The organism is Paenibacillus diazotrophicus, assembly GCF_042610465.1.
This window is the reverse complement of the sequence record NZ_JBGJZN010000002.1, coordinates 346,029-461,371: the sequence shown is the minus strand read 5'-3', so window position 1 is coordinate 461,371 and position 115,343 is coordinate 346,029. Positions and strand designations below refer to the sequence as shown.

At 51.0% G+C, this 115,343-nt stretch carries 113 protein-coding genes and 1 pseudogene (2 of these 114 cut by a window edge); 34 read left to right on the top strand and 80 right to left on the bottom strand.

Annotation, left to right across the window (positions count from 1 at the left end):
• The 3 genes from feoB to ACAN54_RS13455 all read left to right on the top strand — a co-directional run.
• On the top strand, positions 1-1,281 hold the 3' portion of the coding sequence (gene feoB / locus ACAN54_RS13465; RefSeq protein WP_379155418.1) for a ferrous iron transport protein B. The gene continues 732 nt to the left of window position 1, outside the view; the window shows 1,281 of its 2,013 coding nt (coding positions 733-2,013); the start codon falls outside the window, past its left edge; it ends in the stop codon at positions 1,279-1,281.
• Between the two features lie 45 nt (positions 1,282-1,326).
• On the top strand, positions 1,327-1,521 hold the full coding sequence (locus ACAN54_RS13460; protein WP_379155415.1) for a FeoB-associated Cys-rich membrane protein: 195 nt from the start codon (positions 1,327-1,329) through the stop codon (positions 1,519-1,521).
• Between the two features lie 95 nt (positions 1,522-1,616).
• Entirely contained in the window at positions 1,617-1,754 is a 138-nt protein-coding gene (locus tag ACAN54_RS13455; protein ID WP_379155412.1) for a hypothetical protein, read from the top strand.
• Positions 1,755-1,900: 146 nt separating this feature from the next.
• Here ACAN54_RS13455 and ACAN54_RS13450 read toward each other — a convergent pair whose 3' ends face one another.
• From ACAN54_RS13450 to leuB, 5 genes are all read right to left on the bottom strand, one after another.
• A complete protein-coding gene (locus ACAN54_RS13450) occupies positions 1,901-3,331 on the bottom strand; it encodes a leucyl aminopeptidase (protein ID WP_379155884.1) in 1,431 nt (476 codons plus the stop codon).
• A gap of 203 nt (positions 3,332-3,534) precedes the next feature.
• Positions 3,535-4,638 carry an ATP-binding protein gene (locus ACAN54_RS13445; RefSeq protein WP_379155409.1) on the bottom strand — a complete coding sequence of 368 codons (1,104 nt, stop codon included), beginning with the start codon at positions 4,636-4,638 and terminating at the stop codon, positions 3,535-3,537.
• A 342-nt stretch (positions 4,639-4,980) separates the two neighbouring features.
• Positions 4,981-5,388 (bottom strand): hypothetical protein, encoded by a 408-nt coding sequence (locus ACAN54_RS13440; protein WP_074085833.1) that lies wholly within the window; start codon positions 5,386-5,388, stop codon positions 4,981-4,983.
• 224 nt (positions 5,389-5,612) lie between these two features.
• Positions 5,613-6,152, bottom strand: a complete 540-nt coding sequence (locus tag ACAN54_RS13435; RefSeq protein WP_379155404.1) for a peroxiredoxin — start codon at positions 6,150-6,152, stop codon at positions 5,613-5,615.
• Between the two features lie 241 nt (positions 6,153-6,393).
• Positions 6,394-7,476 carry a 3-isopropylmalate dehydrogenase gene (gene leuB / locus ACAN54_RS13430; protein ID WP_379155400.1) on the bottom strand — a complete coding sequence of 361 codons (1,083 nt, stop codon included), beginning with the start codon at positions 7,474-7,476 and terminating at the stop codon, positions 6,394-6,396.
• Between the two features lie 263 nt (positions 7,477-7,739).
• On the opposite strand from leuB, the gene ACAN54_RS13425 reads away from it, so the two are divergent.
• Entirely contained in the window at positions 7,740-8,720 is a 981-nt protein-coding gene (locus ACAN54_RS13425; RefSeq protein ID WP_379155397.1) for an aldo/keto reductase, read from the top strand.
• A 176-nt stretch (positions 8,721-8,896) separates the two neighbouring features.
• On the opposite strand, the gene ACAN54_RS13420 is transcribed toward ACAN54_RS13425, so the two are convergent.
• The 8 genes from ACAN54_RS13420 to ilvB all read right to left on the bottom strand — a co-directional run bounded on the left by ACAN54_RS13420 (position 8,897) and on the right by ilvB (position 16,896).
• Positions 8,897-9,988, bottom strand: coding sequence for a DUF4097 family beta strand repeat-containing protein (locus ACAN54_RS13420; protein WP_379155394.1), 1,092 nt, complete (start codon positions 9,986-9,988; stop codon positions 8,897-8,899).
• 19 nt (positions 9,989-10,007) lie between these two features.
• Positions 10,008-10,505: a hypothetical protein gene (locus ACAN54_RS13415; protein WP_379155391.1), complete on the bottom strand. Its 498-nt coding sequence runs from the start codon at positions 10,503-10,505 to the stop codon at positions 10,008-10,010.
• A 29-nt stretch (positions 10,506-10,534) separates the two neighbouring features.
• Positions 10,535-10,990 (bottom strand): zf-HC2 domain-containing protein, encoded by a 456-nt coding sequence (locus ACAN54_RS13410; protein ID WP_379155388.1) that lies wholly within the window; start codon positions 10,988-10,990, stop codon positions 10,535-10,537.
• Positions 10,987-11,529, bottom strand: a complete 543-nt coding sequence (locus tag ACAN54_RS13405) for an RNA polymerase sigma factor (protein ID WP_379155385.1) — start codon at positions 11,527-11,529, stop codon at positions 10,987-10,989. Before ACAN54_RS13405 ends, ACAN54_RS13410 begins: the two co-directional genes overlap by 4 nt.
• Positions 11,530-11,833: 304 nt before the next feature.
• Positions 11,834-13,375, bottom strand: a complete 1,542-nt coding sequence (locus tag ACAN54_RS13400; protein ID WP_379155382.1) for a 2-isopropylmalate synthase — start codon at positions 13,373-13,375, stop codon at positions 11,834-11,836.
• Between the two features lie 115 nt (positions 13,376-13,490).
• A complete protein-coding gene (gene ilvC, locus ACAN54_RS13395) occupies positions 13,491-14,483 on the bottom strand; it encodes a ketol-acid reductoisomerase (protein WP_074085844.1) in 993 nt (330 codons plus the stop codon).
• Between the two features lie 179 nt (positions 14,484-14,662).
• Positions 14,663-15,151, bottom strand: coding sequence for an acetolactate synthase small subunit (ilvN, locus tag ACAN54_RS13390; RefSeq protein ID WP_379155377.1), 489 nt, complete (start codon positions 15,149-15,151; stop codon positions 14,663-14,665).
• The gene (ilvB, locus tag ACAN54_RS13385; protein ID WP_379155374.1) at positions 15,148-16,896 is read right to left on the bottom strand and encodes a biosynthetic-type acetolactate synthase large subunit; all 1,749 of its coding nucleotides are present in this window, start codon (positions 16,894-16,896) and stop codon (positions 15,148-15,150) included. Before ilvB ends, ilvN begins: the two co-directional genes overlap by 4 nt.
• 587 nt (positions 16,897-17,483) lie before the next feature.
• On the opposite strand from ilvB, the gene ACAN54_RS13380 reads away from it, so the two are divergent.
• Positions 17,484-17,945 (top strand): GNAT family N-acetyltransferase, encoded by a 462-nt coding sequence (locus ACAN54_RS13380; RefSeq protein WP_379155371.1) that lies wholly within the window; start codon positions 17,484-17,486, stop codon positions 17,943-17,945.
• Here the strand turns inward: ACAN54_RS13380 and ACAN54_RS13375 are convergent.
• The 5 genes from ACAN54_RS13375 to ACAN54_RS13355 form a co-directional block, all read right to left on the bottom strand.
• A complete protein-coding gene (locus ACAN54_RS13375) occupies positions 17,942-18,274 on the bottom strand; it encodes a hypothetical protein (RefSeq protein WP_379155368.1) in 333 nt (110 codons plus the stop codon). The two genes, ACAN54_RS13380 and ACAN54_RS13375, sit on opposite strands and share 4 nt — an antisense overlap.
• Before the next feature lie 232 nt (positions 18,275-18,506).
• Complete coding sequence (locus tag ACAN54_RS13370; protein ID WP_379155365.1) at positions 18,507-19,457, bottom strand: ABC transporter permease; 951 nt, start codon at positions 19,455-19,457, stop codon at positions 18,507-18,509.
• Positions 19,458-20,534 carry an ABC transporter permease gene (locus ACAN54_RS13365; RefSeq protein ID WP_379155362.1) on the bottom strand — a complete coding sequence of 359 codons (1,077 nt, stop codon included), beginning with the start codon at positions 20,532-20,534 and terminating at the stop codon, positions 19,458-19,460. It abuts the gene before it with no gap.
• Positions 20,527-22,065, bottom strand: coding sequence for an ABC transporter ATP-binding protein (locus tag ACAN54_RS13360; protein ID WP_379155359.1), 1,539 nt, complete (start codon positions 22,063-22,065; stop codon positions 20,527-20,529). The genes ACAN54_RS13365 and ACAN54_RS13360 overlap by 8 nt, the downstream gene beginning before the upstream one ends.
• A gap of 180 nt (positions 22,066-22,245) precedes the next feature.
• Positions 22,246-23,325: a BMP family lipoprotein gene (locus ACAN54_RS13355; RefSeq protein ID WP_379155355.1), complete on the bottom strand. Its 1,080-nt coding sequence runs from the start codon at positions 23,323-23,325 to the stop codon at positions 22,246-22,248.
• A gap of 305 nt (positions 23,326-23,630) precedes the next feature.
• Here ACAN54_RS13355 and ACAN54_RS13350 point away from each other — a divergent pair, with 305 nt between their 5' ends.
• Positions 23,631-24,173: an acyl-CoA thioesterase gene (locus tag ACAN54_RS13350; protein WP_379155352.1), complete on the top strand. Its 543-nt coding sequence runs from the start codon at positions 23,631-23,633 to the stop codon at positions 24,171-24,173.
• A 148-nt stretch (positions 24,174-24,321) separates the two neighbouring features.
• On the opposite strand, the gene rplT is transcribed toward ACAN54_RS13350, so the two are convergent.
• The 4 genes from rplT to ACAN54_RS13330 form a co-directional block, all read right to left on the bottom strand.
• Entirely contained in the window at positions 24,322-24,681 is a 360-nt protein-coding gene (rplT, locus tag ACAN54_RS13345; RefSeq protein ID WP_379155349.1) for a 50S ribosomal protein L20, read from the bottom strand.
• 32 nt (positions 24,682-24,713) lie between these two features.
• Complete coding sequence (gene rpmI, locus ACAN54_RS13340; RefSeq protein ID WP_036696104.1) at positions 24,714-24,914, bottom strand: 50S ribosomal protein L35; 201 nt, start codon at positions 24,912-24,914, stop codon at positions 24,714-24,716.
• Positions 24,915-24,971: 57 nt separating this feature from the next.
• Complete coding sequence (gene infC, locus ACAN54_RS13335) at positions 24,972-25,469, bottom strand: translation initiation factor IF-3 (RefSeq protein ID WP_039301536.1); 498 nt, start codon at positions 25,467-25,469, stop codon at positions 24,972-24,974.
• Between the two features lie 285 nt (positions 25,470-25,754).
• The gene (locus ACAN54_RS13330) at positions 25,755-26,996 is read right to left on the bottom strand and encodes a glycosyltransferase family 2 protein (protein WP_379155345.1); all 1,242 of its coding nucleotides are present in this window, start codon (positions 26,994-26,996) and stop codon (positions 25,755-25,757) included.
• Positions 26,997-27,403: 407 nt separating this feature from the next.
• On the opposite strand from ACAN54_RS13330, the gene ACAN54_RS13325 reads away from it, so the two are divergent.
• Both ACAN54_RS13325 and ACAN54_RS13320 read left to right on the top strand, forming a co-directional pair.
• Positions 27,404-27,931 carry a phosphatase PAP2 family protein gene (locus ACAN54_RS13325; protein WP_379155342.1) on the top strand — a complete coding sequence of 176 codons (528 nt, stop codon included), beginning with the start codon at positions 27,404-27,406 and terminating at the stop codon, positions 27,929-27,931.
• Between the two features lie 56 nt (positions 27,932-27,987).
• Positions 27,988-29,103 carry an MGDG synthase family glycosyltransferase gene (locus tag ACAN54_RS13320; RefSeq protein WP_379155339.1) on the top strand — a complete coding sequence of 372 codons (1,116 nt, stop codon included), beginning with the start codon at positions 27,988-27,990 and terminating at the stop codon, positions 29,101-29,103.
• Between the two features lie 133 nt (positions 29,104-29,236).
• On the opposite strand, the gene trmB is transcribed toward ACAN54_RS13320, so the two are convergent.
• Together trmB and ACAN54_RS13310 are read right to left on the bottom strand one after the other, a co-directional pair.
• Complete coding sequence (trmB, locus tag ACAN54_RS13315; protein ID WP_379155335.1) at positions 29,237-29,953, bottom strand: tRNA (guanosine(46)-N7)-methyltransferase TrmB; 717 nt, start codon at positions 29,951-29,953, stop codon at positions 29,237-29,239.
• A gap of 249 nt (positions 29,954-30,202) precedes the next feature.
• Positions 30,203-30,385, bottom strand: coding sequence for a hypothetical protein (locus ACAN54_RS13310; RefSeq protein WP_379155331.1), 183 nt, complete (start codon positions 30,383-30,385; stop codon positions 30,203-30,205).
• Positions 30,386-30,695: 310 nt separating this feature from the next.
• On the opposite strand from ACAN54_RS13310, the gene mnmL reads away from it, so the two are divergent.
• The 5 genes from mnmL to ACAN54_RS13285 all read left to right on the top strand — a co-directional run bounded on the left by mnmL (position 30,696) and on the right by ACAN54_RS13285 (position 34,706).
• Positions 30,696-31,652, top strand: coding sequence for a tRNA modification radical SAM protein MnmL/YtqA (gene mnmL / locus ACAN54_RS13305; RefSeq protein WP_379155328.1), 957 nt, complete (start codon positions 30,696-30,698; stop codon positions 31,650-31,652).
• The gene (gene mnmM, locus ACAN54_RS13300; RefSeq protein ID WP_379155325.1) at positions 31,652-32,257 is read left to right on the top strand and encodes a tRNA 5-(aminomethyl)-2-thiouridylate-methyltransferase MnmM; all 606 of its coding nucleotides are present in this window, start codon (positions 31,652-31,654) and stop codon (positions 32,255-32,257) included. The genes mnmL and mnmM overlap by 1 nt, the downstream gene beginning before the upstream one ends.
• Positions 32,258-32,650: a VOC family protein gene (locus tag ACAN54_RS13295; protein WP_379155322.1), complete on the top strand. Its 393-nt coding sequence runs from the start codon at positions 32,258-32,260 to the stop codon at positions 32,648-32,650.
• A gap of 45 nt (positions 32,651-32,695) precedes the next feature.
• Positions 32,696-33,664 carry a type I phosphomannose isomerase catalytic subunit gene (locus ACAN54_RS13290; protein ID WP_379155319.1) on the top strand — a complete coding sequence of 323 codons (969 nt, stop codon included), beginning with the start codon at positions 32,696-32,698 and terminating at the stop codon, positions 33,662-33,664.
• Positions 33,665-33,746: 82 nt separating this feature from the next.
• Positions 33,747-34,706 carry an alpha/beta fold hydrolase gene (locus ACAN54_RS13285; RefSeq protein WP_379155316.1) on the top strand — a complete coding sequence of 320 codons (960 nt, stop codon included), beginning with the start codon at positions 33,747-33,749 and terminating at the stop codon, positions 34,704-34,706.
• A 131-nt stretch (positions 34,707-34,837) separates the two neighbouring features.
• Here the strand turns inward: ACAN54_RS13285 and ACAN54_RS13280 are convergent, their stop codons facing one another.
• Positions 34,838-36,793 (bottom strand): B12-binding domain-containing radical SAM protein, encoded by a 1,956-nt coding sequence (locus ACAN54_RS13280; protein ID WP_379155313.1) that lies wholly within the window; start codon positions 36,791-36,793, stop codon positions 34,838-34,840.
• Positions 36,794-36,808: 15 nt separating this feature from the next.
• The gene (gene recQ, locus ACAN54_RS13275) at positions 36,809-38,644 is read right to left on the bottom strand and encodes a DNA helicase RecQ (RefSeq protein ID WP_379155310.1); all 1,836 of its coding nucleotides are present in this window, start codon (positions 38,642-38,644) and stop codon (positions 36,809-36,811) included.
• A gap of 110 nt (positions 38,645-38,754) precedes the next feature.
• Here recQ and ACAN54_RS13270 point away from each other — a divergent pair, with 110 nt between their 5' ends.
• From ACAN54_RS13270 to ACAN54_RS13230, 9 genes are all read left to right on the top strand, one after another.
• The gene (locus ACAN54_RS13270) at positions 38,755-40,410 is read left to right on the top strand and encodes a spore germination protein (protein ID WP_379155306.1); all 1,656 of its coding nucleotides are present in this window, start codon (positions 38,755-38,757) and stop codon (positions 40,408-40,410) included.
• Positions 40,358-41,458, top strand: coding sequence for a GerAB/ArcD/ProY family transporter (locus tag ACAN54_RS13265; protein WP_379155303.1), 1,101 nt, complete (start codon positions 40,358-40,360; stop codon positions 41,456-41,458). Before ACAN54_RS13270 ends, ACAN54_RS13265 begins: the two co-directional genes overlap by 53 nt.
• Positions 41,451-42,668 (top strand): Ger(x)C family spore germination protein, encoded by a 1,218-nt coding sequence (locus ACAN54_RS13260; protein ID WP_379155300.1) that lies wholly within the window; start codon positions 41,451-41,453, stop codon positions 42,666-42,668. Before ACAN54_RS13265 ends, ACAN54_RS13260 begins: the two co-directional genes overlap by 8 nt.
• A gap of 18 nt (positions 42,669-42,686) precedes the next feature.
• Entirely contained in the window at positions 42,687-42,872 is a 186-nt protein-coding gene (locus ACAN54_RS13255) for a CLC_0170 family protein (protein WP_379155297.1), read from the top strand.
• A 72-nt stretch (positions 42,873-42,944) separates the two neighbouring features.
• Positions 42,945-43,967, top strand: a complete 1,023-nt coding sequence (locus ACAN54_RS13250) for an RluA family pseudouridine synthase (RefSeq protein WP_379155294.1) — start codon at positions 42,945-42,947, stop codon at positions 43,965-43,967.
• A 190-nt stretch (positions 43,968-44,157) separates the two neighbouring features.
• A complete protein-coding gene (locus ACAN54_RS13245; RefSeq protein WP_379155290.1) occupies positions 44,158-44,673 on the top strand; it encodes a hypothetical protein in 516 nt (171 codons plus the stop codon).
• Positions 44,674-44,701: 28 nt separating this feature from the next.
• On the top strand, positions 44,702-45,097 hold the full coding sequence (locus ACAN54_RS13240) for a hypothetical protein (RefSeq protein ID WP_379155287.1): 396 nt from the start codon (positions 44,702-44,704) through the stop codon (positions 45,095-45,097).
• A 32-nt stretch (positions 45,098-45,129) separates the two neighbouring features.
• Entirely contained in the window at positions 45,130-45,711 is a 582-nt protein-coding gene (locus tag ACAN54_RS13235) for a TetR-like C-terminal domain-containing protein (protein ID WP_379155284.1), read from the top strand.
• A 148-nt stretch (positions 45,712-45,859) separates the two neighbouring features.
• Positions 45,860-47,440, top strand: a complete 1,581-nt coding sequence (locus tag ACAN54_RS13230; RefSeq protein ID WP_379155281.1) for an oleate hydratase — start codon at positions 45,860-45,862, stop codon at positions 47,438-47,440.
• A gap of 186 nt (positions 47,441-47,626) precedes the next feature.
• Here the strand turns inward: ACAN54_RS13230 and ACAN54_RS13225 are convergent, their stop codons facing one another.
• Together ACAN54_RS13225 and ACAN54_RS13220 are read right to left on the bottom strand one after the other, a co-directional pair.
• Entirely contained in the window at positions 47,627-48,349 is a 723-nt protein-coding gene (locus ACAN54_RS13225) for a DsbA family oxidoreductase (RefSeq protein ID WP_379155277.1), read from the bottom strand.
• A gap of 325 nt (positions 48,350-48,674) precedes the next feature.
• Complete coding sequence (locus ACAN54_RS13220; protein ID WP_379155273.1) at positions 48,675-49,961, bottom strand: glycosyltransferase family 4 protein; 1,287 nt, start codon at positions 49,959-49,961, stop codon at positions 48,675-48,677.
• 286 nt (positions 49,962-50,247) lie between these two features.
• Between ACAN54_RS13220 and ACAN54_RS13215 the strand changes: the two genes are divergently transcribed.
• Positions 50,248-51,180 carry a glycosyltransferase family 2 protein gene (locus ACAN54_RS13215; protein WP_379155270.1) on the top strand — a complete coding sequence of 311 codons (933 nt, stop codon included), beginning with the start codon at positions 50,248-50,250 and terminating at the stop codon, positions 51,178-51,180.
• A gap of 47 nt (positions 51,181-51,227) precedes the next feature.
• On the opposite strand, the gene ACAN54_RS13210 is transcribed toward ACAN54_RS13215, so the two are convergent.
• The 3 genes from ACAN54_RS13210 to ACAN54_RS13200 form a co-directional block, all read right to left on the bottom strand.
• A complete protein-coding gene (locus tag ACAN54_RS13210) occupies positions 51,228-51,419 on the bottom strand; it encodes a hypothetical protein (RefSeq protein ID WP_379155267.1) in 192 nt (63 codons plus the stop codon).
• 329 nt (positions 51,420-51,748) lie between these two features.
• Positions 51,749-53,842 (bottom strand): YhgE/Pip family protein, encoded by a 2,094-nt coding sequence (locus tag ACAN54_RS13205; protein ID WP_379155264.1) that lies wholly within the window; start codon positions 53,840-53,842, stop codon positions 51,749-51,751.
• Positions 53,843-53,945: 103 nt separating this feature from the next.
• Positions 53,946-54,518: a TetR/AcrR family transcriptional regulator gene (locus tag ACAN54_RS13200; RefSeq protein ID WP_379155261.1), complete on the bottom strand. Its 573-nt coding sequence runs from the start codon at positions 54,516-54,518 to the stop codon at positions 53,946-53,948.
• 250 nt (positions 54,519-54,768) lie between these two features.
• Here ACAN54_RS13200 and ACAN54_RS13195 point away from each other — a divergent pair, with 250 nt between their 5' ends.
• On the top strand, positions 54,769-55,878 hold the full coding sequence (locus ACAN54_RS13195) for an FAD:protein FMN transferase (RefSeq protein ID WP_379155257.1): 1,110 nt from the start codon (positions 54,769-54,771) through the stop codon (positions 55,876-55,878).
• A 95-nt stretch (positions 55,879-55,973) separates the two neighbouring features.
• On the opposite strand, the gene ACAN54_RS13190 is transcribed toward ACAN54_RS13195, so the two are convergent.
• The 5 genes from ACAN54_RS13190 to ACAN54_RS13170 form a co-directional block, all read right to left on the bottom strand.
• Entirely contained in the window at positions 55,974-56,687 is a 714-nt protein-coding gene (locus ACAN54_RS13190) for an HAD family hydrolase (protein WP_379155255.1), read from the bottom strand.
• A gap of 1 nt (position 56,688) precedes the next feature.
• Positions 56,689-57,168, bottom strand: coding sequence for a GNAT family N-acetyltransferase (locus tag ACAN54_RS13185; protein ID WP_379155252.1), 480 nt, complete (start codon positions 57,166-57,168; stop codon positions 56,689-56,691).
• Positions 57,169-57,207: 39 nt separating this feature from the next.
• A complete protein-coding gene (locus tag ACAN54_RS13180) occupies positions 57,208-57,714 on the bottom strand; it encodes a metallophosphoesterase family protein (RefSeq protein ID WP_379155249.1) in 507 nt (168 codons plus the stop codon).
• Positions 57,715-57,838: 124 nt separating this feature from the next.
• On the bottom strand, positions 57,839-59,029 hold the full coding sequence (locus tag ACAN54_RS13175) for an anti-sigma factor (protein WP_379155246.1): 1,191 nt from the start codon (positions 59,027-59,029) through the stop codon (positions 57,839-57,841).
• The gene (locus tag ACAN54_RS13170) at positions 59,022-59,525 is read right to left on the bottom strand and encodes a sigma-70 family RNA polymerase sigma factor (RefSeq protein WP_379155242.1); all 504 of its coding nucleotides are present in this window, start codon (positions 59,523-59,525) and stop codon (positions 59,022-59,024) included. The genes ACAN54_RS13175 and ACAN54_RS13170 overlap by 8 nt, the downstream gene beginning before the upstream one ends.
• Positions 59,526-59,988: 463 nt before the next feature.
• Here ACAN54_RS13170 and ACAN54_RS13165 point away from each other — a divergent pair, with 463 nt between their 5' ends.
• Positions 59,989-60,333, top strand: coding sequence for a PH domain-containing protein (locus ACAN54_RS13165; RefSeq protein WP_379155238.1), 345 nt, complete (start codon positions 59,989-59,991; stop codon positions 60,331-60,333).
• A gap of 238 nt (positions 60,334-60,571) precedes the next feature.
• Here the strand turns inward: ACAN54_RS13165 and ACAN54_RS13160 are convergent, their stop codons facing one another.
• From ACAN54_RS13160 to ACAN54_RS13135, 6 genes and pseudogenes are all read right to left on the bottom strand, one after another.
• Complete coding sequence (locus ACAN54_RS13160; protein WP_379155235.1) at positions 60,572-61,510, bottom strand: phosphotransferase; 939 nt, start codon at positions 61,508-61,510, stop codon at positions 60,572-60,574.
• 121 nt (positions 61,511-61,631) lie between these two features.
• A pseudogene (locus ACAN54_RS13155) lies at positions 61,632-61,748 on the bottom strand (DUF2441 domain-containing protein); the annotation flags it as partial.
• 90 nt (positions 61,749-61,838) lie between these two features.
• On the bottom strand, positions 61,839-63,125 hold the full coding sequence (locus ACAN54_RS13150) for an ATP-binding protein (protein ID WP_379155231.1): 1,287 nt from the start codon (positions 63,123-63,125) through the stop codon (positions 61,839-61,841).
• A gap of 2 nt (positions 63,126-63,127) precedes the next feature.
• On the bottom strand, positions 63,128-64,573 hold the full coding sequence (locus tag ACAN54_RS13145; RefSeq protein ID WP_379155228.1) for an RtcB family protein: 1,446 nt from the start codon (positions 64,571-64,573) through the stop codon (positions 63,128-63,130).
• 25 nt (positions 64,574-64,598) lie between these two features.
• A complete protein-coding gene (locus tag ACAN54_RS13140) occupies positions 64,599-64,847 on the bottom strand; it encodes a hypothetical protein (RefSeq protein ID WP_379155225.1) in 249 nt (82 codons plus the stop codon).
• Positions 64,848-64,934: 87 nt separating this feature from the next.
• On the bottom strand, positions 64,935-65,195 hold the full coding sequence (locus ACAN54_RS13135; protein WP_379155222.1) for a YqkE family protein: 261 nt from the start codon (positions 65,193-65,195) through the stop codon (positions 64,935-64,937).
• Between the two features lie 212 nt (positions 65,196-65,407).
• On the opposite strand from ACAN54_RS13135, the gene ACAN54_RS13130 reads away from it, so the two are divergent.
• Entirely contained in the window at positions 65,408-65,752 is a 345-nt protein-coding gene (locus ACAN54_RS13130) for a winged helix-turn-helix transcriptional regulator (protein WP_379155219.1), read from the top strand.
• A 45-nt stretch (positions 65,753-65,797) separates the two neighbouring features.
• On the opposite strand, the gene ACAN54_RS13125 is transcribed toward ACAN54_RS13130, so the two are convergent.
• Both ACAN54_RS13125 and ACAN54_RS13120 read right to left on the bottom strand, forming a co-directional pair.
• On the bottom strand, positions 65,798-66,301 hold the full coding sequence (locus tag ACAN54_RS13125; RefSeq protein WP_379155207.1) for a GNAT family N-acetyltransferase: 504 nt from the start codon (positions 66,299-66,301) through the stop codon (positions 65,798-65,800).
• 36 nt (positions 66,302-66,337) lie between these two features.
• Positions 66,338-67,183, bottom strand: coding sequence for an SDR family oxidoreductase (locus tag ACAN54_RS13120; RefSeq protein WP_379155204.1), 846 nt, complete (start codon positions 67,181-67,183; stop codon positions 66,338-66,340).
• Positions 67,184-67,312: 129 nt separating this feature from the next.
• On the opposite strand from ACAN54_RS13120, the gene ACAN54_RS13115 reads away from it, so the two are divergent.
• Positions 67,313-68,083, top strand: a complete 771-nt coding sequence (locus tag ACAN54_RS13115) for an MBL fold metallo-hydrolase (RefSeq protein ID WP_379155201.1) — start codon at positions 67,313-67,315, stop codon at positions 68,081-68,083.
• An 86-nt stretch (positions 68,084-68,169) separates the two neighbouring features.
• Positions 68,170-69,264, top strand: coding sequence for a M24 family metallopeptidase (locus ACAN54_RS13110; protein ID WP_379155198.1), 1,095 nt, complete (start codon positions 68,170-68,172; stop codon positions 69,262-69,264).
• 164 nt (positions 69,265-69,428) lie between these two features.
• Here the strand turns inward: ACAN54_RS13110 and ACAN54_RS13105 are convergent, their stop codons facing one another.
• Positions 69,429-70,154: a queuosine precursor transporter gene (locus tag ACAN54_RS13105; protein ID WP_379155195.1), complete on the bottom strand. Its 726-nt coding sequence runs from the start codon at positions 70,152-70,154 to the stop codon at positions 69,429-69,431.
• Between the two features lie 385 nt (positions 70,155-70,539).
• Here ACAN54_RS13105 and ACAN54_RS13100 point away from each other — a divergent pair, with 385 nt between their 5' ends.
• Positions 70,540-72,228 (top strand): methyl-accepting chemotaxis protein, encoded by a 1,689-nt coding sequence (locus tag ACAN54_RS13100; protein WP_379155192.1) that lies wholly within the window; start codon positions 70,540-70,542, stop codon positions 72,226-72,228.
• A gap of 144 nt (positions 72,229-72,372) precedes the next feature.
• Here ACAN54_RS13100 and ACAN54_RS13095 read toward each other — a convergent pair whose 3' ends face one another.
• The 13 genes from ACAN54_RS13095 to cobD all read right to left on the bottom strand — a co-directional run bounded on the left by ACAN54_RS13095 (position 72,373) and on the right by cobD (position 85,218).
• Entirely contained in the window at positions 72,373-72,699 is a 327-nt protein-coding gene (locus tag ACAN54_RS13095) for a YnfA family protein (RefSeq protein ID WP_379155189.1), read from the bottom strand.
• A 2-nt stretch (positions 72,700-72,701) separates the two neighbouring features.
• Positions 72,702-74,309 carry a cobyric acid synthase gene (locus ACAN54_RS13090; protein ID WP_379155186.1) on the bottom strand — a complete coding sequence of 536 codons (1,608 nt, stop codon included), beginning with the start codon at positions 74,307-74,309 and terminating at the stop codon, positions 72,702-72,704.
• Positions 74,310-74,426: 117 nt separating this feature from the next.
• Positions 74,427-75,233 (bottom strand): adenosylcobinamide-GDP ribazoletransferase, encoded by an 807-nt coding sequence (gene cobS, locus ACAN54_RS13085; protein WP_379155183.1) that lies wholly within the window; start codon positions 75,231-75,233, stop codon positions 74,427-74,429.
• A complete protein-coding gene (gene cobU, locus ACAN54_RS13080; RefSeq protein WP_379155180.1) occupies positions 75,230-75,778 on the bottom strand; it encodes a bifunctional adenosylcobinamide kinase/adenosylcobinamide-phosphate guanylyltransferase in 549 nt (182 codons plus the stop codon). The genes cobS and cobU overlap by 4 nt, the downstream gene beginning before the upstream one ends.
• A complete protein-coding gene (cobT, locus tag ACAN54_RS13075; protein ID WP_379155177.1) occupies positions 75,775-76,836 on the bottom strand; it encodes a nicotinate-nucleotide--dimethylbenzimidazole phosphoribosyltransferase in 1,062 nt (353 codons plus the stop codon). The genes cobU and cobT overlap by 4 nt, the downstream gene beginning before the upstream one ends.
• Positions 76,837-76,987: 151 nt before the next feature.
• A complete protein-coding gene (locus ACAN54_RS13070) occupies positions 76,988-78,193 on the bottom strand; it encodes an aminotransferase class I/II-fold pyridoxal phosphate-dependent enzyme (RefSeq protein WP_379155174.1) in 1,206 nt (401 codons plus the stop codon).
• A 2-nt stretch (positions 78,194-78,195) separates the two neighbouring features.
• Complete coding sequence (locus ACAN54_RS13065) at positions 78,196-79,149, bottom strand: D-alanine--D-alanine ligase (RefSeq protein WP_379155171.1); 954 nt, start codon at positions 79,147-79,149, stop codon at positions 78,196-78,198.
• A gap of 15 nt (positions 79,150-79,164) precedes the next feature.
• Entirely contained in the window at positions 79,165-80,625 is a 1,461-nt protein-coding gene (gene pdxR, locus ACAN54_RS13060) for a MocR-like pyridoxine biosynthesis transcription factor PdxR (RefSeq protein WP_379155168.1), read from the bottom strand.
• A 341-nt stretch (positions 80,626-80,966) separates the two neighbouring features.
• Positions 80,967-81,629, bottom strand: a complete 663-nt coding sequence (locus ACAN54_RS13055; protein WP_379155165.1) for a histidine phosphatase family protein — start codon at positions 81,627-81,629, stop codon at positions 80,967-80,969.
• A gap of 7 nt (positions 81,630-81,636) precedes the next feature.
• Entirely contained in the window at positions 81,637-82,602 is a 966-nt protein-coding gene (gene cbiB / locus ACAN54_RS13050) for an adenosylcobinamide-phosphate synthase CbiB (protein WP_379155162.1), read from the bottom strand.
• Positions 82,603-82,639: 37 nt separating this feature from the next.
• Complete coding sequence (locus tag ACAN54_RS13045) at positions 82,640-83,392, bottom strand: adenosylcobinamide amidohydrolase (RefSeq protein WP_379155159.1); 753 nt, start codon at positions 83,390-83,392, stop codon at positions 82,640-82,642.
• Between the two features lie 567 nt (positions 83,393-83,959).
• Positions 83,960-84,088: a hypothetical protein gene (locus ACAN54_RS13040; protein ID WP_379155156.1), complete on the bottom strand. Its 129-nt coding sequence runs from the start codon at positions 84,086-84,088 to the stop codon at positions 83,960-83,962.
• A gap of 38 nt (positions 84,089-84,126) precedes the next feature.
• Complete coding sequence (cobD, locus tag ACAN54_RS13035) at positions 84,127-85,218, bottom strand: threonine-phosphate decarboxylase CobD (RefSeq protein ID WP_379155153.1); 1,092 nt, start codon at positions 85,216-85,218, stop codon at positions 84,127-84,129.
• A gap of 239 nt (positions 85,219-85,457) precedes the next feature.
• Between cobD and lplA the strand changes: the two genes are divergently transcribed.
• Positions 85,458-86,459 (top strand): lipoate--protein ligase, encoded by a 1,002-nt coding sequence (gene lplA / locus ACAN54_RS13030; RefSeq protein WP_379155150.1) that lies wholly within the window; start codon positions 85,458-85,460, stop codon positions 86,457-86,459.
• Positions 86,460-86,578: 119 nt separating this feature from the next.
• On the opposite strand, the gene ACAN54_RS13025 is transcribed toward lplA, so the two are convergent.
• The gene (locus tag ACAN54_RS13025) at positions 86,579-87,298 is read right to left on the bottom strand and encodes a metal-dependent hydrolase (protein WP_379155146.1); all 720 of its coding nucleotides are present in this window, start codon (positions 87,296-87,298) and stop codon (positions 86,579-86,581) included.
• A gap of 234 nt (positions 87,299-87,532) precedes the next feature.
• Between ACAN54_RS13025 and ACAN54_RS13020 the strand changes: the two genes are divergently transcribed.
• Together ACAN54_RS13020 and ACAN54_RS13015 are read left to right on the top strand one after the other, a co-directional pair.
• The gene (locus tag ACAN54_RS13020) at positions 87,533-88,477 is read left to right on the top strand and encodes a DMT family transporter (protein ID WP_379155143.1); all 945 of its coding nucleotides are present in this window, start codon (positions 87,533-87,535) and stop codon (positions 88,475-88,477) included.
• A 164-nt stretch (positions 88,478-88,641) separates the two neighbouring features.
• On the top strand, positions 88,642-89,445 hold the full coding sequence (locus ACAN54_RS13015) for a Cof-type HAD-IIB family hydrolase (protein ID WP_379155140.1): 804 nt from the start codon (positions 88,642-88,644) through the stop codon (positions 89,443-89,445).
• Between the two features lie 122 nt (positions 89,446-89,567).
• Here ACAN54_RS13015 and bshB2 read toward each other — a convergent pair whose 3' ends face one another.
• Entirely contained in the window at positions 89,568-90,251 is a 684-nt protein-coding gene (gene bshB2, locus ACAN54_RS13010; RefSeq protein WP_379155137.1) for a bacillithiol biosynthesis deacetylase BshB2, read from the bottom strand.
• 23 nt (positions 90,252-90,274) lie between these two features.
• A complete protein-coding gene (locus ACAN54_RS13005) occupies positions 90,275-90,619 on the bottom strand; it encodes a YojF family protein (RefSeq protein WP_379155134.1) in 345 nt (114 codons plus the stop codon).
• A 152-nt stretch (positions 90,620-90,771) separates the two neighbouring features.
• On the opposite strand from ACAN54_RS13005, the gene ACAN54_RS13000 reads away from it, so the two are divergent.
• Positions 90,772-91,248, top strand: a complete 477-nt coding sequence (locus tag ACAN54_RS13000) for a GNAT family N-acetyltransferase (protein ID WP_379155131.1) — start codon at positions 90,772-90,774, stop codon at positions 91,246-91,248.
• 144 nt (positions 91,249-91,392) lie between these two features.
• On the opposite strand, the gene ACAN54_RS12995 is transcribed toward ACAN54_RS13000, so the two are convergent.
• The 17 genes from ACAN54_RS12995 to cysT all read right to left on the bottom strand — a co-directional run bounded on the left by ACAN54_RS12995 (position 91,393) and on the right by cysT (position 113,471).
• A complete protein-coding gene (locus tag ACAN54_RS12995) occupies positions 91,393-93,201 on the bottom strand; it encodes an ABC transporter ATP-binding protein (protein WP_379155128.1) in 1,809 nt (602 codons plus the stop codon).
• A 14-nt stretch (positions 93,202-93,215) separates the two neighbouring features.
• Positions 93,216-93,800, bottom strand: coding sequence for a GNAT family N-acetyltransferase (locus ACAN54_RS12990; RefSeq protein ID WP_379155124.1), 585 nt, complete (start codon positions 93,798-93,800; stop codon positions 93,216-93,218).
• A 202-nt stretch (positions 93,801-94,002) separates the two neighbouring features.
• A complete protein-coding gene (gene hydF / locus ACAN54_RS12985) occupies positions 94,003-95,271 on the bottom strand; it encodes a [FeFe] hydrogenase H-cluster maturation GTPase HydF (RefSeq protein WP_379155121.1) in 1,269 nt (422 codons plus the stop codon).
• Between the two features lie 41 nt (positions 95,272-95,312).
• The gene (locus tag ACAN54_RS12980) at positions 95,313-96,725 is read right to left on the bottom strand and encodes an aspartate ammonia-lyase (RefSeq protein ID WP_379155118.1); all 1,413 of its coding nucleotides are present in this window, start codon (positions 96,723-96,725) and stop codon (positions 95,313-95,315) included.
• Between the two features lie 24 nt (positions 96,726-96,749).
• On the bottom strand, positions 96,750-97,940 hold the full coding sequence (gene hydF, locus ACAN54_RS12975; RefSeq protein ID WP_379155115.1) for a [FeFe] hydrogenase H-cluster maturation GTPase HydF: 1,191 nt from the start codon (positions 97,938-97,940) through the stop codon (positions 96,750-96,752).
• A gap of 27 nt (positions 97,941-97,967) precedes the next feature.
• Positions 97,968-99,392 carry a [FeFe] hydrogenase H-cluster radical SAM maturase HydG gene (hydG, locus tag ACAN54_RS12970; protein ID WP_379155112.1) on the bottom strand — a complete coding sequence of 475 codons (1,425 nt, stop codon included), beginning with the start codon at positions 99,390-99,392 and terminating at the stop codon, positions 97,968-97,970.
• 43 nt (positions 99,393-99,435) lie between these two features.
• Positions 99,436-101,181, bottom strand: a complete 1,746-nt coding sequence (locus ACAN54_RS12965; protein WP_379155109.1) for an NADH-dependent [FeFe] hydrogenase, group A6 — start codon at positions 101,179-101,181, stop codon at positions 99,436-99,438.
• A gap of 8 nt (positions 101,182-101,189) precedes the next feature.
• Positions 101,190-103,067 (bottom strand): NADH-quinone oxidoreductase subunit NuoF, encoded by a 1,878-nt coding sequence (nuoF, locus tag ACAN54_RS12960; RefSeq protein ID WP_379155106.1) that lies wholly within the window; start codon positions 103,065-103,067, stop codon positions 101,190-101,192.
• 42 nt (positions 103,068-103,109) lie between these two features.
• Positions 103,110-103,610 carry an NADH-quinone oxidoreductase subunit NuoE family protein gene (locus tag ACAN54_RS12955; protein WP_379155103.1) on the bottom strand — a complete coding sequence of 167 codons (501 nt, stop codon included), beginning with the start codon at positions 103,608-103,610 and terminating at the stop codon, positions 103,110-103,112.
• Between the two features lie 87 nt (positions 103,611-103,697).
• Positions 103,698-105,989 (bottom strand): thiamine pyrophosphate-dependent enzyme, encoded by a 2,292-nt coding sequence (locus ACAN54_RS12950; protein ID WP_379155101.1) that lies wholly within the window; start codon positions 105,987-105,989, stop codon positions 103,698-103,700.
• A 27-nt stretch (positions 105,990-106,016) separates the two neighbouring features.
• A complete protein-coding gene (locus ACAN54_RS12945; protein ID WP_379155098.1) occupies positions 106,017-107,006 on the bottom strand; it encodes a 2-oxoacid:acceptor oxidoreductase family protein in 990 nt (329 codons plus the stop codon).
• A 61-nt stretch (positions 107,007-107,067) separates the two neighbouring features.
• Positions 107,068-108,126, bottom strand: a complete 1,059-nt coding sequence (gene hydE, locus ACAN54_RS12940; protein WP_379155096.1) for a [FeFe] hydrogenase H-cluster radical SAM maturase HydE — start codon at positions 108,124-108,126, stop codon at positions 107,068-107,070.
• Between the two features lie 504 nt (positions 108,127-108,630).
• The gene (locus tag ACAN54_RS12935; RefSeq protein WP_379155093.1) at positions 108,631-109,422 is read right to left on the bottom strand and encodes an MBL fold metallo-hydrolase; all 792 of its coding nucleotides are present in this window, start codon (positions 109,420-109,422) and stop codon (positions 108,631-108,633) included.
• 231 nt (positions 109,423-109,653) lie between these two features.
• Entirely contained in the window at positions 109,654-110,721 is a 1,068-nt protein-coding gene (locus tag ACAN54_RS12930) for a sulfate ABC transporter substrate-binding protein (protein ID WP_379155090.1), read from the bottom strand.
• 74 nt (positions 110,722-110,795) lie between these two features.
• Positions 110,796-111,860 (bottom strand): sulfate/molybdate ABC transporter ATP-binding protein, encoded by a 1,065-nt coding sequence (locus tag ACAN54_RS12925; RefSeq protein WP_379155087.1) that lies wholly within the window; start codon positions 111,858-111,860, stop codon positions 110,796-110,798.
• A gap of 1 nt (position 111,861) precedes the next feature.
• On the bottom strand, positions 111,862-112,659 hold the full coding sequence (locus ACAN54_RS12920) for a sulfate ABC transporter permease (protein ID WP_379155084.1): 798 nt from the start codon (positions 112,657-112,659) through the stop codon (positions 111,862-111,864).
• Positions 112,656-113,471, bottom strand: a complete 816-nt coding sequence (cysT, locus tag ACAN54_RS12915; RefSeq protein ID WP_379155081.1) for a sulfate ABC transporter permease subunit CysT — start codon at positions 113,469-113,471, stop codon at positions 112,656-112,658. The genes ACAN54_RS12920 and cysT overlap by 4 nt, the downstream gene beginning before the upstream one ends.
• Positions 113,472-113,658: 187 nt before the next feature.
• Between cysT and ACAN54_RS12910 the strand changes: the two genes are divergently transcribed.
• Positions 113,659-114,060, top strand: a complete 402-nt coding sequence (locus tag ACAN54_RS12910; protein ID WP_379155078.1) for a secondary thiamine-phosphate synthase enzyme YjbQ — start codon at positions 113,659-113,661, stop codon at positions 114,058-114,060.
• Between the two features lie 186 nt (positions 114,061-114,246).
• On the opposite strand, the gene ACAN54_RS12905 is transcribed toward ACAN54_RS12910, so the two are convergent.
• A complete protein-coding gene (locus ACAN54_RS12905) occupies positions 114,247-114,828 on the bottom strand; it encodes a TetR/AcrR family transcriptional regulator (protein WP_379155076.1) in 582 nt (193 codons plus the stop codon).
• Positions 114,829-114,831: 3 nt separating this feature from the next.
• On the bottom strand, positions 114,832-115,343 hold the 3' portion of the coding sequence (locus ACAN54_RS12900; RefSeq protein WP_379155881.1) for a YigZ family protein. The gene runs 121 nt beyond the window's last position; only the last 512 of its 633 coding nucleotides appear in the window; the start codon falls outside the window, past its right edge; its stop codon occupies positions 114,832-114,834.

Below are 115,343 nucleotides of genomic sequence, written 5' to 3'. Positions count from 1 at the left end.
ATTCGTTCGGTCCGTATGGACTTCATCCGCTCCCTATGTGCAGCTGCAATGGATACAACACTTCTCAAGCCGCATAATCTGACTGAACGGCTGGATGCGATCCTGACTCATCGTTTCCTCGGTCTCCCGCTGTTCATCGTCTTCATGTACGCCATGTTCAAAACAACCTTTGACTGGATTGGCGGACCATTGTCCGAAATGCTGGATGGCTTGATCTCCGGCCCCATCAGCGATGGAGCGAATTCGCTACTTCAGACGATTGGGGCTTCCGGGTTTACACATGCACTCATTGTTGACGGAATCATTGGCGGAGTTGGCGGCGTATTGGTATTCGTTCCGCAGATTTTCATTCTGTTCCTGATGATTTCCTTTCTTGAGGATTCCGGCTATATGGCGCGTGTCTGCCTGCTGATGGACAGTACGATGGAACGCATGGGCCTGAACGGCAAGGCCTTTATTCCTTTTATTATCGGCTTCGGCTGTAACGTTCCTGCGATTATGGCCGCGCGCAGTATTGAACAGCCTAAGGAACGTATGCTGACTACACTCCTATTGCCACTAATGTCCTGCTCCGCCCGTTTACCGGTATATCTGCTGTTTGCGGCAGTATTCTTCCCGGCCCAGCAGGCGACTGTCGTACTTTCGATGTATGTGCTCGGCGTTGTGTTTGCCCTTATTTTGTGCAAATTGTTCTCCAAATATCTGTTCAAGAATGAATCTTCCGTCTTCATTATTGAACTGCCTCCTTACCGCATGCCGCAGATGAAGACACTAGGACGCAGCACCTGGGAAAAAGGCAAAGGGTTTCTGCGCAAAGCAGGAACGATTATTCTCGCCGGTTCGGTTATCATCTGGCTGATGTCCTACGTTGGTCCTTCCGGATTAAATGTGGATATGGATAACAGTTTCCTGGCTAAATTTGGCGGTATGATTGCTCCGCTGCTGCATCCGCTTGGATTCGGCACGTGGCAGGCCGGTTCTACACTGGTTCCTGGGTTCCTGGCCAAAGAGGTAGTGGTATCCACCATGAATATTATCTATCATGCCCCGGATGCAGCCGGACTGGAAGGCCAGATTTCACAGGTCTTTACTCCGCTCAGCTCGGTCAGCTTCATGGCTTTTATCCTGCTCTACACACCCTGTCTGGCTACTGTTGGGGTCATCAAGAAAGAGACGGCTTCATGGAAATGGACCTTTTTCTCCATAGGATATTCCGTTGCACTGGCATATATTGTTGCACTGGTCATTTTTCAAGGCGGCAGCTTATTGGGATTGTCTTAAAATCTGGTATACCCAGAGTTACTTGAGCGAAAGCGGGGAACGGTAATGTTTATAAATATCTTAATTATAGCGCTTGTATTTGGTTATTCCGGCTGGATGATCTATCGTCACGTGCAGAAGGGCAAACAAGGGGCTTGTGCCGGCTGTGATAAAAGCAAGACCTGCGCAGGCGCTTCGTCAGACTCTCCATTCTCCTGCAGCGTAGGACCTGCAGACACCAAACATTCGGCCAAAGCTTGAATAGCTAATACAAACAGATTCGTTTAGGATCCCTGGGATGCGGGTATGTTACTAATAAGCAACTACAGCCAGACCAACCCAAGGAGGGAATACACATGAATACCAAAAAGACATTATGGACTACAGCAGCACTTGGAGCAGCTTACCTGCTTCGTAACAAGGATGCGCGTAATAAGGTCATGAATGGCATTTCGTCAATTACTTCCCAGATGAGAAGCAAGAAGAACATCTAACCGGAATGTTGGAACAGATTGGACAATGCTTATAGTTATTATAACAAGCCTGAAGGATTCTTATATCTTGGCAAAAAAGCCGCCAGACCTTGGAATATAGGTCTTGGCGGCTTTTTTCTGTAATCGTCTTGGAATTGACTTAACGTTCATGAATGAAGCAAGTAGTGCAAAAGTGTACGCACCATGACCCCGGTTGCCCCCTTAGGATTCACTCCGCGTTCTTTGGACAGAAATGCCGTTCCGGCAATGTCCAGATGAATCCACGGCAGCCCCTCTGCAAACTCGCCGATGAACAACCCTGCCGTTGTGGCTCCCCCGTATCTCCCGGCGGCATTGCGGATGTCTGCCACCTCACTTCGCAGCATTTCCCGAAACTCGGGATACACCGGCAGTCTCCAGATTCTCTCTCCAGCTCTCAACGCGGCTATCTCTAATTCCTCCATCATCGCCTCGTTATTCGTCACAGCACCTGTAGCAATATCACCCAGAACCGATACTACGGCGCCTGTCAGGGTCGCTACATCGATGATCCGTTCCGCCCCCCATTCCAGGGAATAAGTGAGTGCGTCAGCGAGCACAACCCGGCCCTCAGCGTCGGTATTTAGTATTTCAATGGTTCGTCCGCTAAGCGTTGTCACTATATCTCCTGGCTTGAAGGCATTAGCTGCCGGCATATTCTCCGCGGATGGAATTACCATGACCACGTTAATCCGCGGACGCAGCGTTCCAAGCGCATCCATTACCCCTAGTACAGTTGCTGCCCCACCCATATCGCTAATCATGTTTTCCATGCCCGGCGCTCTTTTCAGCGAAATGCCACCCGTGTCAAAAGTAATCCCTTTGCCGACAATTGCCGTAACGTTCTCCCACTGGCTTGCTCCCTGGTAACGGATGACGATCATCCGTGGTGGATGCACACTTCCCTTACCGACGGCAAGCAGGCCCCCCATACCTTTTTGCTCAATTTCCTGTTCATCCAGAACTTCAGCAGGGAATCCGTGCCGCTCAGCAATTTCTATCGCTGCCATAGATAGCGCTGAAGGTGTCAGCAGATTTCCGGGAAGATTAGTAAGCTGGCGTGCCAGATTGGTGGCATCCCCAAATGCTTTTCCCAGCTTAATCCCTTCCACCCATTCCATAGACTCTGCCGTCTCCGCTTGCCGTTCCATATGCAACACAGCAGACTCCAGACCTTTGTATACCGGCTGTTCCCGCTTGTAGTGCTTCCGGCAGTAACTCCCCAGAACAAGACCCTCCGAGATTGCTTGACTGGCCTCTTCAGCCCCAATAGCAGTCAACTGGCTCCATGTGTCTGGAATCTGAACAATGAGTTTGTGTACTTTCAATCTGAGTGCAGCACGAGCCGTCTGGGCAGCCAAAAGACGGAGTTCCTCCTCTCCTAGCAATCCACTACCGCTGCCTGCCAGAATGACAACCGGAAGTTCTGGCAGGCTTTCTATAGGAAGGACGTAGGTTTGGTTCAGCTTACCGCTGAATAATCCGGCTTTTGACAGCATACTTATTTGTCTTGACCATTGAGCAGACGTATGTCCCCCTTCACATTCTGCCTCAGACATAATGATGCATAAGGCATCACCTTGTAGTGATTGTGACAAGCTGCCACTACTCCAATGAATATTAATCATAATCCCTCCTGGTTCATCCAATGATGCTTATCCTACAATAACGCAACGAGGCTGATCTCCCACACAGACGTTGCTGCGCGGGAATCAGCCTCACATGAAATTTATTTTTCTAATACATGAGTATATTACCTGAATTATTGAATCAGCGGTAGCGAAATGACAAAGCAAGTGCCCTCGTTAACCCGGCTGCTGACCGATATGCATCCGCCATGGTTCTTGATAATCCGATCGCTGACGGACAAACCGAGTCCAGTCCCATTTTCCTTCGTGGTGAAAAAAGGATTGAACAACCTGTCCAAGGTGCAAATATCCATCCCTTTACCATTATCAGAGATTGAAATACGAACCTCTGCACCTTCTCTGCGTGCCCGAAGCTCGATCTTTCCTATGGCATCATCAACCTTATCCGTAATCGCTTCCATCGCATTTCTTATCATATTAAGAACGACCTGCTTCATCTGCTTGATGTCGCCGGAGATGATCATATCCTCCTGAAACGGATGAAGCTGGATCTCGCAGCCTTTCATTAATGCTTCACTTTCGGTAAGAAGAACAACTTCCTTTAGAAGTCCCGACACAGAGATCATGGCAACTTGAGGTACTGAAGGTTTGGAGGACATGAGAAATTCATGAATAATATCATTGGCCCGGTCAATCTCCGCTAATATGATCTTGGCATATTCCTCCTTGCCGAGTTGATGAAGATGGGGATGCAGCAATTGAATAAACCCGCGAATCGCTGTTAGCGGATTACGGATCTCATGAGCAATCGAGGCAGATAATTTGCCCAGCATTACCAGACTGTCGTTCTGATATGCTGTTTGTTCAATCATCTTGTAATCGGAGATTTCCTTGAACGTGAACAGATAACAGCCCTTCATTTGCTCGCCGCTGCTTAGTGTCACTTTCCAATACCTGCCGTATTCATCTACAAACTCATAGCTTGGCTTACCCCTCTTCATTATTTCACGGTATCCGCGCAGTACCTGTTTCTTCTTGAATCGGTTCATCTGGATATTCGATAATAAATGAATCATAGTGCAGCCCAACAGCGAATGTCTGCTAAGTCCCAGAATGCTGTACATTTGCTTATTCACAAACGTTAGCACACCTTCTTCATCAAAAAGCATGATTCCGCTGTCCATTTGCTCGAGTACATCCTCATATGTAGTGTTCATCGGTCCAGTATGAAACGTTCTTGCCGGCAAAAGCAAGCTTTCCTGATATTGGCTTATCACGATACGAAGTTCCCCCTTTTACTGCATTTGACGAAGACGCTTAAGCGACATCAAATTACTATGTATTTGAGTATATGACGAAGCCGCCAGAACATTCGGAAATCGTATTATATTATCCAACCGTTTCAACTATATTCCAATCATATCCAAGTGAAGCAGACAACGCAATCAGAGAAACTGTCGAATTACAGATTTATTCTTAAAATGATTCTAAAGACACACATAATCCCAATATAAAACCAGTTTCCCCTTTCGGGTTGCTTCCCAAACCGTAAAAAAGCCTTCGCTTCAGCGAAGGCTCTGTGATCTGCATATTGGTTTACTGGAATAACAGCCCGTTTGTTAGGCTTTTTGCTGTAAGCGGTGACGCCGTTGACTCATCACAGCGAGACGTTTCTTAAGCTCCCGCTCCCATTTGGTATCTTCAATCTGCTTGGCCACAGCCAGCAGGTCAAGGGCCATATCTATCTGGCTGCGCACGATGTGCAGCGGATCTTCACTCTCTACATTGATGACGTTCTCGAAAATGGCTTCCTCGTCTTCCATAACATAATCCTGGAAATCAACATCTGTTACGCCGTCACCATGGGCATATTCAGCAAGAATTTCATATTCATTTTCCACTTTATAATGTACCTCAACCCGATGGCAGACCGGGCAAAAAAGCAGGGGAACATTATGGACTTGCGTGCGATAATGCTTTAGGGTTCCCTTCGTTCCAACCATACTCGCTCCACAGCAAAAGCTCATTTTTGTTCACCCTCCTTGGTATTTTACATTGATTTAATATTATATTACAAAATAGCAGTAGAGATTCCTCGCCTTGAAGCTATTATATTAACCTTTGTGCCCATTTTCAAACGAAAGTCAGTTACCTATGGGCTATTTGGTGCAAAAAACCCCCTCGCCGGCAATTACTCCCGCAAGGAGGTTCTTTAAATATCTCAAAGATCGGTGCTTATGCCAACCCTTGCTTACAGATTCTTATCGCCAGGTTTCCAGTTCATGGCGCATAGTCCGCCTGATTGCAGGGCTTGCAGAACACGGAGAGTTTCTTCAACACTACGTCCTACATCATTGTGGTTAACTACCTGGTATTTCAGTTCGCCATCAGGATCGATGATGAACAAACCGCGCAGTGCAATTCCTTCTTCTTCAATCAGGATACCATAATCGCTGGCAACCTTCTTCGTAATATCAGATGCGAGCGGGAAGTTGATCGGGCCAAGACCGTTTGCATCCTTAGGTGTGGTAATCCATGCCTTGTGGCTGTGGATCGAATCGATGCTCACACCAAGAATTTCAGTGTCAAGAGCTGCGAAATCAGCTGCTGCATCGCTAAGTGCTGTGATTTCCGTAGGACATACAAATGTGAAATCAAGCGGATAAAAGAAGAATACAAGCCATTTGCCGCGATAGTCGGACAAGCTTACCTTACCGAAATCCTTACCGTCGCCCGTTACGGTCTCCATTGTGAAATCTGGGGCTGGTTTACCTACCAAACGTTCTGCCATTGCTTAAATCCTCCTTTGAGTATGTAAGAAAAACAATTGTTGAAATCCACTTCCAGTGCAATATGCTTTTCTTGATTGGATGAGTTGGTCAATACGTGTTGCTGTATACCAAATGTTATCATCGCACAAAATTAAAGTCAATATTGCAGTCATTATTTTTTTATAATTATTATAAATAAGCAACTTTCTGTGAAGTTTATTGTTTTTCTGCGTCATAAGGAGAATAAGCTGCTCTAGTATCCTAGGCTTTACGGATAGCGGCCACAATAAGATCGCCCATCTCCGTAGTGCTGATGGCCTTACTCTTGTCGACAGCGATGTCACTAGTGCGGTGTCCGGCATCGAGCACTTCTGCCACCGCTGCTTCAATGGCCGCTGCTGCTTCCTCATAACCAAAGGTCAGGCGGAACATAAGCGCGAGTGACAGAATCGTAGCGATCGGATTCGCCAGGCCTTGTCCGGCAATATCAGGTGCAGAGCCATGTACCGGTTCATACAGGCCATAGCTGCCCTCACCCAGCGATGCTGAAGCAAGCATGCCAATGGATCCGGTCAGCATCGCTGCTTCATCACTCAGGATATCTCCAAACATATTCTCGGTTACAATAACATCAAAGCTAGAAGGACGACGCAGCAGCTGCATAGCGCAGTTGTCCACGAGTACATGCTCCAGCTCTACCTGCGGATATTCGGGAGCAATTCTGTTCACGACCTCACGCCAGAGGCGCGAAGTTTCGAGGACATTCGCCTTATCGACACTTGCCAGCTTGTTGCGGCGTTTGCCAGCAATTTCAAAGGCTTGGCGCACGATGCGTTCCACTTCGGTAACATTATATACGCAAGTATCCACTGCTTCTTCTCCGAATTCACCTTGACGGCGCAGCTTCTCTCCAAAATAGATACCGCCTGTCAGCTCGCGGACTACCATAAGGTCTGTGCCTTCCAGCACCTCAGGTTTCAACGTTGACGCATCCTTCAGGCAATCGAATACGACAGCAGGACGCAGATTGGAGAACAGCCCCAGCGCCTTACGAATACCCAGCAGTCCTGTCTCTGGACGGAGCTCTTTCGGGTTGTTATCCCATTTCGGTCCGCCGACTGCACCCAGCAGCACCGCATCCGCTTTGCGGCAGATCGCCAGCGTGTCTTCCGGAAGTGGTGTTCCCCGTTCATCAATGGCGATTCCGCCAAAGAGTGCCTCCTCGGTTTCAAACGCATAACCGAACAATTCTTCCGTTTTTCTGAGTACTTTCAACGTCTCTGCCACAACTTCAGGTCCGATACCGTCCCCGGATATCACTGCGATTTTTTTAACCTCACTCATTCCCGTCACTCCTCTGATTTCTGCTGTTCGCAGACATAGTTCTTCTGTATATTGTTGTATCATACCTACGGCCAAAGGACAAAGATATAGATTCTATGAAAGTGATAGGCTCAGCCTATAACGCCATCATTGACCTCGTACAATCCATTCCCTTGCCGGTCGGCCCTGTCTGATCATTTGCTCTTGTTTATTAGGTTGTTTACAATAAGTATGTACTTATGAATGTATGGTTTGACCATTACATGTAGAGGAGTTGTGGTGAGATGCAGTATGCAAAGCTTGGCAAATCCGGTATGAAGGTAAGCCGTCTCTGTCTAGGGACGATGAACTTTGGTCCAATTACGGATGAAAAAGAAGCTTTCCGCATTATGGACGCCGCACTGGATGCGGGGATCAACTTTTTTGATACCGCCAACGTGTATGGCTGGGGCGAGAATTCCGGACTGACCGAGACGATTATCGGCCGCTGGTTCAAGCAGGGCGGAGGCCGGCGTGAAAAGGTTGTACTGGCCACCAAAGTCTATGGAGCTATGAGCGACAAACTTGACGGCCCTAATGATGAAAGCGGTCTCTCCTCCTATATTATCCGCCGTCACCTGGAGGGCTCACTCCAACGCCTTCAGACTGACCACATCGAGTTGTATCAGATGCATCATGTAGATCGGAGTGTCTCCTGGGACGAGCTGTGGAGCGCGTTCGAGCTTGCAGTCAGCCAGGGGAAAATCGGCTATGTCGGCTCCAGCAACTTTGCCGGCTGGGATATTGCAGTAGCCCAGCAGGAAGCTAAAGCCCGGGGGTTCTTGGGGCTTGTATCTGAGCAGCATAAATACAGCCTCACCTGCCGCCTGCCGGAGCTGGAGGTTCTTCCTGCATCCCAGAACCTCGGTCTCGGAGTCATCCCTTGGAGTCCGCTCGACGGAGGACTGCTTGGACGTAATGCGCTCAAGAAAATCGAGGGCAGCCGCAGCGGTGGTAATGCAGAACGGGTAGAACAGTACAAGAACCAGCTTGAGGCTTTTGCCGAACTCAGCCAAGAGCTTGGCGAACCCCAAGACAACATTGCGCTGGCTTGGCTGCTGGCGAATCCGGCAGTCACAGCACCAATCATCGGACCGCGTACCATGGAGCAGTTCGAAAGTGCGCTGCGCAGCCTGGAAGTCGTTCTGGACGAGTCCGTACTCAAGCGTCTGGATGAGATCTTCCCTGGCCCTGGTGGTGCAGCGCCAAAGGCATATGCCTGGTAGGCACGAATTCCATGCGAGGACGAGTCGTGCTTGCGGCTGATGGAGAAGATATCCTTCCTTAACTCCGCAAAAAAAAGAAGCTGTTGTACATGGCCTTTACTCTGCCAAGTACAACAGCTCTTTTTATCCGCATCCTATTTTGCCTGCAACACGAATGTTCAACTATATGTCCATCCTTATTCTGCTGTATCCACGGTTACAGATCCGTTACTGGTGGACAAGGAAACTTTGTGCGTCCCGCTCCCGAGCACGGCGGTTCCGTGACTGTTGTCATCACCCTTCCAGCTGACATCTCCTTTGAGCGAGCCATTGCTGGTATCTGCAGTAATCGTTGCATCGTTAGAAGCCGGCAGACCCACTACAATCTTGCCATTGCTGGAAGAGCACTCCCATTCACCGGTAATCGGCGAGTTAATCGTGATCTTGCCGTTGCTGCTCTTCGCGTACAGCGAACCGTCGATATTGCCGAGATTCAGGGCGCCATTGGAGCTGACCAGCTTCACTTCACCCTGCACATTCTGCACAGTCAGCGTTCCATTGCTCGTGTGTGCATCCACGCCACCGGCCACATCATGAATATCCAATGTTCCGTTGCTGGTATCCAATTCTACACCTGACTGCAAATTGCCAGCTTCAATTGATCCGTCACTGGTTTCAACCTCTACTGCAAGATTGCTGGGAAGATTAACGTTCAAATAGGGATCTTTGAGATTAAATCCAATATGGATGTTGGAGAGCCAGCCCGATTCCCCTTCCAGCTTCATGGTCAAGGTGTCTCCTTCGGCTATGACTGTCCATTTCTGTTCGAGTGAGCTTGAAGCTTCACTTTCCGATTTCCCCGGCACTTCCAGCTTACCCTCATAGTCAAGAGTGCTGCCATCCACACCGCTTAGCTTTACCTTACCGTGCGGCAATTCAATCTTCACCTTCTTGATCCCTGCCTGCACATCCACTGTTCCATTTACTGGCACAATCTCTGTGTTACCGAAAATCCCGCTGAGCGAGCCATCGGCCAGCACCCTCTGGGCCCCGCTTGCGGCAACCAACACCACAATCAGGACAATAGCCCAGCCGCTGACACGCGTTTTGACATCGGACTTCACAAATATGCGGAGCAGGGTCTCCAGCCCGAACAATATAAGCAGCGCAGGCCAGAGATAATTCAGCGCCTGGTAGGTAACCACATCAAATTGGGCTAATACGATGATAACCCCCAGCATGATGCATCCCAAGGCTGCGGTAAAGCTGCCGATCTTCCATCTCCCCATTGTTCATATCCCCATTTCTTTATACTTTTGGATTTTTCTTCAGCATTCTTAGTCCATAGCCGATCAGGCCCAGCGACAACAGAATGGATCCGATATTCATATCGGTGAGCAAATCCCAGAGCCCCGGGAAAGTAGTAACAATCAGCAGCAGAATACCCGCAGTTACACAGCCAAAACCGACCCAGACCGGATTCACATCTTCGTTCGGATACGCCACGCTTCCAGGCATGCCCATACTCCATGGAGCCCCATAGCTGTCAGGATGGAACATCATACGTTCATGTTCTTCGGCAGATATTTTCATCCACGCTGCTTTTTGAAGAGCATCAAATAATTGATAGAACCACAGCGCAGCCAGAGCAAACGGGAAAATGGTTGGCATGGAGGGGATAAAGATAATACACAGGGATGCCCCGACCATATATTCCAGCCCCAATTTTTTGAAGCCTAAATACAAATGCCCTAGTCCCGGAATCATAGCCAGAAGAAAAGTGAGCCAACGTCTTTTTTTGATCATATAATATCCTCCCATTTGAAGTTGTTTAATTATTCATTTGATCCATCAGGGTTAAGCCAGGCGCTGACCGATGTGGACATATGTCCATTAATTTCTGTAATGCCATAGGCCATATCCTTAAATACCCCAAGCTGCAGCAGCAGGAAGGTCAAGCCGACCGCAACCCCATAGTGTACCCAAGAGGTTTTGGGGGCTGTGCGGCGTCTAACCATAGTTGCTCTGACCGCCCGTTCCCGGCGCCCCGATTCCAGCTGTTCAATTTGCGCCATTACATCGGCAGTAATATCCGGAAAGGCAAATGTATCCAAGGACTCTCGTCCATTCTCCATTTCGTTCCATAACACAGACATTTCTCTTGCTTCTTCCAGCCACTGTGCGCATTCGGGACAAGACTCGATGTGCAGACGGATTCTCAGCTCCGCTTCCGGAGACAGCAAGTTTTCGATATAATGCGGCATCCATTCTTTTACTGTTGCACAATTCATCGCCATTCCTCCCCGTTTTTACGCATCATCTGTCTGGCCCTGTACAGCTGTGACTCTACTGTTTTTACTGAAACGCCTTTCTGTTCGGCAATCTCCTGATAGGAATGTCGCTGAAAATAATACATCTGCACGACCGACCGGTACGGTTCTGTGAGATGATTCAGATTCGCGCCCAGCGCTTCCGACGCTTCCTTGCGGATCAGCACATGCTCAGGCGTCTGCGATGTTACCCAATCATTCTCCGTATAATCGGCTGTACTGCGGTGCCGCCATTCCCTGTCATTGGCCCGTTTCCAGTCCAGACATGTCCGGTAAGCAATCCGGTACAACCAGGTGGAGAATGAAGATTGCCCTCTGAAGGAAGGGAGCGCCTTGTAGGCTTTGATGAAGACTTCCTGGGCCATATCCTTGGCTGACTCAGCTTCTCCTGTAATTTTGATACATACCCGATACACCATGCCTTGATAACGTGACACCAATTGCTCAAAAGCCTGATGCTGCCCATTTAGCACGGCTGATATCCACTCTGCCTCTTCCAAGTCGTTCTCCCCTCCTTCAGCTTCATAATATTAGACGACAGACTCCGGGCTTCCCCTGCAAAGGTTTCTGTTTATTTTTTTGAAGGATCAATAATCCAGTTTATCCGCCCATTCTCCGGTAAATATGGTGAACAACATACTTACTCATTGTACGGGGTATTCCGCCTTCCTCCAAGCGCTATGATGTTCTTAGAAAAACAAATAAAGCCATCCAAACCGCAGAGTCAATCTACGGTCTGAACAGCTCAAATCAATAGTTAGTCAAAAGATATAACGCACGAGTCAGGTATGAGACCAACCTGATTTACAGGTTAACATGATCGCGCTTTGTATACGTTTTGCGTTTCTCCAGCAGTTTGTTCAGGGCATTCAGATAAGCTCTGGCACTCGCCTCCAGAATATCTGTGCTGAGTCCTCGGCCCTGAGCGGCAACCTCGCCCTGTGACAATACTACATGGACTTCACCCTGCGCGTCTTTGCCGCGGCTGACAGCCTTGATGGAATAGTCACCAAGTGTAACTTCCTCACCTGTAGCCTGGTCAATGGCATTATAGATCGCATCTACTGACCCATTGCCTTCGGCAACTGCAATAATCGGTTCCGTGTCCGGCCCTTTAATCGTTATCTTGGCTGTAGGAGTGGCTTCATTGCCGTAAGTCACATAGATCGTCTGCAGGCTGAAAACTTCCGGCGTATCGATCAGTTTCTCTTCCAGCAGCGCCAGAATGTCCTCATCGGATACTTCCTTCTTCTTATCTGCCAGATCCTTGAATTTGGCAAATGCATGATTCAGTTCTTCCTCCAAGAGCTCATAGCCCAGATCACTGAGCTTGTCGCGGAATGCATGTCGGCCTGAATGTTTGCCCAGTACCAGCTTGCTCTCTTTGAGCCCGATGGTTTCAGGAGTCATGATCTCGTAAGTGGTTTTCTCCTTCAGCATACCATCCTGGTGAATCCCGGATTCATGGGCAAAGGCATTGGCGCCGACAATTGCCTTGTTGCCTGGAACAACCATGCCTGTAAGCTTGCTGACCAGCCGGCTTGTACGGGAAATCTCAGACAATACGAGCGAAGTCTTGGCATTAAAAAACTCACTGCGTGTCTCCAGCGCCAGCGCCACCTCTTCAATGGCTGTATTCCCGGCACGTTCGCCGATGCCGTTGATGGTACCTTCAATCTGGTCCGCACCATTCTGAATCGCAGCCAGCGTGTTCGCCGTAGCCATACCCAAGTCATTATGACAATGGGCGCTAAGCTGCACTTTCTCAATATCCGGCACGGTGTCCTTAAGAAACTTGAAGATCGCACCATATTCCGAGGGGTTCAGATAACCGACAGTATCCGGTATATTAACCACATTCGCACCTTCACGAATGGCCATCGCCACCATTTCAGCCATGAAGTCGCGTTCAGTCCGGCCGGCATCCTCCAGTGAAAATTCCAGCTTGGAAAAATATTTTTTGGCATAACGGATGGCGGCCTGTGCGGTCTCCAGCACCTGTGCCTTTTCCATACGAAGCTTATGCTGCCGATGAATCGGTGAAGTTGCCAGGAACAGATGAATGCAGGGGTCCTGCGCTCCTTGAAGCGCTTCTCTAACTGCATCGATGTCGCTCTCTCTGGAACGGGAGAGTCCTATCAAGGTTACATTCTTCACAGCTCTCGCTACTGCGTTTACCGCAGCCAGATCTCCGGGTGACGCAGCAGGAAAACCTGCTTCCATCCGGTCAATCCCCAGCTTCTCCAGCTGGTAAGCAATCTCTACCTTTTCACGTGTATTGAGGTTCACACCCGGCGACTGCTCTCCGTCTCGCAGCGTCGTATCGAACACATATATTTTCCGCAAAGCTGAGCACCTCCTGAAAAAGATTGCGCTTAAACCCTCAAATGCGGCCCGCAAAAAAAACCGGCCGCATCTGAGAATCACACTATATTACGTTCAACGTTTTAAGTATATGAGACTATTTCTTAATCCAGTGCATCATTTCACGCAGCTGGCTGCCGACTACTTCTACCGGATGAGCAGCTTCGTTGCGGCGAGTGGCTGTCAGGAAGGCACGGCCGGATTGATTCTCAAGAATAAAGTCGCGGGCGAATTTACCTTGTTGGATATCGCTAAGCACTTCTTTCATTGCTTTTTTGGTTTCATCTGTAATGATGCGTGGACCTGTTACATAATCGCCGTACTCGGCAGTGTTACTGATGGAATCGCGCATAGTTGCAAGTCCGCCTTCATACACCAGGTCAACGATCAGCTTCATTTCATGCAGACATTCGAAATACGCCATTTCAGGAGCATATCCTGCTTCGGTAAGCGTCTCGAAACCAGCTTTGATCAGTGCGGATACACCACCACACAGAACAGCCTGCTCGCCGAACAGATCGGTTTCGGTTTCTTCACGGAAGGAAGTTTCAATAACCCCTGCACGTGTACAGCCGATACCTTTGGCATAAGCCAGACCAATCGCCTGAGCATTGCCGGTTGCATCCTGTTCAATTGCGATCAGTCCAGGAACGCCGAAACCTTCAACATAGGTGCGGCGAACCATGTGACCCGGGGATTTTGGAGCTACCAGCAGTACATCAGCATCCTTAGGGGCAACGATTTGGCCAAAATGTACGTTGAAGCCATGAGAGAACATCAGAGCCGCGCCGTTTTTGAGGTTTGGTTCAATTTCATTTTTATATACGGATGCCTGTGTTTCGTCCGGCATAAGAATTTGCACTACATCTGCACGGGATACTGCTTCAGCTACCGGCAATACTTCAAAGCCGTCATTTTTGGCGGTTTCAAACGATTTGCCTTCACGCAGGCCGATGACAACCTGAAGACCACTGTCACGCAGGTTCTGTGCCTGGGCATGCCCTTGGCTGCCGTACCCGATTACTGCAATTGTCTTCCCTTTTAGTACACTAAGTTCTGCATCCTGTTCATAGTACGTTGTCACTGCCATTGTCAATATCCTCCTTTAATTTGGGACCCATCGTAAAGAGCGGGTGCTTCAAGAGCCTTCAGTCCTTAAGATAGGATAGGCTGCTCTTCAAGCCCCCGCTCTTTCGCGGGAATTTCCTTACCCTTATCTTATCAAATTAATGCAAACAAGCAGCAATTCGTTAAAGCCGTAAAATATAGTCAGGCATTTCCCCGAATCATGGCTGTAACACCGGTACGGGACAGCTCTTTGATGCCGTATGGCTTGAGCAGTTCAATCATTGCATCAATTTTCTGAGTATCTCCAACCACCTGTACGAGCAGGCTGGTTGAACCAATATCGACCACTGAAGCGCGGAAAGTCTCAACAACACCCATGATCTCCGGACGTTCAGCCGGATCCGCTTTGACTTTGATCAATGCCAGTTCCCGGGCAACCATTGGCTTGGAGCCTAGATCCACAACCTTGATTACATCAATCAGCTTGTAAAGCTGCTTCTCGATCTGCTCAAGGGTGTGCTGATCACCCAGGGTAACAATTACCATCCGGGACAAACCCACTTCTTCGGACTGTCCGACGGTGATGCTCTCAATATTGAAGCCCCGGCGGCCGAACAGGCCTGACACCCGCTGCAGTACACCTGGCTGGTCATTTACAAGCACAGCAATCGTATGTTTCATCACTGTCATTCATCCCCCATCAGCATTTGATCGATGGTTGACCCTTGGGTTACCATCGGGTAGACATTCTCGTCCTTAGGAACAACGAATTCTACCAGAACGGGTCCCGGCGTTTCCAGTGCTTCTTTCCACGCAGCGCCTGCTTCTTCCTTGTTTGTTGCCCGTAGTCCCTTTACCCCGTATGCCTCAGCCAGTTTAACAAAGTCTGGGCTGCCCGCAAGGTCAGTATAGCTGTAACGCTTCTCATAGATGAGGTTCTGCCACTGCCGGACCATCCCCAGAACCTGGTTGTTAATCACCACAATTTTGACTGGAATCTTATGAATTGCACAGATTGCCAGCTCTTGCGAACACATTTGCATGCCGCCGTCACCATTGATGGAGACTACCAGCCGTTCCGGATGTGCCATTTGCGCTCCGATGGCTGACGGGAATCCGAATCCCATCGTTCCAAGTCCTCCGGAAGTGATCCATGAACGAGGATGATTGAACTTGTAATACTGAGCAGCCCACATCTGATGTTGTCCAACATCCGTAGTGACAATGGCTTCACCCTTAGTGGTGTCATTGATCATTTCAATTACCCACTGTGGTTTGAGCTCTGTATCGGAATCGTTGTAGCGAAGCGGGTAATCCAGCTTCCACTGGGCAATCTGCGTTCTCCAGGCATCCGCATTAGCCGCACGGCTTACTTCAGGATTCAGCATTTCCAGTACGGTCTTCACATCACCGACAATTGGAATGTCTGGCGAGACATTTTTTCCAATTTCAGCCGGATCAATATCGATATGAACAATTTTCGCTTTGGGCGCGAAACCGTCCAGCTTGCCGGTTACACGGTCATCGAACCGGGCACCGATGTTAATCAACAGATCGCATTGCTGGATGGCATTATTAGCGGTGTAGGTACCGTGCATACCGGGCATTCCCATCCACAGTTCTTCCGCACTCGGGTAACAACCCAGTCCAAGCAATGTTGTTGTGATTGGAATCTCTGTCCGCTTCACGAATTCGTACATAGCCTCATGAGCCCCGGAGTAAATGACACCGCCGCCGGCAATGATGATCGGGCGTTCAGCGGATGATATTGCGCGGACCAGCTTATCCAATTGAAGCTTGTTCGGAACCGTACGCGGATTGTAGCCGCGAAGGTTAATGCCCTGCTGTTTGGCCGGGGCAAACAAAGTTTTGGCAGCCGATACATCCTTCGGAATATCAATGAGAACCGGGCCTTTACGGCCGGTGTTCGCAATATGGAAGGCTTCATGAATGACACGCGGAAGATCCTCAACATCACGTACCAGATAACTGTGCTTGGTAATCGGCATGGTTATGCCTGTAATATCCGCTTCTTGAAAAGCATCTGTTCCAATCAGGCTGGAAAAGACATTACCGGTGATTACCACTAGTGGAACAGAGTCCATAAAAGCGGTGGCGATGCCTGTTACCAGATTGGTTGCTCCCGGACCCGAGGTTGCAATACATACGCCCGGCTTACCGCTGGCTCTGGCATAGCCGTCAGCCGCGTGAATCGCGCCCTGCTCATGCCGTGTCAGGATATGTTTGAAATCGGTGAAGCCATGAAGAGCATCGTAGATGTATAATACAGCACCGCCAGGATACCCGAATACGGTATCTACCCCTTCCAATACAAGACTGCGCAGCAGCACTTCGGAGCCCGTAATCACCTCGGGATTTTTCCATTTCTCACGTAACTGCTCTATAGACTGTACTTCCGGTATTTGCGCGCTCATCAGTATTCCTCCCTTCGATAGTTAACATTCATTATGAAAATGACAGAACGTCTTATATACGACCGATAATGTGCCTGACAACAAAAAAACCTTTCGCCACCCACGCGCAAAAGACAGCGCGTGAGGGACGAAAGGTTGATCTTCCGTGGTACCACCCATGTTTGCATTGCATCTCACGATGCAACACCTTATCAGGATACAAAAATCCATCGATGTAGGCAGGGCCCAAATCTCTGTAACCTGAAGTCCCTAACGCGGACCAAACGATTCCCCCTAATAATTCCACCACTCTTGCCGATGGACCTTTCAGGAAAACAGCTCCGAGGTGAGCTCGTATATAAGGGATTCTGGTGGAGGTTGCAGCAATTCCTCTCACTCTCTGAGCAAAAGAGCCCTTAAAACTTCGTCCTCATCATTGCCGATGCATGTATGTTCGTTAAAATGTTTAGACACATTATATGATTCCTCACACGGTTAGTCAATACCCATCTTTTCTGCAATCGTCACAAAACGTTGTTCTATTCTTGCCGGAACGCCCACACGCCTTTGGGCATATGATGTACGACAATGCGTGAAGGGGGCGCTTTATGATTCGCTATCGCAGACCCAAGCAGGATGATCTTATCATTCTTGACTTGATTGAGAAACAACTGGTTCCATTATCGCATCTTCCGCAAACCGTAATCAACCAGGTCCGAAAAGACCTGCCCCGTCGCCTGGGGCAAGGGGTTACCCTTGTAGCTTGTCCGGATTATGAAAGCGATCCCCTGGGATTCGTTCATTTCATGCTGCATGGAGACTTACTCTATATTGACATGTTAGCCATAGCCCCTGCGGCAAGGCGCAAGCGTTGGGGGAATATGCTCATGGACCGGGCTGAGCGGTTTGCACTATCACGCGGTTGTCAGAGGGCCAAAGTCTCAGTGGATACCGGCAATGCGCCGGGAATTTCTTTTTATCAAAAATTGGGCTACAGCGTAGCCCGTTATCAGCCGCAAAACTTCTGCTATGAGTTCGAAAAACCTTTATCCAGCAGATTCAGAGTTTAAAAGAAACCGATCGGCGGTACGCCATAATTGGGTCCACAGCAATAAGGTCCAGGCACCGGTCCTGGTCCATACCCTCCGTAGGGTCCAGGTACACCGCCATAGCCTCCGCCATAAGCGTAGGGGGCCGTACCAATGGCCAACAAATCAAACAGCACCAGCGGAATCAAAGCCTTGGTTTGCACTTTTCTACCGCTGGTCCGTTGTAAAACCAGTCGATTTCCCGAGACCCGGAGCAGTTTCCCCGTTACTTTCGTGCCATCTTTTTTCACTGCGGTAATATTTTTACCCACCAGCTTCATCACCTGTTTCCTTGTAACCGGCTGTGTCATCTTATCCCTCCTAAAAGTTTTGTAAACATAGTCTCCCAGAATTTACTCGATACGAATTTTGCTGCAAAAGCTTAGGTTAAGCTCTTCTTCACAACAGTCTATTCGTGCCAAGTACACTTTGCCTGTACACCTGTCCCTGACTGATACATCTAAAATTTCAACAAAAAAAACGCATTCCCAGTTCATACCGGAAATGCGTTTATTGATCTACGCAACAAGCGATACATCCAAATTAACGTTTGCTAGGGTCGTAAGGTTCACCCAATGCCTTCGGAGCCGAAGAACGGCCAACTGCACTGACTAAGACTATAATCGTTAATACATAAGGAATCATGAAGATAAATTCCTGTGGAATGTTTTTGGACCATTCGAACAATTGCACATAGTTCCGGATCGCTTGCGACAACCCGAAGAATACAGCTGCTCCGAACGCGCCAAGTGGATTCCATTTCCCGAAAATCATCGCCGCAATAGCGATAAAGCCCTGACCGGAAACCGTGTTGTGCGCAAAGGTTCCCGTTGTTGTTAGGGTGATAGTGGCTCCGCCAATACCGGCTAACAGCCCGCTCAGCATAACGCCAATATATCTCATGCGGTTTACGTTGACACCCAGTGTATCCGCCGCACTCGGGTGTTCACCGACTGCACGCAGCCGAAGACCAAATGGGGTTTTGAAGAGTACAAAATAAATGACAATAACCAGGATTATCGCAAGGTAAGTCGTCGGATAGGAATTAAAAATCCCCTCGCCGATAACCGGAATCTTGGAGAGACCGGGGATAGGTACTTTACTGAATCCGTCCAGTAGCGGAGTTTCACCAGCTCCGTCAAAAATCAGCTTCACAACATAAAGCGTACTGCCAGCAGCCAGAAAGTTAATAACTGTACCACTTATGGTCTGGTCCGCCTTGAACGTAATTGACGCAACGGCATGAATAAGTGCGCCAAGTACACCCACAACCATAGCACAAAGTACACCGACCCATGGCGCCCATTCACCCATCCCTGCATCCTGAGCATAATATCCGCCTACAGCTGCAGCAAAAGCGCCAAACATCATCAAGCCTTCAAGTCCGATGTTCACGACACCGGAACGTTCAGAGAAGATGCCACCGAGGGCGGCAAATATCAGCGCTGTGGAAAAAACAAGCGTTGTATTGAGCAATTGGCCTAATACTTCCATCTATAACACCTTCTCTTTCTTGCGCTTGAAATAGAACGGTTTGAGCACCCAGCGCACAATTCCTTGTGCCGCAATGAAGAAAATAATTGAACCGATTACGATACGAATGAGTTCAGGAGGAACATCCGCTCCAAAACTCATACCTGCAGATCCATAAGTCAAGGTTCCGTAGAGAATAGCAGCCAGAATCACTCCGAGTGGATGCGTCAGACCAAGCAGCGCAACGGCAATCCCGTCAAAGCCATAACCTGGAGAAGCCGCAAATACAGATTGATAATGGAATACACCAAGCACTTCGCCTGCACCTGCCAGCCCGGCAAAAACACCGCTGATGAACATGGCTTTAATAACATTACGGCCAACATTCATACCTGCGTACTCCGCTGCATGAGGATTCAAGCCGACAGCTCGCATTTCGTACCCCTGTTTGGTTTTCCACAGATAGACATAGAAGAATACCGCTGCAGCCAGTGCAATTGCGGTTCCCCAGTGCAGCCGCGCATTATCAAATAGGGAATTTAAGAATGTCATGGAGAGCGAGGCCGGAATATCCTCTGAACGATTCTGCCCTTCAAGTAGCAAGAACGTTCTGACAATATAATTGGACAGAAATAATGCAATCCAATTCAACATGATAGTGGTAATAACCTCGTTAATTCCGCGTTTTGCCTTGAGATAACCAGCAATGCCTGCCCAGAGGCCGCCACAGACTCCTGCAATGATAACTGCCAGTGGCACCAGTATAAAATTCGGCAGGGTCCCGGCTAGCTTTATGCCAACAATAGAAGCCGCAGTCATTCCAATAAGCACCTGTCCATCCGCCCCGATATTGAACATACCCGAACGGAAGGCGAAAGCTACTGCAAGTCCTGTGAACATCAGTGGTGTCATCTCGCGGATAGCCTCACCAAAGTCATATGGACTGCCAAATACGCGTTTGAACAGCGCTGAGTAGGCAGCTACAGGATCGTATCCACCGATCAGCATCACTACAGCCCCTACAAGGAATCCCATAACTATTGCGACTAACGGAACGATATAGCTGTCCGTCGCAAATATTTTTTTGAGTCTATACATCCGAATGGCCTCCCCGCTTCAAGCTTCCCGCCATCATCAGTCCCAGTTCCTGATCATTGGTATCCTGCGGGAATACTTCACCGACAATCTGGCCTTCATAGATGACGGCGATTCTGTCGGACACATTCATAATTTCATCAAGTTCAAAAGAAATCAGCAGTACAGCTTTACCTTGGTCACGCTGAGCAATGAGTTGTTTCTGCACAAATTCGATTGCACCAACGTCAAGGCCGCGGGTAGGTTGAGCAGCAATGAGCAGTGTCGGATTTTTATCTATTTCCCGCGCAATAATCGCTTTTTGTTGATTACCACCTGACAAAGAACGGGCTTTGTTCTCAATAGAAGGAGTTCTCACGTCAAACTGCTTGACCAGATCCTCGGCATGCTGATCGATGACTTCTTTGTTCAGGAATCCGTTCTGATTGTATGGACTTTTATAATATGTCTCCAGCACCATGTTCTCGCTAACTGTAAAATCCAGGACTAACCCATGCTTATGCCGGTCCTCCGGAATATGAGAGACATTCATTTCAGAAATTTTACGTGGATTCAGATTAGAAATTTCCTTGCCGGATACGGCAATAGAACCGGAATCAATCTTACGCAGGCCGGTGATCGCCTGGATCAACTCGCTTTGTCCGTTCCCGTCGACGCCAGCAATACCTAGAATTTCCCCAGCCTTCACATCAAAGCTAAGCCCATTCAATACCGGCACACCATCTTTGCTCTTACTGCTTACATTATTCAATTGGAGTACAGTTTCACCAATACGCGGAGGCTGCTTGTCTACCTTGAAGGTTACACCGCGTCCTACCATCTTTTCAGCCAGCTCATTAGGATTTGTATCAGCAGTCTTCACCGTATCAATGACTTTACCCCGGCGGATGATGGTAACCCGGTCAGAAATTTGCATGATTTCCTTAAGCTTATGAGTAATCAAAATGATGGACTTGCCCTCTGCAACGAGCCGCTTCATAATCGCCATCAGTTCTGTAATCTCCTGAGGCGTAAGCACAGCGGTAGGCTCGTCGAATATAAGTATATCCGCACCGCGGTACAGGGTTTTCATAATTTCTACCCTTTGCTGCATGCCGACCGAAATGTCGTAAATCTTGGCATTTGGATTGACTTGAAGGCCGTATTGCTCTGATAGTATACGAACCTGCTCCGCAGCGGATTTATAGTCGATTTTAAGACCCTTTTTCGGTTCCATGCCCAGAACAATGTTCTCAGTTACCGTGAAAGGCTCTACAAGCTTAAAATGCTGGTGAACCATTCCGATGCCAAGCTCAATCGCTTTATTGGGGTTATCGATAACAACTGGTTTCCCGCCGATTTCGATGCTGCCTTCATCGGGCTGATACAGTCCGAAGACGATATTCATCAAGGTGGATTTGCCTGCTCCGTTCTCGCCAAGCAGTGCATGAATTTCTCCTTTTTCGAGCGTCAGACTAATGGAGTCGTTCGCGACGATACCGGGAAAGCGTTTTGTGATTTGCTTCAACTCTACGACAGGAGCCGCAGCACTCATGGAATCACCCTCATCACTGAATATATATTACCTTATAGACATGGCTATACCGCCCCTGAAGGACGGTACAGCTATGTTAACCTATTACCTGAAACATTCATCTAACAAGGAACAAGGCCAGCTCAATAACCGGCCTTGTTCCTTGTTAATTATTGTGAAGCAAGAAACATCAAGTCCGTCTTACTCGGTAGGAACTTTGATTGTTCCATCAATGATTTGTTTGCTGTATTCATCAACTTTGGCAAGAATTTCAGCGGATACGTTGGCTTTGGATGTTTCAGGAAGGCCTACACCGTTGTCTTTCAGACCCAGTACAGTTGTAGTGCCGCCTTTGAATGTTCCATCAACGACCTGTTGGGAAACTTTCTTAACCGCTTCGTCAACACGTTTGATCATGGAAGTCAGAGTTACATCGTCGCCAAATTCCAGGGATTGGTCTTTGTCTACGCCGATTACCCATACTTTATCGCCGCCAGCTTTGTTACGGGATTTAGCTTCGTTGAATACACCGTTACCAGTTGCGCCAGCAGCTGGGAAGATGATGTCATTGCCGTCATTGTACAGGGTAGCTGCCAAAGATTTACCAACGTCTGGCTTGTCATAAGCACCTGCATAAGTAACTTTTACGGCTGCATTAGGGTTAACAGCTTTTACACCAGCAATGAACCCTACTTCAAAACGTTTGATTACTGGGCTTTCCATACCGCCAATGAAACCTACTTTGTTGGTTTTGGTAGTCAAACCTGCAACTACACCCACCAGGAAGGATCCTTCATTCTCGGAGAACGTAACGGATTCTACGTTTGGAGCTTCTACCACACTGTCAATGATCGCAAGATTGGCATCCGGATTCTCGGTTGCAACTTTCTTAACAGCATCGCCAAGGTCAAAACCAATACCCCAAGTCAGGTTGTAGCCGCCTTTTACGAATTGGTTAAGGTTTGGCTCATAGTCTGAATTGGATTTACTTTGCAGATACTTGATTTCAATACCGGATTCTTTCTCAAGAGCCTGCAGAGCTTCCCAAGCTGATTGGTTAAACGACTTGTCGTTAACGCCGCCTACGTCGGTAACCAGACCGACTTTGACGTCAGTTTTTGGAGCATCCGTTGGAGCTGCTGTTGCTTCAGCCGGTGCGTTAGTTGCTGTTCCAGCGTTGCTTGCTTCATTGCCGGAGTTGTTATTGTTCTTGCCGCAGCCTGCCAGAATGACAGTGAACGCAAGCAACATAACAAGAGATAGTTGGTATACCTTTTTCATTGAGTGTGATCCCCCTTAAAAAATTGGATGTCTTCTGTGTATTCCTTGGACATACCATTAGATCAAATTATAACTGGTAAAAACCTTAAAATCCAGTCAATTAATGACCTCAGGTCAATAATAATTTGCATTTTTTCACAAGAAACCGTTTACTATCACATCCCACGTCAGCAAAACATTCAAACCATGTCAGAAGCGCTCGAATTGCATGGTTGTGGTTAGGACAATATAATTATTATTGCACGGTTATGTGTTTTCTATTATCATGAATGTTTACATAATGTAATAAAAGGGAGTATTGAAAAATGGATGATCAAAACAAACCAGAAGCTGCACCAGACTTCAAATACTGCCGGGAGTCCCGTGTATTCAAAACAGGCCGCGTATTCCCGAATGATGTCAACAATCATAAGACGTTGTTCGGTGGCAAGCTAATGAGCACTATTGATGAAGTTGGATCGATCTCTGCCATGCGTCACTGCCGCACCAATGTGGTTACCGCTTCAGCGGACTCTGTTGACTTCCTACTGCCTATCAGACCTACAGATTCAGTATGCTTCGAGTCCTTCGTCTCCTGGACGGGCAGAACCAGTATAGAGGTATTCGTCAAAATCATATCAGAGAATCTATATACCGGCGAGCGAGCTGTTGCAGCGACATCTTTCCTCACCTTTGTAGCTGTCCATGAAGACGGCACACCGGCACTGGTACCCGCCATCATTGCTGAAACCGATGAGGAAAAGCTGATCAGCGCCTCTGCAAATGAGCGTTCCGAGCTGCGGAAGATTAGAAGAACCAGTAGCAAGCTGCTGGCATCCCAGCTAAGCACCACCAAGTACTGGGAGTAGAGCTTCGCTTAGGGATTCACTCCCTCTTCCAGACACATTGAAACCTTGGCCTTAAGTTCAATTAACTGAAAAACCTTTGCAAGACTCAAAAAAAAGCACCGTCAAACGGGAGATCCCGCAGGCGGTGCTTTTCGGTTACTTCTAATACTTATGCGTTAATCTTCTCTTTGGCAACAACAGCCAGGGAGTTGAATGCGTTAAGATCGTTAACTGCCAGGTCAGCCAGCATCTTGCGGTTCACTTCTACTCCAGCCAATTTCAGGCCGAATACAAGCTTGCTGTAAGACAGGCCGTTCAAACGGGCTGCAGCATTGATACGAACGATCCACAGTCTGCGGAAGTTACGTTTAGTCTGACGACGGTCACGGTATGCGTAAACCATCGATTTCATTACCTGCTCTTTAGCAGTTTTGAAAATGCGGTGCTTGGAACCGAAATAACCCTTTGCCAGCTTCAATACTTTTTTATGTCTACGACGAACTACAAATCCGCCTTTAACTCTTGCCATATTAATAAACCTCCCAAAAATGTGTGATAAAACTATTTCAAGTTAGCGAGTCCTTGTTTCAAACGTCTTACATCCCCAGGGGCCATAACCGGATTTCCGTTCAGTACGCGTTTTGCGCGCTTGGATTTGTGGGAAAGCAAGTGGTTCTTGTGAGCTTTGTAACGCAGTACTTTGCCCGTTCCAGTAATCTTGAAACGGCCTTTCAGACTGCTGTGAGTTTTCATTTTAGGCATGATGTTTCCTCCTTGAATATTATGCGGCGCCAAATTGCTGTGCAAGTGACTCCAAATTTATTGGGCTTTGGGAGCCAAGATCATAATCATGCTGCGTCCTTCCAGCTTAGGCTGGCGTTCCACAACAGAAATATCTTCAACTTCGTTCTTCACCCGTTCCAAAATCTTCTGACCGATGCTGGCATGTGTAATCTCACGTCCGCGGAAACGTACGGAGCATTTCACCTTGTCACCTTCGCCCAGAAACTTGATAACGTTGCGGAACTTGGTCTGATAATCATGTTCCTCAATGTTGGCACGGAACCAGACTTCCTTGATGTCCACGATCTTCTGGTTCTTGCGTGCTTCTTTCTCTTTCTTTTGTGTTTCATAACGGAACTTGCCGTAATCCATGATGCGGCATACTGGCGGTTTCGCCTGCGGTGCTACGTTGACTAAATCCAGATTAAGATCAATCGCCATCTGCAACGCTTCGCGGATCGGTTTGATACCGATTTGTTCGCCTTCCGCTCCAACCAACCGAACTTCTTTGGCCCGAATTTCATCATTGATCATATGTTCCTTACTGATAATACTCCACCTCCGGATCTACTTGGGAAATCACTTATGCGGTTCTCCATAAAAAAGGGGTGCCGGTAACTCCCGACACCCCGTTTGATCAACGTTCATGAATTATAACATCCATAAAGCATTGAGATCAAAACCAGCTGGCTTAGAGCCAGTCAGGTGAGAAGCCGGTGCTTCTGCTTGCAATCCCTATGTTTTGCATACTTGAATACTATACAACACTATGCACACTGTGTCAACAGTGGCCAAATTCTTTTTTCCAAAAAATCTTCTTTAAGAAACCTGTTTGCTCTGAACTTCTTCAAGCCGTACGACACGCGTATGCTTGGTATGGCTCCACTGCTTGTTGTTCTGCGTAAAGAACGCATAGAACGTAATGGGATACCAGGAGATCAGGTAAATTGGGAATACCAGCAAATACAGATATACCTTTTTGAACTTCACCTTCTCCAGCGCCATCGCGAGCAGGAAGGTCAGAATATTGGCTCCTACAGCAAAGTAGCTGAGCCACAGTGGCAGGCTACCATAAATATTCGCTATATGCGGGCCTCCGAAGATGGAATTGTCGATAAACATGACTGCTGTCATCAAGAATGTCAGCAACACGATGTAGACATTGACACCATATAGAGCCAGGTCAAATTTCGTCAGACTACGTTCTTTAATGCTTTGCCACAGCAAAGGAAAGAAATAACGGCGGGCTACAGTAAAGTGACCCTGCATCCAGCGCAGACGCTGTCTGGAGGAAGCCTTGAATGTCAGTGGCTTCTCGTCAAATACCTTGGCATCATAATTAAATCTTGGATAGACGCCTTTGGAGGCACTCCGCATGGTAAATTCCAAATCCTCTACCAGACTTGTTGCTCCCCAGCCCATTTCCTTCAGCAGATTGGTCTCGAAACACATACCTGTTCCACCCAGGAAGTTCGCCATATTGAGATTGTGGCGTGACAGCTGCCAGAGCCGGTTGATATACCAGTAGGACACACCATAAGCCGCAGTGATCCAAGAATCCTCAGGATTCTTGGTATCGATGTAGCCCTGAATAACTTGAGCGCCTGAGCAAAGATCCTTGTTCATCTCCATTAAGAATTCCGTGTGAGCAAGATTGTCGGCATCGAACATGACGACGGCGTCATATTGCCTAGGCATCGCCCATAATTCCTTGAGCATCCATTCAATGGCATAACCCTTACCGCGCAGGTTGTTGTTGGTGCGGACACAGGCATTCATTCCGTGTTCTCTTACAATCTTGGCTGTACCATCCGTACAGTTGTCGCAGATGACAAATACATCGTACAGTTCCTGGGGATAATTAAGTTGTTTCAAATTCTCCATCAGTGCACCGACGACTTCTTCCTCATTGTGAGCGGCAACCAGTACAGCAAATGATTTTTGCGGAGCGATATGTCCCTTATTCTTTTTCTTGTGCAGTCCAAATAACGAAAACGTAAACTGATAGACTGCGATAGCCGCCAAGATCACTTGGAGCGTAACAAACAGTGCGTCTGTCATGACCTTTGATGCCCCCTTTTCAATCTTGATGTTCTTTTTTTTCTCTCTCTCTGGCATTGCTGACGTTCGTACTGACCCTTTTGTTGCATCCCTTACAGTAAGACCAAGGACTTCCCTTTGTGCTAAGGCAGGCTTGCCTGTATGTGTATACGTCACAAGATACGATCCGGATGCTCTGTATTCGGCTCCTCTTTTTCTCTGTTACCTTATAAACGCGTTCCGCCTGCTTGAATCATTGTACGGCGTAAGTGGTGATGAAGTCAAAACTGTTGATTTCCAAATGAACCCGAGCTTTTACCTTGAAATGGACTACCTTAAAAAAGTATGATAAAGACAGCTTTATGGCATAGACCGGATTGTAGCAGCTGCGCCAACCAACTTCAGCCGGACTATCGGAGGGACAAGATATGAGACATCTATTCATGAAATTGCATCTCTTGGAGCAGCGCCTGTTCAAATGGATTAACGGACGATTGCATAACCCTTTTCTGAACTTTTGGCTTTTTTATCTGACTCATCTAGGCGGAGCCACAAGCGCCATCGGCATTAATCTGCTGATCTGGGCCCTGTCTCCTGAGCCTTTGAGAACTACAGGGCTTAAGGCCCTGACTGCCCTGGCTGTCAGCCATCTGCCTGTTGCCATTGCCAAGAAACTCTATCCGCGTATGCGGCCGTACCTGGCGCTTCCGGGCACGAATACGTTTCACAATCCGCTTAAGGATCATTCTTTTCCATCAGGCCATACGACCGCTATCTTCGCATCTACAGTGCCTTATATGATGGTCTTTCCTGCCCTAACCTTCATACTGCTGCCCCTAGCCTGCATTGTCGGATTTTCCCGGATCTATCTCGGACTGCACTATCCGTCTGACGTTTTTGCAGGGGCGGTAATTGGTTCCGGAGTCGCTGCAGGCACAGTAGTCTTGTGGTTCTAAAGTCCGAGATGTTCTAACACGGCGAATACCCTTTACGAAAACAGGTGGATTATACATTGCGTAAAAAAAGAGTACTATTGCTGTCAGAAGGTTTTGGCGCAGGGCATACGCAAGCAGCTTACGCGTTGTCGAGCAGCCTGCGCAAATTGTCGCCTAATCTGCAAACGAAGGTGCTGGAGCTAGGAAGCTTTCTCAATCCCAAAATGGCACCTTTGATTGTCTCGGCATACCGCAAGACGGTAACCTCAAAGCCCAGGCTGATGGGCTATGTGTACCGTCACCAGAAATCATTCAACCGTCTTACCACACTTGCCCTGCACCGGATATTTTATACACATACGCAAAATATTGTGAAGCAGCTGAGGCCGGACATTATAGTCTGCACCCATTTCATTCCCAGTGCCGTCGTTTCCCGTCTCAAACGGCTCGATCCGGCCTTCAAAGCCCCGCTGATCACCGTTATAACCGATTACGACGCCCATGCGACCTGGATCAGCCCCGAAGTAGACAGATACCTGGTTTCCACTCCCGAGGTCAAAGCCAAGCTGCGCACCCGAAGCGTCACTGCCGCCAAAATCCAGGTCACCGGCATGCCGGTTCACCCGAGCTTCTGGGAGCATCCATGCAGAGCAGATATTCTCAAACGTTTCACACTGCAGAATATGCCAACTGTTCTGGTCATGGGCGGCGGCTGGGGGATGATGAACGACGAGGTCATTAACGAAGCTTTGGCCGGCTGGCGGGATAAGGTGCAAATTATTTTTTGCGTCGGCAAAAATGAGAAGCTGCTTCATGCGATGCGGGAGAATCCCCTTTACAGCCACCCTAACGTTTCCTTGATAGGCTTCACACGTGAAATTGACAAACTGATGGAAATCTCCGATCTTCTGGTCACAAAACCGGGTGGGATGACCTGCAGTGAAGGACTGGCCAAAGGAATTCCCATGCTGTTTTATGACCCGCTCCCCGGGCAGGAGGAAGAAAATTGCCGTTATTTCACAGCAGCGGGACTGGGCGAACCCATTTCTTCACTTCAGGTGGTTGACGCATGGATGGAGCGGCTGCTATACAGCTATGACGAGGTGCAGGCTAAACGTCAAAGCCTGTTGAAGGAAATTGCCCGCTTTCATCCCATGCAAAGTGCCCAGAGCATAATTGATATGCTGGAATAGCCCGGGCAAGAACTTGAATCTACAGCTATCATATCCTCATGAAATAAAAAGGCAGTCCAGGTGTGGTTCACTGGACCGCCTTTTTATTGTACAGACCGCTTATAAAGCGGAAGTTCTCCGCCACTTGTGCCAATTACAGGCGGTACTTGTCCAGACGCGTAGCTTGATAGCGTTCCAGCGCTTCCGCGCCGACAATCGCCTCGCAGCGGTGAATATTGACACCCCGGCCAAAAAATTTGGTTTCGTACTCTGTCATCACCTGCTCCTCGTTCATCACTCCATCCGGATGCAGGTCAAGAGAGATATTCTTCATCTGCAGACCATAATCGGCAAAAGCATTCAGAGAGAACTCAAACAGGCTCCGCGAATCCGTCTTCAAATGAATCTCGCCAAGCGGACTGAGCAGGCCGCGGTATTTGTCCAGAAAACGCGGATGGGTCAGCCGGCGGCGCGCGTGTTTGCTCTTAGGCCACGGATCGCTGAAGTTCAAGTAGATCCGCTCCAGCTCTCCCGGAGCAAATACTTCCTCCGCATAGTTAATATTGGCAAGCGCCACTTTGAGGTTAGGCGGTGTCTCCTGCCCTGCCGGTTCCCAGACCGCGCGGGCCTTCTCCGCCGCACGCCGGATCAACTCATCATACATATCAACACCGATAAAATTAACATCCGGATATTTGAAGCTCATCTGGCTGATGAACTGTCCCTTACCCATTCCAAACTCTACATGAATAGGTTGATCGTTGCCGAACAGTTCAGACCACCGCCCCTTGAGGCTGCGTGGATCCAATATGACCAGATCGGTCTGTTCTTCCAGACTTTCACGTATTCCTTTTCTTCCGCGTAAACGCATAAGTTTTCCTCCGCTTTCTCTAATACAAACACTGTCACTTGCAATATTGTGCCGAACTTGCCCGCAAAAGTAAAGGGATTTTAACAAGAAAGCAGGCAGAACCCAGGGAATAAGTGAACAGTCTGAAGCTTAAACCTTCTCAGGCTTCAAACAAAAAGGAATTCTCCGCTGGCCTGGATACGGCCGGAACGAAGAATTCCTTCTTGATATATTTGGAATTGGGGTCCGTGTTATCATGCAGCTGACCGTCTACCTTGCAGGAGTTTGAAAATCAAATCTCTTCTCAAAGGCACTGCGGATCTTGCGCTGTGCTTCAGTCTTGATCTTGTGATTTCCATTAAATTCAACGCCCGTCAGCGCAAGCGCTTCGTCGGGAGTCAGCTGCACGTCAATGGAGCCTTTTCCTTCGGCATAAGCCGTTTGAGAATTCATCGTGATCACCTCTTGGTTTTATTATGGACCTTGCGACACGAAATTATGAATTCAAGAAATAGAAATTATAGTTGCTGCAGCGGCTTTTTTACACCCTAAATATAACATAATGTGTAAGCAATATCAAGATGTAAGCGCTGTTATTAGAGACTATTTTCTACTGTATTTACAGAGGTCTGAATGTTACGCTCATCGCTGATTTTTGATACAATAGAAAGGTTAAATAGAAACGGTACTGTCTCAGCGAGATAAATAAGGATGATGAATGTTGTGATACATAATCCTTATGTTTCATAGAAAGGAGTACTCCATGTCTAACCTTCTACAAACCACCTCTCCATTATTGTGGGGGGATAAACGTTTCCATACCTGGAATTACGAAATGCGCGAGCAGCTGGATGCCAAAGTATTCAAGGTGATGCTGGATGCCGGGTTCACGTGCCCGAACCGCGACGGTTCCATCGCTAAAGGAGGCTGCACTTTTTGCAGTGCAAGAGGGTCCGGGGATTTCGCCGGCAGCCGCCGGGACGATCTGGTTACCCAGTTCAATAACGTACGGGACAGACAGCACTTAAAATGGCCGAATGCCCAATATATCGGCTATTTCCAGGCCTATACGAACACCTACGCTCCAGTCGAGGAGCTTAGAGAATATTATGAAGTGATTCTGCAGCAGCCGGGTGTAGTCGGCCTTTCCATAGCAACGCGTCCCGACTGCCTTCCGGATGATGTGGTCGAATACCTGGCGGAGCTCCACCAGCGCACTTATCTCTGGGTTGAGATGGGTCTGCAGACCATTCATGATTCTACCTCAGAGCTGATTAACCGTGCACATGATACTCAGTGCTATATCGAAGCAGTCCAGAAGCTGCGGCGTCATGGAATCCGTGTCTGTACCCACATTATTCACGGTCTTCCGCAGGAAACCCATGAAATGATGCTGGAGACGGTGTCTGCGGTTGCCAATATGGATGTGCAGGGAATAAAGATTCATCTGCTGCATCTCATGCGCAAGACGCCAATGGTCAAGCAGTATGAAGCCGGGCTGCTGCGATTCCTGGAGCAGGACGAATATGTGAAGCTAATCGCCGACTCTCTGGAAATCCTGCCACCGGAGATGATTGTACACCGGCTGACCGGCGATGCTCCGCGCGACCTGCTGGTCGGGCCGATGTGGAGTCTGAAGAAGTGGGAAGTTCTGAATGCCATTGATGATGAATTGATTGCACGTGATACCTGGCAGGGTAAGTACTGGAGGAAGAGCTAATGGGCTTTATGTCGGTCCTCAGCTTTGCTCATAAATGTATTGAAGACCGCCTCCAGCCAGGCGGCCGGGCCATTGATGCCACCGTGGGCACCGGTGCCGACACGCTGTTCCTCGCCAAAGCGGCCGGTCCGCGCGGCGCGGTGTACGGCTTCGACATTCAGCCAGCAGCGCTGGCACTTGCCGAAGAGCGCCTGCGGCTGGCTTCGGAGGAAGCGCAGGCCGCGCTGGCTCCTGTTACCCTGCTGCTGAGCAGTCATGCAGCCATGGTGGAAGCCGTTCCGCCGGACTGGCGCGGAACGGTCTCTGCGGTGATGTTCAATCTCGGCTATCTGCCTGCGGGTGATGCCGACAAGACGATCATCACCGAGCCGATGAGCACGCTGGCCGCGCTGGAGGCCGCGCTTGAGCTGCTGCGGCCGGGCGGCATCGTTACAGCGGTGCTCTATCCCGGCCATGAAGGCGGCGACCGCGAAGCTGCCGCAGTGGAAGCCTGGGCAGCGGGCCTTCCATCCCAGAAGGCACAAGCGATCGTCTACCGCCAGCTGCAGCGGGCCACCGCTCCCTATACGCTGGCCATCGAGAAGAAAAAAGGAGCTGATCTGTAAGTGGCCGTAACCAAAATTGAGCACATTGGCATTAAAGTGAATCATCTGGAACGTTCGCTGCAATTTTACCAGGAGGTCATCGGTTTGGAACTACAGGACATTCTGGGAGAGCCTGGAGACGGGGTACGTCTTGCTTTTCTAAGCTTCCCTGGCCAGTCTAATGTGGAGGTGGAACTGATTGAGCGGGTCTTTGAAGGCCTCCCGCAAGAGGGCAGAGTAAGCCATCTCGCTTTTACGGTGGATGATATTGAACAAGAACACAGTAGAATTGCCGGACTCGGGATACCCGCACTGACCAGTATTTCGACGCTTGCGAACGGCTGCCGTTATTTCTTTTTTGACGGGCCGGATGAAGAAAAGCTGGAGTTTTTTGAATCCACACGCACCAGGTAAACCATTTAGAACATTACTCTATAATTTGGAAAGGAAGATGAAGAGATGACTAAGCCTTATCCTTTAAAATTTCAACCAGAGTTCAAAGAACGTGTGTGGGGGGGCCGGGCTCTGGAGAAATTCGGACTTGAACTGCCGGAAGGACACATTGGCGAAGGCTGGATGATCGCTGACCATCCGAACGGGACTTCATCTGTGCTTAATGGTGAGCTTGCCGGACAAGGGCTGGATCAGATCCGTGAGCAATTCGGCCAGGAATGGTTCGGAAGCAAAGGCAGCCCGAAGGAGGGCGGACGTTTCCCGCTCCTGATCAAGCTCTTAGATTGTAACGACAATTTGTCGGTGCAGGTTCATCCTACGGATGAATACGAAGGATTGCCTAAGGGAGAATTGGGTAAAACAGAAATGTGGTATGTGCTCGATGCCAAACCAGGTGCCAAAATTATCTACGGTCTCAAGGATGGGGTAACCCGTGAAAGTCTTCGCGAGGCACTGGAAACCGGCAAAGTGATGGACAGCATGCAAGAGATCACTGTTTCGGCCGGCGACGCTTTCTATATCCCTGCAGGAACTGTTCATGCCTTATGTGCCGGAGTGGTTGTAGCGGAAATTCAGCAGAACTCCGATACTACATACCGGATTTATGACTACGACCGTCCGGGTCTGGATGGCAAGCCGCGTGAACTTCATATCGAGGATTCGCTTAATGTGACCGCTTATGAAGGCGCAGGCGCCACCTCCATGAAAACTGATGGGGCTGTGGCCGGAGAATGGCTGCAAATTGCCTCCTCCCCATATTTTATCGTAGAAAAAGGCGTGGTTAACGGAGAATGGAACCTCTCCACCACTCCAGACAGCTTCACGATTCTCGTGGTCTGCGAAGGCAGCGGACATCTGACCTGGGAAGGGGGCTCCCAGCCTTATTCCGCCGGGGAATGTTACCTGCTTCCATCCACTCTGGGTGCCTACGGAATTGAAGGCCACTCCACTGTGCTCCGCTCGTATCTGCCATAATCCAGGCCTATACTTTCGAAGCAAGTTTTGCACGCAGTTGTCTCCAAGAAGTATTGCTCACAAAACTTTTAGGAGGAACGGTATGAGGGAAAACAGCTTTAAGATGACCGATCCGCTGGGGGTTGCTATTCATGTCTATGAATGGCTGCCTGAGCCGGAGGCTCCGGTGAGAGGAATTGTACAGATCGCCCACGGGATGTGCGAAACAGCTGCCCGTTATGCCCGGTTTGCAGCGGCGCTCACCGGTGCAGGTTATGCGGTATATGCCAATGACCACCGGGGACATGGACAGACAGCTGGCCGGATCGACTTGCTCGGCGACACCGGGGAGGACGGCTTTTACTGGATGCGCCGCAACATACTCCAGCTTGCCGGCATCGCCTGTTCCCGGCATGAGGGATTGCCGATCTTCCTCCTGGCTCACAGCATGGGCTCCTTTCTCGCGCAGAAGCTGATGTGTGAAGAAGGCCATGATATCTATACGGGATTTATTCTCAGCGGCACTAACGGACCACGCAGCATGCTTCGGCTAGGAGAGTCGCTTGCCGGACTTCAATCCAGACTGCAGGGGTTGCACCACCGCAGTGTTCTGATGAACGGTATTGTTTTTGGCCCGTATAACCGTTCCTTCATCCCGGTAAGGACGGCTTTTGACTGGCTGAGCAGTGATTCGCAGGAGGTGGACCGCTTCATAGCCGATCCATTCTGCGGGGCGGTCTGCACCACCCGCTTCTTCCGCGATTTTTTGCGGCTGCTGCGGGATATCCATTCCCCCAAAACGCTGCGTAATCTATGCAAGGATAAGCCCGTATACTTATTTTCGGGAGCCAAAGACCCTGTGGGTATGAACGGTCAAGGCGTGCTCCGCCTGGCCGGAATCTACCGGAAGAATGGAATATCCGACGTAGAATACAGGTTATATCCTGAAGGCAGACACGAAATGCTCAACGAAGTGAACCGGGATGAGGTGACTGCGGATGTGCTGGCGTGGCTTGTACGCCACCTTCCGGCAGAATCGCTGCTTCAACACACTGCTAATTAGCGTACTATAAAAGACAGGCTTTCCGGAACTGACGGAGAGCCTGTCTTTGTGTTTTCCCATAACCATATGCATGTGGTGTGATTCCTTGTACAACAGGGCTAAGTTTCCTGATGCATCAAGAGATAGACTGACTACAAAGTTAGTGAAAAATACTGTGCCCGCTGGCTCTCGTCCTGCTGATACATAACGACCAGCAATGTGCTTCCAGCAGTAACCGCCACGGGTTCCGCCAGAGCAATGGAACTCTTGTCTGATGCATTTAGCACCAGCGCGGGACCCATCGCTGGATTTGCAGCTATCGCCTGAACTGCGGAACCTGCCGACCCCGTCTCTTTGCCGCCAGTTATAATACGGTTAACCGACATACTATCGTCAGCTGTTACGGTCCCCTCAGTTTCAGCAGCCACCGGATCAAAGCGCAATCCGCTAATCGACTCCAGCACGGCATCCAGCCGGAATGGCAGGACTTCAATCACTGTGAACTTTTGCAGTTCCCGTTCGCTGAATCCCGCCTCTGCCAGCTTGGCGGACAAGCGCTCGGGATGACTTGTGATTTCCTTCATATAACGGGACCACTCGGATTTATCCAGCGTCATCTCCCACCAGATTTTACGCGGCTTATATTTGTGGCCCAAGAAATAATCCAGCTTCATCAGACCGGTGATAATGTCCATGGAATCTGTTCCCCGGTCCGTCAGAAAGGCATGCAGCCGGGTGAATAGATCCTCCAGCTGGTGTCCGATCTTTTGCCAGCCCCGCTCCTCCCAGTAATCGCCGAACTCCTGGAAGAAGTCAAACGGGGAGGTGAACACATGCCGGATCAGGTATTTGACCGAATGATCCAGCCGATGGCTGTTCCAATATTTCTCCAGCACATCCTCCAGCCGCTTGAGGCGGATGATGTCAGAGAATGGCATCACGTGACTGCTCAGGATTTCGTAAGGAGCGTGCTCCATGTAAGTATAATCGTATTTGGCCGCCTGTGCCCGCAGGCCGGTACCGCGCAGCATTTTGAGAAATCCGAGCTGCAGCTCTTCCGGCTCCATGGCAAATACATCGTTGAAGGTTTTGCGGAAGGTAGCGTAATCCTCCTGCGGCAGGCCGGCAATCAAATCAAGATGCTGATCGATGTTGCCGCTGGCCTTGATCTTCATGACGGTGCGGGACAGCTTGGTGAAGTTCTGGCGGCGTTTGACCAGCTCGTTCGTCTCATCATTGGTGGACTGCACGCCAATCTCGAACCGGAAGATGCCCGGAGGCGCATTCTCGGCCAGGAAGTCCAGCACCTCGGGGCGCATAATATCAGCCGTAATCTCGAACTGGAATACGCAGCCCTGATGGTTGTCGATCAGGAACTGGAACATTTCCATGGCGTAATTGCGGTTGATGTTGAAGGTACGGTCAAGAAATTTGATGACCTTTGCGCCATTCTCAATCAGATAGAGCAGATCAGATTTGACCCGTTCAATATCGTAGTACCGCACCCCTACCTCAATGCTCGACAAGCAGAACTGGCAGTTGAACGGACAGCCACGGCTGGTCTCAAAATATACAATCCGCTTGCCGAGATCCGGCAGATCATCCGGGAACCGGTGCGGTGTTGGCAGGGTATTGAGATCGCTTTTGGGGCGCGGCGGATTCACGATCAGCTCCTCACCCTTACGGTAGGCAGCCCCGTAGACAAAATGAAATTTGCGTTCATCCCGCAGCTCCTGCAAAAGATGGTGGAAGGTCTCTTCCCCATCCCCATTGACAACAAAATCAATTCCAGCCTCCCGCTGCATCCAGTAGAGTGGCTCATAGGAGACCTCCGGCCCTCCGAGCACAATGGATACCTCAGGCATAACTTGCTTAAGAATCCCGATCAGCTTAACAGTCTCCTCGATGTTCCATATATAACAGGAAAAACCGATCACATCCGGCTTCTTCTGGAATAGGTCGGACACGATATTCATCACGGGATCTTTGATAGTGTATTCTGCCAAATGAATATCCGGGAACTCATGCTCGCTGTACGCCTTCAGAAGACGGATTGCCAGTGAGGTGTGAATATATTTGGCATTTAATGTGGCCAGGATGATCTTCATGCCTTATAACCTTCTTTACATTTCATTTTGAAAAAATTCCAGGAATGGCTTGCCGTACTTCCGGTATTTCACTTCGCCGACCCCTTTGACTCTCAGCATTTCCGCTTCGGTCTGCGGACAAACCACGCTCATCTCGCGCAGGGTCGCATCATTAAAGATAATGTAGGACGGCACATGCTCGCGCCCCGCCAGCTCGCGGCGGATCAGACGCAGCTGCTCGAACACCGTCTCATTGACAGCCGACGGTGACAAATCACGGACACGGCTGCGGTCCCGCGAACCGGAAGCCCCTCCGGTACGGAGTGGACGGGCCACCCGCTGCAGCACCTGCCGCTGGCCGCGCAGCACTTCGGCAGCCAGCGGCTGCAGCCGAACCACTGGGTACTGGCCTTCGGATAATGCCAGATACCCTTCCGAGATCATTACATTGATGGTCTCCGTAATCTCCTTCTCCGTACGGCTGGACATCGCTCCGTGGGTGGGCAGATTCTCGAAGCCGTACTGCAGCACCTTCTGGTTACGCGAGCCTTTCAGCACAGAGGATACCAGGGCCACACCGTAACGCTCGCGCATCCGGTGAATACAGGAGAAGATCTTCTGGGCATCCACCGTCATATCTATCAATTCCCGTTCGTCCGTACAAGAGCTGCAGATGCCGCAAGGCTTGTCCCCATGCTCCTCACCGAAATAATCCAGTTGGGCGCTGCGCAGACAGCGGGTGGTATAGCAGTAATCAATCATCTGCTGGAGCTTGCGATATTCATTGGCTTTGCGGTCCGTATCCTGGGGATTCTGCTCGATCAGGAACTTCTGCGTCATAATATCCTGGGCGCTGAAGAGCAGAATGCACTGGCTGGGTTCTCCGTCACGTCCGGCACGGCCTGCCTCCTGCACATAGGCCTCCATATTCTTCGGCATATTGTAATGGATGACGTAACGCACATTCGACTTGTCAATTCCCATCCCAAAGGCGTTGGTAGCGACCATGACGCGGATATCGTCGTAAAGGAACCCTTCCTGACTCTCCGCCCGCTCCTGGTCGTTCATTCCCGCATGATAACGCCCGGCGGCGACGCCGGATGCCTGCAACCGCTGATAGAGGTCATCGACCTCTTTGCGCGTAGCTGCATACACGATTCCCGGCTGATTAGCATGCTGGGCCGTATAGTCCATTACGAACTCACGCTTGTTCTCCCCCCGCAGTACAGACATGGCCAGATTGTCACGGCCCAGTCCGGTCATGAAGACTCCCGGCTGGCGAAGCCGCAGCAGCCGGACCATATCCTCCATCACCTCAGGTGTAGCCGTTGCAGTAAAAGCTGCCAGAATCGGCCGCTCCGGCAGCCCCTCTACGAACGGGGAAACGGCCAGATAACTGGTGCGGAAGTCATGTCCCCACTGGGAGACACAGTGGGCTTCATCCACGGCGACACAGGAGATAGACAGACTGCCCATTTCCAGGCGGAACCAGTCCAGCTCCAGCCGCTCAGGAGCCACATAGAGGAGCTTCAGCTCGCCCCGCCGTGCAGCCCGAATCCGATCATTTACTTCTTTGCCGCTAAGGGTGCTGTTGATATATGCAGCCGGAATTCCTGCTGTGGTTAGCGCATCCACCTGATCCTTCATCAGTGAGATCAGCGGGGAAATGACCAGGGTAAGTCCTGGCAGCAGCAATGCGGGAACCTGATAACAGATCGATTTCCCCCCGCCTGTCGGCATAATCCCCAGCGTATCACGGCCCTCCAGCAGATTCATTACAATTTTCTTCTGGCCCTCCCGGAAGTCGGGATAACCGTAATATTTTTGCAGTTCAGCCTGCGCCTGTTCCATGGTAGGTGCTTGCATCTTCATCTCTATCATAACTCCTTAAGACTTTCTATCTTTATTTTACATAAAAAAACCCCTACTAACCAACACTTTATAGTGATCCTCCAAACTTCCAGCCCAAAGGAGGCGGCCGAATGCAAGGATGGCAAGAGAAATACGCTTCATATAAACAAAAGCAAAAGCAGCCCTCCCCTATGCCGTCCGTTCCCGGCAATGACAAGATTAGCCTCAGCCTGAAAGACAATATGAAAGAACTGCTTGCCCGGCTCGGCCAAAGCGGAGATCTTGTCGTGCGTGATTTTCTGCTGTTTGGCAGATATGAGGCTGCGCTTATTTTCTTCTCCTCTCTGGTCAATCAGGAGCAGATTCAGGAATACATCCTTAAACCGCTTATGGACCGTTCTGCCGGAAGTCCCGGAATGCCGGACAAGCTTGCTGAGATGTCCCAATATATCTGGAAGGTAGCGGTACAAGTCACAAAAGGAACGACAGAACAAGACTTATCCGCATTGCCTCCCGCCATCGTCAAGGGCCAGCTGATTCTGCTGATAGAAGGTTCAAGTGAAGCTCTTCTGCTGGATATGCGTCAGATCGACATCCGCAGTGTAGAGCAGCCCCAGACGGAACAGGTGATCCGCGGACCGCGGGAAGGCTATGTGGAGAAGCTCGAGAACAACCTCTCTCTCCTGCGCTACCGACTGCAGAGTACGGACTTCCGGATTGAAATCAGTCCGCTGGGAACCCGGACCCAATCCAGGGTAGCCTTGTGTTATCTGGACAACGTGGCTGATCCGAAGCTGGTAGCCGAGGTGATGCGCAGGATTTCAATTATTCATACCGACGGGATTATCGATGCGGGCTACATTGAACAATTCATCGAAGACCAGCCGTTGTCTCCCTTCCCGCAGGTTCAGAGCACGGAGCGGCCGGACAAAACGGTAGCTTCCCTGCTCGAAGGCCGGATGGCTATCCTGGTGGACGGGTCCCCTTTTGCCCTGATTGTTCCGGCTTTGTTCAACCAATTCTTCCAAACGGTAGACGACTATACCGAACGTTTTATTATGGGCAGCCTCATCCGGATGATCCGCCTGATCGCACTTGCCTTCTCCCTGTTCTTCCCGGCTCTGTACGTGTCTGTGATTTCCTATAATCCGGAGCTGATGCCTACAGATTTCGCCGTAGCCATCTCCGGGGGCCGAGCCGGCGTTCCCTTCCCGGCAGTGCTGGAAGTGCTGATCATGGAGGTGTCCATGGAGGTGCTGCGTGAGGCCACCATCCGCCTCCCGCAGATGATTGGCGGGGCCCTCTCTATTGTAGGCGTGCTCGTCATCGGCCAGGCTGCGGTTGCAGCGGGTCTGGCAAGTCCGATCACTGTGGTCATTGTCGCGCTAACCACGATCGGTTCTTTTGCCACCCCGGCTTATAACGCTGCCATTGGTCTGCGTATGCTGAGGTTCCCCCTAATCCTTCTCGCTGGAATGTTTGGACTCTACGGTGTGATGGTTGGTACAATCCTGATCATCAATCATCTGTTATTCCTCGAATCGTTCGGTGTTCCGTATATGTCACCGTATATTCCCGGCAAATGGCGGGATTGGAAGGATACGCTGGTGAGGGCACCTTTGTGGTGGATGCGCCGGCGTCCCAGCTTTTTGTATACCCAGGACAGTACCAAAGTACCCGGCTCTGTTCCCGGAACTTATATAGACCAGATTCTTCAGCAAGGAGGGGAGACCGGTGAACGATTCCCGTCAGATCACGACACTGCGGGCGGCAGCCGTAATCAGTAGCACGATCATGGGTGTGGGAATACTCAGCTTTCCCCGTTACATGGCTGTCGCCGGAAATAGTGCCGGACCTTTTGTAGCTCTCACCGGCATTCTGATTTCGTTCTTCAGCTTCTGGCTGCTTGCCTCCTTATGCCGCCGTTTCCCAAAAGAATCGTTATTCATATTCAGCCGCCGATTAATCGGCCGCCCCCTGGCCATGTTCTTCACGTTGGTTATATGTCTTATTTTCATGACGCTTACCGGTCTTACCGCACGCCAGTTTGGAGATGTCGCCACCAGTGTTTTATTCAATAAAACACCGATTGAAGCGACCATTATTCTGATGCTGCTGATATGCCAGCTGTCCGCCAGGAGGAATATTATTAAGTTTTCCTATATTCATTTCTTTTACCTGCCGATGATCATCGGCTCTGTTCTCGTAACCATTCTAATTTCCATGAGGAACGTCGATGTGCTGAATCTGCAGCCGGTTCTGACCGCTCCTACGGCCTCTTTTTGGAAAGGCGCACGTGAAGCCAGCTACCTGTTCCAAAGCTCCTTTGTGATCACCCTTCTGATCCCTTTCATGAAGGTGCCAAAGCAGGCCGTACGTGCAGGGGCCTTTGGCATTCTGGGTTCAGGTGCTGTATATCTGCTGATTGCTATAGCATGCATAGGCATGTTCGGCGCTGAAGAAACCAAACTGCTGATTTATCCTACACTGGAAACCGCAAGGTCAGCGGCAGTAGGAGAAGGTTTTCTGGAGCGGCTGGACGCTCTATTTATAGTCATATGGGTAATTTCAGTCTACACCACCATTTACACTACCTATTACCTGTCATCCTACCTCCTGCAGAATCTGCTTGGTCTGAAAGATCAGCGTATGACCTCTAGTGCGGTGCTTCCTTTACTTTTTGTGATCGCCATGCTTCCGGAAAATGTCTTTGAAACCTATACGTGGTCGCTGGCACTGGGAAATATATCTTTGATATTCATGCTTGGCTACTCCATTCTGCTGTGGGTGGTCTATGGGCTGCGCCGCTCTGGAAAGAAGGCCTCTCATGAATAATTTGTTGCGAAAAATAATCTCGGTAGTATTGCCGGCTGCCATGATCAGTCTCTTCCTTGCCGGCTGCTGGGATCAGGTTGAGATTGAGGACCGGGCATTGGTGCTGGGCCTATCCATTGATACCGTCCCCCCCCAGAAGGCTGCCGAGGAAGAACAGGTTACCCATCTTAAGGATACAGAAATGCCGCATCAAATGATTAGTGTCACAGCGCAAATCGCTGTACCCGGACGTGTCCCGCTTGGCCCGGGCAGTGGAAGTGAAAACGGAAAGACAAGCCCCGTGTGGGTGGTTACAGTGGTGGGACATTCGCTTGATGATGCCATGAACAATCTGCAGCAGCAGATCGCAGATCCCCGGTATCTCGTACATTTGCGGGTGATTGTCATCAGCGAAGACATCGCCCGGGGAAGAATGGACGATCTGGATGACTATCTCCGGCGCAATCCTGAAGTCCGGCGCAGAACCTGGCTCCTGGTATGCGAAGGACGTGCTTCGCAGTTCATGGATGTCAAACCTCCGCTGCAGCGCGTCCCTACACTATACGTGCTATCCATGATGGAGAAGGCAGTAACCTCGGGCATATTCCCCGCAGATTATATCGGTACCTACTGGTCCTCGGATTCCAAATGGGGACAAAGCGCCTATCTTCCTTATGTGGCACTGCGCAACAAAGAGAACATTCTGATTAATGGTCTGGCTTATTTCAGCCAGGGCAAAATGGTCAATACAACGCAGCCGCTTGAAATCGGCGCATTCATGGCAGTTCAGGGTATGGACCCGGGCGGCTACTCCACTCTTTTCAAAACAAGGAAGTACGGTATGGTCATGACCAAAACCAATGAACGCTATACCAAGGCCCGCAGCTTCATCCGGGACGGTAAGCCTGTTCTATCCTTTGACATTTATCTCGAAGGGGATCTGGATGAGCACTATCATAGCCTGAGGCCTGCCGACTCCTCTGAAAGTTTGCATGAGATTGAGCTTGAATTCAAAGAGAATGCGAACGCTGTGATCCGGCGGCTGATACAGCAGACCCAGAAGGATCATGCTGATATATTTGGAATGGGAGAGATTATCCGCGCCCGCCATCCTGCGTATTGGAAACAGCATATTCATAACAAAAATGATTGGGAGGAGCTCTACGGCAGCATCACCGTGGACATTAACCTAGAACTGCACCTGCGGAGAGTTGGACTTAAAAAGACTTAGGAAACGAGGGGAATGCTCATGATCCACCTTTATGCCAGTTCTGCTGCCGTTGCCATATTCTCCGCACTGATGCTGCTCACTGTGGACAGGAATATTTACAAATCCAGCGGGTGGGTCCGGGAAAAAAAATTCGCCTCTGCAATCGGATGGTGCTTTGCCGGTATAGCTTTAATCATCATCGCCTGGCGAATAATCATGATCTAACCAATCCGTAGTATTTCTTCACGGCTCATGGTATATTGAGGAGTACATTATTAGAGGACGGAGAATGCTTCCATGAATACAAGACGAAATCCCAAAGAGGGTTCCAAACGCGGTGCTAGGCCGGGAGTGAACGCTAAAGTTCAGCCTAAGTCCGGTACAAGAGGACCTAATAGCAAAACAGGCGGCAAGACGGGGGCAGCTAAAGCACCGGCGCCCGTTAAATCGTATACGGTGGCCGAACCTGCCGAACTGCTGGCTTTTCTGCTGAAGACCCTTGCAAGCCGCGGACGAAATTCCGTTAAGTCCATGCTCTCCCGGGGGCAGGTGTCGGTGAACGGCAAGGCAGTGACCAAACATAATTTTCAGCTTCATCCCGGCCAGACCGTTACCATTGACCAGGAAAAGCCGGTCCAGGTACAGGAAATGATCGGACTGACGATTGTTCATGAGGATGACGATCTGATTGTCATTCAAAAGGATGCGGGCCTGCTGTCCATCGCCACCGGCGAAGACAATGAACTGACCGCTTACCGCCAGCTGATGGAGCATGTCCGCCAGAGCAATCCGAAAAACCGTGTCTTTGTGGTACACAGACTGGACCGCGACACTTCCGGTGTGATGATGTTCGCCAAAAGTGAACAGCTCCAGCAAATGCTGCAAAATACGTGGAAAGAAACGGTGAAGGAACGCTCCTATGTAGCTCTTGTTGAAGGTGTCGTCAAAAAACCGGAAGGAACCATCAGCTCCTGGCTGAAGGAAACCTCGACGCTCAAGATGTATTCCAGTCCCCATGAAGGGGACGGCCTGCATGCCGTAACCCACTACAAGCTTATTCAGGCTAACCGCCACTTTTCTTTGCTGGAAGTTCATCTGGAGACCGGGCGCAAGAACCAGATCCGTGTACATCTGTCCGATATCGGACATCCGATAGCCGGGGACAAGAAATACGGTGCAGAGACCAAAGCTGTGGGCCGGCTTGGACTGCATGCCCGTGTGCTCTCCTTCGTACATCCGACCACCGGAGAATTACTTACCTTTGAGAGCGCCATCCCCAAGACGTTCCTGAAATACTCTGCACCCGCGCCAACGAACTAAAGTCTGTTGCGGAACCGGGGATTGGGCTTGAAATAAATGATAATTTGCTTCTATAAAGGGATGCATCCACAGCGGATCAGCTGGAGATGCATCCCTTTATGTGCTTAGATGGGACGCCGCAGGCCCAGCAACATTTTCGCAGCAATTCCCGTCATGATACAATATAGAGAAACTTAAGAAGGTGCCTTATATGTTCCATCCTACTGTCTTTGACAATATTAAAACCGCATTTGAAAATCAGATCTATGACTACGATAATCTGGATGGAATTCTTGTGGTAACGGACCGTACCGATTTGATGAACCTGGCGCTGATGTCCCGGGAGTTCACCCTGTCCTTCAAGCTGACCGGCGGCAGAAATGTAACCTCCGAGGTAGTGCTGCTCTCATCGGTGAAGGAGCTGAGCGACGAGATTCTGGAAACCCCGGGCAGCAATCCCGGCTGCGGTCTTCTTTTACGCTTTTATATGGAAATCGATGATGTGGATGTCCAGTGTCCGGCCATTGAGGATGTCCTTACCACTATTTGGGGACCTGATTTCCAGCCCGTTCAATCTCTGAGTTACCTGTACGGCCAGGAAGACGACACCTACAATAACTGCATCGAGCTGCAGTTCAACCGGCAGATTACCGAAGAGCAGATGGAGGATATCCCAAGCCTCTTGAAGTTTCTTTTGCAAAGTGCGGAGGAACTGGAAGAGATCTAACTATTCTTTTGAATGAGGTGAAGGGTTCATGTATTTCCTGCCAACCGCCAAAAGCAAACGCTGGTACATCGCAGTTCCCGTCTACGCACTTGTTCTGTGGCTGCTGCTGATGCTGCACCGCTTTGTCCTGCTGGACAAGGAATTCAGTCTTCTCCTGCTTGGCCGGTATGCCGCACTTGCGCTTGGCGTGTCCATCCTTGTAAACGGCTTCGGCTGGTTCGGCGCAAGGCTAGTCTGGCTGATCACCACGGCAGGGATTCTGACCGGGCTTGGGTTCATGATCGCCTACACCTACCGAGATATGTCCGGATGGGAAGATCTGGCGGGCTTCCTCACGTTTGCAATGTTCACGCTTGGGGGCTTGGGGGCTGGCCTGCTCGCTGAGGGAATCTATTGGCTGGTCAGGCACAAGCGCCGCGCATAATTCTTTTGGATTACATGATGAGGGGGTAGACCATGTCCAATTCCCTTTTGACCAAAAAAGCCCTCGCCCATTCGCTAAAAAACCTGATGGAGCATGTCCCGCTGAACAAAATCTCTGTCAAACATCTGGTGGACGATTGCGGGCTGAACCGTCAGACGTTCTATTATCATTTTCAGGATATTTTTGAGCTGCTGGGCTGGATTTATCAGACGGAAGCTGTGGAGAGCATCGCCCTGTACCGCAGCTACAGCACGTGGACGGACGGGTTTTACCGGATCTTTTGCTATATAGGGGCCAACAAGGCCTTTTGCTGCAATACGCTGGAATCTCTAGGGAGAACACATCTGGATACATATCTGTATGAAGTGACTAACGGCCTGATTATGGGGGTTATTCAAGAACTGGCGGGTGAGATGGAGGTTAGCACTGCGGACAAGCGGTTTATCGCTAATTTTTATACGCTGGCTTTTACAGGACTTGTGATCCAGTGGATGCGGGACGGCATGAAGGATGAGCCGAAGTTCATCATCGATAAGCTTAGTGTGCTGATTGAAGGGAATTTTGCCAAAGCGCTGCATCAATATACCAATGAAAATGGACTGCGCAATCTCTAAAAGGGCGGTTTACGTCGGAAAACCTTACACTTTGCCGCAAGTGACCAAAATTCATACACTCTTAGACTTTTGACCATACCTTGTGCGGCAGCCTTGGTTTACATTAGGGACAGCAATAGAAACAACAACCCTATGGAGGCGACTCACAGTGAAAAAAGAGTACGGTAACAGCCAGGTGTATTTCATCGGCGGCGGTATTGCATCCCTTGCAGGTGCGGCCTACCTCGTAAGAGACTGCGACTTTCCCGGCCAGAACATTCACATTATAGAAGAGATGAAAATCCTCGGCGGCAGCAACGACGGCTCGGGCAGCGGTGAACAAGGTTATGTGATCCGGGGCGGCCGGATGCTGAACGATGAAACCTACGAGAACCTCTGGGAGCTCCTGAGCACCATTCCTTCGATCGACCATCCGGGGCAATCGCTGCGGGAGGAAATTACAGCATTCGATGACGCCAATCCCACTCACTCCAATGCCCGCCTGATTAACCGTGAGGGTGAAGTCGAGGATGTACTGTCTATGGGCTTCGATATGGCGGATCGCATGGCCTTGGGCAAACTGATTATCACTCCTGAAGACAAAATGGGCATAGCACGAATCAACGATTGGTTCGGCCCTCATTTTTTCCAGACGAATTTCTGGTATATGTGGGCAACGACGTTTGCCTTCCAGCCTTGGCATAGTGCGGTTGAATTCAAAAGATATATGATCCGCTTCATGCATGAATTCCCGCGTATTCAAACGCTTGAGGGCGTCACCCGCACCCCCTATAACCAATATGATTCCATTATTCTGCCGCTGCAGCAGTATTTGGAGCCCTTCGGCGTAGACTTCACCCTGAAATGTACAGTCACCGATCTGGATTTCAAGGACGGCGATGGCATTACCGTTACAAAAATGCAGGTGCTGCGCCAAGGCGTCCCGGATGTCATTGCGATTGGCGAAGAGGATCGCGTGATTATTACGAACGGCTCTATGACGGAAGGCTCCAGTCTCGGCTCGATGACAGCCGCCCCGCACCTGAACGGCAAGGGCAGCTCCTGGAAGCTGTGGGAGAACATTGCCGCCAAGAAACCGGGTCTAGGCAATCCCTCCCCTTTTGCCGATCATGTGGACGGCTCGAAATGGGAATCGTTCACGGTAACGTTCCAGGACCCGGTATTCTTTGATCTGATGGAAAAGTTCACGCGCAACCGGGCCGGTACAGGCGCACTCGTAACCTTCAAGGACTCTAGCTGGTTCATGTCTGTAGTGCTTGCTTTCCAGCCGCATTTCCGCAACCAGCCGGAGCATGTCAAGGTATTCTGGGGGTACGGACTGTATCCGGACAAGACCGGCGATTTCGTGAAGAAGAGAATGTGCGACTGTACCGGGGAAGAAATCATGCAGGAGCTGATCGGCCACCTTCATTTCGAAGCGCATCAGGAAGAGATTATGGCTACTGCGAACTGTATCCCATGCATGATGCCCTACATTACCTCCCAGTTCATGCCAAGGCTGAACAGCGATCGGCCGCAGGTCGTTCCCGCAGGGTCCACCAACCTGGCCTTTGTGGGCCAATACTGCGAGATCCCGGACGACGTGGTATTCACCGAGGAATACTCTGTGAGAGCAGCCAGAATTGCCGTGTATACGCTGATGGGCGTCAACCGCCCTGTAGAGCCGATCAAGCAGCATCAATATGATGTGCGGACACTGTTTACGAGTTTGGTGACTTCGTTCAGATAAACCCCTGACCGTACCCGGAAGTCACTGCTTCCTGGCTTGCCGCTTGGTCTATAGCAACGCATATGAAAAGCCCCCTAGCCGTCAGTCATTCTAACGGGAGGGGGCTTTGGGTGTATCTCCATTTATGCCTTGCCAGCCAACCTGGTCCAAGGCAGGATACCCGGGATCAGATCGGAGATTCTGCAATCAGATACTGCAGGATCCGTCATCGCAGCCCTCGGAATCTGCCGCTTTGGACTGGGGCTTACCGACAACCTGAAGCTCAGGTGTACTTTTCTCTTCAGCCCAGACGGTATCCAAGACTTCGGAGAACACCGGACCAGGCTGAGCACCTGAAACGGCATATTTATTATTGAAGACAAAGAAAGGCACGCCAGTGATATTCAATCGCTGTCCCTCTGCAATATCATTGTCCACCGCATCTGCATAAGCGTCTGTCTCCAGCATAGCCGTTACATCTGCAGCATCCAGACCCACCTCGGCAGCGAGAGAAGCCAGCTCTTTGTGGTCCGCCAGATTATGTCCATCGGTAAAATAAGCTGCCAGCAGCCGCTCGGACATCTCCGCACCTTTACCTTTGGCGGCAGCATAATGGCCCAAACGGTGACTGTCAAAGGTATTCGTATTCTGCACGGTATCAAAGTTGAACTCCAAACCTACACCCCTGGCTTGCTCTGCGAGTTGAACGTTCGTCGCAATCGCTTTCTCGCGGGTCATTCCATATTTGGCAGCCAGCATATCATAAATATCCTGAGTTGCCTGCACCGGGGCACTCGGATCAAGCTGGAAGCTGCGGAAGACCACTTCTACCTTGTCTTGGCCTTCGAACTGGCTCAGTGCATTCTCCAGCCGTCTTTTACCAATATAACAGAAGGGGCAGGCATTATCGGACCATACATCTATTCTCATAGGGATTCCTCCTAAAGTTAAGTAACTAAATATATCTCACTTACAATTGTATAGTTAATTAGTGAAAATTACAAGTATATTTATCCCTGCTGCTGCAGTACTATCACCGCATGGCCTCAACTCCGCGCACAAAAAAGCGCCTCTCTCCACAAAGAGCCTGCCATCACCTTATCGTGCTTGGACGATTCGGAAGCTGATGGACACAAGACGGATGGATCACATTTGGAGTGAACCACCGGCTTACCTTGCAGAGCGTAGAGCGCTATTATGATCGTTATATGTTGCTTTTATACCACTTACACACTTCACTTAAGCTGTTTGCACGTTATACTGGGGTGCTCAGCTCCGGTGTGAAGCCGTCGCCGCCATATTGGGTAACTGAAGGGTCAAGTCCCAGGCTTTCCTGAAGCAGATTGTACAAGCGGGCCCCAATGATCTCTTCTGAATAGTCAGAGCGTACGATCTTCAAGGCAGCTTCTCCCATCTCTGCACGCAGCTCAGGATTAGCAAGTAAAGTATCTATTGAGGCGGCAAGCGCGGATGGCTCCAAGCCTTCGGCAAGCAGACCGCTCACCCCATGCTGTACCAGCCCGCGTACCCCCATTACATTAAAAGCCACCGTGGGCAGCCCGCAGGCACCCGCTTCCAGAATGACCAGCGGCAGTCCCTCATACCGGGAAGGCAGTACGAAAAGCTCTGAAACACTGTAATAGCTGGCCAGAATATCCTTGTTGCGGATCGTACCGAGGAGAATTATGCGGTCCTCAAGATTCTTTTCCCTAATAAGCGACTTCAGGCTCTGCTCATCCGGCCCGCCGCCAGCGATCAGTACCTTCAGGTCAGGAATGGCATGCAACTGCTCCATGGCCTGAACCAGCAGAGAATGTCCTTTTTGATGCTCAAACAAACGCCCTACGGTGATCATATATCTGCTGTCCGGGTCCAGTCCAAGCGTTGCCAGCACCTGCTCCCTGTCTCTTTTGTAAAAGATCTCTGAGTTCACAAAGTTCGGCAGCAGCCGTATCCGGTCCGCGATATGCGGGAAATGGCTAACCATGTTTTTTTGCTCATCTTCATTAAGTGTGGTCAGAAAGGAAGCCTTGTGCAGCGTATGCTTTTTGATGGGCAAGATCCACTTATGAATACTGCCACCGTGATACGCGGCAATGATGGGAATATTCAGCTGCTTGGCCGTTCTAGCCAGCCGTTCAAAACGTCCGGAAGCATACTCCTGGGCATAGATGATGCTGATGCCATCCTCTTGCAGAATCCCGGCCAGATCCTTTTGGATGGTGGAAATATATTGGGAGATGAATTTACCTATAGGCGTCCGGTGGGATTGCGGGATCAGACAATACGATTTATATAGTCTCCCCACAGGGATGAACTTAATCGTGCAATCCACAATGCCGTGCTGGTAAGTACGGACCTCATCACCGGTGCGGGTGAAATTATATATGGTGGTGCGGATGCCTTTGGTCTGCAGAAGACGCGCATAATCGAATGAAAAATCATTATGATACGAACTTACATATTCCTCTTCACTGAGACCCAGACCTTTTACGAAGAAATCTTCAAAGTAATTAGTATGCATAAAGATCCCGACATGCATAACGTCTCCTCCTTAAAGTTTTGATAGCATAAGCTCCATGAATCAGTTTCGCAAAACTGGCTTCGGAAGCTTAGGCTTAACTTAAGCCCAAATAGTTCCAATTACTTAAAATCATCTGCAACTTATTTCCTAATTATTATAATCATAATTCCTATAAAAAAAAGTAAACGAAAGTGGTATATACGGTCCTACGGAGGGGGAGTACACTGGAATTAACATGGATTATCGGTGATTGTCATATTCTAGGAATGCGGACGTTATAAGCGTCCCGGAAGGAGCCAGCGGCATGCATGATGTGTCTATAGTAATTCCCACGCGCAACCGGATCAAAGATCTTACGTTGTGCATTGAGTCCATCGGCAGACAGACTGAGCTCGAAGATGTCTCGATCGAGCTGCTGATTGTTGACGATGGAGATATAGAGGAGAAGGTTCTGGAATATTTCCGTAAAGTCCTGGGCCGTATGCCTCAGGCAGAACTGCGCTATTACCGCAAAACCAAACCTGGTGTCTGGCTTTCCCGTTATGAGGCGCTCGGACTAATTGACGGCGATATTCTGCTCAGCTTTGATGATGATGCCGAACTCGATGACCCGCTGTACATCCGCCGGATGCTGGATACCTATGCAGCGGACAAGTCGATTGTCGGCGTAGGCGGCATAGCGAAAGGCATGTCCAGCAGCAGATCAGGCAAACTGCTCGGTATGCTCACCTGCCAAATGTCGGCATCGCCAGGCAGATTGTCTGCCAGTACTCTTGCCGGCTCCCTGTTGCTCTGGGGGGAAACCCGGGACACCTTTGAAACGGATTTTTTCCATGGCTGCAATATGTCTTTCCGGGCTTCGGCTCTTAAAGATATGAAGCCTTACCCTTGGATGACTAGCTATGCTGTGGCTGATGATATCTATATGTGTCATCTGGCGAGTAAATACGGCAAGCTTGTAATCAACCCGGATATGAAAATTACCCACCACGAGTCCCCAAGCTCCCGTGACAAGGCGGGACGTGTAGCACGTGCAACAGCGGTCAATCACTATTACCTGCTGAATCTGCGCAAAGCTCCGGTAAAAAATTACGCCGCCCTGCTGTGGACACTGACCTACCTGACCGGCAAGTCGACGCTAAAGCGTAACTTCAATGCAGTATCAGGTTATGTCAGCGGCATTCTCTTTGTACTGAATCCCCGTAAGGATAAGTACCGCGAATATATGCTGGACTAAGCCTGAACCAGTAGTATGGTATATGCTTTTTGACTGGCCCTGGAATCTCACTGGAATAACGGCATTTTTGCCGTTGTTCCGCCGCTTTCCTGTGGTGGGCGCTTTAATAATGGCATTTTTGCCGTTGTTCCGCCGCTTTCCTGCGGTGGGCGCTTCAATAACGGCATTTTTGCCGTTGTTCCGCCGCTTTCCTGCGGTGGGCGCTTGAATAACGGCATTTTTGCCGTTATTTCATTCATCGTAGGACTCAACCCCGCTTTTTTCCCCGGCTTCATATGCACTTTATCGAATTCGATAAATATCTTATCGATAACAGAAAACTCTTATTCTCCAATAACGCAAAAACTCCCGTTCCCCTTCAGGGGCGGGAGTTTCTGCTATATGCTTCCGTATATGTGCCTGCTTAACGCCTTGTATACTTTTCTGCCTGCTTACCACCTTGTATGGCTTGTCTCCTGCTTATCGCCTTGTATACTTGTCCGCCTGCCCGCTTGGCTTGCCGACTTGCCTGCTTACATGGCTTGTCTATCTGCTTCCTTGCCTGCTGCACCCCTATGCTGCCGGAGAATCAAACCGTCAGCTCTTTCGGAGCGGCTGCTGTGCGCTTGGTCTGGCGCGCAAAGTACAGGAAGGTTAACACAAGGAAAATCACGGCGTAAGTGAGCAAATATACGATTTGCTGTCCCATCAGCCCGTAGTCACCTGTACCGACAATTGCTTTGTAACCGGCGATACTGTGAGTCATTGGAAGCCAAGGATTTACTTTCTGCATCCAAGTAGGCAGCAGTTCCAGCGGGAATGTGCCTGCGCTCGATGTCAATTGGAAGATCATCAGCACAATTGCCAGGAAACGGCCCGGGTTATCCAGCCAGGTAACCAATGCCTGGACGATCATAGTAAAGGTGAAGCTGACGATCAGCGTGAACAGGAAGAAGAGCGGAACGCTCTGAACCTCCAGCTTCAGACCATATAACAAGATTATGTCGGCCAGAACCGATTGAAGAATACTGACCATTACGAAGGTGAGCGTCCGGCTGACGAATCTGCCCATCGGAGAAGCTCCAGGCACATTCGAATCGCGCAGCGAGAACACAGTGGTGAACACCAGCGCCCCTACGAACAGGGCTAATGATAAGAAATACGGTGCAATCCCCAGTCCGTAGTGGTCCAACTTGTGATCCGTTTTCTCTGTCAGCTTCACCGGTTCGGCGAACATGTTCACCGTATCATCCCCGGATTTCACACTTGACGTATCTGCTGCAGCCTCGTTCAGCTTCTGCGCCAGCTCACTGCTGCCGCTGGCCAGCTTGCCTGCACCATCCTTCAGTTCGCCTGCACCATCATTCAGCTTAACCGTGCCTTCTGACAGGCCGTCCACGCCTCCAGTCAGCTTGGTCAGTCCTTGCTCCAGCTTCGACGCGCCTTTGTTCAGTGCCGCTGCTCCGGTAGCCAGCTTGCTTCCGCCTGCACTGGCTTCATCCAGCTTCTTGCCGAAGGCTTGCAGCCCTGAAGCCAATTGAGTGCTGCCATCACTCAGCTGTGCAGCGCCTTGGGCCAATTGCTGTTGCCCCTGGTCCAGCTGCGTGCTGCCGGCCAGTAGTTGCGTCTGCCCGGTATGCAGCTGCTGGCTGCCTGCGGCTACCTGCTGGCTTGCGGCCAGCAGTTGCTGGAACTGCTCATTCTCCTGCAGACCAGGCGTTGCCGCCATCATCTGCTCCAGCCCTTTGGCTACCTGTTCGGCACCGGTAGCCAATTGGCTGCTGGCCGCTTCGGATGCGGTCAGTCCCTCTTTGAGCTGGCTGCTGCCCGCCTTTGAAGCCAGCAGCCCTTGCTTCAGCTTGGCCGCACCGTTCTGTGACTTCACAGCCCCATCCTGCAGCTGCTGATGGGCTTTAGTCAGCTGGCTTAAGCCGCTGGCAAGGTCTGTGGTTCCCTTCGTTAAGGTGCCTGAGCCCTGATTCAGACTATACGCGCCGTTATCCAGCAGCTTCAGTCCGCTCTGGAGCTCGGTTGTGCCGCTGGCAAGCTTATTCAGGTTGGTCTTAAGCGTGGACAAACCGTTAGTGAGCTTCCCTGCTCCGTCCTTAAGCTCGGTTGCACCGCCGCCGGCATCCCCAAGACCTTCAGAGATCGTATCTACCTGTTCAAACATGCTGCGGGTATAGGCTTCTGTGATCTGGGTCGACAGCTTTGACTTCAATTTATTCATCGCACTGATGCCGATTTGTCCGGCCACAAAGTTATAATCACTGTTCGGCTCGTACACAATCTCAGCCTGGACCGGATGTTCTTCGGTTAAGGTAGTCGCATTCTCCGAGAAGTTGGAAGGAATAGTAATCGTCAAATAATAACGGTTATGGGCCATGCCATCCTCCGCTTCCGCCGCATCCACGAAATCCCACTTGAAATCGCTGTTGTCTTTTAACTCCTCAACAAAATCCTCGCCCACTTTCATAGTCTTGCCCTCGTAGACCGCTCCCTTGTCCTGGTTGACCACTGCCACAGGCAGCTTGCCCGTATTGCCATAGGGGTCCCATGAGGCATCTACCAAAAAGCCGCTATACAGCATCGGCAAAGCCGCAACACCCAGCAAAGTGAGCGCAAGCATCGGCTTCGTCACCAGTATTTTCAAATCCTTCAGAAACACAGTCATAGCTTTCATAGCCGTCACCTTCTATCTCTTGTTTGTAAATTAATGAAAAGTTTCACAGTCAATCATTACTATTGAAAAAAAATAGCCTTTTACAGGCCGGTTGGCTTGGCTGCTATACGAGAATGCCCTTCGAAATGAACAAAATCATATGTTCTTTAATCCGATTTTTGTCCAGGGGCTCATGCCCTTTGTTCCATTCTGTAGTCAGGGCCAGATATAAGCGCAGAATCATAAACGCCGCCACACTTGGGTCACAAGGCTTCACTTCACCCCGCTGAGTCGCCTGCTCAATCTGCTGCTTCAGGAAGTCGAGCGCATATTCTTCCATCCGTTTGACCCCTTCAAGCGCCTGAGCCGTACCGATATCACGAACCTCCTGCGCCAGCTTGACGAACAGTTCATGATCCGAGCGGAATTCCAGAATGGAATCGAGCAGATTGAGCAGCTTCAGAGTAAAAGTAATATCTTCCGAAGCCAGCCGGTTCATAACAGAGGTCAGCTCCTGGGAGGCCTTGTCCAGAATTTCTTCGAACAGCTCTTCCTTCGTTTTGAAAAAAGTATAAATCGTACCTTTGCCTACATTGGCGATCCTGGACACTTGATCCATAGTCGTGGCTTTATAGCCAAACTGCACAAAGGACTTCGTCGCCGCCTGCAGAATTAATGCTTTGCGGTCGATGGACATGGTTCAAGCTCCTTTCTTTCTAAAAGAATCAGTCACATTTTGACTAAATTTTATTTTTGGTCAGTCGGTCATAAACAATTTACCATGTATGTGCCTGTATGACAACAATTTTAATTAAATTTCAGCTAAAAGGGGATTCTCCTCTACTTCTTATGCCCAAAATGTCATGAAAAAAGTATCCATGTTCTGCTGATCTGGGGTATTATAAAAAAGATGTAATTAAAGAAACTAACTTTATGGATGGTGGAATATGTTTAAGAACAAAAAACCGGCAATGGTCCTGCTCGCTCTCATCATGGTTTGTGCTCTGACTGTCGCAGCCTGCAGCAACAATAAGAACAACGGCAGCAGTCCTGATGAGACCTCCGGCGGTGCAAAGGTATCCACGGATGGTGAAACCAAGTCCCTGGAGCAGACGTTTTATATTTATGATACCGTGGTTAATATCAAGATTTTTGGGGATAAAGCAGAGCAGAAAAATATGGATGACATCCAGCAGATGCTGGAACGAATGGATAGAGAGTTCAGCCGCACCAAGGAAGACGGGGAGCTGTACGCTGTGAATAAGGCTGCCGGCAAAGAAGCGGTAGTGGTCTCCGATGAAACGCTGGATATTGTCAAGCAGTCATTGAAATATGCCGAAGAAATGGACGGGCTGTTCGATCCGACGATCGGACCGCTCGTAGATCTGTGGAATATCGGCAGCGGCGGGGAATCGGTTCCCCCTCAGGCGGATATCGACAAAGCCAAAGCCCTGACCAACTATAAAGACGTGATTGTGGATGATGCCGCGAAGACAGTGAAGCTTGCCAAAGAAGGCATGGTGCTGGACATGGGCGGGATCGGCAAGGGCTATGCGGCAGACCGTATTGCTGATTATTTAAAGGAGCAGGGTCTGGACAGTGCGATGATCAACCTTGGGGGCAGCAGCATTATTGCGTTGGGCAACAAGCCTAACGGCTCACCATGGAATATTGGCCTTCAGGACCCTGACCAGAGCCGGGGTACGCAGCTGGGAACGATTAAGATTTCCGATGAAGTCATCGACGCATCAGGGGTATACGAACGTTTCTTCATACAGGACGGTGTGCGTTATCATCACATTCTGGATCCGCGTACCGGCTTCCCTTCCCAGAACGGGTTAAAAAGCATTACAATTATGAGTCCCAACGCCACAGACGCAGATGCCCTGTCCACCGGGGTGTTTCTCATGGGTCTGGAGGACGGCATGAAATATCTCGAATCACTGCCGGAGAAGATCGATGCCTTCTTCATCACAGATGATAATAAGATTTATGCTACCTCGGGACTGCGGGAACGATTGCAGCTGACCGATCCGGGATACACTTTTGCCAATTAAGCATCACTAGTTATAAGATTCAGCGGTTAAAATAGCAAAAGCGGCGGAGCCAAGGCTCCGCCGCTTTTTGCTGCGTACAAGTTAAAGCTATAAGTTCATATCAATGGAAGCTCACTGAATTCCTGGTAACTGGTAAAAATATAACTTGGCTTATGCTCCGTTCCCGGCTGACGGCCACGGGGATTGTACCAGCACACCTTCCAGCCTGCCGCAAGCGCACCAACCACATCATTATCCCACGCATCTCCGACGTAGAGCGACTGCTCAGCCGTTGTCCCCGTTACCCGGTTCACATGGGCAAAGATTGCCGGGTCCGGCTTAGCCAGTCCAACCGCATCTGAGATAAAGATCATATTTTCAGGGATTAGCTTGTCTACGCCCAGTCCGCGCAGCTTGCTCATCTGATGGTCCTGCGGACCGTTCGTTATAATGCCTACCTTATGCCCCAGGGAAATAAAACGCTGAAGCTGCTCAGCCACGCCCTCTATCATCTCAATGCTGTACTGACGGCCGATATAGGCTGCCTGCACTTTTTCCGCCTGATCGTGATCCAGCTCTATGCCATATTCCTTAAAAGCCAGCTCCAGCCGCCGCACCCGCGTCTCTTCCAGGGCAAGCTCTCCCCGCAAATACTTCGGCCACAGCAAGTCGCTGTGATACCTTACTTTGTAGAATAGATCCGTATAATTCAGATGACTCTCATCCGGCTTCAGCACCTCGCGCACCGCTTCCCGGAAGGGCACCAGATGATCATACAGTGTATCATCCAGATCAAAAAATATAGCCAGTTTCTCATTGCTCTTATCCATTTTAACGCTCCCTGCTCTTGTGGAAAAATAAATGATACGTAATAAATTCATCATCCCGGATGTAGCCGTGCGCCTCATATAGACGCTGTGCTCCGGTATTTTGCGTCATCGTACTTAATTCCAGACCTTTAGCACCTGTGCTCCTAGCAAAATTCTCTACAGCCTTCAGCAGCATAGAGCCTAACCCGTTGCCGCGCTGCTCTGCTGTGACAAACAGATCATTCAGAATCCATACCCGCTGCATGGTTACCGACGAAAAGGACGGATACAGCTGCGCGAAGCCTGCTGCCTTCTTGGATGCACCTTGACCTGCTGACGCCATGAACAGGACCGATTCCCCATTTGCAAGTCTTGCCTCCAGGAACCGGCGGGCTCCTTCCAGATCAGTGGGCTGGCCATAGTAGACGCGGTAATCGTCAAACAACGGAGCTATCAGCTCCAAATCCGGCGTCCCCGCTTGTTCCAAATGATAGTTCTCCATAATATGGTCCCGCTTTCCGGCCGTTTCCGCCAACTGTTCTTAATCTCTTGAATCATAGAAAATATGACGTGCACTGATCTTGCCCGCTTCAATATCAAGTAAACCAAAAGAATACTGCTTCTCCCGCCGCTTGTCCGTAGGCGAACCGGGGTTGAACAGTAGAATATCACCCTCCTGCCGCAAGAGCGGCTGGTGCGAATGACCGAATAGAATGCAATCCACCTGCTCACCTTCAAAAGCAAGCAGCGCATTGCCGTCGGTTCCCTTGCGCGAATAGGGCGCATGTCCATGAATCATCCCGATCCGCTTGTCTTCCAGTGTCACGATCTTGCGCTCCCCGAACCGCCGGATGATCTCCGCTCCATCGTTGTTGCCGGCAATCCCCTCCACGGGGGCCAGCTCTGCCAGAAGATCATAGATCTCCAGCGACACCCAATCCCCCAGATGGAGAATCATATCCACCTTGCTGAATTCCTCCATTAGCACGGATGGCAGCCCTTTGGCTCTGCTTGAGAGATGCGTATCCGATACCACTCCTATCTTCATCTGCTTCAGCTCCTAATCTGCGAAACCTAATTTTCAGATAATTGTACGATTTGCAGGGGGGAGAAGCAAGTAAAGCAGTTACAGGAAGGCCATCACATAAGTTGAACCAGCTTGAATCAACGGTTCACTTCCCCCGGTCCCGCCAATTCCACAGGCGTACTTCCCCAATCCGGATATTGCTGACCCAGGGCTCCTCCTTCAGCTTCAACAGCTCCTTCACCGGTCCGGTGACAACAGCTCCGTAGAGCTGAACACCGTGCTCCTGCAGATAGTTAAGCGCTCCATCCACTTGGATCATTGGGGCTGCCTTGCGGGCGAGCGATTTATGCTGCTGCAGAAGCTGCAGCGTCTTGATGAAGTTATCGTTCCGCAGTTTGCCGTCCCCGTAGGCCTCAACGGACGGATACGCCACACTCCTGGAGCTTACGCTACTGAACCAGCCCGTCTTTTTCTTGGATTCCTGCACAACCTTCGCATCAGACTCCTGCCATATGGGCATGTAAGGGAACCCGAGTGGGGTTGTGGCAACCGTGCCTCCGGACAATGGGCCGATATCGGCGGCAAACCACACGGGCAGCAGATTCAGCGGTTCAAACTTTTTCAGCAGCTCATCTGTCGGGTACAATTGATCACAAGACAAGTAGGCTTCGGCCACAGTGCCTTCGGGAAGCTTTTGCAGCTTCGTCCACTCTGCACGATCATCCACTCTGCTGCCGGAGCCCGCTGCCTTATCCGGGTAATAGAAATAAGTATTCCCGGCGTTCCTCATATCCGTCCAATTCATCATACCTGGACCGGACAATCCGAAGAGATAGTTCTGCGTATATTCTCCGGCATCCACCAGTTCTCCTCCGATTTGCTTCTGCAGTCTTCCGGTTAACTCCATTCTGAAAAAGTACTTGGCGTTTGCGCTGAGGTTTACTGCCGTATTGGGCCGTGAGACGGCTATAGCGGAAGACACAACGTCTCGATAGATGTCCGTCCGGTCACCTGAGTTATAGAATAGTGCAGTAATTATGGTACTGATGATCGTAAAAGCCAGAAGTGCCGCGAGCACGGTAATCGTATTTACAATCCGTGCCTTCCATTTACCCCGGCGGATTATTTTTTTGGCCTTACCTGGCGGCGGAGCTGACTGAGGGAAATGGGTTTCTTTTCGCCACCCGGGGGACTGATCCTCATGCTCCATTTGCTCCTCCAGATAGACCTGATAAGCCTCCAGCTTCTCCAGCTCCTGTTCCACTTCTTGGCGGTCAGCTTCCGGCAGCTTACCTTCACTGTATCTCCGCAGCTTCTCTTTGAAGTCCTCACTCATCGCCGTTCCTCCTCCACTCTAATTCTCTCAGCTTTTGTCTGGCGCGGAATACGAGTATTTTGTATTGGGACAGTCCGATCGCCATGATCCCTGCAGCTTCTAGATAAGACATTCCATACACTTCATGCAGCAAAAGCGCGTGACGTTGCCTCTCCGGAAGGCAATCTATCGACAATGCTACTTCCTCCAGACGTTCCTGTCGCAGGAGCGTTCCCTCCGTAGTCTCCGGGTGGGCCAGCTTGTTGAAATAATCGGCATCTATGCTTATACTCCTCTTCGCCTTACGGGTATCATCCACAAAAGCATTGTATGCAACACGGAACAACCAGGGCTTGACCTTGTCTTCCGGGCAGTTCTCCAGGTAAAGATAGGCACGGTAAAAGGTCTCCTGCATCAGGTCCTCGGCAAGGTGATGATCATGGCAAAGGGAGCGCAAGTAGATGTATATATCCTGAATATAGATCTGATACAGCTCATCCAGTGAATTTGGCTCCATCCCCTCCCCCCTTACCCTATCCACGTATGAATTCGCCAAAAGTTACATCTTAGCCTTTATATTAGGAAAAATAAGGATAGAATTAGACTGGCTTCCCATATAAAAAACAGCGGCAGTCTTAGACTGAAAATAAGCCCTGGACTGTCACTGTTTTATTGGATTAACGTACCCATTGGCGCAGTACATCTTCTGTCGATTAATAAAAAAGACGTACAGGTTAGCCCAAAATACAAACAAAGCGGACTATATATCCATGTATAATTTCTCCTTTAGCTGTTCCCTAAATCGTCAAAAGGAAAATTCAGGATATTGTCGACTGGTGGAGAATATCAAAAGAGTACAAACAACAGTACAGGAGAATTACAATCAGGAGGGAAATAATGGCTAATTTGTTTGGCGGTTGATGGGTAATTATACGGAGGTTAGCATTCCCGAATTAATGAACCAATAGGGCGGTTATCTGATGCCACAGGAAGAAATACGGATGGGCTTAAAGCTGATCCGCGACGCTTTTATTATTACGGATGACAGATTGATTCTGATTGACCACCAGGGCGTTACTGGGAAGAAGACCCGTGTATCTTCGATCCACCTCAGCTCCATTTATGAAGTCACTATGGAGACGGGAGGCACCGGCTTCGATGATTGCGAAGTTACCCTTCACTACATAACCTCACCTTATCACAAATCCAACAATCTACAGACCGCATTCTATAAATTTGAATTTGGCAAGAAATTCAACGTCCAGCCGTTGTATACCGCATTGGTCAGTATTTCCAATGACAATTACAAGCGCCTGAATTCCTAGTCTGTAACGTATTTATTCATGCACCAAATAAAGGGCTCTACATTTTAGTATGCATACTAATATGTGGAACCCTTTATGTCTTACTATCGTTTTCCGCTAGCTTAACCAAACGACGAACCTTAATCATCGCTTGTTTCTACACAAGAATCCCAAACAAGTGAACTGCAAACACAATAATACTAAGAATCAATATGACTCTCCCACCCTATAACACAAAGAAGTTCCATAGCGCAATTAGCTAATCCATAATAATGTCTACTACTTGTTTCGCGAATGCAGCATAGGGTTCAATCAGATCAGGACTTCGATCAATAGCCCACCTGAGGTTATCGAAAGCCCTTAATAACAGATAATGCCTTATGTCAGAAAGGTCTTTTTCACTTATTCCGTACCCGTCTATAAACGCGTTGAATTCTTCAACATTTGGGCTTTCTTCTAGCCCTAGGATCTGGTAATGCATCAATTGAGCAACAGTTGCATGTGGTACCACGCTTACTTTCGCATTCCAATCCAGCAATATTACTTGGTTTGCCTGATTGACAATCGTATTCTTTAAAGAGATATCTCCATGGTTTAAGCCGAAACGGAACGATTCACTCTTAAAATCTTCAAACAGTTCTTTTATTCTCCGCGATTCCATCTGGGTGATTACTCCAAGCTCTATCAAGCGGTCATGCTCAGTCAGACTATTGATATTATGCTGCACATAACCTTGCCAACTACCGTCTGATCCAGCATGAGATGGTGACTGAAACTCACCATGGACTGGATCAATCAGATTTTCCCCATATCCTTTCACTTGAATAGTATGAATAAGCTTGGCATATTCTCCAAGTTTTCTCCAAACTTTAGTCTTGGGTACGGTACTATCTAACCCGTTGTCCCCCTCAACAAAGGCTTGAATCATATATGCGGTATCATCAACTATACCAATGGACAACACCTCAGGTCCCGGAATGCCAACTGCGGCTGCTTGCTCGATACACCATTTTTCTTTAATATAGCTTGGAAATGTATCTTTATCGTTCATACGGACAACAACTTTATGAATCTCTGATTCGACTATGCAAACCTGATTGATGATGCCTTTACCTGTGATCTGATAGGCAGCTTTCACTTGTTCCTGAAGAAAATCGCCTGCAATTCGAGCTGCCTGTATAACTAATGAGTCTTTCATTGTTATTTTCATCCCTCTCAAAAGCCGTGCTTCGAATAGTTTACCACACACTTTTTTAGGAAATACGTATAGAACTTAACTATCCTACCCGCTTAAAGAAAAAGCAACCGGTCGTTTAAGCGGCCTGTTCGATTTTACGGGAGAAAGGAATTCCATCTTCCTTTGGTAAAATATTACCGTCACCTTTAAAAATATTCCTAATAACCCGAAGTTTAACGATCTGTAAAACTTTGCGATGCTCTCAATCTATAGCAAAAAAAAGGAAGCCCTCCGGCTCCCCCTGTAGCACTATAGCTCATCTATAAATACTACTAAAATAATTCCAGCCTCAATAAAATCCGATCGTCGACGATGCGTCCTTCATCCACTCCCGTTTGCGGCCTTTGTCGAGCTCGCCGCGCATCCCGCGGACAAGGGCCTCGACGTCGGCCCGCCCGTTCTCGTGCCATTCCAGTGCTGCGCTGACATACAGCTCGCCGAGCTGGGTCAGGGAGAAATCCGCCGTCAGGCGCGCTGCGGCGGCCACCCCCTCTTCACCTGCAAACGCCGTGAAGCCGCGCAGCTTCAGATACTCCAGCCGAAGCTCCTCATCCGGCATCTTGATCTCGTAGGCCCGGTCGAAGCGTCCGGCGCGGTTCATGAGTCCGGGGTCTATTTTCTCCGGATAGTTGGTGGTCCCAATCAGAAAAATCCCTTCCTTGGAGGTAGCCCCGTCCAGCGTATTCAGGAAAAAGGATCTGACCTCCTGCGGCATAGAATCGATATCCTCGATCACCAGCACCATCGGCGCCAGCCGGGCTGCCGCTTCGAACACCTCATTCACCGATTCGCTGCTGGTATATTCGGTAATCTGCCAATAGACGACCGGACCGGGCACGCTTCCGGCAATGGATTTGACCAGTGTGGTCTTCCCATTCCCCGGGTGTCCGTAGAGCAGAATCCCTCTTTTGTAGGGAATGTCGTAAGTGACATAAAAACTGCGGTCCGAATCAAAAAACTGGTCCAGCGAACGGTAAATTTCTTTTTTGATTCCCGCTGCAAGCACTACATCCTCACGCCCTACAGAACGTGTAATGGGTTCATCTTCACGGAAGATCCCGTTGCGTCTGTCGGTGAATACCGTCACCTTATTAATGTTCTGCTCCCGCTGCCGCTTGCGCACATTACCGAGAAATAACTGCAACTGCTCGTCGGAGGCGGCAAATACATAATCCTGGAAGTTGATGCCATTCTCCTGAAATACCGGAACCCGTGCAAGGGCTACCCCCATATCGGGATACGCCAGCACGTTATTGCGAATCGACAAGTGAATGCTATATTCCGGCTGCTCCTTGTCATCGTCATATACAAACGTCCGATCCTCCAGACGGTCAAAGATCCGCGCCACATGCTCCACGCCGGGATGGCCGCTCTGCACATCATTCTCCAGCAGCTTCCAATATTCACTATTAGGATCGTCACTGGCGTACAGCTCATAACGGACACCATACCGGGTGTGCAGAGCTTCAAGAATGCCATCCACCAGGCGGGCGTAAACATCGTAGCCCTTGATCATACCAGTGTTATTCTCATCGTATTTGTAGATTACAGTATGTTTCCTGTTCTCCTTCTCCATGTTTACTTGGTCCCCTTTATCGCTGCGAGCGGCTTGCATTTGGCCACAACAGCAGCCAGGCCGGCGCCCGTAACGCTCTCTATAATCTCATCTACATTCTTATAGGCTTGAGGTGATTCGTCAATGATAGATTCCAGGGAATGCTGATTGACCACAATCTCATCCTCTTGACCTACCCTCATCGACTTGGAAAAATCATGGACCGACACCAGCCGCTTCGTTGCCGAACGTGAGCGGATACGCCCAGCGCCATGACAGATGGAATAATAATTTTCTTCCCCTCCCGGCTGGCCGACCATGATATAAGATGCCGTACCCATAGAACCTGGAATCAGCGCCGGATGACCGGTAGCTGTATAAGGCCGGGGATTATCCGGGTGTCCAGCCGGCAGTGCACGGGTTGCCCCTTTGCGGTGTACGAACTTAGGCCCCGAAGCAGTCTGCTCCTCCCAGGCATAATTGTGCATCAGATCGTAAAGAGTCCGCAGTTCACATTTGGGACCGAACACCTCGCGGAACCCTTCGCGGACCGCGTAGGCGATCAGATGGCGGTTCACCACCGCATAGTTCAGTGCCGAGTACATCAGTTGGACATAGCGCTGAGCTTGAGGATGTGCGAGCGGAGCATAGATCAGGCGCGGATCGGCGCTGCCCAGCCCCAGCTGGCCCATCACCTTGGTGAAAGCCGGTGTGCAGAATTGGTTGACGATACCTCCCCAGGCCCGGGAGCCGGAGTGAATCATTACGACAATCTGCCCGTCGTGCAGTCCCCAAGCCTCAGCCAATTCTTGCTGCTCCTCTGCGACTTCAATCGCCTGAATCTCTACAAAATGGTTGCCCCCGCCCAGAGTTCCAAGCTGGCGGTGCCCCCGGTGCCAAGCCATGTCTGGAAGCTCATTCAGAATCTCCTCATCAAAAGTGAGCTTGCTGATCTCCACATGCGACAATGCGCTCGACTTCTTCGGGGTATAGCTGTCCGGTACATACTTGTTGGGCAGGCCGTGCAGCCCTTTGCGGACAATGTTCTCCAGCCGGATATCGCTGTAAGTCCCCCGCTGCTGCTGCTCCATCGGCAAATATTTCTCAATAGCACGCACCAGCTTCCGGCGCAGCTTCACTTCCCGAAGATCATCCTTATGCAGTGTGGTCAGATGGACGCGCATGCCGCAACCGATATCGCTGCCCACAATGGAGGGAGACACATATCCTTCAGCAGCATCCCATACCGCGGTAGTCCCGATGCAGGTTCCGACGCCTACATGCACATCCGGGGTGTAGCTCATGTATTCGATATTAGGAATTTGCAGATTGTTGTTCGCCATCTCCAGCACCTTGTAATCCATTGTGGCAAACAGCTGCTCGCTGGCATATACCTTCAAATCGCCACCTGGCAGTGCAAGCTCGTGCTTATAGCAGGGGATATAGCCGCCCGCTTGTTCTTCGTTCATATTCATAATAGTTGTTCAATTCCCTTCAAAGTGTAAGCTGTAAATGTATGGAGTGAATAAAATGGGTACGCAAAAAGAGCCGCAGATCATCGTTCTGATCCACGGCTCTTCGCAGAGTTACCGTACATAACACCCAGTTAAGGTTCATAACAGCATGCCAGTCACACCTGTTCTGCACGAAATTCAGCAGGACAGGCGGATGCACATCATGTTTCCCGGACGGGGCCGATGAGATCAGATCTTCCATATGCGGTTGTAAGCTGTGTACTTCCAATCATGTCTCAACGACCTCCCTTCAATTTGATAAACCCAATATATACGGACGTTCCGCTCCGTGTCAACCCTTTTACTGGAAAAACGTTTATTTGAATTTGTGCCAATCCTGGCTGCTGTTCTCCAGCAAATGGGCAAAATCATTCTCCAGACGCTTCTGCTCCGCCTTGCGCTGGTCCTCCACCGCCTTGCGGGCAGCCTCTTTTTTATCGTTCTCTTCAGCCTTGAGTGCATCGCCCTGCGCCTTCAGCTTCTCCAGCACATCACTGCTCAGCAGATCCTTCAGGGTTGCCGGACCCTCCGAAGCGGCGGGGCGCGGCGTATGGATTGGTTTTTTCTTTTTAGCCACTGTCAATCATCCTTTCGGGGACGGTCTGTATCTAAAATGAGCCTAAATCTTACTTATCGGGGCTTTAAAGGCGGTCGCTAACGCTCCTACAGTTCCAAACTTCTCCTCCGTTACTTCAGCCCTTTTGTCAGGATAAAGGTCATTTTATATACTTCAAATTTGTTTTAGTTAAAGTTCTTTTCGTTTATAATGTTAATGAAGAGGTGAGCCTTATGAAATCTACAGACTTGTGTCCACGGTTACAAAAAAGCATGGATATCATCGGCAGACGTTGGACGGGCTTAATCATCTATCAGCTTCTACAGGGACCCCAGCGGTTCAGTGTAATCGAAGCCTCCCTGCCGGTCAGCGGCCGGCTGCTCTCCGAACGGCTCAAGGAACTTGAACAGGAGGGGATTGTCCTTCGTGAAGTATTTCCTGAGACCCCTGTCCGAATCCAGTACTCTTTGACGGATAAAGGACGCGGATTGGAATCGGTGATTCGTGATCTTCAGCAGTGGTCGGATTCATGGATTACCGCCGAAGAGTGCCAGCCTGAGCCCTTCCGCCCGAATTAAGCTTAGGGAACGGTACGACGGACCCAAGAAGTGATTCCCCATAGATTACAGCTTGCGGCCGATAATCACCAGATCACGCAGAACGCCATCCATTTCGGCAACACCTGGCAGCAGGCCCCACTGTTCAAATCCAAATTTCCGCAGCAGCGACAGGCTTGGCTCATTATGGCCAAAGACAAAGCCGACCAGATTCTGCAGGCCAAGACGCGGGCATTCCTCCAGTGCCTTGGCCAGCAGCAGGCTTCCTGCCCCTGTGCCGCGGAATTTTTCATTTACATAGACACTGATCTCCGCTGTGCCATTATAGGCTGGACGGCCGTAAAAAGACTGGAAGCTGAACCAGGCAGCGATTTCTCCGTCTTTTTTGAGAACCCAAAGCGGCCTATGATGGCTGTTATGTTCTTCAAACCACTTCTCTCTGTCCGCTACACTCACCGGCTCCAAATCAGCAGTTACCATCCTTCCTGCAACCGTTGAGTTATAAATATCTACGATAGCCGGCAAATCCCCGGCCACCGCATCTTCGATACTGTAATTCTGCGCTGTCATTGATCCATTCCTCCTGCAAATATATGAATTTCAAAGTTATGGTGCCAGCCCGGTCTGATCCAGACTCCACTGCCACAATTGCGCTGCCGCTGCAGCATCCCGCCCTCGAGGTGACAAGTCCTGAATCCTGCGCCGGTAATAATACTCCCCGGTCACTTCCCGCAGCTCCGGTGCCGTGGCCAGCCAAATGGCTGTATCTGCCCCCTGCTCCGGCGTCAAAAAGAAGTGGGACAGCAGCTTCAGAACCGAGCGCCCAAAGCCTGTCTCCCGGTTCACCCCGATGCTTGTTCCAACCGCCCCCGGATGCACGGCATTTATCGTAACTCTTGTACCCTGCAACCGCGAAGCCAGTTCACGTGTGAACAGAATATTGGCCAGCTTCGAGCGGGCGTAAGCCTTCGCCGGATTAAAGCCGTGCGAAAGAGTATGATCATCCAGGTAAAGTCGGCCGATCTTGTAGGCTCCTGAGGCAACTACCACAATCCGTCCCTGTTCCGCCGCAGTCAGCGGCTCCAGCAGCAGATGGGTCAGCAGAAAGTGGCCCAGATGATTCACGCCCAAATCCAGTTCGTACCCGTCTGCCGTGAGCTGCCTCTTTATCGTAACGACTCCTGCGTTATTGATCAGCACATCAAGCACGGGATAGGTAGCCGTGAATTCATCTACAAAAGCACGGATGCTCTCGAACGAGGCCAGATCGCACAGCATCAGCCTGATATTGCCGGACCCGCTTTGCCGCTTGGCCTCCGCAAGCGCCTCTTCTCCCCGCTTGCGGCTGCGGCAGGCCATAATGACTGCTGCTCCCCGCCGGGCCATTTCAATCGATGTTGCCAGTCCCATTCCGGAGTTGCCTCCGGTGACCAGCACCGTCTTCCCTAACATGAGCAAGTCCCCCTTTCCTCACACAACCTGGCTGGCTGCACGAATCTGGCCTTTTCAAAATACATGATTTAAGATTATGTTACCTCATATCAGGGGATGAAGAAAAGCTCTGCGGCATTATATTCCTACATGGAGGTGAGATCCGGGTATCCTGCTCCCGGAGCAGCTATGAATATTAGTCCAAAGATTATCGTGTTGAACGTACCAATGATATCACCCATCATGGGACCGACCATGATTTATCCGGTGCTGCTGAAGGATGAGGACGGACTCACACTGATCGATACCGGCATGTTCGGTCAGTCAGATGCTCTCTTACAGGCCATCGAGAACTCGGGAGAGCCGCTCTCAAACCTCAAACGGATTATCCTGACCCATCAGGATATTGACCATATCGGTAATCTTCCGCTGCTGGCCGCGAAGCTTCCCGGTATCCAATTGTTTGCCCATCCGGGGGATCTACCGGTTATCAATGGCAGCCAGCCGATGCTGAAAATGACACCGCAGCGCATTGCCCAGATGCCTCCTGCGTTCCAGGAGCAGATGAACCTGTTTCTGGAACAGCTGACGCAGCTCAGCAGTATTACCGAGCTGCATGACGGACAGCAGCTCCCTTGGGGCGGTGGTATCGAGATTATTCACACGCCCGGACATACGCCGGGACATATCAGCCTTTATGTACCGGGAGAGGAGCTTCTGCTCGCAGCCGATGAACTGCGTGTAGTGGACGGACAATTGGCCGGGCCTGCCGAATCCGCCACACCGGATATGCCGCTCGCGCTGCGCAGCCTGCGCAAGCTTGAGGGGCGGAAGATCCGCTCGGTCCTTTGCTATCATGGCGGGCTGTACGAAGGCAGCCCGCAAGAGCTAATTGACACACTGGCTGGAACGCATGAATAGTTAGTACTGCACGTGCACCCCGGAAGGTTATGATCTATAATGAGAACGTTGATTTTTAACGTGAAGCCGAGAGGGGAACCAATGAAATGAATAAGTCTCTAACCACTTTGGAGCAGGGAATGGCTGGCGGGGGCCTGGATGCGCTGCTCGTCACCGATCCGAAGCATGTGTACTATTTGACCGGATTTGCCAGCAATCCGCATGAGCGTTTTCTGGGACTGCTGCTGATCCGCGGCGAGGAGCCGATGCTCATCGTTCCAGCACTTGATGCCGAAGCAGCAACAGCTGCCTCTTCAGTGACCAAGATTCTGACACACAGCGACACGGACAATCCGTATGAGCTGTTGAAATCATGTTTTGCAGGCTCCACACCCGGAACGCTGGGCATCGAGAAGGAGCACTTTACCGTGAGCCGTTATGAACAGCTGACAGAAGCGGTTCCTGCGGATGCGTTCCGTGATATCGGCCCTATCCTGCGGTCCATGCGTGCGAAGAAAACCCCGGAAGAAGTCAGCCGCATGAAGCATGCCGCTGAGCTGGTCGAAGAGGTACTCCGCCAAGGCCTCACGCATGTCAAAGCCGGAGTCAGCGAAATTGAGCTGGTGGCCGAGCTGGACTATCTGATGAAAAAGGTCGGCGCTTCCGGCCCTTCCTTCGATACGATGGTCCTCTCCGGTCCGAACACTGCCCTGCCTCATGGTGTGCCTGGCAGCCGGGTCATTCAACCGGGCGACTTCCTGATGTTCGACCTAGGTGTATACGCCGCAGGTTATGCCTCCGATATCACCCGCACCTATGCCATTGAAGAGGCGAATCCCAAGCTGGTCGAAATCTACAACACGGTTCTGGCTGCCAATGAAGCCGGTATTGCCGCTTCCCGGGCCGGAGCAACCTTCGGTTCGGTGGATCGCGCGGCTCGTGAAGTAATTGAAGCCGCCGGCTACGGCGAGTATTTCATGCACAGGGTTGGACATGGCCTTGGGATGGACACGCATGAATACCCTTCACTGCACGGATTGAACGGGGATTTCATCGACATCGGCAATGTCTTCACCGTAGAGCCGGGTATTTATGTAGCGGGTCTAGGAGGCGTACGGATTGAAGATGATGTCTGGATTACGCCAGAAGGCCCTAAGACCCTGACAACGATGCCAAAAGAACTGACAGTGCTGCATTTATAAGCTGCTTCTCAGACTGGCAGCGGTCTCTGCGTACCGTGTTCCAACTTTCAACAGTGAACAGAAGCAATCCAAAAAGCAGCAGATCTGCTCCGGAAGGAGCTGATCTGCTGCTTTTTATTTATGCGATAAAGCACCTGCTGGCGCGGTAATTCCTGCACAAGACTTCAGGAAGCGCTTCGTGAATCCTCGGCCTTAAGGGCAGGCAACTCGTCCTCGGCAAATTTGAAAGAACGGGCGATGTACAGAATTGGTGTTCCTGCACCGGTAAGCAGGAATTTCACGACATACGTAGTTAGCAGAATCTCAAGCCATACCCTCAGGTCATAGGTCCCAGCAAATGCGATGGTGCAGAATATCAGCGTATCGACAAAAGAGCTGACCATCGTACTGCCATTAGAGCGGACCCAAAGCTGTCTCGAGCTGCTGTAGTACTTCCGAATCCACGCATACAACCGGACATCGAGAAACTGGCTGATAAAATAAGCCGTTAGACTCCCCGCCGCAAGACGCGGCATCAGACCAAATATGATCTCAAGCGAAGGTTGGGCGATATCTGTTTCCTGAGGCTCGAAGAACAGCACCATCTGCATGATCACAGTAGTCATGAGCAGTGTGAAAAAGCCAAACCATACCGCATTCCGCGCTTCGGCACGTCCATATTTCTCATTCAGCAGATCGCTGGTCATGTAGAGCGTGACATACATGGTGTTGCCCAGAGTCATCACAATATCGAACGGCATGGCAATCGTCTTGGCGACTTGAATGTTAGCGATCACCGTGGCAATGCCTACCCAAGCATACAGCCCTTTTTTGCCAAAAAGCCTGTAACAAAGCAGATAAAAAGCAAAATTGACAACTACGAACAATATTCCCCACAACAAATTAAACATGAATCTATTATTCCTCCTAGTTTTGGTTACGCGGGATGGTTACGAACCGCGGCATTCTATTTTTGAGAACAAATTATTACTTTACCACAACCAAATCTAACATGCTATGAAATATTATATTTTCGAAAACGTGAGTTGAAATCTTTATTTTTGCTATACAGCTAAAATATTCGATAAAAATACATAAAATTTCTGAAATTTTTTCAGCGTTTAGCAAATTTTCACTATTCAACCTGAGGTTAATTCTATAGAATAGTTATCAATCACATTCCCGGAAATGATAGCTTCATATATGACCTATACCAACGGAATATATTGCTGCTTGCATTGCCCAAAGCATTGGCATGGGATAGAAAGTGTAATTGAAGGAAAAGGAGCGAATGAAATGTTTCAATTCAAAAAGTCAATTGGCCGTAGATTTACGCTTTTACTGTTCATTGTTCTGTTGCTGTCGTCTGCTCTATTAAGTACCAGTTATTATTTCATATCTATCAATACCTTTGACAGTTATGTGATCCCGCAAATCGACAAAATTCTAACCAGTTCAGCGCAGGATATCTATAAGAATATGAATGCGGCACATGCCCAGCAGACCCTGAACAAAAACGAGCAATCCAAGACAACGATCGAGTTTTATTTTCAGGATAAACGCAAACAGCATGATCTTGAAACGATCTATCTCATCGATTTGAAGGAAGGCAAAGCTACCGTACTCACTGCGGATCACGGAGCGAAGCTGCAGCCGAATGAGAGCATCAAGGTACAACCCGCCATGGAGCAGGCTGCCAAGGGAAAAGCCGGTCTCAGTGAAATTTATAGTGATAGCCACGGAATACATAAGACTGCGTATGTCGGAGTTCCCGGCACTACGATGGTCATCGGAGCAAGTTCGGATGTTGCCTTTGTCCAGGAAAAAATGAACAGTATCCTCTGGATCAGTGCAGGGATCACTTTGGGTGTGCTGATCGTGGGTGTAGGCGCTGCACTGCTTATGACCCGCAGAATCACACGTCCGATCACACAGCTTGCGGCCTACAGCAATAAGCTGGCCGGCGGTGATTTCACCCAGCAGCTCGAGATCAAAGGGAGCGATGAAGTAGGCCAGCTAGCCGAGAGCTTCCGGACCATGAGCGAGAGACTGAAAGAGATGATTGGACATGTACTGGATACCTCGGGCGTTGTGGTCGCAGATTCCAACGATCTGAAGGAACGTACCGACGTCCTGAACGGGATGGCTGAGCAATCTTCCCTGTCTGTTGTAGAAATCGGCAAGGGCAGCACTGCCATAGCGAGCAGCGCGCTGGATAATTCCCGGGCGATGGATGAGATTAATATCGGCATCCAGCATATTGCTTCAGCTGCCGGCGAGGTTACCGAACAGATCATAGAAGCTTCCGATAAAGCTACGGGCGGCAACGACATCGCCCAAAGTGCGGTAGAGCAAATGCGCCACGTGGCCGAAGCTTCGGCGAAGTCACTGGAGCAGTTCCATAGCATGAATGAGCGCTCGATGCAGATCGGTGAAGTCGTCCAGGGAATTACTGAGATCACGAAGCAGATTCAAATGCTCTCGCTGAATGCTTCCATTGAAGCTGCAAGAGCGGGCGAGCATGGCCGCGGTTTTGCGGTGGTTGCCGGAGAAGTCCGCAAGCTGTCTGAGCAATCCAAGGAATCGAATGAACAAATCCGTGAGTTCCTGCTTAGCTTGCAGGAGGACATGAACCGGTCGGTGGAAGAAATGAATCAGGTGAATGCAGAGGTCGCTTCCGGTGTAGGCAAAGTGTCTGAAGCCGGAGATGCCTTTAGCCACTTGCTGATTCTCATTCAGAGCATCAACCAGAGCATCCAGTCTGTATCAGCCGCTACTCAGCAAATTTCGGCAGGCACCGAGGAGGTTAGCGCCTCCGTGGAAGAAACGGCTCAGATTACTTCCAAATCGCAGCAAAATGCGGACACGCTTGCCGTGAACTCCGAACGCCAGCGGCAGGAGCTTGAAGTTCATGCACAGACTGTAGAACATTTATACCAGCAAGCCGTGAAGCTGCAGGAAGCGGTACAACAGTTCAAGATTTAGTTAGGCAAGAATGATGTGTATCTCTGCAAAAGCATACAGCAACGGGTGCCGTTCTATGATGGAATGGCACCCGTTGCTGTTTGTGTTACTGTATTTGTGAAAATTATGCATTGGAAGGTGGTGCGGTACCCCAGTCCCTTCCCCTCAATGTCTTGGCGCCCAGAGAATGACAGCCACTCCGATGACACAAATAGAGGCACCGATCCAGTCGTAGAGATCCGGTGTTTTTTTGTCAACCAGCCAGCCCCACAGTACGGCCAGCACGATGAAGACTCCGCCATAGGCGGCATAGACTCTGCCGAAGGACGGAAACTTCTGCAGGGTAGGAATAATCCCGTAGGCAACGAGAATCAGTGCTCCAACCCCTCCATACCAGAGCGGGCGCGATTCGCGCAGCCACAGCCAGACCAGATAACCGCCGCCAATCTCGGCCAGACCAGCAACGATAAAGAGCAGAACCGCTATGACCATGGTTACCTCCCTTGTTGAGTTAATCCCATGATCTCATAGACGGCAGCCATGTCAAGATTCGCACGCACATTATCCGCCAGCCGATCAAACTCCTGTTCGCGCAGCGCTCCTGCCGAGAAAGTCTGCGCAATCGGCGCAAGCCCTTTGGCGAGTCTCAGACCATCCAGCCAAGCTCTGCGCAAGCCGTCATTGTGGAATAGCCCGTGCAGATAGGTACCCCAGACCTGGCCATCCGGCGTTCCCCAACCTTCAGGCTGAGGACTCCCTTCCGCTCCGGTTAGGTGAAAAAGGGGTCTAACCGAGGAGGGCGCAATGTTCGTAGTGGTCCCCATATGAATTTCATATCCTTCAATGGAAAGCTCCGGTTCCGTTCCGGGAGGCATTCCTCCCAGGAGCAGAGGATGGTTCTCGGCCAGCTTACCTCTGGTGCGTACTGTAGTCTTTTGCTGGAGAAAGGAGGTGGACAGCGGCAAAAGCCCAAGCCCTTCCCTTTCGCCTGGTTCATTACTTTCTACCGCATGCGGGTCATACAGCTTCATGCCCAGCATCTGATACCCGCCGCAGATCCCTACAAGCTGCTTTGTTCCCTGGTTCATCGCGGATGTGATAGCTGCCGGGAACCCCTGTTCCCGCAGATAATCCAGGTCAGCGCCCGTATTCTTGGTCCCCGGCAGGATGATGGCATCCGGCGTGCCCAGCTCATCAGCGGCTGTCACATAACGCACTGCCGTATCCGGCTCGTCCTCCAGGGGATCAAAATCAGTGAAGTTGGAGATTCTCGGGTAGCGGATGATGGCGATATCCAGCTCCTGACCCTGGGTTGCCTGCAACCGTCCCGACGTTCCTTCTAGAACTACGGAATCTTCCGCTTCGATCCGCAGATGCGGAAGAAAGGGCAGCACACCCAGAACTGGTATACCTGTACGCTGCTCCAGCCAATCGAGTCCGGGCTGCAGCAGGGACAAGTCACCACGGAATTTATTGATGATGAAGCCTTTGACACGGGCCCGCTCATGCGGCTCTAGCAGCTCCAGGGTGCCGACCAGAAAAGCAAATACACCGCCCCTGTCAATATCGGCAACCAGTAGCACCGGCGCATCCGCCCAGCCTGCGAGATTCATATTGACGATGTCTCTCGCCTTCAGGTTAATCTCAGCCGGACTGCCCGCGCCTTCCATCAACACGACATCGTAAGAACCCCGCAGCCGTCCAAGCGCATCCATCACCGTACTCTTAGCTTCCGGCAGGAATTTCTCACGGTATTCGCGTGCGCTCAGTGCTGTATGCGGCACACCGTGCACTACGATCTGCGCACTCATCTCGCCGGAGGGCTTCAGCAGAATCGGATTCATGTCAGTGGTGGCTGTAATGCCGAATGCTTCAGCCTGCATGCCTTGAGCACGGCCGATTTCCTTGCCGTCTATAGTAACGTAAGAATTCAATGCCATATTCTGTGACTTGAAAGGCGCTGTCCGGTACCCGTCGCGGGTCATTATCCGTCCAATCGCGGCGGTAACCAGGCTCTTCCCGACATCCGATGCTGTTCCTTGGATCATCAGTACAGCCGCAGGCTGTGGCTTCATTTGTGTAGGTTCTGCTTGATCTTCCATGCCAAGCCTCCTTGCTTGCTATTGGTCTGCTGCCGGAGTCCTGGCGAAGCAGTTGTTCTTACTCAAGATAAGCCGACACATGGGCCGGCTCTGATAAACACTATAAGGTGCGTTGCGTTACAGGTTATGCTGCAGCAGCACCAGCAGGAGCAGGAGCAGCGCCTCCAGCAGCTCGTTCAGCGCGCCGTACACGTCGCCGGTGAGCCCGCCGAGCCGGCTGCTGATCCGCCGCGCCGCAAGCGTGCCGCAGGCCAGCGCCAGGGCCGGCGCCAGGATGGCCGCTGCCAGCAGCTGCGGCCAGGCGCTGTCCGCGCCCAGCGCCAGCGACGCGGCGGCTGCGGCCAGCGAGAGCAGCGCCGCAAGCAGCAGCGTGCGCCGCTCCTGCCGGGCAGGCAGCCCGCCAAAGCTGGCGGCCAGCCCTTCATTGCCGCGGGCGAGCGGGTAGCGGGCCATAGCCCGCACCATGTACCAGCGGCTCCAGACCGGCGGCAGCAGGAGCAGCGGCAGCTCCACCCAGGAGCTGCCTTCGAGGAATGCTGCTAGCAGCGAGGCCTTCAGCAGCAGGAGCAGCACGCAGGCCAGCACCCCCATGGCCCCCACGCGGCTGTCCTTCATAATCTCCAGCATCCGCTCACGCGTCCGGTAGCTGAGCAGCGCATCAGCGCTGTCCATCCAGCCGTCCAGATGCAGGCCGCCGGTCAGTCCCACCCACAGGATGAGGGTGATCACGGCGGCCGGCCAGGCAGGCAGCAGCCAGGCCGCGACTCCTGCACCCAGAGCTGCGCTCAGCCCGATAGCAGCACCAACCAGCGGATAATAGACCACACTTCGCTGCAGCAGGTCCCGGGAGAAATCCCCGCTACTCTTGACCGGGAACCGCGAAAGAAACTGAAAGGCAGCGGCAGCATCTCCCCGCGCACTCATAACAGATACTCCCTGCTCTTCAGCTCTATTGGAATGCCAGCGGTAACCAGAAAGACCTGCTCGCTGCTCCGGGCCAACAGCGCATTCATTCGTCCGGCCAGATCACGATACAGCCGGCCAAGCGCATATTCCGGCACAATGCCGTCACCCACCTCGTTCGTAACCAGCACCAGCGTCCCCTGAAAGGACGATACACTGTACTCCAAGCGGGCGATTTCCTGCTCCACCCGCTCCTGTCTATCCTCCTGATCCTCTACAGACAACAATACATTGGAGAGCCATAGGGTCAGGCAATCCACAAGCACCGCTTTTCCGCCAGAGAGACGGTCCAGAAGTGCTGGCAGAGCATACGGCTCCTCCAGCGTCTCCCAGGCGCTGCCATCCGCTTCGCGAAGCTTGCGGTGCCGGTCAATCCGTAGCTTCATTTCCTCATCGAAGGCTTGTCCGGTCGCCACATATACGGCCTGCTCTGCCAGAGAGAGCGTCAGCCGTTCGGCGAAGCCGCTTTTTCCGCTCCGCGCTCCCCCGGTTACTAGGATGCTCATTTCCCCTCAGCCCCGGATACTCCGGCGCTCTCAAAGGTAGCCATCTCAGTCATGATCCGGCTGACCGCGTCAATCAGGTGAAGGCTGAGCACGCCTCCTGTTCCTTCGCCCAGACGAAGCCCCAGATCCAGTAATGCTTCCAGCCCCAGGCGCTCCAGCATCAGCTTGTGGCCCTGTTCGTTCGACACATGAGAAGCAATCATATACCCTGTGGATTCAGGCGCAATGGCCTTCGCCACGAGTGCAGCGGCTCCGGAGATGAATCCATCAAGAATAACCGGTACCCGCAGGGAAGCGGCTCCGAGAATGAGACCGGCCAGACCGGCAATTTCGAGCCCGCCTACCTTGGCAAGCACATCTAGCGGATCTGCCGGGTTCGGAGAATTCACACGAAGTGCACGTGCCACGACTTCGATTTTGTGCAGCAGCCGTTCATTATCAATTCCGGTTCCACGGCCAACAGCAACCTCCGGCGGGATCCCCTCCAGGGCGCACAGGATAGCGGCACTGGCCGTTGTATTGCCGATGCCCATCTCACCAGTGATAAAAATCTCCGTTCCATTCTCTACCGCTTCCCGGGCCACATTCACACCGACAAGTACAGCCTGAAGGGCCTCTTCCCGGCTCATAGCCGGTCCCGCTGCCATGTTGTCCGTTCCCGGCCGCACTTTGCGGTTGATCAGTTCCGGATGCTCAAGCTCGGCATTGATGCCGATATCCACGAACTGCACGCTTGCCCCCGCCTGGCGGGCCAGGACATTGACCGCCGCCCCGCCGGTGAGAAAATTGTAAGCCATCTGCACTGTAACTTCCTGCGGAAAAGCACTGATCCCTTCGCAGCAGACGCCGTGGTCAGCAGCCATTACAACAACGGTTCGCGTGCCGTAACTGGGCTGCGCCTTCTTCGAGATGCCGGCCAGCCGGACCGCCAGCGCTTCCAGGCGGCCTAGACTTCCCGGCGGCTTGGTCAGACTGTTCAGGCGAAGTTCTGCATCCAGTTCGGCTTGTACATCCGGCGGAGCAATCCGTCCGGTAACTTCTTCAATTGCTGATATCATCATTTAGCCTCCTGTTTGTTCCTGCATGAATAGTAGAAGGGCCCCCTTCTCTGAAGAAGAGGGCCCTCTGCTGCGGATCGCCAGCTATTTCATCACTATTACTCCCTATTTCTTCCTTATGGATTATAGGGGATAGAGATTAATCTTACAATTACATTTTTACCTTCATAAAGCCTTCCATCCGTTCGAGCGCTTCGGTCAGCTTCGCCGTGGAAGCCGCATAGGAACAGCGGAGATGACCTTCACCACCCTTGCCGAATACTTGTCCCGGCACAGCTGCAACCCCTGCTTCCTGCAGTAGACGAAGCGCAAAATCCTCTGAGCTCATTCCGGTATGCTCAATAGAAGGAAAGGCATAAAAAGCTCCTTGCGGCTCATGGCAATGCAGCCCGATGGATCTGAGTCCTTCAACAAACAGCGTACGGCGCTGCCGGAAGCATTCTTTCATTTTATTCTTGTCTGGTAATCCGTGGCGCAGCGATTCTATCGCGGCAATCTGGCCCAGCACGGGTGCGCACATCGCCGTATACTGATGAATTTTCAACATTGCAGACAATAGTTCCCGGTTCCCGCAGGCATAACCTACCCGCCAGCCGGTCATGGCAAAAGCCTTGGAGAAGCCGCTGATTACGATTGTCCGCTCTTTCATGCCGGGAAGCGAGGCAATACTGACATGATTGCTGTCATAGGTCAGTTCAGCATAGATTTCATCCGAGAGCACGATCAGATTATGCGCTTTTACGATTTCTGCAATCGGTATCCAATCTTCATAAGACATGACTGCTCCCGTGGGATTGTTCGGGAAGTTCACCATCAGCAGCTTGGAGCGTGGAGTGATGGCTTTGCGCAGCGCTTCGGCAGTAAGCTTGAAGCCCTGCTCCGCAGTAGCCTCAGCCTCCACCAGCGTTCCCCCGTTCAAATAGGCGATCGGCGAATAAGCAATATAACTGGGCGAAGGAATGATCACCTCATCGCCCGGAGCCGTGAAGGCACGCAGCGCCAAATCGAGGGCTTCACTGCTGCCTACCGTTACCAGCACCTCCTCCAGAGGCTCATATGACAGTCCGAAGCTCTCCTGCTGGTAGCGGGCAATCTCCTCCCTCAGCTCAGGCAGTCCGGCATTCGGGGTATAACCCGTCTCCCCGCGCTCCAGGGCACGGATACAGGCCGCTCTGATATGCTCAGGGGTAGCAAAGTCAGGTTCGCCCACACCCAGTGATATAATATCGTTGTTACCCGCACTCAGGTCAAAAAAAGCACGGATACCCGAAGGCGCTATCTCCCGTACACGCGGAGCAATCCGCTCACTTAGCAGGGTGCTGAGATTCTGTTGCTGAAACGGTTTGTAATTAACCATAGTTAACAGCCCCCTGCCGTTTCTGATACCGCCACCGCAGCCTCTAACCCACGCTGCTCTGCAAGCGAACCCGTGATAATCTCATCCAGCAGCCCGCTGAAAGTATAACCGGCAGCCAGCGCACTTCTTGGCAGCAAGCTTGTTTCGGTCATACCCGGCAGTGTGTTTACCTCAAGCACATAAGGAATGCCGTCCTTAATTAGCATATCCACCCGCGCATATACCGTGCACTTCAGCGCCTGATAGCAGGTCAAAGCCAATGCATGAACCCGTTCTTCAAGCTCTGCAGGCAGCTGAATTACCTGCTCCTCCGCACCACCCAGCTCATATTTGGCACTATAATCGAACCAGTCTGCTCCAAGTGAGCGGATGCCGATGACCGGCAGCAGCTTTCCACCAAGAATGGGACAGGTGATTTCCTGACCTTCAGTATATTCCTCGATCAACACCGAACGGTCAGCGGCAAAAGCCTTCTCTACCGCATCCCGCAGCTCTGCACTACTATTCACCTTCGTCATGCCGATGCTGGAGCCGCCTGAATTCGGTTTTACCATCACAGGGTATCCGAGATGCTGGACAGCTTCCGGCACTAAATCCTCCATGCGGTCCAAGCAAATCCAGGCAGGTGTATGCACACCTTTACTGCGGAGAATGGTCTTGGATAGAGCTTTATCCATGCACAGGCTGCTGGACAGGACACCACTGCCCGAATAGGGAATGCCCAGTGTTTCCAGCGTCCCTTGCACAGTTCCGTCCTCGCCGTAGGCACCATGGAGAGCAAGCAGCGCAAAACCCAGCCCTTTTACCGCATCCACCAGCTCTTCCCGCGAAGTAATAACTACCGGGACGCCTTCATATTTACTGCGGTCCAGATGCTTCAGCATTTCTCTGCCGGTATTCAGCGACACCTCATATTCTGAGGATACCCCGCCCATAATTACGCCTACTTTTTTCATTCCCATAACCCCTCTTCATCCCAGTAGTTGCCGTGCTATGCTGCCAATGATCTGAGTGCCCTTCCGGATATCCGCATCAGCCACCCTGGAGAACCCCAGCCGCAGCGTATTCTGCCCTTGCCCATCCGTGTAGAACCTGTCTCCCGCCGTAAAAATAACCCCCTGCTCCCGGCACGCCGCCAGCAGCGCTCTCGTGCTGAACCCTTCAGCAAACGTAATAAAAAGATGCAAGCCCCCATCCCCGGTGAGTGACGCATACGGTATATATTCCTGACAGCAGGCCAGGGTCAGCTCGTATTTGCGTTTATATTCCGCTCTCGCCCGTTTCAGGTATTTCTCCAGATTGCCGCCCAGCAGATACTGATACAGAATCGATTGATCTAGTGTCGAGGTATGAATGGTGCGCGCTCTTTTGACACTTTCCAGGTAATAAATCAGCTCCTGGTCCGCAAGCACCCAGCCTACCCGCAGTCCGGGAAAAAGCACTTTGGAGAAGCTCCCCAGATAGATCACGCTATTCCCGCCGCCCGCTGCTGCGATCAGAGGCGCCACATGGGAACCCGAATATCTCAACTCCTCGTTGAAGCCATCCTCAATCACCGGCACCTTATACTCCGCCATCAGCTTCATCAGCCGCTGTCTTTTTTCGGGAGACATGACGATACCCGTTGGATTATGGTAGGAGGGCACAAAATACGCACAATCATACTCACGTGTCTCCAGCGCCCGTCTCAGTTCACCCAGATGGATGCCGTCCCGCTCCATAGGCACACCCGCAATCTCGAAACCATGCAGCTTCATGTTCTTAATCGCCGTGTGATGCGTCGGATTCTCGCAGAGTACCGCTCCTGCCTTGCGGCCGAGCGCAGACAATACGATATCAAACCCTTCCGTAAATCCGTTCGTAATCAGAATGTCTTTGCCCTGCGTATTTACTCCCTTGTGCTCCATATATTGCCGCAAATAATCTATTAAAGGCTTATACCCCTTGGCATAACCATAATTCAGCAAAACATTGCCTTCCACCGCCATACGCTCCATGAACGCCCGCTTTACATTTTCCAGATCGAACAGGCTCTCATCGGGCGCGATGCTGGTAAAAGAGATCGTACCCTTCGCCGCGCGTATCCCGCGCTTCATAATATCCAGTTCCTCGGCCAGCCGGGCCTGGCTACTCAGCCGCTCTTTCCAGTCCACCGTCCAGGCCGAATCCCCGGGACTTCCGGCTTGCTCAGCTGCAGCTTGTGATACATAACTTCCCTGGCCCTGCACCGCGTAGGTGAAGCCGTCATCCGCAAGTGCCTCATAGGCGGAAATAACGGAATTGCGGCTGACCCCCAGCAGTGTGCTGAGCTCGCGGGTGGACGGCAGCTTTTGGCCGCCCTGGAGGGCGCCTTTGAGAATCAGCTGCTTCATGTAATCCTTCACTTGAATATATACCGGCCGACCGGCAATGAGCTTGAAATCCTTGAACATGCTTCGATCGCCCCCATAGCTATCATGGCACAGTCCCCGCCGTAAAAAAAGAACCACAGCCCGGAAATTTCTTCCCGCTGTGGTTCTTTGAGCGAATGGATAGGCTTTTGGAGCCGGATCTCTCCGGAGATTCTTCTGGAGACGGGATAAGCGGTTCGAAGCAGAAGACTTCCAGGATTCTCAGAGCGAATGGATAAGCGTTTGTACGCAGAGCTCCTGGTAGTGTTAAGGTGGTACATAAATCCGCAAACATTGCTCCTACAAAGCCAATCTAATTGGGCTCACCTTGTTCCACTCTGTTGGAAGCCAGATCATCGTTGCCTGGGTGGCAGCCGGATTGTTCACTTCGCGGGGACATCCCATTGTCCTCCCTGAAGCAGCAGTCTGACCGTAACCGGAGTGCCCGGCGGTGGTGCCGCCGTGTCACGGAAGCTGCTCACAGCCATAGTGCTTGCCAGCAATTGGCGGATCACACCGCCGTGGGTCACAATCAGCACCCGCATAGACCCGGGATGCCCGCTGTTCCCCAGGACTGAAGCCGCTGCCGCCGATTGCAACAGCCCAGACAGAAAATGCTCCACGCGTTCAGTGAATGCACTCCAGGACTCACCGCCCGGCGGGGTGACCGCCGCAGGGTCATCAATCCAGCTTCGATAGCGTGAATGATGCTGCAGTTGCTCATAGGTCTGCCCTTCCCAGTCGCCAAAGTTCATCTCACGCAGCCGTGAATCATAGCTGGCCGTCTGCATCAACGCAGGGGCAATAAGGGCCAGAGTTTCGCGGCATCTGCTCAAATCGCTGCAATATACACGCCAGAAGTTCCCGGCAAGTTCGGGCGGTTGCGGCAGTGCAGCCAGCTCTGCCTTCGCCTCCGGAAGCAGCGCAAGATCGGTGCTGCCCAGATAGCGGTGTTCCTTATTCCACAGAGTCTGTCCATGGCGCATAAGCACAAGTTCGAGCTCTAATTCGTATTTGCAGATCAATCCCGCTTGGTCACTTGCCATCACAGGTTTAACCTCCAATCCATTGCCATAGCAACGCTGCCGCTGCACACAGAGAGACAAATATGGCGGAAGACCACATCATTAGCCGTGAGGCAAGGATGATATCCTCCGGCTCCATAGTCCGCAGGGGATCACCCATGTAGGCGCGAAAAGAGGCTACACCATGGTATACATTTTCGCCGCCCAGCCGGATGCCAAGCGCTCCGGCTACTGCCGATTCAGGATAGCCGCTGTTCGGGCTAGGATGGCTGCGGGCATCGCTCCGCACAATACGCCAGCAGCTGCGCCAGTCCAGACGAAGCAGCCAGGCACACAAGACTAACAGCAGCGCTGTCATCCGCGCAGGTATGTAATTGGCCACATCATCGAGCCGGGCAGATGCCCAGCCGAGGTTAAGGTATTTGTCGTTTTTGTAACCGACCATGGAGTCCAGCGTGTTCACTGCACGGTAAGCCATGGCCAGCGGTGCTCCACCGAGCAAGGCGAAGAACAGCGGAGAAGTAATCGCATCGACGATATTCTCCGCCACGGTCTCCAATGTGCCCCGGACAATATCCGGGCTCTCCAGCTGCGTGGTGTCGCGGCCGACAATCATACCGAGTGCCTTCCGGGCTGCGGGGATATCCCCCTTGCGCAGCTCCTCATAGACGGCCATCCCGGCATCTTTGAGTCCTTTGGAGGCAATGGTTGTAGCGATCAGCCAGATCTCTGCTGCCCAGGCCAGCCAGGGCGAGATCCGGGACAGAAGGTAGAGAAGCACTGCGGTCAGCACCCAGGCTCCTCCCGCCACCAGCAGCGGGAGCAGCACTCCCGCGCGCTTCAGCGCGCGCGGCTGAGTGCAGAAGCGGCGGATGAGCCGTTCAATGGTTGTGATCGCCTTCCCCATGAGCACTACCGGATGGGGAAGATTGCGCGGATCGCCTATGATCCGGTCCAGCACATAGGCTGCAAGTAATATAATCGCAAGCGTCACCGGGCATCACCCGGCAGCAGTTTCCAGTGAATGCGGCTCATTGGCTGGCCTTCCTTGCCGGCTGTGCCGCTTTCACCGAACCGAGGCTTGCCGTTACAGCGGCGTACACCAGCCGGCCGATCGCTCCGCCCAGGTCGGTGGCAGTTCCGGCGTAGACATGCTCTGCGCCGAAGCGCCCGCTCCCACTCACTGCCAGCACCACTGCATCTGTAGTGGTGCCAGTAGCAATCAGGCCATTCTCGGGATCGGTAACCCCGAGATCGGCCAGTGCGGCAGCCTTCGCCTCGGCTGCCGTCATGACGGCATTGACCATCGCAGACGGAGTCAGGCGCCCGTCAATGCCCAGCATGATGTTGATCGTGCCGGAGCGGTAAGCCGCCAGCACGTTCCGCCGGACACCGGCTCGCGCAGCATTGCCGGAGGCTGCGGTGACACAGCAGAAAACACCCGCCGAGCCGATATCCTCCTCTGCCACAGCAGCATGCTCCAGCGGGACTGCTGTCATCAGGCCCGCGCTGCCCTCCAGCAGATAACCCCATTCGCGCAATTTGTTCTCCATATCGCGCACCGGATTGCTGCACTCATAATCGCGGCTGACGAACTGGTTGACGGCCCGTTTCAGACGGACCATTCCCCCGCCGTATACCGCGCTCGACAGCCCTTCAGCTTCTGCCGGGAATTCCAGCAGCAGATGCTCCTGCTTCCATTCCAGCACCAGCCCCGGCCAGACGGTGGATGAATACACCGTCTTACCATCCTTGAGATTAAAAGGAATTCGCGCTTCAGTCATCCAGAATCCACTCCCTTCACATTGTAACTACCTGTTATCGGTGACCCTTCAGCGATCATCTGCAGCCAGCCGCACACTCCACCTCTAATCCGTTGCGGCATAGGCCAATATTTCTTTCAAGTAACCTATTCACTTGCTATTTCACTAGCTATTTCACTAGCAAAGATACTTTAGTCATGCACATACTACTTGAGCAGATAGCCCTCTTCAAGACTAAGTGGAATTTGTATCACTAATTCGAGCCATTAGAAGCCATAGCAGAGAATAGTGGGAAAAAGTAAACCTATTCCTGCCATATCAGCCTATATATCGGAATTCACCTCATAATAAGTGTAGATAATCCCACTAACTCCCTTCAAATGCCGCATTCCACCGATTTAGGAGTACAAAATCCACTTAATTCATTATAAATCCAATTACTCAAAACCTGCTTAGTAATCACTCTACAGTTACTCTATAGCTACTCAACAGCAACTCTATATTTTCATTTTCTCAACCCTCATTAAAATCACTCAACCACCACTCCATAATTGTCCGATTGCTTAAAAAGTCCCGTAAAAAACCCAGCTAATTCAGCACCATATAAAGCACCGATACCCTGTTCCCAAAAGTAATACTCTTCAATGCCGCAACCAGGGTCAGGGTATACGTATAGAACACTGTATCTCCCAGCCGCCAGAATTCATCTATCATCATTTCATCCGTCCGGCTCCTGCCGCCATCATCTCATTTCGTCAGACCCCCGCAGACAAAATCTCCTCCAGTTGCCGGAGCAGGCGGGCGTTGTCCGCCCCGCCTTTGACGGCAACGCGGATATGCCCCGGTGTAAGCCCCGGGTACATCGCACAGCTGCGCACCAGAATGCCGCTGTGCCCCAGCTTCTCCTGCAGAGCTGCTGCGCTCCACGGCTCCGGCAGGCCGAGCAGCAGGAAGTTCGCTTCGCCCGGCGGCACCTCGCAGCCGAGCCGCAGCAGCCCCTGCCGCAGCGCTTCGCGCTCTGCGGCGATCAGCCCGCGCGTGCGCTCTTCATAGCCGCGCCCGCTGCGCAGGCAAGCTTCCCCGGCCAGCAGCGCCAGGCCGTTCACGCTCCAGGTCACCTGCTTGCCGGTCATAGCCGCGGCAAGCTCCGGGGCTGCGATGGTGAAGCCCAGCCGCAGCCCCGGAATGGCATAGAACTTCGTCATCGAGCGGATCAGCACCGTATGACGATAAGCCCCGAGCTCCGGCAACAGGGATTGCCGGCGTTCTTCGGGGATGAAGTCGATGAACGCTTCATCCACCGCCAGCACCGTCCCGCAGCGCTCCGCCTGCTGCGCCAGAAGCCGGAGGTCGTCCAGCGCATACTGGACGCCATTCGGGTTGTTCGGCTGTCCGAGGAACAGCAGATCCACCTGCTCCAGCAAGCCTGTGATGCTTTCCACACCTGCCCGGTACTCACGTTCCTTCGTCCCCTGAACGGACAAAACCTCCGCACCGAACTGCTCCGCCAGCTGGCGGTATTCAGAGAAGCAAGGCTCGACGATGCCCACTTTACGCGGCTTCACAGCCAGAAGCAGCAGCGCCATCGACTCTGCCGCCCCGTTGCCCGCCGTAATCCAGTCGCTGTCTACTCCCAGGTTCTCCGCGAGCAGGGACTTCAACCGCCGGTGTCCAGGGTCTGGATAAGCCGTAACAGCTGACAATGAATGGCGCAGCAGGTCCAGCACACCAGGCGGCGGGCCGAGGGGATTGATATTGGCGCTGAAATCAACAAAAGCGCCGCTCCCATCCCCGTACAGTTCCGCAGCCGTCAGCAAATCGCCGCCGTGGCCGTATTTTTCAAGCATGCCTACACTCCTCTTCCTCTGTCGATATACTCTAATCACTTATGCTGTATGACGCATTGTCCCCATTATTGCCCCATAGCCGGAAATACGTCAATGATTTCACATTCCCCGAACCGCACAACCCTGGCGATTGCCGCAGACAACCTTCTGGCTCAGCGTCATCTGTTCTTTTGTACAAACTGCGCTTTTGGTTTAAAATAACTACAGCAGTTAATCATGCCCAAGCGGAGGAATTTACTATGCTTTTTATCGATAACAATGGAATTACAGACGCATCGGTCAATCTCGCGATTGAGGAATTTGCGCTCAAGAATCTGCCGATGGACGACAGCTATCTGCTCTTTTATATCAACAGTCCGTCCATTATCATCGGCAAACACCAGAATACCATTGAAGAGATCAACCAGGAATACGTGAAAGACAATCATATTCAGGTCGTACGGCGGTTGTCCGGCGGCGGAGCTGTCTATCACGATCTCGGAAATCTCAACTTCAGCTTCATTACCAAGGACGACGGACAGTCTTTTCATAACTTTCTGAAATTCACCCAGCCGGTCATCGACTACTTGCAGTCCATGGGTGTGAATGCCGAGCTGAGCGGACGCAATGATCTCCAGGTTGGTGAGCAAAAAATCTCTGGCAACGCACAGTTTTCCACACGCGGACGCATGTTCAGCCATGGCACTCTGATGTTCAATCTCAATCTGGATGATGTGCAGGCCTCACTGAATGTGAACCCGGAGAAATTCAAATCGAAGAGTACCAAATCCGTGCGCAGCCGTGTCGCCAATATCAAGGACTTGCTTGGAACCGATATGACGATTGAGGAATTCCGCGAAGGTCTGCTGCGTTCCATCTTCGGCATGGAGGCATCTGAGGTGCCGCAGTACAAGCTGACTCAGGACGACTGGGTGCGGATCAATGAAATTTCCAGGGAGCATTACCAGAACTGGGATTGGAACTACGGCCTCTCGCCAAAGAGCAATGTGAAGCATACCCGCAAATTCCCCGCAGGCCTCGTCGATATCCGTATGGACATTGAGGATTCCTACATTAAGGATATCAAAATCTACGGCGACTTCTTCGGCGTCGGTGATGTTGCAGATGTGGAGAACGCACTGCGCGGCAAACGCTATGAAAATGCAGAGGTCAGAGATGCCCTGTCCGGGCTTGACCTGAAGCATTATTTCGGCCGGATTGAGCCGGAGGACTTCATCGGGCTGATTTTCCTGGAAGAATAGCTTCCAGGCAGTGGAGCAGCAAAAATAAAAAGGGCCGGCCCATATCCTTAAGGATATGCGGACCGGCCCTTTTGTGGCGGTATAACAGCACGAATCAGTCTATGAGTTGGAGTAGCTTTCTAAATACCAGGTGTAAGCACAAATACATACACAACCAGCGCAAGCGTAAGTACGATGCAGAATTTCTCCACCGCGCTGCCCTTCTTCGTTCCGGTGCTCATCAGTTTCAGGCGAAGCTTGAAGGGGAGCGGAGGCAGCGGGGTGATGCCGCGCTGGGTCAGGGAATCGGCCAGCAGATGCAGCGCGTAGGACATGCCTCCGGCAATCCAGAGGCTGCCGCCGTCATTCATGCCAAGCGAGGCGAAATAGAGCAATGCTCCCCAGCCGGCCACGCCGTACAGCGTATGGGTCAGTCCACGGTGCGGAACAACGGAGGATACAACAAGCACGCAGGCCGCAATGTAGTTCCACGGATCGTAATCCTCTGCGAACGCAAACAGCCCCAGAGCCAGCAGCAGCATCACCAGATGCCGCAGCCGGCGGCCCGGCAGGAAGGATACGCTTCCCACTAGCAGCGCCAGCGCAATATTCCAGGGTGGTGCTGCGATTCCTGCAAAATACAAATAGATGGCTGCTCCAATCAGTGCAACCTGAAGGATCCGCAGCAGGAAATCCGGTAGGGCTTTGCGCACCAGCAGTGAATTCGGCTCATCGATATCAGGCAAAAGGGCGCTAAGTCCCGCCACGGCAACCGCCGGAATCGTAATCTCATGGCCGAGCAGGCTCATGACAGATAGGGTAACCCCGGTGCTGATAATGAAATGGGATTTGCCCATCATGGTGCACCCGCTCCTTTCTAAGGTGTAGGCAATCTTATGCAAAATAAGAACAAGTGTACGGTTATCGAAGTATATCAAGTGCTGGCTTTTTTGTCCAGCCTTTGGCTATTTTCCGGGTACTGAAGCCGTTGGTCTGCCTGCCCAGCGCATAGTTTCGTCTTGTCCTCCCCCTTGTTTTAAGATACAATTTGGACAACTTGATTCGATACCTCTAGTCTGGAAAGGATGACCTCTGTGAATCGCTCCCGAATAGCCGATCTCAGTCTGCTGCTGGTGGCGATGATGTGGGGATGTACGTTTCTGATTGTGCAAAGCGCAGTCAAGGTGTTGCCGCCGCTCGCATTTAACAGCATCCGCTTCATAGGTGCCGCCCTACTGCTGGCGCTGATCACCGCCGTTTTCTACCGCCGGGAATGGAGGCTGCTGAGCTGGCGCATGGTAGGACACGCCTTGCTATTGGGCCTGTTTCTGTTCATGGGCTATGCCTTCCAGACAATGGGACTGCTCTATACCACTACATCTAATACCGGATTTATAACCGGGCTGTCCGTAGTGCTCGTCCCTTTCCTGTCGCTGGCGCTGCTTAAGACTCCCATCTCCCGGTATACCTGGTTCAGCGCGGGACTCGCGGTGGCAGGCCTCTACATGCTCACCTTCACCGGCTCCGCGCTGTCCCTGAACAAGGGTGACGCACTGGTCCTGCTATGTGCGGTCGCCTTTGCCCTGCAGGTCGCATATACCGGCGTATATGCTCCGCGTTATCCGGCGCTGCCGCTCGCCACGCTGCAGCTTGCCTTTGTCGGACTGCTCAGCACCCTCGCTTCCCTTGTTGTGGATGGGCCTGCCCCGCTTGCGCACAGCGGGGCACTAGTCCTGAAACCAGAGGTACTGTGGGCACTGCTCGTATCCATCGGACCGACCAGCGCGTTTGCCTTCTGGATCCAGACCGCATGCCAGAAATACACCACCCCCTCCCGGGTGGCGATTATCTTTGCCACAGAGCCGGTATTCGCCGCCCTGACAGGACTGGCGTTTGGCGGGGAATCGCTCGGGGTATCAGCGCTGCTTGGCTGTCTATGTATTCTTGCCGCCATGCTGATAGCCGAGCTAAGCCCAGAGCCTACCCCGGCTGCCGAGGAAAGTGAAGAACCTGGACTGCTGATTTCATCAGACCAGTAATTGGATCAGACAGGCGATTTCATTTGCATTAGTACGCTCCGTTAACTTGATTAGAGAAAGAGCCCAGCCTTAACATAGGCTCACAGCACACTTACTTCAGCGTATCCCGCGGGGTGGAAACACTCACACGGCTGCGCCTACCAAACCATTAGGAGAGAACCTGCATGTACAAATTGATTGCAATCGATATCGACGACACCCTTATTACGGATAAAAAGGAAGTTACCCCTGCCACACAAACCGCGCTGGAACAAGCCGTTGCCGCAGGCGTTGTGGTTACCCTGGCTACCGGACGCGCCTATGCTTCCGCCCAGGCCATCGCCCGCCAGACCGGCTTGAATGTGCCGATTATCACCTACCAGGGCGCACTTGTGAAGAACCTGATGGATGAAAAGGTACTGTACGAGCGCTATGTGCCGCAAGATGCCGTACGGAAGCTGTTCAGCTATTGCGTAGAGCATAACCTGCATTTACAGACTTATATTGATGACAAGCTGTATGCGCGTGAAGAAAATCAAAAGCTGATTGACTATGCCACGCTTAACGGAACTCAATACTTCATTGAGCCGGAGTGGGAGAAGCTTGTTCCGCAAAAAACACCAAAAATGCTGATCATCGACGATCCCGATTTTCTGGATGAACTGTCTCCGATTCTGCGCGAGCTGCTGGGTGATTCCGTGCACATTACGAAATCCAAGCCGCATTTCCTGGAGATCATGCACCACGAAGGCACTAAGGGCCTGGCTCTTGAGTTCCTGGCGGCCCACTTCGGGTGCGATCTGTCCGAGACTATCGCCGTAGGCGATTCCTGGAACGACCACGAAATGCTCGAAGCCGCCGGCCTTGGCGTTGCCATGGCGAACTCGATCCCAGCGCTGAAGGACATTGCCGACTTCATCACCCTCAGCAACAATGAAGACGGTGTGAAATACGCCATCGATAAATTCATCCTGCACACTGTGGAATAGGGAGCATTAGCTTGCACTGCAGCAGCACAAAGGGTGCCTCACTCCGGTTTGAATCCGGCTGTAAGGCACCCTTAGTTGTGTTATAAGACACTTCATAGACTCAATGCAGTTTCATATCTATATTACGAAGATTGCGGGAACCGGTAGGTCCAGAACTGTTCTGTTCCGAACCGGTTCCGGATATCCTCATCCGTCAGCTCCAGGTTCCCCACAAGCTCCGCCGCTTGGAATTGTGTACGGTGCGCCTGTATCGAGGCCATTTTCTTCGCAAGGAATGGAGTCACGTCTACGGTTACATCCGCTTTGCCAATCGCCTGCTCATGATTGCTGGCGAACGCGCTGCAATATACTAGTGGACGCTCTGCCGCAGGGAGCCGGCCAATCGTTCGGATGACAGCCGCTCCGGTGGCATCGTGATCGGGATGCACACTGTATCCTGGATAGAAGGTGATGACCAGTGACGGGGTCAGTTCCTTGAGCAGCGCCATAATCTGAGAGTCCAGAAGTTCCGTGTCTTCGAATTCGATCATTTTATCGTGGAATCCGAGCATTCTTAAGTCCTGGATACCAATCGCAAGGCAGGATGCGGCCAGTTCATCCTTGCGGATTGCCGGCAAGGTGACACGGTTCGCGAACGGTGGAATGCCCATGTTGCGTCCCATCTCTCCTAGGCTCAGACAAGCATAGGTGACCTCGGCACCACTTGCTATGTACATTGATAACGTCCCTGATGCAACAAAAGATTCGTCGTCGGGATGGGGGAGCACAACCAGGATTCGCTGGTGTTCGGCTTGATTATGATTCATAGATGTTTGATCCTCCGCTTTCATCAGAACTTTTCCCGGCTTAGTTGCAAGGCAACAATTAGCTTTCCTTGACTGTCATGCCCTGCCAGGATTAGCCGATCCTTGTCCATTTCATCAATGTGTGTAAGGCCTTCGGCATAAATCCAGCCAAGCGTTGTCTTTAAGCCCACCCGGTATGGACCCGTACCAGAGATGGAACCTTGTGTATACCGGATCACCGCATTGGAGATGAAAGCTGATGCCGGATGCCGGGTACTGTCCAGATGGCTGGCATAGGCCCCTGTCGTAAGTTCAAGGTGTACATAAAGCTCCTGATCGGCAAGCTGATCGATCCGGAACTGGATATCTTCAGGGAGTATCGGCTTCATAGTAGCCTCCTTATTAGGTAGTATGTATTAGTGATAGTTTAACATACGACCCGGGAGAGTAAACAATAGTGGTGGAACCCCACGGTTAATCCGTTGAATTCACTGACCTTAAACTGTTGAATAGCAAAGAAGAATGAAAGGGGAAGGCCTGTATGATTACGCTTAGAACAATCACATTAGAAAACCGGCGTACCATATTCAATCTTGAGGTTTCAGAAGATCAAAACCGCTTCGTGGCGTCCAATCTGTCAAGCGTGGCTTCGTGTTATGTCCTTGCAACCAATGGGGGGCGTCCATTTCCGTTTGCCATTTACGCGGAAGAACAGCCAGTCGGTTTTGTTATGATGACTTATGGAATCACCGGATACGAATTGCCTTCAATTGCTGACGACAGCTATTGCATCTTGAGGCTGATGATCGGCGAGCAATATCAGAACCGGGGCTACGGCCGGGAAGCCATGAAAAAAATCCTTGAATTTATCCGTACCTTTCCGGCCGGCCCCGCACATTATTGTTGGATCCCTTATGAAGCCGATAACCTCATCGCCAAAAGGCTGTATGAAAGCTTTGGCTTCCAAGACAACGGCGAAATCTGCGACAACGAGCCGATAACCGTATTGCGGCTCTGATATGCAGCAAGTCTCAACAGCGTTATTACCGTTCCGATTTTCACCAAGTCTTCCTGGCGCAAGGTCCGCCATTTATCCAATATACATGTCTTCACTGTTCTTTTAGATAATTATCATTGATGTTCATGCTTCTCCCTCAAAATTTTAGTTTTGAGGGAGAAGAACTCCCTGCTTATCCCCATACTCTTCATTCACTGACCTTTCTTCCTGCCCCTCCGCTTCCGCCTGCTCCAGCTGGGAGTTGTAGAGATCATAGTAGCGGCCTTCTGCCGTAAGCAGCTCCTCGTGGCTGCCACGCTCTACAATCTCTCCGTTTTCCATCACCAGAATGACGTCGGCGCTCTGAATCGTTGATAGTCGGTGAGCGATGACAATGGTGGTTTTGTTCTTCATCAGCTTGCGGATAGCCTGCTGCACCATTTTTTCTGCTTCGTTATCGAGCGCAGCCGTGGCTTCATCCAGCAGCAGGATCGGTGCATCCTTCAGCATCGCTCTCGCAATCGAGAGCCGCTGCCGCTGACCACCGGAGAGCCGCGAGCCATGCTCACCTATGTCGGAGTCTACTCCTTCGGGAAGCTCCATTACGAAGTCATAGGCGTTGGCCTGCCGGAGCGCCTCTATGACCTCTTCCTCCGAGGCATCCTGCCTGCCATTGCGTATATTGTCGCGGATACTGCCTGTGTACAGCCCCGATTCCTGCGGTACATAGGCAAAATGGCTTCTAAGTTCCTCCAGACTCATCGCCTGTGCCGCTTTACCATTGATTAAGATTTCGCCTTCGTCCGGGGTGTAGAATCCCAGCAGCAGCTTGAACAAGGTAGACTTTCCGCCTCCGCTCGGCCCGACCACAGCCATCTGCATCCCCTGGGGCAATTCCAGACTCACCTGGTTCAGACTTAGCTTCCCTGCCCCGGGATAACCGAATGTTACCGCCGACAGCCTCAGCTGTTCAAATGCCGGGTGCTGCATTGGTTTCTCAGGCAAAGCCTCTACCTCAGCAGGCGCATCCATCACTTCAAAAATCCGCTGCGCCGCCCCCAGTGACTGCTGCATGGAAGCCACAAGCCCCGGCAGCGCCGAGAATGGCGCAACCAGATAATTCATCAGCTGAATGAATGCGATCATGGCTCCTACCTCAAGTGACCCCTTGGCGACAAAATATCCGGCAATGACCAGAGCCAGCAAAAAGGTGAGATTTCCTAATACAGAAGACAGCGCCCCCGTGGCCCCTTCAATGCGTCCCCGATTCTGCTCTCCGGCATTAATACTGTCACTGTAGCCTCTATACTGCTTCATTAATCTGCGCTCAATCGAAAATGACTTGAATACCATACTGCTGCCCAGTATATCGTTCAGAAATGAAGTCGTCCGGCTCATACTCTCCTGCACCAGCACACTGTTCTTGCGCATCGCTTTGCCAAAAACCTTACCGACCAGATAGAGCAGCGGCCCTATCGCAATGCAGATCAGCGCAAGCAGCCAGTTAATGTAGATCAGATAGGCAAAAGACGCCACAGCCAGCAGCGGATTGCGCAAAAGATCGATCATGACCTGTCCGCAGGCTTCACCAACCGATTGGTTATCACTCGTAAAACGGGACAATAGATCTCCGGAATGATTGCGGTCAAAATAGGACTGCGGCAGTAATAGTGTATGGTCCATCAAATCCAGGCGCAGCTCATTTCTGATCTTGGCGGAAAGACTGATTTTGAGGTAGACACTGAAATAGGTATTCACTCCTACGGTAATCAGGAATAGCACCCCGAACCAGGCGAGTCCAGAGAAAGCCTCCACATCCCGGCGGACCGCCGCATCCGTAATTCTGGCCAGAAACCAGGCCATCGTCAGATCCAGAACAATGCTGAACAATGTGATCAGCAGCAGTACGGAATAGAGCAGCTTGTGCTTCAGCATATATGTACCCAACCTGGAAAAAGCGCCTCTCTTCTTCAAACCATCATCTCCCTCTAAAATTCGGTTCCCCGCACCTTGGCGTACACCATGGAGTCATGCAGTTCCCCGTTTGTGGCCCGGGTGCTTAACCGCAGGATGCCATCCAAGGAATACCCTGCACGCTCTGCAACGGCAGCACTTCTGGTATTAAGTCTACTGCAGCGGATTTCGATCCGGTTCGCCTCAAGCTCCCTTATGGCAAAAGCTGTGACTCCATTCACCGCTTCGGTGATGTATCCATGGCCGGCACTGGAGGTCCGAATCCAATATCCGATCTCAAAACAACGGGCGTCCCAGTCGATATGGTGCAGGCCGGTACAGCCGAGAAAACCCCCTCCCGTCTTGTCAAAAATAAGCATGTTCAATTGGGAGCGGTTCAGAAACTTCAGTCTTGAATCCCTGACAAAGGTTTCCGAATCCGCAAGTGACGGCTGAGTTTGGGCAAAAGGCATCCACGGCTTCAGCTCCTCCAGGCTTTCCCGGATTGCTTCATTAACTGCCGTCCCGTCCCCCCACTGCGGGGCACTCACCCGCAGCCGTTCCGTTTCGAAGAACTCAGGAAAATCCAGCAGGATAGGAACAAATGATTGGGATGTCATAACAGCAATAGCCTCCTGTTCAAATGAGTTTGATTTTCAAATTTCCACCAAATAAACCATAGAATATTTCCATTATATAGACGGATACCTTTCCTAGAAAGGTTAATTAATCCGCAGGAGCTGATTATATTAAAGGAATTCCATATAAAAAAACCGCCTTCCGGTTGCAGGTAGGCGGTTATCCCTCGTATACAAATACTGATCATTCCTGCGTCTCACTCTCTTCCCAGGCCATACGGGCCAGTGGAAACGGAGATATTGCCCGCTCCAGAATACCTTGGACATAGGCAATCACGATGCCGTAATTGACAATAGGCACCCCTGCGCCAAGCGCCTGCTCTTCCCGCCATAGCATCTGCCTGCGGCTGAGCATACAGCCGCCACAGTGAACAATAAGCGAGTAGTCCTCCAGACGATCCGGGAACTTCATGCCGCTGGTGAACTCGAATTGCAGCTGCTTGCCGGTGGCCTGGCGGATCCAGCGCGGGATTTTTACTTTGCCGATATCATCTGCCTGTTCGTGATGGGTGCAGGCCTCGGCAATGAGCACTCTGTCACCATGCTGCAATCTGTCGATGGCACGTGCGCCCCTCACCATCTCATCCAGATTACCTTTGTGCCGGGCAAACAGGATAGAGAAGGACGTCAGAGGAATGTCCCGGGGCGTATCTGCTGCAGCCTTCAGGAATACCTGTGAATCTGTGACCACCAGCCGCGGCTTCTTGCCGAGACTCTCCAGGGTTTCCTTCAGCTCGAATTCCTTGGTAACCACCGCAATGGCGTCGCTCTCCAGCAGGTCACGGATGGTCTGCTGCTGCGGCAGGATCAATCTGCCTTTGGGGGCTGCCCGGTCAATCGGAACCACCAGGACGACCAAGTCTCCCGGAGAGACCAAATCACCGATTATACGGAATTTATCCTCGGTATCGGGTACTGCCGCAATCAGCGCCTTCATCAGCTTGCTGATCCCCTGCTGTTGAAGTGCAGATACAGGGATCACTTTACAGCCCAGTTCCTGCTCCACCCTGCTAACCTGAGCTCCAAGTTCTTCAGCAGGGCAAGAATCTTGGCCAGCTAACAAATCGATTTTATTCAAAATGCCTATAGCCGGGATGCCCTTGCTACGAACGCTCTCTGCAATCTGCAGGTCACATGAGGTCACACCGCAGGCAGCATCAACAACGATCAGGGCCATATCGGATTTGTTAAGAACCTCCAATGTTTTCTGTTTCCTCAGCTCCCCCAGCTCTCCTGCCTCATCCAGACCAGCAGTATCAATAAATACAACCGGCCCGAGAGGCAGCAGCTCCATCGCTTTATACACGGGATCTGTTGTCGTTCCTTTGACGGGTGACACGACTGCTGCTTCCTGTTTGGTGATGGCGTTGATCAGACTTGATTTGCCTGCGTTACTCCTGCCAAACAGGGCGATGTGCAGGCGATTCGAGCGCGGGGTATGGTTCACACTCATACGGCTCTCTCCTCCCCCCGGCGGCTAGCGCGGGTCCGTATTTATTTGCCGGGTACACCCGGTCTGGTCACTTGGCAGGGATTCAGGATCTGGGTGATCTCAGCCTCCGTGAGAAGCTGCTTCTCCGTCAGCACCTGCTGCACCGTTTTACCCTCTTGGCTTGCCTGCTTGGCTACCTCCGCACTTTTCTCGTAACCGATGTGATGGATTAACGCAGCTGCGAGTACGGAGGAGTTCATCACATGGTCGTGACACTGCTGCTCACAAATACTGATGCCACGGATACAGCGCTCTTCGAACAGCCTTACGGCGTTTGCCAGAATCTCCAGGGACTCCAAGAGTGCATCCGCGATCAGCGGCATGAATGCATTCAGCTCCAGTTGGCCGCCCGCAGCGGCCATCGTTACAGCCGTATCATTGGCAATGACACGCATCGCAACAAGTCCCGCCATCTCTGCCATGACCGGATTGACTTTACCCGGCATAATCGAGGAGCCTGCCTGCACCGCCGGCAATTCAAGCTCCCCCAGGCCCCCAACGGGTCCGCTGGCCAGAAGACGCAGATCTCCTGATATTTTCAAAAGATTAATAGAAGCAGCCTTCAGCAGCCCCGATACTTCAGCGAACACATCCATGTTCTGTGTAGGGTCCATCGGATATTCGCTCCGGGCCAGCCCGTAGCCGGTCAAATCCTGCAAAATATCAGTCATCAAAAATGTATATTTAACCGGTGCATTAAGGCCTGTTCCAATGGCAGTTCCTCCAATGTTAATTTCCCTGAGCCGCTCCTCCACTTTGTACAGCCGCCAGCGGTCCCGGGCTACCGCCTTGGCATAGGCTCCGAAGCTCTGCCCTGCCATCATCGGCAAGGCATCCATGAGCTCCGTACGGCCCAGCTTGAGCACATCTGCGAAGGCATGTTCTTTCTCCTGGAGGGCTTCCTGCAAGGAGGCTAAAGCTTGGCTCAGCTGCCGAACCCGACCGATAGCGGCAATTCTTAGTGCGGTTGGATAGACATCATTGGTAGATTGGCAGCAGTTGACATGATCGAGCGGATGAACCTGTGAATAGTCTCCCCGCTCACCGCCCATAAGGTCAATGGCACGGTTAGCGATGACTTCGTTCACATTCATATTAGTTGATGTACCGGCTCCGCCCTGCATGGCATCTACAGTGAATTGCTCCCTGTGGGCACCGGCCAGAAGCTCGTCACAGGTCTGCACAATCGCAAGGGCTATCGCTGCCGGGTAGGTATTCAGCTGCAAATGGGCCAGCGCCGCAGCTTTCTTCACCGTCACCAGGCCATGAAGCAGATGCGTATTAACCGTTCTGCCGCTTACAGCGAAATTGTCCATGGCCCGCGCGGTATGAATACCGTAATAAGCAGCCGCTGGTATATCCTTTGTACCTAAGGCATCCTGTTCAATACGGAGAGATTCCCTCGATTTATCCATCTTTTCAAGTCCGCCTTATACCGCTCAAGCCTTCACTTGCAGGATTTCCAGCACACGCGGCAGAATTCCATTGAAATAGGCAAAAGCGATGCCATAGTTGGTAATAGGCACGCCTTGCACCCCTGAACTCTGCAGCCGCATCATCAGCTGCTTGCGATTAAAGATACAGCCTCCACAGTGAACGATCAGCTTATATGCGGAGATGTCAGCAGGGAAATCGGGTCCTACACTCGTCGTGATATCCAGAGCGCCGCCAGCAATTTCCTGAAGCTTGGCCTTGACCAGCACACGGTCGATCTCTCCGTTATGCGGGTGATGGATACACGCTTCTGACAGAAGGACCTTATCTCCAGGCTTCAAGGTTGATATCATCCCGGCACCGGCCACAAAGGTATCTAAATCCCCCTTAAACCGCGCCATCAGAATCGCAAAGGTGGTTAATGGTACACTCGCGGGTATGATCTCGTTCACTTTGTCAAAGACCTGTGAATCTGTAATTACAAGGTCTGGCAACTTATTCAAGCGCGAGAGCAGCTCTGGCAGTTCTTCTTCGGTGACCGACACAGCCATAGCGTGATGATCAAGCAGATCACGAAGAATTTGCTGTTGCGAGGCAACCAGCCGGTATTTAGGGGCAGGTATCATCTCAGGCATCACCATAACGACCAGATCCGCCGGGTTCACCAGATCACCCACTATGCTGTTTCGCTCAAACTCGGCAGGAGCAAAATCACTCAAGGCATGGCGTAAACTTCCAAGGTTAGTGTTTCGCTTCACGCTGATCTTCACGATGGGGATATTCAGTCCCGTCTTTAAAGAATCAATATCTACATAATGATCGTCAATTTTGGCGATAACCCCGATGACAGGAATATTCCGTTTAGCCAGTTCGTGTACCCATTCCTTCTCCAGCTTGTAATCACCAGGCTCATCCGAGAAGATCATGATCCCCAGATCGGTTAAATCCATAACCTCTCTTGTCCTTTGAACCCGGAAGAGGTCCGAATCATCAATTCCGGCTGTATCAACGATAATGGCGGTCCCTATATTTTTAATATCCAAATATTGAAATACCGGTTCTATGGTCGTTCCCGGCAAATCGCTAACCAGCAAGGTTGATTTCCCTGTGAGCGCGTTGATCAGACTGGATTTACCGGAATTTCTTCTGCCAAAAACAGCTATATGCATTTTGTTCGATTGTGGAGTAAATTGCATAGCGATTCTCTCCTTAAAAATACAATTTTAGAAACGCAAATCCCGTTCGCCATTTTCGATGCGCTGGAGCCGGTTAATCGTTGCTTTTCTCGCGGCTTCCTTCGGAATATCCTCAAGCCCCTTGCGGATGATCTCTTCCCCTAAGGTACGGGTTTCTTCGTCTGCATAATCAAGCAAATATTCCTTAAAAGTTAACAGAGAGTTCGGCTGGCAGATATTATGAATCTGACCGGATTTAGCAAGTCTCATAAAGCGGTCACCTGTACGTCCTTCCCGATAGCAAGCTGTGCAATAGCTGGGAACATATCCATCCTGGCACAGTCCACGGATAATCTCTTCTGGTGAACGATGATCACTGACTTCGAATTGCGGCTTCTCTTTTGGCTCACCTGAGGTTCCCTGCTTGCTCTCCATGTAGCCACCGACACCCGTACTGGAGCCCGCGCTCACTTGGGAAATCCCAAGCTGGATCACCTCGTCACGGAATGACGGTTCTTCACGGGTGGAGAGGATCATCCCGGCATAGGGAACAGCCAAGCGCAAAATGGCAACAAGCTTCTTGAAATCCTCATCCTTCACCAAATGCGGATAGGTTTCCAAATTCACATTCGCCGCCTCACGCAGTCTGGGAACGGATACGGTGTGAGGGCCGACGCCAAACCTCTCCTCCAAGTGCTCAGCATGCATCAGCATAGCGATTGTATCGTACTTATGGTCATAGAGGCCGTAGAGAACGCCTATACCCACATCATCAATCCCCCCCATTTGAGCACGATCCATGGCCGTGGTATGCCAGTCGTAATCTCTCTTGGGTCCTTGGTGATGCATAGCAGCATAAGTGGGTCTATGATACGTCTCCTGGAATAAAATATAGGTCCCGATCTCCGCATCCCTAAGCTTCGTGTAATCCTCGATTGTGGTAGCTGCAATGTTAATATTCACGCGACGAATGCTGCCATTATCCACCTTCACGGAATAAATCGTCTTGATCGATTCGACGACATAGTCAATATCACAGTTCACTTGATCTTCTCCTGCTTCGACAACAAGCCGTTTGTGACCTAATTCCTGCAGCACACGGACTTCATCCGCCAATTCATCCATACTGAGCTTCCGCCGCTGGAAATCACTGTTGCTGTGTTTATATCCGCAGTACTCGCAATTATTAACGCAGTAGTTGCTTATATATAATGGAGCGAATAATACAATACGATTGCCGTAAATTTTCTCTTTAATAACCTTCGCAGATCGGTTAATCTCACCCAGCACCTCTGTATCTGTAACTTCAAGAAGTACAGCTGCCTCCCGGTGGGTAAGTCCCTTGCACGCTCTTGCTTTCTCTAAAATAGCCTGGACATAGGCTTGATCGCCTGCCCTCACTTTAGCTTCTTCCAGACTGAGCAGGATTTCCTCGTCATTGATAAAATCAGCTGATTCCCAATCTTGCCGCAACTTTGTCAACCTCCTCAAAGTTTTGTACTACGGAAGCATAGGCCTAGAACTTGGAGCGCGCCACGTAATGCGTATGCAGCAGTTCGTGCGCAAGGTGACTACTAGGCTCCTCTAAGAACTCTTCATAAAGAGCTTTTATATAAGGATTGTTATGCGATTTACGAACCGTTTGGGCCTCATCTTCCGTGTAGATGGCTTTCGCGCGTTCAGCCTTAATATCAATCCGCTCAGAGGTTTTCGCATCCACGATGGGCTGACCCCCGCCCGTAATACAGCCACCGGGGCAGGCCATTACTTCTATGAACTCATAGCTTTTTTCACCACGTTCCATCGCTTCCATCAGCTCACGCGCATGTCCGAGACCATGAACAACAGCCGTACGAATCTTCTGGCCATTAGGCAGCTCGATGACATTTTCTCTGATTCCATCCATTCCCCGGACAGCAGTGTATTCGATAGTCTCTAGTTCCTTACCTGAGGTTATTTCGAATACGGTACGAAGCGCAGCTTCTGCAACACCACCGGTTGCACCGAAGATAACGCCAGCACCTGAGCCCTCACCAATCGGATTATCGAACGCTTCATCCTTCAGGTTAACAAAGTCGATACCCGCTTCTTTGATCATTGCTGCAAGCTCGCGGGTTGTCAGTACCCGATCGACATCCTGCAGCCCTTCCCTCGACAGCTCTTCCCGGGCACCCTCAAACTTCTTAGCGGTACAAGGCATAATCGAGACGACGACAATATTCTTCGGATCGATCCCCATTTTCTGAGCGAAAAAGGATTTAACGATGGCCCCTTCCATTTCATGCGGTGATTTGCAGGTGGATAGGTTATCGAGCCTGTCAGGGAAGTTATGCTCCATAAATTTCACCCAGCCGGGGCAGCAGGAGGTCATAAGCGGCAGGTTCTGCCCGCTGTTGAGACGGGAGATGAGTTCCGTACCTTCTTCCATAATCGTAAGGTCAGCAGCAAAGTTCGAGTCGAATACTTTATCAAATCCAAGCTTCCGAAGTGCTGCCACCATTTTACCGGTTACGCGAGTCCCCACAGGCATCCCGAATTCTTCTCCAAGTGCAACTCGTACGGCAGGTGCTGTCTGCACAACAACATATTTACCTGGTTCTGCAAGATCATTCCACACCTCATTAATGCTCTCATGCTCACTAAGAGCGCCTACGGGGCAAGCCATAATGCACTGGCCACAGTTGACACAGGTTGATTCCGCAAGTGAACGACCGAACGCAGTCGAGATCACCGTATCAAAACCGCGTCTCGCGAAGCCGATAGCCCCTACAGTCTGCATAGTTCCACAAGCCCCGACACAGCGGCCGCAAAGGATACATTTAGATGCGTCACGAACAATTGCCGGGGAAGTGTAGTCTTTCTCTTGGCTGGACTTTTCACCCATGTAAGTCACTTGGCGGATATTAAGATCGCTCGATACGGATTGCAGCTCACACCCCCCGCTACGGGAGCAACTGAGACATTCCTGGTCATGATCGGACAGTAACAGTTCTATGGAAGCTTTACGGGCATCCCGGATTTTCTTGGTGTTCGTCCGAATGTTCATGCCTTCCTCCGCCATCAGCGTACAAGAAGCAATAAGCCTTGGACCCACTTCAACCACGCACACACGGCAGCTGGAAGAGTGGTTAATTCCTTTCAAATAACACAGGGAAGGGATATGAATGCCCTGATCACGGGCCGCTTCAAGAACAGTTGTCCCTTTGGAAACTTCTGCTTCGATGCCATCAATCATAATTTTTATGGTATTCAACTTGGTCACTCCCATCGTCAGACTATCGCTACGGCATTGAACTTACATACATCGAAGCAGACACCGCACTTGATACAGGCTACCGTGTCGATGACAAACGGTTCCTTCATTTCACCGGAAATCGCATCATTGGGACACTTTTTGGCACAAAGGCTGCAGCCCCGGCACAGATCAGGATCGATCTGATAAGATATCAGCGATTTGCAGACGCCGGACGGACATTTTCTATCGACAATATGTGAGATATATTCTTCGCGGAAATACTTGATCGTAGACAATACCGGATTCGGTGCGGTCTGGCCCAGGGCACACAGGGAAGCGTTCTTGATCTGAACCGAAAGATTCTCAAGCTTCTCGAGATCCTCCATGCTTCCTTTACCTTCGGTGATCTTATCCAGCAGCTCCAACAGACGTTTGGTGCCTATGCGGCAAGGCGTACATTTCCCGCAGGACTCATCGCGTGTGAAGTCCAGATAGAAGCGGGCAACGTCGACCATACAGGTATCTTCGTCCATGATGATCATGCCGCCTGAGCCCATCATCGAACCGAGACTGGTCAGTGTATCAAAATCTATGGTGCAGTCCAGGTGCTCTTCTGTCAGACAGCCACCAGAAGGCCCGCCGGTCTGTACAGCCTTGAATTTTTTCCCATCTGGAATACCGCCGCCAATTTCAAAGATAACCTCCCGCAGAGTTATGCCCATTGGAACTTCAACCAGGCCAGTGTTGACGACTTTTCCGCCTAGAGCAAATACTTTAGTGCCTTTCGACTTCTCGGTTCCGATACTTGCATACCACTGCGCACCTTTAAGAATAATCTGGGCGACGTTAGCCAGTGTTTCAACATTATTGATAATCGTCGGCTGGCCCCACAGGCCTTCTACAGCCGGGAATGGCGGTTTGGGCGTTGGCATTCCCCGGTGGCCTTCAATGGAGTGAATCAAAGCCGTTTCTTCCCCGCAGACAAAAGCTCCGGCACCCAGCCGTACATCAATGTTAAAAGTAAAGCCGGTTCCAAGTATGTTATCACCGAGCAACTCATACTCACGGGCTTGTTCAAGCGCTTTCATAAAACGCTTAACAGCGATTGGATATTCTGCACGAACATAGATGAAGCCTTGGTTCGAACCAATGGCATAACCGGCAATCGCCATCGCCTCTATGACCGAGTGAGGATTGCCTTCGAGGATCGAGCGGTCCATAAATGCCCCTGGGTCTCCTTCGTCTGCATTACAAATGACATACTTCTGTTCCTTATCCTGCTTCGCTGCAAATTCCCACTTCAGACCCGTGTTGAATCCGCCGCCTCCGCGTCCCCGAAGACCGGATTGCTTCATCGTATCAATAACCTCTTGGCAGCTCATGGTCTTCAGCACTTGGTCAAGGGCTTTATAGCCATCACTGCCGATATACTCATCAATATTCTCGGGGTCAATAACTCCGCAGTTGTGCAGAGCGATCCGCACTTGTTTTTTGTAGAATTCCGTTTCCTCAAAGTTCAGGATTTCGCCGTCCTGCTTGGTCTTCTCGTAGATTTTCTTATCATACGGTTTGCCATGGAGCAGATGCTCTTCAACCAGCTTCGGAATATCCTTAACCTCTACGCGGCTGTAAAAAATCCCTTCCGGGTATACGATGACGACCGGACCCAGCTCGCAGAGGCCGAAGCATCCTGTACGCACGACTTCCACCTGTTCCTGAATGCCATGACTTTCTATTACTTGGTTTAATTCGGCGATGATCATATTGGAATCCGACGATGTACACCCCGTGCCCCCGCACACCATCACGGATCTGAACTTGATGGAATCAGCGGATTCTCCGGTGATTTTCCGGTTATTGAGACGGCCCTGCGTGAGCGTTCTGATGGCATCAAGATCCGTTAAAAGCTTCATACCCATACCTCCTGTATCAATTGCGCTAGAGGCGCAAGATGATCATTTGTATTCGTTCAGAATTTTCGGAATGTTATTGGAAACCAGACGTCCATGTACTTTCTCACCAATGGTCATGACCGGCGCAAGGCCGCATGCCCCAAGGCAGCGGGTCGCTTCAAGAGTGAACTTGTTGTCCGCTGTAGTTCCTTGTACAGGTACTTTAAGTTCCGTGCTCAGACGGTCAAGCACAGCTTGTGCGCCCTTGATATAGCAGGCTGTGCCGAGGCACACATGGATCACATTCTCCCCCTTTGGGGTTAGCGAAAAGAAATGATAAAACGAGGCCACACCATAGATTTCACTCATAGGTAAGTTCAGCTCCGTGGATACGATCTGGAGCACATGCTCCGGCAGGTAGCCGTAGATATCCTGAATTTCATGGAGCACAGGGATCAAGGCTCCTTTGATTGCTTTGAACTGCACGATAGCAGACTGTACCTTCATAAGCTTCTCGTCAGCTTCAGCTACGTTTACACTGCAACTATTTTGTTGATGTTCCATTAAGAACGCTCCCTCTGTATTAGAGTGGTATTCATTTGCGGGGAAGAGGCCGAAGCCCTTGAACTATCGGCCTCCGTAGTACCAGCCCTAGAGCAGCGAACTCTCGTGTCTGAGCTTCAAGCGGCTCCAGCGGCGCTCAATCTCGGCTTCGAAGTTTTGCAGCAGCTCCTCATCCTTCAGCAGATGTTTGGTCTTGCCCATTCCCTTCAGCCATTCCACTACCGGGATACGCTTGCCTTTCAATTCCGGATTGTATGTGATATTGGTGAGGCCTTGCTCAATTTCATATAGCGGGAAGAAGCAGGAATCTACAGCCGCCTTCACCAGGTCATAGCCGCTATGGTCAGAGGTTTTCCAGTTCAGCGGGCAGGCGCAGAGAATTTTGCCGTAGGCCGTACCTACGTTATTGGCGTACCACTGTGCTTTAGCTGCTTTTTGCAGCAAATCCTGAGGATTGGATTCAGCACCAGTGAACACATAAGGGATGTTGCAAGCCGCCAGAATTTGAGCCGTATCCTTGTGATGCCCCTTCTTGCCTTTTTGGGTTTTACCGACACCGGAGGTGCTGGTCATATGTCCCATTGGCGTGGAATAGGACAGTTGGGAACCGGTGTTCATATAACCCTCATTATCGTACTCAAGAATGATCATCTTATGGTTGCGAAGTGCCGCACCAACGGTTGCACCCATCCCGATATCCATACCCCCGTCACCGGATACCATCACGAAGGTAACATCGTCACTAACCTGAACTTCGCCGCGCCGCTTCAATTCATAGAAGGCATCAACCATACCGGCTAAGGTAGCTGCACCATTCTGGAACAGATTGTGGACAAAGGTTTGTTTATGAGAAGAGTACGGATAACTTGCTGTTACAACATACGCGCATCCCGTTTGGAACAAGACAACCATATCACCTTCAATTCCCTTGAAAAACAGCTCCAGGGCGGAGAGCGCACCACATCCCGGACATGCGCCATGTCCAGAAGCCAGACGATGCGGCTTCACAGTCAATTGACTGAGTGGCGGAAGCTTAACTTTCAACAAACCGGTATCTTCGTTTTGGGTGACCGTGATCAGGCCGGTTTTAAAGGCATCCCCATGCATCGGTTCGATTACCGGAACAAGAGCATCCTTTTCTTCACCAGGGTAGTATCCATGATAGTCAAAAGGTTTCTCCGCATAGCCTTTTTCTGCCGCCTCTATCGCCAATTTAAAGAATGCTTCTGCATCGTCAGCATAGAAGTCTTTACCGCCCAGACCAAAGATACGGGAGAGGATGATTGTCTTGTTCTCAGGATCTACTTGCAGGGCGGAACGAATTTCGTGAGTCAGGTTGCCGCCCTGGGCACCATAAGAATCCGCGCGCTCACCTACAAGCAGTGCCTTGACGTTCTTCAGTGCTTTGCGCAGCTGTTCGGTAGGGAACGGACGGATGATATTGGGACGAACTAACCCTGCTTTGATGCCTTTGGCGCGCAGAGCGTCAACGGTATCCTTGGCTGACTCACCTGCCGAGTTGAGCAGAAACACAGCTACTTCAGCATCATCCATACGATACAGGTCGAGAACCGGATATTCGCGCCCTGACAAGAGTGCATATTCCCGGGCGACTTCCTCGTAAACCTCGCCCGCTTTTTCAAGCGCTACTGATAGCTGATAGTGGTTATTCAGCAGGTCATCTCCACCCATATGTGCACCAATGGTTACCGGATGGGAAGGATCGGAGACGTTCGGATAATTGTGATTCGGATTCGGGCCTACAAAATTCTGTACGACTTCGTTCTCTTTGAAATATTGGACTTTGCGTTTTTGGTGGGATGTGAAGAAGCCGTCATAAGCAACGATAACAGGTAGACGCACTTCAGAATGCTCAGCAATTCTGAGTGCCATGATGTTCATGTCATATACTGCTTGCGGTGTACTGGCAGTTAGGATGACCCAGCCTACATTAAGACCATAATACAAGTCAGAGTGATCCCCACGAATATCAAGCGGTCCACTGATTGCACGGGTTACGAGGTTAAGGACCATTGGGAAGCGTGTCCCGGATTGGGTGGGGAGCTGCTCTAGCATATACAGAAATCCCTGAGAACTGGTGGCGTTGATGACCCGTGCACCCGCCATAGCCGCACCATAGCATATCCCCGCAGAACCATGCTCACCATCTGCTGCAATCAGCTCTATATCGTGTAACCCGCGGGCTTTCATCTGATCCAGGTACTGAGCTACTTCCGTGGAGGGCGTAATCGGAAAATATCCCATGATATGATAATTGATTTGAGCTGCTGCTGTAGCAGCCATTTCATTTCCGGATTCGAAGTGTGTGACTTGCTCAGCAAGTTTAACCTCATTCAATTGATTTTCAACTACAGCCATTTTGTTGTATCCTCCCTTTCGATTGATTTACAACACTTGAGGAACGCGATTTTGTTCGGCAAACCCAACTTCCTCACGAAGACTGGTGAGAGCCTCTGTTGGGCATACATCAATGCATTTCAGGCAGCCCTTACAGTATTGATAATCTATTCCCAGCAGCTGCTGCTGTTGGCGTCCACGTTTATCTTCAGTGGTCTCCCACACAAAACAAAAATCAGGGCAAACATTGTCGCAAGCTGCACAGCTAACACACAAATCTGAATCAAGTACCGGCAGCATACCAGACCGCGAACCGCTCAAATCCTTTAGAGTGCTGTTGCCTTGAGCTGTAATAACGCCGCCGGGCAGCTGTGTAAGATAGCCAAGTGCGGATTTGGCACGTATGAAAGGTTTTGCTTCGGTACCTTCTGGTACTTCATAGGTCTTAAATTTCACTTCATTGTAGCCGCGATCGAAAGTACGGATATTCGGCTCTACCAAGTGCGGGTATTTGTTCTCAAAGGTTCTACGGATTACCTTACGCATCGCTTCCGGATCGAGGAAGTCGCAGATACGGAACATAGCGCCAAGCATGGAGGTATTTACCTTGGTTTTCTCTTCAACGGCTATCCCCATGGCATCCACTAATGCAATCGTGCCGTATTCAAGCTTCAGACTAGCGCGAACCTCATCGAAGTCACGTGAGGTGTTAACCAGTACAACTCCATCTGGCTGCATGCCGCTTACCACATTTACTGTCTTGTACAGGGCTTCATGAAAAACCGCAACCAGATGGGGCTCCTCAATTGGACTGTGGTCCCTGATCTCAACCTCTGGATCGCAGAAGCGAACGAAGGTTTTAATGGGGGTGCCTTTTTTCTCGGAGCCGTAAGACGAGAAGTTGGCTGCATTGAAGCCAAGTTCAATAGCGCCTGTCTCAGCAAGCATTTTCCCCGCAAGGTTGGCACCAAGTCCGCCGATGGATTCAAGACGGATTTCGTAAAAACCTAGCGCATTCTTTTTTGGCAAAGTTGACATTAGATCTCCTCCTTATAACGTGAAAATATTCACTTACTTTATTAAAATGATGTTCACAGCATTAGCTTTTATCTGGTGTGCGAATGAAGCTGCAGTGATCCCCTCTACTGAGTTCAATCTTAAATCCAGCGGCTGCGATTCTCATTTCAATACAGTTCCTACAATGTGAAGCTTCGTCGCCCATGCAAATCTTGTTCTCATACAAGGCATATTTCTCGCGAACATTGAGCGGGGAAAGAACAGGCATAACAACATTGCTTCCTGCCAAAAGCGCCTTCTCCCTGCCTTCTCTATCCAGAGTCCCCATTGCCGTGGTAGCAGGCATCAGAGCATCTGGAACGAGTAATCTTGCCATGGCAATCATCACGAGCGTGTCCTCTACAGTTCCACCTTGAGCATCTTTAAGCGGTGTTGCGCTATGAGGGATGAATGGACCTATGCCGATCATTTCTGGATGGAGTTCTTTCAGAAATAGCAGATCCTCTGCAAGATGCTCGTAGGTCTGACCCGGAAGTCCAACCATAAAACCGGCTCCAACCTGGTAGCCAATATCCTTCAGAGTCCGCAAGCAGTTCAGACGGTTATCATACGACATCCCTGGATGCAAAGATTGGTAAAGCGAACGTGAGGCTGTCTCATGCCTTAGCAAGTATCGGTCAGTTCCTGCATCAAAAAGCGCTCGGTAAAAAGCTTCGCTTCGTTCTCCAATGGACAAGGTGATTGCCACATCAGGATAATGAACCTTTATGTTCGTGACTAAGCGGACCATCCGTTCTTCCGTGAAGTAAAAATCCTCTCCACTCTGCAAGACAAACGAACGATATCCAAGACGATATCCCTCAGCCGTACACTCCAGAATTTCTTCCTCAGTCAGCCGGTAACGATTGGCCCTGGAATTGGACCTGCGCAGGCCACAATATAGGCAATCCTGCTTACAGAAGTTTGAAAATTCTATCAAGCCTCTCATGTAAACGCTTTCCTGATAGTGCTTCTTTCTAGTTTGTGCTGCTAGAATGTACAAGCGATCTTTGAGGTCAGGAGTTAGATTCTCAAGGAAATACACAATCTCTTCCTTAGTCAGCTCATTCTGCTCAACTAATTTGCCGAGCAATACCTCCATTGGGGCGTATTCCTCCATTCCGTATGCTGGCTTTGGTGAACTACTTTTCTCTCAATCTTTGTCAAGTGAACAAGTTGGAATTAACAATGAATTACTATAGATTATGCTTAGTATGAGGGTTACATGTCGGTGTGATCTGCAAATTTTTGCTTTTTACGTATTTCTAAAAAAGCTCATCCATTAGGAACTGCAAAACCAACAGCGTATGTTTGTACTAGAGGGGGTTGATGAGGAATAAATTGAAATTTAATCTGTCTTTATTATATTTTGTAAATACTGACTCTGTATGTGAGAACTATCATTCGCACAAAATAATTTACTAAAAATATCCTGGAATGGAAAGGCGCTATTTCGCCGTTTATTCCATTATGATAGTTTGATATGAAACGGTTAAAAGGAAGAGGAAAAATGATGAAAGATAAAGCTTCCAATTGGATCATGCGAAGGTAAAAGCCCCCACTTGCCCAGCATTTATTGCGAACAGGCGGGGGCTTCCTTTTGGAATTAAGAACCAGAACCTTCGCCGTGGCCCAGTTGCAGCTTCAGCCCTGTTACCGCGAGGGTCACATTTCCAGGGAGAATGTAGTCTTTTCGGAAATCTACATCATGCGACATATGAGTATACACAGCACGAATGGGCTGTACGATGTCCAGCAGTTCTGCGGCTTCGGTCATGTCATAGACTGAACGGGTGGACAGCTCGGCAGATTCATAATAAAAGCTTGTTCCCAGTACCAGAAGGTCCGCCCCGTGCATGTGCTCCGTTTCTTCCTCCGAGAGGGAGATGGAGTCGGGGCAATAGATCCAGGTGTAACCGTCCTTCTCCAGTCTGTAGGCATAGGAATAACCGTTCTTCCCATGGTTGACCCGCCAGGTGCGGATCTGCCAGCCGTCCAGCACAAGACCATCATCGCACGGAATCATATCGATGTGGCCGCCAAGCCACGGATACTGACGCTGAATTACCGGTATTACTTCCGCTGGCGCGTAGAGTTCCCCTCTGTAACCCATCCAGCGGCAGCTGTCTGCCCATTCCGGCAGTCCTCCGATATGGTCAAAATGCGCATGCGTCACCAGCAGCCTGCGCATGCTGCGCTGCCCCTGCAGCTCCATCTGGCGCCGCCAGTCCGGGCCGCAGTCTATCACCCAGAAATCACTGCCGTTATCTATAAGCACCGAGGAGCGCAGCCGGATATTCTCCCCGCTGCTTCTCGCCTCCATGCAGGTCTCACAGCTGCAATATACCCGGGGTACGCCCATGGCGTCCCCGGTCCCCATAAATACCAATGTGTCCACAAGCCAGCCCTCCTTAGATTTCGCATCACACACTCACGAGTGTTCAGAAATACCTTTTTATTATAGAACAGCTCAGCCACCTATTGCATCCTGCAGGAAAAAGGAGAGCGGCCCGGCAGAAGAACAAAAAAAGAGCGGCCTGTCTACAGGCCCGCCTGCAGATGAGACCACTCTTTTTCATGTACAATTCCCTTGTTCTCTTCCTTACTCATCACATACGAAGTCCAGTTCCTAGATTCCAGCCAGCACCTGATACCAGATGCCCCGCTTTGAATACAGGGTCGTGCGGACCTCATCCCAGCCGCCGAGATATGAAATATCGAACAGACCCGCAGGAACCGGATAACGGCTCTCATTCTCTGCATAGACCTGCTTGTCAACGGGCCGGAACCCGTATTTGGCAAAGACCTCCTGCGCTTCCGGTGTTGTCAGATAATCCACCAATGCGCCTGCAGCCTCACTGGTGCCATGCTCTTTAGCATATTTATCGACGACCGCAGCCGGATTTTCAATCAGGATCGTATTCTTGGGAATCACCACTTCATAGTGCACACCTTGCGCAATCCGGGCCAGCAGCTCATTCTCGTAAGTGACGATTACATCACCCACCCCGTATTCAAAAGCCGCCATGGATGCCCGTCCGCTTTTATCCAGAGACTCGACGTTAGCGTGTATGCTCTCCAAAAACGCTTTGGCGGCAGCAGGGTCCTTCGTCCCTTCCTGCTCCTCAGACAGCTTCAGGCCCGCCCCGTAGATGGCGTTAATATCCCACTGTGCCCCGCCGGAGGTCTTCGGATTGGGATAGAGCACCTTCACTCCCGGCTTCGCCAGGTCAGCAAAATCATAAATGCCCTTCGGGTTGCCCTCCCGGGTACCCAGCGCCACCACTGATCGGGTCACCATACCATCCATCCCATGGTCCTTCCAGCCAGATTCAACAAGTCCCGCCTTGACCAGCTTCTCCACATCGCCTTCCATCGCCAGCAGCGTCACATCGGCTTCAAATCCGCCCACAATGGCGCGTGCCTGGGTTCCCGAAGCCTCATACGACTGCTGAAAGGTGAGGGTCTGGCCCGTCTTGGCCTTCCACTCGGCTGCGAACAGGGGCAGAATCTCACCCAGAGCATCCTTCGCCACACTATAGGCTCCTACCACCAGCGTAAGATCACCTTGCTGCGGACTCTCAGCCGCCGTGCTTTCCTTCCCGTTCCCGCAACCGGCCAGGGCCAGCGCTAGCATCGCCAGCATTAAGGCAGCCAGCCAGCCGTGCAGTTGTATGCTCCTATTGAAAAGCCTCATCCCGGCGACACATCCTTTGCAAGATAGCCCCCACATAGAGGGGATCTGATTTCGAAGCTTACCCAAGTACTTATTTAGATAAAGACAGGCATTGGATCTTCCTTTAATCCATTTTCTTGAATCCAGCTTCGTTCGTCATTGAACAAGTAGGCGCGGTGGACAAGCACAGCAATTTCCTGGCCTGGTGTAAGGGTTTCTTTCTCCAGAGAGCGGTAGGTCACCAGCTTGTGGCCGTTCACTTCCACTTCAACCAGCCATTCACTGCCGCGGAAATGCAGATGCTTCACGATACCCTGCTCCGTGGCGGAGGCCATTTTGAATTCATTAAGATTGCCTACTTCAATGTATTCCGGACGAATCAGTGCCTTTGTAGGCTTGCCGCCGCCAGCGTTCTTGAAGCCCTTCAACTCGGATGTGCTCTCGATCAGCGTCGATTCTCCGATAAAGGTGGCCACAAACGGCGTTTTCGGCTCTTTATAGATATCCCAGGGTGTACCCTTTTGCTCTAACCGTCCCTGATTAATAATCATAATCTCATCAGCTACTTCAATCGCTTCATCCTGGTCATGGGTTACGAAAATAGAAGTGATACCCACGCGCTCAATCAACTCGCGGAGCCATGAACGCAGCTCCTGCCGGATCTTGGCATCGATCGCAGCGAACGGCTCATCCAGCAGCAATAGCTGCGGCTCAGGTGCAAGCGCCCGGGCAAAAGCGACCCGCTGGCGCTGCCCGCCAGAGAGCTGATGTGGATAGCGCTTCTCAAAGCCTTTCAGTCCCGTAAGCTCCACAAGCTCCGCCACACGGTTCTGGATCGTATTTTTGTTCACCTTTTTCACCTTAAGGCCAAAAGCGATATTCTCGTACACGGTCATATGCTTGAACAGCGCATAGTTCTGGAACACAAAGCCGATCTCGCGCTCCTGGGGCGGAAGATTATTGACAGTCTTGCCGTGAAAAATAATCTCGCCGCTGTCCGGTGTCTCAAGGCCCGCCAGCATGCGCAGGATCGAGGTTTTGCCGCCGCCGCTTGGACCGAGTAGGCCAATGAGATGGCCTTTGGTAATTCCGAAGTTGACATCCTTCACCGCATGAAAATCTCCAAAATGCTTATCGAGTCCCCGGACTTCTACATGCATATTAATGCACTTCCTTTCTTCTTTTGCTCCATTCCATAAGCAGCAGCAGACCCGCAGAGAATGCGGCGAGCACCAACGCTATACCGCCCGCAGCCGTTACATTGAAGTTCTCGACATCCTGATAGACCAGCGTAGTAGCTGTCTGGGTTTTGTTCATGATATTTCCTGACACCACCAGCACAGCCCCGAATTCACCCAGTGAACGCGCCACCGTCAGAATTACACCGTAGATTACAGCCCAACGGATCGAGGGCCAGGTTACCTTCCAAAAGGTAGTCCAGCCATACGCACCGAGCGTTGAAGCCGCCTCCTCCTGCTGGGACCCGATCTCCTGCAGCACTGGCATGACCTCACGCACCATCAGCGGAAAAGTCACGAAGAGTGTCGCAATGACCATTCCCGGAAAAGCATATACAATTTTCATCCCGATTTGTTCAAATACAGCACCCAGAGCACTGTCCGGACCGAGCAGGAGCACAATCATCAGTCCGCCAATAACTGGAGATACGGCATAAGGCAAATCTACGATGCTGTTGAGCAGCCCTCTGACCCGTCTTCCCATCCAGTCCGCCCTAACCAGATACAGTGCCATCATAATGCCAAACAGCGTATTAAACAGCGTGACCACCACAACGACGAACCCTGTCATCATCAGCGCATGTAGCGCCTCCGGCCGGGTCAGCGCATCCCAGAAGCCGCCGAAGCCTTCACTGAAGGCGCCGATCGTCATTTTACCTAGAGGGGCGGCAATGAGCAGGAAGAACACCAGATAAGTCAGTCCGATCCACAGTTTCCTCATGCTCTTCTCCCCCGCATCTGCAGCATATTGATCAGCCAGAGAATGAGAAAGGACAAGGTTAACAAAATTATAGACACTGCTGCGGCCCCGACGGGATTGTCACTTTCAACTTCACCGAAAATAAACACAGAGGACACCAGCGTACGCCCCGGAATATTGCCCGCTACGAGCACCACGGCTCCGAATTCGGCAAGGGCCCGGGAGAATGCAAGCATGCCGCCGCTAATCATCCCAGGAGCCATGGAAGGCAGAATCACCTGACGGAAGACCCGGCTATGTGTAGCTCCCATCGTATAAGCTGCTTCCTCTTCAGAAGGGTCCAGTTCCTCCAGCAGCGGCTGTACCGCACGGATCACAAATGGAAAAGTTACAAAGACCATGGCAATCACAATGGCCGGCTGGTGAAATACGATTTCGAATCCCAAGGCTTCCGCCATTCCGCCGATCAGACTGCCCGGACCCAGCAGCAGCAGAATCATCAATCCGCCAACCGCTGTCGGCAGTGCGAAAGGCAAATCCACCAGACTGTTCAGCAATGCCTTGCCGGGAAATTGATACCGGATCAGCACCCAGGCAATCATTGTGCCGAGCAGGACATTAATGACTGTAGCTATGACAGCAAGCTTCAATGTCAACAGAACCGATTTCCAGGCGATCGGGTCGCTGAGGCTCTCGGCAAAATTCCCAAACCCAAGTGAAAACGAGTTGTAATAGACACCGAGTATCGGCAGAACAATCAATACAACAAAATAGAGAAGTATGGTCGTGCGGAATCCCCAGATCCAGCCTTTGTGTCTAAGCAGCGTATTCAAGAATAAGTCCCCCCACCTCCGGCTTACCGGTCGGTATACTTGCCATTACAGCCATAATTATTCCTATTAATATACTTGGTTTAAAGTTATCACTACTTTACCAAATGCTACTTGCCCCCGTCAATTACTTTCCTGCCGATTTGGGGTAAAATATAGTATATTGCCAACACAGAGAGGGGATAACGTTATGCTGCACACTATGGAGATCAGTACCAGCAAACGGGATGAACTGCGTGACATCACCCGTGAAGTCATTTCGTATGTCAAAAAGAGCGGCGTACAGAATGGTATCATCGTCATCTATTGCCCGCATACCACAGCTGGAATAGCTATTAATGAGAATGCCGACCCGGATGTCAAACATGATGTGCTGATGAGACTGGACGAGGTTTTTCCTTGGGAGCATCCCAAATACCGTCATGCAGAAGGAAACACAGCCTCCCATCTTAAATCCATCACCGCCGGCCCCTCACAAAGTATTATTATCCATGAAGGCGCACTTCTGATGGGGCGCTGGCAAGGCATTTATTTCTGTGAATTCGACGGCCCAAGGCACCGGCAATGCCACTTTAAAATTATCGAGGGTTAAAAAGCCTCAGGCAGCGAATCTCCAATGGGTACTTCCTCATCTGACAAAAATAGCGGCTCCGCCTATTTCCGGCGGAGCCGCCTTTTATGCAACTCAATATATTGAATATATGCTTTCACACTTTCACCTTTGAAAGTTATAACAAGGCAACGCGCTAAACTGTGAAGAGATAAAAAAATACAGTACCTATAAACTGCGGCTTAGGACCTTGACATGCATGAGTGCGGCCTGCCTGACATCTTCGAACGAAACCTTATCCTGGATATAATAAGAGATAAATCCGTGTGCGGACAAGAACAAGGTTAGTGGGATGCTCTGCCAGTCTTCAGATACATACCCCTCTTCTTTCATGTGAGAACGTACAATCCCTGCGAATAACTCAAAACATCGGCCCTGTTCCGCTCGGCAATAAGCAAGCAGCTCCTCGTCACGGATCATGAACATAATTTCATACTGATAGGGATGATCGAGTCCAAACCGGATAAATTCCAGAATAAGCTGTTCCACCCGGGTCATTCCCGGTTCAGGAGGACTCTGCATCACTTGATTCAGCAATGTGGCTACACGATTGAAATCCTCGACGACAATAGCGTAGAACAACTCCGCCTTTTCCTTGAAGTGATAATAGAGCGACCCATGGCTGTACCCCAAATGCTGACCAATGCTGCGCATCGATATGGCCCGGTATCCTTTGGTGATAAATAAATGCCTGGCTGCCTCCAAGATTCTTTCCCTCGACAACTCCTGCTCGACTGCTCTTCTAGCCATATCTTATTCCCCTTCGCTGTAGTAAAGCCGCCGCCCTTCTGTAACCAGCGCCTGCCCCTGGGTAAGATCCGTTATCCATGCCATAAATGCGTCGCCTTCATCATTACGCGGCAAACACAGCAGTTTAACCTTATCCGTAAATAAAGTATCCCCAGTCTGTATGCCTCTTCCTCTAAGCTCGTTCTCCACCTTGCCTAGCCAGGTATAGTCGATTTCAACGAATACCTCCCGCCTAAGCACACGGGTGATCACTTCTCCTGCTTCGAGTGCAAGCACAGCGCCGTCCGTATAAGCCCGGATTAATCCGCCTGCCCCCAGCATAATGCCTCCGAAATAACGGGTGACAACAATTGCGACATTTTTAACGTTCTGGCTGCGAATTACTTCCAAAATCGGTTTCCCGGCCGTTCCACTCGGTTCCCCGTCGTCCGATTGTCTCTGGATCTCGTCCCGCTCACCAATCATATATGCTGAGCAGTTATGTGTGGCATTCCAATGCTGCTTCTTGATATTCT

What these genes read in the sequence shown, in the direction of transcription:
- hydF (WP_379155121.1), bottom strand. Translation starts at nt 95,271, where the DNA reads ATGAGTGTGAACCATACCCCGCGCTCGAATCGCCTGCACATCGCCCTG.
- cobS (WP_379155183.1), bottom strand. Translation starts at nt 75,233, where the DNA reads ATGAGTGCGCGGGGAGATGCTGCCGCTGCCTTTCAGTTTCTTTCGCGG.
- ACAN54_RS13455 (WP_379155412.1), top strand. Translation starts at nt 1,617, where the DNA reads ATGAATACCAAAAAGACATTATGGACTACAGCAGCACTTGGAGCAGCT.
- ACAN54_RS13190 (WP_379155255.1), bottom strand. Translation starts at nt 56,687, where the DNA reads ATGGATAAGAGCAATGAGAAACTGGCTATATTTTTTGATCTGGATGAT.
- infC (WP_039301536.1), bottom strand. Translation starts at nt 25,469, where the DNA reads ATGATCAATGATGAAATTCGGGCCAAAGAAGTTCGGTTGGTTGGAGCG.
- ACAN54_RS13350 (WP_379155352.1), top strand. Translation starts at nt 23,631, where the DNA reads ATGGATGATCAAAACAAACCAGAAGCTGCACCAGACTTCAAATACTGC.
- ACAN54_RS13290 (WP_379155319.1), top strand. Translation starts at nt 32,696, where the DNA reads ATGACTAAGCCTTATCCTTTAAAATTTCAACCAGAGTTCAAAGAACGT.
- ACAN54_RS13055 (WP_379155165.1), bottom strand. Translation starts at nt 81,629, where the DNA reads ATGGCAAGTGACCAAGCGGGATTGATCTGCAAATACGAATTAGAGCTC.
- ACAN54_RS13380 (WP_379155371.1), top strand. Translation starts at nt 17,484, where the DNA reads ATGATTCGCTATCGCAGACCCAAGCAGGATGATCTTATCATTCTTGAC.
- ACAN54_RS13145 (WP_379155228.1), bottom strand. Translation starts at nt 64,573, where the DNA reads ATGAACGAAGAACAAGCGGGCGGCTATATCCCCTGCTATAAGCACGAG.
- ACAN54_RS12930 (WP_379155090.1), bottom strand. Translation starts at nt 110,721, where the DNA reads ATGAGGCTTTTCAATAGGAGCATACAACTGCACGGCTGGCTGGCTGCC.
- cobD (WP_379155153.1), bottom strand. Translation starts at nt 85,218, where the DNA reads ATGCTTGAAAAATACGGCCACGGCGGCGATTTGCTGACGGCTGCGGAA.
- cobU (WP_379155180.1), bottom strand. Translation starts at nt 75,778, where the DNA reads ATGAGCATCCTAGTAACCGGGGGAGCGCGGAGCGGAAAAAGCGGCTTC.
- ACAN54_RS13045 (WP_379155159.1), bottom strand. Translation starts at nt 83,392, where the DNA reads ATGACTGAAGCGCGAATTCCTTTTAATCTCAAGGATGGTAAGACGGTG.
- ACAN54_RS13365 (WP_379155362.1), bottom strand. Translation starts at nt 20,534, where the DNA reads ATGTATAGACTCAAAAAAATATTTGCGACGGACAGCTATATCGTTCCG.
- ACAN54_RS13425 (WP_379155397.1), top strand. Translation starts at nt 7,740, where the DNA reads ATGCAGTATGCAAAGCTTGGCAAATCCGGTATGAAGGTAAGCCGTCTC.
- mnmM (WP_379155325.1), top strand. Translation starts at nt 31,652, where the DNA reads ATGGGCTTTATGTCGGTCCTCAGCTTTGCTCATAAATGTATTGAAGAC.
- ACAN54_RS13125 (WP_379155207.1), bottom strand. Translation starts at nt 66,301, where the DNA reads ATGACAGCGCAGAATTACAGTATCGAAGATGCGGTGGCCGGGGATTTG.
- ACAN54_RS13420 (WP_379155394.1), bottom strand. Translation starts at nt 9,988, where the DNA reads ATGGGGAGATGGAAGATCGGCAGCTTTACCGCAGCCTTGGGATGCATC.
- ACAN54_RS13355 (WP_379155355.1), bottom strand. Translation starts at nt 23,325, where the DNA reads ATGAAAAAGGTATACCAACTATCTCTTGTTATGTTGCTTGCGTTCACT.
- ACAN54_RS13260 (WP_379155300.1), top strand. Translation starts at nt 41,451, where the DNA reads ATGAATAATTTGTTGCGAAAAATAATCTCGGTAGTATTGCCGGCTGCC.
- recQ (WP_379155310.1), bottom strand. Translation starts at nt 38,644, where the DNA reads ATGAAGATGCAAGCACCTACCATGGAACAGGCGCAGGCTGAACTGCAA.
- ACAN54_RS13015 (WP_379155140.1), top strand. Translation starts at nt 88,642, where the DNA reads ATGTACAAATTGATTGCAATCGATATCGACGACACCCTTATTACGGAT.
- ACAN54_RS13370 (WP_379155365.1), bottom strand. Translation starts at nt 19,457, where the DNA reads ATGGAAGTATTAGGCCAATTGCTCAATACAACGCTTGTTTTTTCCACA.
- ACAN54_RS13460 (WP_379155415.1), top strand. Translation starts at nt 1,327, where the DNA reads ATGTTTATAAATATCTTAATTATAGCGCTTGTATTTGGTTATTCCGGC.
- ilvN (WP_379155377.1), bottom strand. Translation starts at nt 15,151, where the DNA reads ATGACAGTGATGAAACATACGATTGCTGTGCTTGTAAATGACCAGCCA.
- ACAN54_RS13180 (WP_379155249.1), bottom strand. Translation starts at nt 57,714, where the DNA reads ATGAAGATAGGAGTGGTATCGGATACGCATCTCTCAAGCAGAGCCAAA.
- ACAN54_RS13240 (WP_379155287.1), top strand. Translation starts at nt 44,702, where the DNA reads ATGTATTTCCTGCCAACCGCCAAAAGCAAACGCTGGTACATCGCAGTT.
- rpmI (WP_036696104.1), bottom strand. Translation starts at nt 24,914, where the DNA reads ATGCCTAAAATGAAAACTCACAGCAGTCTGAAAGGCCGTTTCAAGATT.
- ACAN54_RS12955 (WP_379155103.1), bottom strand. Translation starts at nt 103,610, where the DNA reads ATGGAACATCAACAAAATAGTTGCAGTGTAAACGTAGCTGAAGCTGAC.
- ACAN54_RS13250 (WP_379155294.1), top strand. Translation starts at nt 42,945, where the DNA reads ATGAATACAAGACGAAATCCCAAAGAGGGTTCCAAACGCGGTGCTAGG.
- ACAN54_RS12945 (WP_379155098.1), bottom strand. Translation starts at nt 107,006, where the DNA reads ATGTCAACTTTGCCAAAAAAGAATGCGCTAGGTTTTTACGAAATCCGT.
- ACAN54_RS13115 (WP_379155201.1), top strand. Translation starts at nt 67,313, where the DNA reads ATGGAGGTGAGATCCGGGTATCCTGCTCCCGGAGCAGCTATGAATATT.
- ACAN54_RS12905 (WP_379155076.1), bottom strand. Translation starts at nt 114,828, where the DNA reads ATGGCTAGAAGAGCAGTCGAGCAGGAGTTGTCGAGGGAAAGAATCTTG.
- ACAN54_RS13110 (WP_379155198.1), top strand. Translation starts at nt 68,170, where the DNA reads ATGAATAAGTCTCTAACCACTTTGGAGCAGGGAATGGCTGGCGGGGGC.
- ACAN54_RS12925 (WP_379155087.1), bottom strand. Translation starts at nt 111,860, where the DNA reads ATGCATGTAGAAGTCCGGGGACTCGATAAGCATTTTGGAGATTTTCAT.
- ACAN54_RS13150 (WP_379155231.1), bottom strand. Translation starts at nt 63,125, where the DNA reads ATGGAGAAGGAGAACAGGAAACATACTGTAATCTACAAATACGATGAG.
- ACAN54_RS13325 (WP_379155342.1), top strand. Translation starts at nt 27,404, where the DNA reads ATGAGACATCTATTCATGAAATTGCATCTCTTGGAGCAGCGCCTGTTC.
- ACAN54_RS13185 (WP_379155252.1), bottom strand. Translation starts at nt 57,168, where the DNA reads ATGGAGAACTATCATTTGGAACAAGCGGGGACGCCGGATTTGGAGCTG.
- trmB (WP_379155335.1), bottom strand. Translation starts at nt 29,953, where the DNA reads ATGCGTTTACGCGGAAGAAAAGGAATACGTGAAAGTCTGGAAGAACAG.
- ACAN54_RS12920 (WP_379155084.1), bottom strand. Translation starts at nt 112,659, where the DNA reads ATGAGGAAACTGTGGATCGGACTGACTTATCTGGTGTTCTTCCTGCTC.
- ACAN54_RS13415 (WP_379155391.1), bottom strand. Translation starts at nt 10,505, where the DNA reads ATGATCAAAAAAAGACGTTGGCTCACTTTTCTTCTGGCTATGATTCCG.
- ACAN54_RS13280 (WP_379155313.1), bottom strand. Translation starts at nt 36,793, where the DNA reads ATGAAGATCATCCTGGCCACATTAAATGCCAAATATATTCACACCTCA.
- ACAN54_RS13070 (WP_379155174.1), bottom strand. Translation starts at nt 78,193, where the DNA reads ATGGTTAATTACAAACCGTTTCAGCAACAGAATCTCAGCACCCTGCTA.
- ACAN54_RS13065 (WP_379155171.1), bottom strand. Translation starts at nt 79,149, where the DNA reads ATGAAAAAAGTAGGCGTAATTATGGGCGGGGTATCCTCAGAATATGAG.
- ACAN54_RS12980 (WP_379155118.1), bottom strand. Translation starts at nt 96,725, where the DNA reads ATGGATAAATCGAGGGAATCTCTCCGTATTGAACAGGATGCCTTAGGT.
- ACAN54_RS13205 (WP_379155264.1), bottom strand. Translation starts at nt 53,842, where the DNA reads ATGAAAGCTATGACTGTGTTTCTGAAGGATTTGAAAATACTGGTGACG.
- ACAN54_RS13105 (WP_379155195.1), bottom strand. Translation starts at nt 70,154, where the DNA reads ATGTTTAATTTGTTGTGGGGAATATTGTTCGTAGTTGTCAATTTTGCT.
- ACAN54_RS13005 (WP_379155134.1), bottom strand. Translation starts at nt 90,619, where the DNA reads ATGAAGCCGATACTCCCTGAAGATATCCAGTTCCGGATCGATCAGCTT.
- ACAN54_RS13410 (WP_379155388.1), bottom strand. Translation starts at nt 10,990, where the DNA reads ATGAATTGTGCAACAGTAAAAGAATGGATGCCGCATTATATCGAAAAC.
- ACAN54_RS13130 (WP_379155219.1), top strand. Translation starts at nt 65,408, where the DNA reads ATGAAATCTACAGACTTGTGTCCACGGTTACAAAAAAGCATGGATATC.
- ACAN54_RS13040 (WP_379155156.1), bottom strand. Translation starts at nt 84,088, where the DNA reads ATGATGATAGATGAATTCTGGCGGCTGGGAGATACAGTGTTCTATACG.
- ACAN54_RS13440 (WP_074085833.1), bottom strand. Translation starts at nt 5,388, where the DNA reads ATGAGCTTTTGCTGTGGAGCGAGTATGGTTGGAACGAAGGGAACCCTA.
- rplT (WP_379155349.1), bottom strand. Translation starts at nt 24,681, where the DNA reads ATGGCAAGAGTTAAAGGCGGATTTGTAGTTCGTCGTAGACATAAAAAA.
- ACAN54_RS13025 (WP_379155146.1), bottom strand. Translation starts at nt 87,298, where the DNA reads ATGATGGGCAAATCCCATTTCATTATCAGCACCGGGGTTACCCTATCT.
- ACAN54_RS13195 (WP_379155257.1), top strand. Translation starts at nt 54,769, where the DNA reads ATGTTTAAGAACAAAAAACCGGCAATGGTCCTGCTCGCTCTCATCATG.
- ACAN54_RS13285 (WP_379155316.1), top strand. Translation starts at nt 33,747, where the DNA reads ATGAGGGAAAACAGCTTTAAGATGACCGATCCGCTGGGGGTTGCTATT.
- ACAN54_RS13200 (WP_379155261.1), bottom strand. Translation starts at nt 54,518, where the DNA reads ATGTCCATCGACCGCAAAGCATTAATTCTGCAGGCGGCGACGAAGTCC.
- ilvC (WP_074085844.1), bottom strand. Translation starts at nt 14,483, where the DNA reads ATGGCAGTGACAACGTACTATGAACAGGATGCAGAACTTAGTGTACTA.
- ACAN54_RS13215 (WP_379155270.1), top strand. Translation starts at nt 50,248, where the DNA reads ATGCATGATGTGTCTATAGTAATTCCCACGCGCAACCGGATCAAAGAT.
- ilvB (WP_379155374.1), bottom strand. Translation starts at nt 16,896, where the DNA reads ATGAGCGCGCAAATACCGGAAGTACAGTCTATAGAGCAGTTACGTGAG.
- ACAN54_RS13000 (WP_379155131.1), top strand. Translation starts at nt 90,772, where the DNA reads ATGATTACGCTTAGAACAATCACATTAGAAAACCGGCGTACCATATTC.
- ACAN54_RS13330 (WP_379155345.1), bottom strand. Translation starts at nt 26,996, where the DNA reads ATGACAGACGCACTGTTTGTTACGCTCCAAGTGATCTTGGCGGCTATC.
- ACAN54_RS13175 (WP_379155246.1), bottom strand. Translation starts at nt 59,029, where the DNA reads ATGAGTGAGGACTTCAAAGAGAAGCTGCGGAGATACAGTGAAGGTAAG.
- mnmL (WP_379155328.1), top strand. Translation starts at nt 30,696, where the DNA reads ATGTCTAACCTTCTACAAACCACCTCTCCATTATTGTGGGGGGATAAA.
- ACAN54_RS12910 (WP_379155078.1), top strand. Translation starts at nt 113,659, where the DNA reads ATGCTGCACACTATGGAGATCAGTACCAGCAAACGGGATGAACTGCGT.
- ACAN54_RS13225 (WP_379155277.1), bottom strand. Translation starts at nt 48,349, where the DNA reads ATGAGAATAGATGTATGGTCCGATAATGCCTGCCCCTTCTGTTATATT.
- ACAN54_RS13255 (WP_379155297.1), top strand. Translation starts at nt 42,687, where the DNA reads ATGATCCACCTTTATGCCAGTTCTGCTGCCGTTGCCATATTCTCCGCA.
- bshB2 (WP_379155137.1), bottom strand. Translation starts at nt 90,251, where the DNA reads ATGAATCATAATCAAGCCGAACACCAGCGAATCCTGGTTGTGCTCCCC.
- ACAN54_RS13360 (WP_379155359.1), bottom strand. Translation starts at nt 22,065, where the DNA reads ATGAGTGCTGCGGCTCCTGTCGTAGAGTTGAAGCAAATCACAAAACGC.
- ACAN54_RS13235 (WP_379155284.1), top strand. Translation starts at nt 45,130, where the DNA reads ATGTCCAATTCCCTTTTGACCAAAAAAGCCCTCGCCCATTCGCTAAAA.
- ACAN54_RS13095 (WP_379155189.1), bottom strand. Translation starts at nt 72,699, where the DNA reads ATGGTCATAGCGGTTCTGCTCTTTATCGTTGCTGGTCTGGCCGAGATT.
- ACAN54_RS13160 (WP_379155235.1), bottom strand. Translation starts at nt 61,510, where the DNA reads ATGAAAGACTCATTAGTTATACAGGCAGCTCGAATTGCAGGCGATTTT.
- ACAN54_RS13120 (WP_379155204.1), bottom strand. Translation starts at nt 67,183, where the DNA reads ATGTTAGGGAAGACGGTGCTGGTCACCGGAGGCAACTCCGGAATGGGA.
- pdxR (WP_379155168.1), bottom strand. Translation starts at nt 80,625, where the DNA reads ATGTTCAAGGATTTCAAGCTCATTGCCGGTCGGCCGGTATATATTCAA.
- leuB (WP_379155400.1), bottom strand. Translation starts at nt 7,476, where the DNA reads ATGAGTGAGGTTAAAAAAATCGCAGTGATATCCGGGGACGGTATCGGA.
- nuoF (WP_379155106.1), bottom strand. Translation starts at nt 103,067, where the DNA reads ATGAAGCTTTTAACGGATCTTGATGCCATCAGAACGCTCACGCAGGGC.
- ACAN54_RS13170 (WP_379155242.1), bottom strand. Translation starts at nt 59,525, where the DNA reads ATGGAGCCAAATTCACTGGATGAGCTGTATCAGATCTATATTCAGGAT.
- ACAN54_RS13375 (WP_379155368.1), bottom strand. Translation starts at nt 18,274, where the DNA reads ATGACACAGCCGGTTACAAGGAAACAGGTGATGAAGCTGGTGGGTAAA.
- ACAN54_RS13100 (WP_379155192.1), top strand. Translation starts at nt 70,540, where the DNA reads ATGTTTCAATTCAAAAAGTCAATTGGCCGTAGATTTACGCTTTTACTG.
- ACAN54_RS12950 (WP_379155101.1), bottom strand. Translation starts at nt 105,989, where the DNA reads ATGGCTGTAGTTGAAAATCAATTGAATGAGGTTAAACTTGCTGAGCAA.
- ACAN54_RS13245 (WP_379155290.1), top strand. Translation starts at nt 44,158, where the DNA reads ATGTTCCATCCTACTGTCTTTGACAATATTAAAACCGCATTTGAAAAT.
- ACAN54_RS13210 (WP_379155267.1), bottom strand. Translation starts at nt 51,419, where the DNA reads ATGAATGAAATAACGGCAAAAATGCCGTTATTCAAGCGCCCACCGCAG.
- ACAN54_RS13165 (WP_379155238.1), top strand. Translation starts at nt 59,989, where the DNA reads ATGCCACAGGAAGAAATACGGATGGGCTTAAAGCTGATCCGCGACGCT.
- ACAN54_RS12990 (WP_379155124.1), bottom strand. Translation starts at nt 93,800, where the DNA reads ATGACATCCCAATCATTTGTTCCTATCCTGCTGGATTTTCCTGAGTTC.
- ACAN54_RS13450 (WP_379155884.1), bottom strand. Translation starts at nt 3,331, where the DNA reads ATGTCTGAGGCAGAATGTGAAGGGGGACATACGTCTGCTCAATGGTCA.
- ACAN54_RS13090 (WP_379155186.1), bottom strand. Translation starts at nt 74,309, where the DNA reads ATGGAAGATCAAGCAGAACCTACACAAATGAAGCCACAGCCTGCGGCT.
- ACAN54_RS13270 (WP_379155306.1), top strand. Translation starts at nt 38,755, where the DNA reads ATGCAAGGATGGCAAGAGAAATACGCTTCATATAAACAAAAGCAAAAG.
- hydF (WP_379155115.1), bottom strand. Translation starts at nt 97,940, where the DNA reads ATGCAATTTACTCCACAATCGAACAAAATGCATATAGCTGTTTTTGGC.
- hydE (WP_379155096.1), bottom strand. Translation starts at nt 108,126, where the DNA reads ATGGAGGTATTGCTCGGCAAATTAGTTGAGCAGAATGAGCTGACTAAG.
- ACAN54_RS13310 (WP_379155331.1), bottom strand. Translation starts at nt 30,385, where the DNA reads ATGAATTCTCAAACGGCTTATGCCGAAGGAAAAGGCTCCATTGACGTG.
- ACAN54_RS13435 (WP_379155404.1), bottom strand. Translation starts at nt 6,152, where the DNA reads ATGGCAGAACGTTTGGTAGGTAAACCAGCCCCAGATTTCACAATGGAG.
- ACAN54_RS13220 (WP_379155273.1), bottom strand. Translation starts at nt 49,961, where the DNA reads ATGCATGTCGGGATCTTTATGCATACTAATTACTTTGAAGATTTCTTC.
- cobT (WP_379155177.1), bottom strand. Translation starts at nt 76,836, where the DNA reads ATGATATCAGCAATTGAAGAAGTTACCGGACGGATTGCTCCGCCGGAT.
- lplA (WP_379155150.1), top strand. Translation starts at nt 85,458, where the DNA reads ATGCTTTTTATCGATAACAATGGAATTACAGACGCATCGGTCAATCTC.